The organism is Prescottella sp. R16, from assembly GCF_030656875.1.
Taxonomy (GTDB): domain Bacteria; phylum Actinomycetota; class Actinomycetes; order Mycobacteriales; family Mycobacteriaceae; genus Prescottella.
Map to the genome: position 1 here is coordinate 2,812,690 of NZ_CP130943.1, position 114,264 is coordinate 2,926,953.

107 protein-coding genes, 2 tRNA genes and 3 pseudogenes (2 of these 112 cut by a window edge) are annotated in these 114,264 nt (G+C 67.7%); 47 read left to right on the plus strand and 65 right to left on the minus strand.

The features are described 5' to 3' along the window. A protein-coding gene (locus Q5696_RS13190; protein WP_305091793.1) for a hypothetical protein crosses the window boundary here: on the plus strand, positions 1-42 show its 3' end. Its footprint begins 600 nt before the window's first position; 42 of the gene's 642 nt are visible here — the last part of the coding sequence; its start codon lies off the left edge, out of view; it ends in the stop codon at positions 40-42. Between the two features lie 49 nt (positions 43-91). Here the strand turns inward: Q5696_RS13190 and Q5696_RS13195 are convergent, their stop codons facing one another. The 3 genes and pseudogenes from Q5696_RS13195 to Q5696_RS13205 all read right to left on the minus strand — a co-directional run. Continuing rightward, the gene (locus Q5696_RS13195) at positions 92-331 is read right to left on the minus strand and encodes an SHOCT domain-containing protein (RefSeq protein WP_175279108.1); all 240 of its coding nucleotides are present in this window, start codon (positions 329-331) and stop codon (positions 92-94) included. A 386-nt stretch (positions 332-717) separates the two neighbouring features. After that, a complete protein-coding gene (locus tag Q5696_RS13200) occupies positions 718-1,305 on the minus strand; it encodes an ISAs1 family transposase (protein ID WP_305091794.1) in 588 nt (195 codons plus the stop codon). Further along, positions 1,265-1,852 (minus strand): annotated as a pseudogene (locus tag Q5696_RS13205) (ISAs1 family transposase); the annotation flags it as partial. The gene Q5696_RS13200 and the pseudogene Q5696_RS13205, both read right to left, overlap by 41 nt. 214 nt (positions 1,853-2,066) lie before the next feature. On the opposite strand from Q5696_RS13205, the gene Q5696_RS13210 reads away from it, so the two are divergent. Next, a complete protein-coding gene (locus Q5696_RS13210) occupies positions 2,067-2,738 on the plus strand; it encodes a TetR/AcrR family transcriptional regulator (protein WP_305091795.1) in 672 nt (223 codons plus the stop codon). Between the two features lie 208 nt (positions 2,739-2,946). Here Q5696_RS13210 and Q5696_RS13215 read toward each other — a convergent pair whose 3' ends face one another. From Q5696_RS13215 to Q5696_RS13225, 3 genes are all read right to left on the minus strand, one after another. After that, positions 2,947-3,237, minus strand: a complete 291-nt coding sequence (locus Q5696_RS13215) for an aldehyde dehydrogenase family protein (protein WP_370654787.1) — start codon at positions 3,235-3,237, stop codon at positions 2,947-2,949. A gap of 42 nt (positions 3,238-3,279) precedes the next feature. Next, a protein-coding gene (locus Q5696_RS13220; RefSeq protein WP_305091796.1) for an IS3 family transposase occupies positions 3,280-4,424 on the minus strand; the annotation gives its coding sequence in 2 pieces (ribosomal slippage) (positions 3,280-4,151 and positions 4,151-4,424; 1,146 coding nt in all). 32 nt (positions 4,425-4,456) lie between these two features. Then, positions 4,457-5,053 carry an aldehyde dehydrogenase family protein gene (locus Q5696_RS13225; RefSeq protein WP_370654788.1) on the minus strand — a complete coding sequence of 199 codons (597 nt, stop codon included), beginning with the start codon at positions 5,051-5,053 and terminating at the stop codon, positions 4,457-4,459. A gap of 92 nt (positions 5,054-5,145) precedes the next feature. Between Q5696_RS13225 and Q5696_RS13230 the strand changes: the two genes are divergently transcribed. The 8 genes from Q5696_RS13230 (at position 5,146) to Q5696_RS13265 (ending at position 14,207) form a co-directional block, all read left to right on the plus strand. Beyond that, complete coding sequence (locus Q5696_RS13230; RefSeq protein WP_305091797.1) at positions 5,146-6,231, plus strand: ISAs1 family transposase; 1,086 nt, start codon at positions 5,146-5,148, stop codon at positions 6,229-6,231. After that, the gene (locus Q5696_RS13235; protein WP_305091798.1) at positions 6,221-6,592 is read left to right on the plus strand and encodes a periplasmic substrate-binding domain-containing protein; all 372 of its coding nucleotides are present in this window, start codon (positions 6,221-6,223) and stop codon (positions 6,590-6,592) included. The genes Q5696_RS13230 and Q5696_RS13235 overlap by 11 nt, the downstream gene beginning before the upstream one ends. Before the next feature lie 591 nt (positions 6,593-7,183). Continuing rightward, complete coding sequence (locus Q5696_RS13240) at positions 7,184-8,131, plus strand: TauD/TfdA dioxygenase family protein (protein ID WP_305091799.1); 948 nt, start codon at positions 7,184-7,186, stop codon at positions 8,129-8,131. Between the two features lie 21 nt (positions 8,132-8,152). Then, positions 8,153-9,643, plus strand: coding sequence for an MFS transporter (locus Q5696_RS13245; protein WP_305091800.1), 1,491 nt, complete (start codon positions 8,153-8,155; stop codon positions 9,641-9,643). 106 nt (positions 9,644-9,749) lie between these two features. Further along, positions 9,750-10,409: a nitroreductase gene (locus Q5696_RS13250; RefSeq protein WP_084986258.1), complete on the plus strand. Its 660-nt coding sequence runs from the start codon at positions 9,750-9,752 to the stop codon at positions 10,407-10,409. Between the two features lie 75 nt (positions 10,410-10,484). Next, positions 10,485-12,086, plus strand: coding sequence for an acyl-CoA synthetase (locus Q5696_RS13255; protein ID WP_305091801.1), 1,602 nt, complete (start codon positions 10,485-10,487; stop codon positions 12,084-12,086). Beyond that, on the plus strand, positions 12,083-12,832 hold the full coding sequence (locus Q5696_RS13260) for an enoyl-CoA hydratase-related protein (RefSeq protein WP_305091802.1): 750 nt from the start codon (positions 12,083-12,085) through the stop codon (positions 12,830-12,832). The genes Q5696_RS13255 and Q5696_RS13260 overlap by 4 nt, the downstream gene beginning before the upstream one ends. 169 nt (positions 12,833-13,001) lie before the next feature. Then, positions 13,002-14,207 carry a lipid-transfer protein gene (locus Q5696_RS13265; protein ID WP_305091803.1) on the plus strand — a complete coding sequence of 402 codons (1,206 nt, stop codon included), beginning with the start codon at positions 13,002-13,004 and terminating at the stop codon, positions 14,205-14,207. Between the two features lie 1,027 nt (positions 14,208-15,234). On the opposite strand, the gene Q5696_RS13270 is transcribed toward Q5696_RS13265, so the two are convergent. After that, the gene (locus Q5696_RS13270) at positions 15,235-15,864 is read right to left on the minus strand and encodes a TetR/AcrR family transcriptional regulator (RefSeq protein WP_305091804.1); all 630 of its coding nucleotides are present in this window, start codon (positions 15,862-15,864) and stop codon (positions 15,235-15,237) included. 126 nt (positions 15,865-15,990) lie between these two features. Between Q5696_RS13270 and Q5696_RS13275 the strand changes: the two genes are divergently transcribed. From Q5696_RS13275 to Q5696_RS13285, 3 genes are all read left to right on the plus strand, one after another. Continuing rightward, the gene (locus Q5696_RS13275) at positions 15,991-17,625 is read left to right on the plus strand and encodes an ABC transporter substrate-binding protein (RefSeq protein WP_305091805.1); all 1,635 of its coding nucleotides are present in this window, start codon (positions 15,991-15,993) and stop codon (positions 17,623-17,625) included. Between the two features lie 83 nt (positions 17,626-17,708). Beyond that, complete coding sequence (locus Q5696_RS13280) at positions 17,709-18,905, plus strand: CaiB/BaiF CoA transferase family protein (protein WP_305091806.1); 1,197 nt, start codon at positions 17,709-17,711, stop codon at positions 18,903-18,905. Then, the gene (locus Q5696_RS13285) at positions 18,905-19,714 is read left to right on the plus strand and encodes a MaoC/PaaZ C-terminal domain-containing protein (protein WP_305091807.1); all 810 of its coding nucleotides are present in this window, start codon (positions 18,905-18,907) and stop codon (positions 19,712-19,714) included. Before Q5696_RS13280 ends, Q5696_RS13285 begins: the two co-directional genes overlap by 1 nt. A 7-nt stretch (positions 19,715-19,721) precedes the next feature. Here the strand turns inward: Q5696_RS13285 and Q5696_RS13290 are convergent, their stop codons facing one another. The 15 genes and pseudogenes from Q5696_RS13290 to Q5696_RS13360 form a co-directional block, all read right to left on the minus strand. Continuing rightward, the gene (locus Q5696_RS13290) at positions 19,722-20,807 is read right to left on the minus strand and encodes an ISAs1 family transposase (protein ID WP_305091797.1); all 1,086 of its coding nucleotides are present in this window, start codon (positions 20,805-20,807) and stop codon (positions 19,722-19,724) included. Positions 20,808-20,991: 184 nt separating this feature from the next. Continuing rightward, a pseudogene (locus Q5696_RS13295) lies at positions 20,992-21,539 on the minus strand (helix-turn-helix domain-containing protein); the annotation flags it as partial. Positions 21,540-21,644: 105 nt separating this feature from the next. After that, positions 21,645-22,853 (minus strand): lipid-transfer protein, encoded by a 1,209-nt coding sequence (locus Q5696_RS13300; RefSeq protein ID WP_305091808.1) that lies wholly within the window; start codon positions 22,851-22,853, stop codon positions 21,645-21,647. Between the two features lie 7 nt (positions 22,854-22,860). Beyond that, complete coding sequence (locus Q5696_RS13305) at positions 22,861-25,050, minus strand: acyl-CoA dehydrogenase family protein (protein ID WP_305091809.1); 2,190 nt, start codon at positions 25,048-25,050, stop codon at positions 22,861-22,863. A 74-nt stretch (positions 25,051-25,124) separates the two neighbouring features. Continuing rightward, positions 25,125-25,439 (minus strand): DUF202 domain-containing protein, encoded by a 315-nt coding sequence (locus tag Q5696_RS21485; protein WP_370654929.1) that lies wholly within the window; start codon positions 25,437-25,439, stop codon positions 25,125-25,127. Next, the gene (locus Q5696_RS13315) at positions 25,439-25,738 is read right to left on the minus strand and encodes a YidH family protein (protein ID WP_305095284.1); all 300 of its coding nucleotides are present in this window, start codon (positions 25,736-25,738) and stop codon (positions 25,439-25,441) included. The genes Q5696_RS21485 and Q5696_RS13315 overlap by 1 nt, the downstream gene beginning before the upstream one ends. 51 nt (positions 25,739-25,789) lie before the next feature. Beyond that, complete coding sequence (locus Q5696_RS13320; protein WP_305091811.1) at positions 25,790-28,018, minus strand: arylsulfatase; 2,229 nt, start codon at positions 28,016-28,018, stop codon at positions 25,790-25,792. After that, positions 28,015-29,385, minus strand: a complete 1,371-nt coding sequence (locus tag Q5696_RS13325; RefSeq protein WP_305091812.1) for an aldehyde dehydrogenase family protein — start codon at positions 29,383-29,385, stop codon at positions 28,015-28,017. The genes Q5696_RS13320 and Q5696_RS13325 overlap by 4 nt, the downstream gene beginning before the upstream one ends. 30 nt (positions 29,386-29,415) lie before the next feature. Then, positions 29,416-30,228, minus strand: a complete 813-nt coding sequence (locus Q5696_RS13330; protein ID WP_305091813.1) for an SDR family oxidoreductase — start codon at positions 30,226-30,228, stop codon at positions 29,416-29,418. A gap of 64 nt (positions 30,229-30,292) precedes the next feature. After that, the gene (locus Q5696_RS13335) at positions 30,293-31,042 is read right to left on the minus strand and encodes an enoyl-CoA hydratase-related protein (protein WP_305091814.1); all 750 of its coding nucleotides are present in this window, start codon (positions 31,040-31,042) and stop codon (positions 30,293-30,295) included. Continuing rightward, positions 31,039-32,640 carry an acyl-CoA synthetase gene (locus tag Q5696_RS13340; protein ID WP_305091815.1) on the minus strand — a complete coding sequence of 534 codons (1,602 nt, stop codon included), beginning with the start codon at positions 32,638-32,640 and terminating at the stop codon, positions 31,039-31,041. The genes Q5696_RS13335 and Q5696_RS13340 overlap by 4 nt, the downstream gene beginning before the upstream one ends. 83 nt (positions 32,641-32,723) lie before the next feature. Next, positions 32,724-33,458, minus strand: a complete 735-nt coding sequence (locus Q5696_RS13345; RefSeq protein WP_370654930.1) for a nitroreductase — start codon at positions 33,456-33,458, stop codon at positions 32,724-32,726. Between the two features lie 828 nt (positions 33,459-34,286). Beyond that, positions 34,287-35,372 (minus strand): ISAs1 family transposase, encoded by a 1,086-nt coding sequence (locus Q5696_RS13350; RefSeq protein WP_305091816.1) that lies wholly within the window; start codon positions 35,370-35,372, stop codon positions 34,287-34,289. Positions 35,373-35,519: 147 nt separating this feature from the next. Then, positions 35,520-35,798 (minus strand): hypothetical protein, encoded by a 279-nt coding sequence (locus Q5696_RS13355; RefSeq protein WP_305091817.1) that lies wholly within the window; start codon positions 35,796-35,798, stop codon positions 35,520-35,522. Further along, positions 35,795-35,989, minus strand: a complete 195-nt coding sequence (locus Q5696_RS13360) for a helix-turn-helix transcriptional regulator (RefSeq protein ID WP_305091818.1) — start codon at positions 35,987-35,989, stop codon at positions 35,795-35,797. Before Q5696_RS13360 ends, Q5696_RS13355 begins: the two co-directional genes overlap by 4 nt. Positions 35,990-36,087: 98 nt before the next feature. On the opposite strand from Q5696_RS13360, the gene Q5696_RS13365 reads away from it, so the two are divergent. Both Q5696_RS13365 and Q5696_RS13370 read left to right on the plus strand, forming a co-directional pair. Next, positions 36,088-36,690 (plus strand): helix-turn-helix domain-containing protein, encoded by a 603-nt coding sequence (locus Q5696_RS13365; protein ID WP_305091819.1) that lies wholly within the window; start codon positions 36,088-36,090, stop codon positions 36,688-36,690. Further along, positions 36,680-37,852 (plus strand): tyrosine-type recombinase/integrase, encoded by a 1,173-nt coding sequence (locus Q5696_RS13370; RefSeq protein WP_305095286.1) that lies wholly within the window; start codon positions 36,680-36,682, stop codon positions 37,850-37,852. Before Q5696_RS13365 ends, Q5696_RS13370 begins: the two co-directional genes overlap by 11 nt. A 44-nt stretch (positions 37,853-37,896) precedes the next feature. Here Q5696_RS13370 and Q5696_RS13375 read toward each other — a convergent pair. Beyond that, positions 37,897-37,970: transfer RNA gene (locus Q5696_RS13375), tRNA-Ile, on the minus strand. A 170-nt stretch (positions 37,971-38,140) separates the two neighbouring features. Here Q5696_RS13375 and Q5696_RS13380 point away from each other — a divergent pair. Further along, entirely contained in the window at positions 38,141-38,827 is a 687-nt protein-coding gene (locus Q5696_RS13380) for a 3'-5' exonuclease (protein ID WP_305091820.1), read from the plus strand. Positions 38,828-38,891: 64 nt separating this feature from the next. Here the strand turns inward: Q5696_RS13380 and Q5696_RS13385 are convergent. Then, a tRNA-Asn gene (locus Q5696_RS13385) sits at positions 38,892-38,964 on the minus strand. A gap of 136 nt (positions 38,965-39,100) precedes the next feature. Here Q5696_RS13385 and Q5696_RS13390 point away from each other — a divergent pair. After that, positions 39,101-39,349 (plus strand): hypothetical protein, encoded by a 249-nt coding sequence (locus Q5696_RS13390; protein WP_305091821.1) that lies wholly within the window; start codon positions 39,101-39,103, stop codon positions 39,347-39,349. Between the two features lie 18 nt (positions 39,350-39,367). Here Q5696_RS13390 and dnaG read toward each other — a convergent pair whose 3' ends face one another. After that, positions 39,368-41,287 carry a DNA primase gene (gene dnaG, locus Q5696_RS13395; protein WP_305091822.1) on the minus strand — a complete coding sequence of 640 codons (1,920 nt, stop codon included), beginning with the start codon at positions 41,285-41,287 and terminating at the stop codon, positions 39,368-39,370. Positions 41,288-41,310: 23 nt separating this feature from the next. Here dnaG and Q5696_RS13400 point away from each other — a divergent pair, with 23 nt between their 5' ends. Continuing rightward, positions 41,311-42,501 (plus strand): dipeptidase, encoded by a 1,191-nt coding sequence (locus Q5696_RS13400; protein WP_305091823.1) that lies wholly within the window; start codon positions 41,311-41,313, stop codon positions 42,499-42,501. 4 nt (positions 42,502-42,505) lie between these two features. On the opposite strand, the gene Q5696_RS13405 is transcribed toward Q5696_RS13400, so the two are convergent. Continuing rightward, positions 42,506-43,774: a deoxyguanosinetriphosphate triphosphohydrolase gene (locus tag Q5696_RS13405; protein WP_305091824.1), complete on the minus strand. Its 1,269-nt coding sequence runs from the start codon at positions 43,772-43,774 to the stop codon at positions 42,506-42,508. Further along, on the minus strand, positions 43,771-44,466 hold the full coding sequence (locus tag Q5696_RS13410; RefSeq protein ID WP_305091825.1) for a YdcF family protein: 696 nt from the start codon (positions 44,464-44,466) through the stop codon (positions 43,771-43,773). Before Q5696_RS13410 ends, Q5696_RS13405 begins: the two co-directional genes overlap by 4 nt. Before the next feature lie 69 nt (positions 44,467-44,535). Between Q5696_RS13410 and Q5696_RS13415 the strand changes: the two genes are divergently transcribed. From Q5696_RS13415 to Q5696_RS13440, 6 genes are all read left to right on the plus strand, one after another. After that, positions 44,536-46,560: a TPM domain-containing protein gene (locus Q5696_RS13415; protein ID WP_305091826.1), complete on the plus strand. Its 2,025-nt coding sequence runs from the start codon at positions 44,536-44,538 to the stop codon at positions 46,558-46,560. Positions 46,561-46,670: 110 nt separating this feature from the next. Continuing rightward, positions 46,671-47,630, plus strand: coding sequence for an STM4015 family protein (locus Q5696_RS13420; RefSeq protein ID WP_305091827.1), 960 nt, complete (start codon positions 46,671-46,673; stop codon positions 47,628-47,630). Next, positions 47,627-48,721: an STM4014 family protein gene (locus Q5696_RS13425; RefSeq protein WP_305091828.1), complete on the plus strand. Its 1,095-nt coding sequence runs from the start codon at positions 47,627-47,629 to the stop codon at positions 48,719-48,721. The genes Q5696_RS13420 and Q5696_RS13425 overlap by 4 nt, the downstream gene beginning before the upstream one ends. Further along, a complete protein-coding gene (locus Q5696_RS13430) occupies positions 48,708-49,544 on the plus strand; it encodes an STM4013/SEN3800 family hydrolase (RefSeq protein ID WP_305091829.1) in 837 nt (278 codons plus the stop codon). The genes Q5696_RS13425 and Q5696_RS13430 overlap by 14 nt, the downstream gene beginning before the upstream one ends. Then, positions 49,541-50,911 (plus strand): STM4012 family radical SAM protein, encoded by a 1,371-nt coding sequence (locus Q5696_RS13435; protein ID WP_305091830.1) that lies wholly within the window; start codon positions 49,541-49,543, stop codon positions 50,909-50,911. Before Q5696_RS13430 ends, Q5696_RS13435 begins: the two co-directional genes overlap by 4 nt. Positions 50,912-50,913: 2 nt before the next feature. Beyond that, on the plus strand, positions 50,914-51,780 hold the full coding sequence (locus tag Q5696_RS13440) for an STM4011 family radical SAM protein (RefSeq protein ID WP_305095287.1): 867 nt from the start codon (positions 50,914-50,916) through the stop codon (positions 51,778-51,780). A 25-nt stretch (positions 51,781-51,805) separates the two neighbouring features. On the opposite strand, the gene Q5696_RS13445 is transcribed toward Q5696_RS13440, so the two are convergent. Continuing rightward, positions 51,806-53,197, minus strand: coding sequence for a glycine--tRNA ligase (locus Q5696_RS13445; RefSeq protein WP_305091831.1), 1,392 nt, complete (start codon positions 53,195-53,197; stop codon positions 51,806-51,808). Positions 53,198-53,360: 163 nt separating this feature from the next. On the opposite strand from Q5696_RS13445, the gene Q5696_RS13450 reads away from it, so the two are divergent. Beyond that, positions 53,361-53,702: an ArsR/SmtB family transcription factor gene (locus tag Q5696_RS13450; protein WP_370654789.1), complete on the plus strand. Its 342-nt coding sequence runs from the start codon at positions 53,361-53,363 to the stop codon at positions 53,700-53,702. Beyond that, the gene (locus tag Q5696_RS13455) at positions 53,699-54,115 is read left to right on the plus strand and encodes a Fur family transcriptional regulator (protein ID WP_305091832.1); all 417 of its coding nucleotides are present in this window, start codon (positions 53,699-53,701) and stop codon (positions 54,113-54,115) included. Before Q5696_RS13450 ends, Q5696_RS13455 begins: the two co-directional genes overlap by 4 nt. Here Q5696_RS13455 and Q5696_RS13460 read toward each other — a convergent pair. The 5 genes from Q5696_RS13460 to Q5696_RS13480 all read right to left on the minus strand — a co-directional run bounded on the left by Q5696_RS13460 (position 54,112) and on the right by Q5696_RS13480 (position 59,059). Next, positions 54,112-54,510, minus strand: coding sequence for a YbjN domain-containing protein (locus Q5696_RS13460; protein WP_305091833.1), 399 nt, complete (start codon positions 54,508-54,510; stop codon positions 54,112-54,114). The two genes, Q5696_RS13455 and Q5696_RS13460, sit on opposite strands and share 4 nt — an antisense overlap. Further along, a complete protein-coding gene (locus Q5696_RS13465) occupies positions 54,507-55,319 on the minus strand; it encodes an isoprenyl transferase (RefSeq protein WP_305091834.1) in 813 nt (270 codons plus the stop codon). The genes Q5696_RS13460 and Q5696_RS13465 overlap by 4 nt, the downstream gene beginning before the upstream one ends. Continuing rightward, positions 55,276-56,091 carry a DNA repair protein RecO gene (gene recO / locus Q5696_RS13470; RefSeq protein WP_305091835.1) on the minus strand — a complete coding sequence of 272 codons (816 nt, stop codon included), beginning with the start codon at positions 56,089-56,091 and terminating at the stop codon, positions 55,276-55,278. Before recO ends, Q5696_RS13465 begins: the two co-directional genes overlap by 44 nt. Positions 56,092-56,157: 66 nt before the next feature. Beyond that, entirely contained in the window at positions 56,158-57,123 is a 966-nt protein-coding gene (locus Q5696_RS13475) for a DUF389 domain-containing protein (RefSeq protein WP_305091836.1), read from the minus strand. A gap of 40 nt (positions 57,124-57,163) precedes the next feature. Beyond that, positions 57,164-59,059, minus strand: a complete 1,896-nt coding sequence (locus tag Q5696_RS13480; protein ID WP_305091837.1) for an alkyl/aryl-sulfatase — start codon at positions 59,057-59,059, stop codon at positions 57,164-57,166. 160 nt (positions 59,060-59,219) lie between these two features. Here Q5696_RS13480 and Q5696_RS13485 point away from each other — a divergent pair, with 160 nt between their 5' ends. The 3 genes from Q5696_RS13485 to Q5696_RS13495 are packed head-to-tail and all read left to right on the plus strand — an operon-like array spanning position 59,220 to position 64,143. Beyond that, a complete protein-coding gene (locus Q5696_RS13485; RefSeq protein WP_305091838.1) occupies positions 59,220-60,410 on the plus strand; it encodes an NAD-dependent epimerase/dehydratase family protein in 1,191 nt (396 codons plus the stop codon). Beyond that, positions 60,407-62,314 carry a hypothetical protein gene (locus tag Q5696_RS13490; RefSeq protein ID WP_305091839.1) on the plus strand — a complete coding sequence of 636 codons (1,908 nt, stop codon included), beginning with the start codon at positions 60,407-60,409 and terminating at the stop codon, positions 62,312-62,314. The genes Q5696_RS13485 and Q5696_RS13490 overlap by 4 nt, the downstream gene beginning before the upstream one ends. Beyond that, positions 62,311-64,143 (plus strand): glycosyltransferase family 2 protein, encoded by a 1,833-nt coding sequence (locus Q5696_RS13495; protein ID WP_305091840.1) that lies wholly within the window; start codon positions 62,311-62,313, stop codon positions 64,141-64,143. Before Q5696_RS13490 ends, Q5696_RS13495 begins: the two co-directional genes overlap by 4 nt. Here Q5696_RS13495 and era read toward each other — a convergent pair. From era to Q5696_RS13520, 5 genes are all read right to left on the minus strand, one after another. Continuing rightward, positions 64,140-65,057: a GTPase Era gene (gene era, locus Q5696_RS13500; RefSeq protein ID WP_305091841.1), complete on the minus strand. Its 918-nt coding sequence runs from the start codon at positions 65,055-65,057 to the stop codon at positions 64,140-64,142. The two genes, Q5696_RS13495 and era, sit on opposite strands and share 4 nt — an antisense overlap. A gap of 2 nt (positions 65,058-65,059) precedes the next feature. Further along, on the minus strand, positions 65,060-66,379 hold the full coding sequence (locus Q5696_RS13505) for a hemolysin family protein (RefSeq protein ID WP_305091842.1): 1,320 nt from the start codon (positions 66,377-66,379) through the stop codon (positions 65,060-65,062). Positions 66,380-66,404: 25 nt separating this feature from the next. Further along, complete coding sequence (gene ybeY / locus Q5696_RS13510) at positions 66,405-66,947, minus strand: rRNA maturation RNase YbeY (RefSeq protein ID WP_305091843.1); 543 nt, start codon at positions 66,945-66,947, stop codon at positions 66,405-66,407. Between the two features lie 85 nt (positions 66,948-67,032). Then, complete coding sequence (locus Q5696_RS13515; protein ID WP_305091844.1) at positions 67,033-69,168, minus strand: PhoH family protein; 2,136 nt, start codon at positions 69,166-69,168, stop codon at positions 67,033-67,035. Between the two features lie 78 nt (positions 69,169-69,246). Then, on the minus strand, positions 69,247-69,876 hold the full coding sequence (locus Q5696_RS13520) for a TetR/AcrR family transcriptional regulator (RefSeq protein ID WP_305091845.1): 630 nt from the start codon (positions 69,874-69,876) through the stop codon (positions 69,247-69,249). A gap of 140 nt (positions 69,877-70,016) precedes the next feature. Between Q5696_RS13520 and Q5696_RS13525 the strand changes: the two genes are divergently transcribed. Beyond that, positions 70,017-71,618 (plus strand): MFS transporter, encoded by a 1,602-nt coding sequence (locus Q5696_RS13525; protein WP_305091846.1) that lies wholly within the window; start codon positions 70,017-70,019, stop codon positions 71,616-71,618. On the opposite strand, the gene Q5696_RS13530 is transcribed toward Q5696_RS13525, so the two are convergent. Next, positions 71,593-74,787, minus strand: coding sequence for a type I restriction endonuclease subunit R (locus Q5696_RS13530; RefSeq protein ID WP_305091847.1), 3,195 nt, complete (start codon positions 74,785-74,787; stop codon positions 71,593-71,595). The two genes, Q5696_RS13525 and Q5696_RS13530, sit on opposite strands and share 26 nt — an antisense overlap. Positions 74,788-74,801: 14 nt before the next feature. Between Q5696_RS13530 and Q5696_RS13535 the strand changes: the two genes are divergently transcribed. Then, positions 74,802-75,653, plus strand: a complete 852-nt coding sequence (locus tag Q5696_RS13535; RefSeq protein ID WP_305091848.1) for a DUF4352 domain-containing protein — start codon at positions 74,802-74,804, stop codon at positions 75,651-75,653. A 155-nt stretch (positions 75,654-75,808) separates the two neighbouring features. Here the strand turns inward: Q5696_RS13535 and Q5696_RS13540 are convergent, their stop codons facing one another. Together Q5696_RS13540 and Q5696_RS13545 are read right to left on the minus strand one after the other, a co-directional pair. Next, the gene (locus Q5696_RS13540; RefSeq protein WP_305095289.1) at positions 75,809-76,819 is read right to left on the minus strand and encodes a nucleotidyl transferase AbiEii/AbiGii toxin family protein; all 1,011 of its coding nucleotides are present in this window, start codon (positions 76,817-76,819) and stop codon (positions 75,809-75,811) included. Beyond that, complete coding sequence (locus Q5696_RS13545; RefSeq protein ID WP_305091849.1) at positions 76,819-77,436, minus strand: hypothetical protein; 618 nt, start codon at positions 77,434-77,436, stop codon at positions 76,819-76,821. Before Q5696_RS13545 ends, Q5696_RS13540 begins: the two co-directional genes overlap by 1 nt. 153 nt (positions 77,437-77,589) lie before the next feature. Between Q5696_RS13545 and Q5696_RS13550 the strand changes: the two genes are divergently transcribed. Next, positions 77,590-78,021 carry an RES domain-containing protein gene (locus Q5696_RS13550; protein WP_305091850.1) on the plus strand — a complete coding sequence of 144 codons (432 nt, stop codon included), beginning with the start codon at positions 77,590-77,592 and terminating at the stop codon, positions 78,019-78,021. Positions 78,022-78,167: 146 nt separating this feature from the next. Here the strand turns inward: Q5696_RS13550 and Q5696_RS21490 are convergent. The 4 genes and pseudogenes from Q5696_RS21490 to Q5696_RS13565 all read right to left on the minus strand — a co-directional run. After that, positions 78,168-78,542: pseudogene (locus Q5696_RS21490) on the minus strand (DUF6508 domain-containing protein); the annotation flags it as partial. Further along, a complete protein-coding gene (locus Q5696_RS13555) occupies positions 78,539-79,660 on the minus strand; it encodes a restriction endonuclease subunit S (RefSeq protein ID WP_305091851.1) in 1,122 nt (373 codons plus the stop codon). The pseudogene Q5696_RS21490 and the gene Q5696_RS13555, both read right to left, overlap by 4 nt. Continuing rightward, entirely contained in the window at positions 79,657-81,270 is a 1,614-nt protein-coding gene (locus Q5696_RS13560) for a class I SAM-dependent DNA methyltransferase (protein ID WP_305091852.1), read from the minus strand. The genes Q5696_RS13555 and Q5696_RS13560 overlap by 4 nt, the downstream gene beginning before the upstream one ends. A gap of 2 nt (positions 81,271-81,272) precedes the next feature. Continuing rightward, positions 81,273-83,360: a hypothetical protein gene (locus Q5696_RS13565; RefSeq protein ID WP_305091853.1), complete on the minus strand. Its 2,088-nt coding sequence runs from the start codon at positions 83,358-83,360 to the stop codon at positions 81,273-81,275. 169 nt (positions 83,361-83,529) lie between these two features. On the opposite strand from Q5696_RS13565, the gene Q5696_RS13570 reads away from it, so the two are divergent. The 3 genes from Q5696_RS13570 (at position 83,530) to Q5696_RS13580 (ending at position 85,550) form a co-directional block, all read left to right on the plus strand. Next, the gene (locus Q5696_RS13570) at positions 83,530-84,384 is read left to right on the plus strand and encodes an RNase H family protein (protein WP_305091854.1); all 855 of its coding nucleotides are present in this window, start codon (positions 83,530-83,532) and stop codon (positions 84,382-84,384) included. Positions 84,385-84,449: 65 nt separating this feature from the next. Next, complete coding sequence (locus Q5696_RS13575) at positions 84,450-84,911, plus strand: Rv1352/Rv1906c domain-containing protein (protein WP_305091855.1); 462 nt, start codon at positions 84,450-84,452, stop codon at positions 84,909-84,911. Between the two features lie 27 nt (positions 84,912-84,938). Beyond that, a complete protein-coding gene (locus Q5696_RS13580; RefSeq protein ID WP_305091856.1) occupies positions 84,939-85,550 on the plus strand; it encodes a DUF2510 domain-containing protein in 612 nt (203 codons plus the stop codon). Between the two features lie 35 nt (positions 85,551-85,585). Here Q5696_RS13580 and Q5696_RS13585 read toward each other — a convergent pair whose 3' ends face one another. From Q5696_RS13585 to hrcA, 4 genes are all read right to left on the minus strand, one after another. After that, positions 85,586-86,332 (minus strand): alpha/beta hydrolase family protein, encoded by a 747-nt coding sequence (locus Q5696_RS13585; RefSeq protein WP_305091857.1) that lies wholly within the window; start codon positions 86,330-86,332, stop codon positions 85,586-85,588. Between the two features lie 2 nt (positions 86,333-86,334). Continuing rightward, complete coding sequence (locus Q5696_RS13590; RefSeq protein ID WP_305091859.1) at positions 86,335-87,096, minus strand: 16S rRNA (uracil(1498)-N(3))-methyltransferase; 762 nt, start codon at positions 87,094-87,096, stop codon at positions 86,335-86,337. 6 nt (positions 87,097-87,102) lie between these two features. Then, the gene (dnaJ, locus tag Q5696_RS13595; protein ID WP_305091860.1) at positions 87,103-88,260 is read right to left on the minus strand and encodes a molecular chaperone DnaJ; all 1,158 of its coding nucleotides are present in this window, start codon (positions 88,258-88,260) and stop codon (positions 87,103-87,105) included. A gap of 66 nt (positions 88,261-88,326) precedes the next feature. Next, positions 88,327-89,370 (minus strand): heat-inducible transcriptional repressor HrcA, encoded by a 1,044-nt coding sequence (gene hrcA, locus Q5696_RS13600; protein WP_305091861.1) that lies wholly within the window; start codon positions 89,368-89,370, stop codon positions 88,327-88,329. A 135-nt stretch (positions 89,371-89,505) separates the two neighbouring features. On the opposite strand from hrcA, the gene Q5696_RS13605 reads away from it, so the two are divergent. Continuing rightward, positions 89,506-89,820: a type II toxin-antitoxin system VapB family antitoxin gene (locus tag Q5696_RS13605; protein ID WP_305091862.1), complete on the plus strand. Its 315-nt coding sequence runs from the start codon at positions 89,506-89,508 to the stop codon at positions 89,818-89,820. A 4-nt stretch (positions 89,821-89,824) separates the two neighbouring features. Here the strand turns inward: Q5696_RS13605 and hemW are convergent, their stop codons facing one another. Together hemW and Q5696_RS13615 are read right to left on the minus strand one after the other, a co-directional pair. Then, a complete protein-coding gene (hemW, locus tag Q5696_RS13610) occupies positions 89,825-91,129 on the minus strand; it encodes a radical SAM family heme chaperone HemW (protein WP_370654931.1) in 1,305 nt (434 codons plus the stop codon). A 59-nt stretch (positions 91,130-91,188) separates the two neighbouring features. After that, positions 91,189-91,341, minus strand: a complete 153-nt coding sequence (locus tag Q5696_RS13615) for a hypothetical protein (protein WP_305091864.1) — start codon at positions 91,339-91,341, stop codon at positions 91,189-91,191. A 203-nt stretch (positions 91,342-91,544) separates the two neighbouring features. Between Q5696_RS13615 and Q5696_RS21495 the strand changes: the two genes are divergently transcribed. The 6 genes from Q5696_RS21495 to Q5696_RS13640 all read left to right on the plus strand — a co-directional run bounded on the left by Q5696_RS21495 (position 91,545) and on the right by Q5696_RS13640 (position 97,271). Then, positions 91,545-91,634, plus strand: coding sequence for an Ms4527A family Cys-rich leader peptide (locus Q5696_RS21495; protein ID WP_370654790.1), 90 nt, complete (start codon positions 91,545-91,547; stop codon positions 91,632-91,634). Positions 91,635-91,798: 164 nt separating this feature from the next. After that, complete coding sequence (locus tag Q5696_RS13620; protein WP_305091865.1) at positions 91,799-93,514, plus strand: nitrite/sulfite reductase; 1,716 nt, start codon at positions 91,799-91,801, stop codon at positions 93,512-93,514. Beyond that, positions 93,511-94,257, plus strand: a complete 747-nt coding sequence (locus tag Q5696_RS13625; protein WP_305091866.1) for a phosphoadenylyl-sulfate reductase — start codon at positions 93,511-93,513, stop codon at positions 94,255-94,257. The genes Q5696_RS13620 and Q5696_RS13625 overlap by 4 nt, the downstream gene beginning before the upstream one ends. After that, positions 94,254-95,195, plus strand: coding sequence for a sulfate adenylyltransferase subunit CysD (gene cysD, locus Q5696_RS13630; protein WP_305091867.1), 942 nt, complete (start codon positions 94,254-94,256; stop codon positions 95,193-95,195). Before Q5696_RS13625 ends, cysD begins: the two co-directional genes overlap by 4 nt. A gap of 2 nt (positions 95,196-95,197) precedes the next feature. Beyond that, a complete protein-coding gene (locus Q5696_RS13635) occupies positions 95,198-96,487 on the plus strand; it encodes a sulfate adenylyltransferase subunit 1 (protein ID WP_305091868.1) in 1,290 nt (429 codons plus the stop codon). A 19-nt stretch (positions 96,488-96,506) separates the two neighbouring features. After that, positions 96,507-97,271: a sirohydrochlorin chelatase gene (locus tag Q5696_RS13640; protein WP_305091869.1), complete on the plus strand. Its 765-nt coding sequence runs from the start codon at positions 96,507-96,509 to the stop codon at positions 97,269-97,271. A gap of 6 nt (positions 97,272-97,277) precedes the next feature. On the opposite strand, the gene Q5696_RS13645 is transcribed toward Q5696_RS13640, so the two are convergent. Further along, complete coding sequence (locus tag Q5696_RS13645; protein WP_305091870.1) at positions 97,278-98,264, minus strand: diaminopimelate dehydrogenase; 987 nt, start codon at positions 98,262-98,264, stop codon at positions 97,278-97,280. A gap of 273 nt (positions 98,265-98,537) precedes the next feature. Here Q5696_RS13645 and Q5696_RS13650 point away from each other — a divergent pair, with 273 nt between their 5' ends. Continuing rightward, a complete protein-coding gene (locus Q5696_RS13650) occupies positions 98,538-98,666 on the plus strand; it encodes a hypothetical protein (protein WP_305091871.1) in 129 nt (42 codons plus the stop codon). A gap of 88 nt (positions 98,667-98,754) precedes the next feature. Here the strand turns inward: Q5696_RS13650 and Q5696_RS13655 are convergent, their stop codons facing one another. The 8 genes from Q5696_RS13655 to Q5696_RS21505 form a co-directional block, all read right to left on the minus strand. After that, positions 98,755-99,702, minus strand: a complete 948-nt coding sequence (locus tag Q5696_RS13655; RefSeq protein ID WP_305091872.1) for a sulfate/molybdate ABC transporter ATP-binding protein — start codon at positions 99,700-99,702, stop codon at positions 98,755-98,757. Next, positions 99,699-100,505 carry a sulfate ABC transporter permease subunit CysW gene (cysW, locus tag Q5696_RS13660; RefSeq protein ID WP_305091873.1) on the minus strand — a complete coding sequence of 269 codons (807 nt, stop codon included), beginning with the start codon at positions 100,503-100,505 and terminating at the stop codon, positions 99,699-99,701. Before cysW ends, Q5696_RS13655 begins: the two co-directional genes overlap by 4 nt. Beyond that, the gene (gene cysT, locus Q5696_RS13665; protein WP_305091874.1) at positions 100,502-101,416 is read right to left on the minus strand and encodes a sulfate ABC transporter permease subunit CysT; all 915 of its coding nucleotides are present in this window, start codon (positions 101,414-101,416) and stop codon (positions 100,502-100,504) included. The genes cysW and cysT overlap by 4 nt, the downstream gene beginning before the upstream one ends. Next, entirely contained in the window at positions 101,413-102,444 is a 1,032-nt protein-coding gene (locus Q5696_RS13670; RefSeq protein ID WP_305091875.1) for an extracellular solute-binding protein, read from the minus strand. The genes cysT and Q5696_RS13670 overlap by 4 nt, the downstream gene beginning before the upstream one ends. A 184-nt stretch (positions 102,445-102,628) precedes the next feature. After that, a complete protein-coding gene (locus Q5696_RS21500; protein ID WP_370654791.1) occupies positions 102,629-102,958 on the minus strand; it encodes an Ms4533A family Cys-rich leader peptide in 330 nt (109 codons plus the stop codon). Further along, positions 102,853-103,074, minus strand: a complete 222-nt coding sequence (locus Q5696_RS13675; protein WP_305091876.1) for a hypothetical protein — start codon at positions 103,072-103,074, stop codon at positions 102,853-102,855. Before Q5696_RS13675 ends, Q5696_RS21500 begins: the two co-directional genes overlap by 106 nt. A 9-nt stretch (positions 103,075-103,083) precedes the next feature. Beyond that, a complete protein-coding gene (locus Q5696_RS13680) occupies positions 103,084-104,115 on the minus strand; it encodes a sulfate ABC transporter substrate-binding protein (protein WP_305091877.1) in 1,032 nt (343 codons plus the stop codon). 84 nt (positions 104,116-104,199) lie between these two features. After that, the gene (locus Q5696_RS21505) at positions 104,200-104,289 is read right to left on the minus strand and encodes an Ms4533A family Cys-rich leader peptide (RefSeq protein ID WP_370654792.1); all 90 of its coding nucleotides are present in this window, start codon (positions 104,287-104,289) and stop codon (positions 104,200-104,202) included. 117 nt (positions 104,290-104,406) lie between these two features. Here Q5696_RS21505 and Q5696_RS13685 point away from each other — a divergent pair, with 117 nt between their 5' ends. After that, positions 104,407-106,329, plus strand: a complete 1,923-nt coding sequence (locus tag Q5696_RS13685; RefSeq protein WP_305091878.1) for a glycoside hydrolase family 15 protein — start codon at positions 104,407-104,409, stop codon at positions 106,327-106,329. A gap of 35 nt (positions 106,330-106,364) precedes the next feature. Further along, positions 106,365-106,739, plus strand: coding sequence for a VOC family protein (locus Q5696_RS13690; RefSeq protein WP_305091879.1), 375 nt, complete (start codon positions 106,365-106,367; stop codon positions 106,737-106,739). A 9-nt stretch (positions 106,740-106,748) separates the two neighbouring features. Here Q5696_RS13690 and Q5696_RS13695 read toward each other — a convergent pair whose 3' ends face one another. Beyond that, positions 106,749-107,681: an NAD(P)H-dependent flavin oxidoreductase gene (locus Q5696_RS13695; protein ID WP_305091880.1), complete on the minus strand. Its 933-nt coding sequence runs from the start codon at positions 107,679-107,681 to the stop codon at positions 106,749-106,751. A 49-nt stretch (positions 107,682-107,730) separates the two neighbouring features. Continuing rightward, a complete protein-coding gene (gene lepA, locus Q5696_RS13700) occupies positions 107,731-109,596 on the minus strand; it encodes a translation elongation factor 4 (RefSeq protein ID WP_370654793.1) in 1,866 nt (621 codons plus the stop codon). A 155-nt stretch (positions 109,597-109,751) separates the two neighbouring features. Between lepA and Q5696_RS13705 the strand changes: the two genes are divergently transcribed. After that, positions 109,752-110,321 (plus strand): type II toxin-antitoxin system PemK/MazF family toxin, encoded by a 570-nt coding sequence (locus tag Q5696_RS13705; RefSeq protein WP_305091881.1) that lies wholly within the window; start codon positions 109,752-109,754, stop codon positions 110,319-110,321. A 79-nt stretch (positions 110,322-110,400) separates the two neighbouring features. Here the strand turns inward: Q5696_RS13705 and Q5696_RS13710 are convergent, their stop codons facing one another. Further along, positions 110,401-111,171 (minus strand): aquaporin, encoded by a 771-nt coding sequence (locus Q5696_RS13710; RefSeq protein ID WP_305091882.1) that lies wholly within the window; start codon positions 111,169-111,171, stop codon positions 110,401-110,403. Between the two features lie 333 nt (positions 111,172-111,504). Here Q5696_RS13710 and rpsT point away from each other — a divergent pair, with 333 nt between their 5' ends. Then, on the plus strand, positions 111,505-111,765 hold the full coding sequence (rpsT, locus tag Q5696_RS13715; protein WP_305091883.1) for a 30S ribosomal protein S20: 261 nt from the start codon (positions 111,505-111,507) through the stop codon (positions 111,763-111,765). Positions 111,766-111,872: 107 nt separating this feature from the next. Here the strand turns inward: rpsT and holA are convergent, their stop codons facing one another. Then, a complete protein-coding gene (gene holA / locus Q5696_RS13720) occupies positions 111,873-112,853 on the minus strand; it encodes a DNA polymerase III subunit delta (protein ID WP_305091884.1) in 981 nt (326 codons plus the stop codon). Then, positions 112,850-114,264 carry the 3' portion of a ComEC/Rec2 family competence protein gene (locus Q5696_RS13725; RefSeq protein WP_305091885.1) on the minus strand. 955 nt of this gene lie beyond the right edge of the window, so the window shows 1,415 of its 2,370 coding nt (coding positions 956-2,370); the start codon falls outside the window, past its right edge — the gene reads right to left on this strand; it ends in the stop codon at positions 112,850-112,852. Before Q5696_RS13725 ends, holA begins: the two co-directional genes overlap by 4 nt.

A 114,264-nucleotide genomic window follows, 5' to 3' on the forward strand; every position in this document is an offset into this window, starting at 1 on the left:
TCCGGAGATGGCGCCGTCTCCGCAACGACGGACCCTCGCTGAGACCAGAGCGAAGTACCCAGAGTGAATGCACGCCTCGCAGGGACGCTTACTACCAGGCAGCCACTCGATGTATGTGGTATCGGTCGTCGTCGATCTCGCCGCGGGCCAACCACTGTGCGAGGAGCTGCTCAGGAGTATCGGCGTGAGGATGGGGCGGCTGTGTGTCCGGGCGAGTACTCGAATCACCAATCACCGCGAGGACGATCAACACCCCGAACGCGATCATCATCGCGAAGATCATGAGCGCGTAGCCCCACCCATTCATGCTGTTGGCGTACCAGAACATCATCGGCGTGCCTCTGCATTGCGCCAGATTCGTCGCTCTTCAGGCAGCCCGCGCCATCGCGATCTTCACCCGGGTCCGGCGCACGAGTTCGGCGCGGCCGGCGTCGGTGCCGCGAGACGGCCCACACCTGCTGTCTCAGCGATCGCATCGGGTGGCACTTCACTCGCGCCCGCTCTACTTTCTGTTGATTGGCGTCCAAGTACGCCGAGGCGTTCTTTCAAGGACGCGATGTCATTGTCCTGCTTGAACATCTGCTTGCGGAGACGGGCGAGCTCGGGGCGTTCCGCTGCAGTCAACCGCTCATCGCCGGTCGTAGTTGCTGCTTCGATCCGGTGGCGTTCATCGGCGACCCAGCGGCCAGGGCCCCGGCAAAGTCGCATAGCTGCATGTCAGGCGGCATGAAGTAGATCGATCGGACGATGCGGGTCGCGGCCGTGATGCCGTAGCGCGGCTGCGATGTTGTCGTGGCCGGCCAACCGCAGGACGCTGACGACGGTGTTGCGGATGGTGGCCATCACCTGCGGACCGGTGCCGGTGCGGACGGCGGAGCGGTCTTCGTCGAAGGTGACGTCCCGGACCCAGTGCAGGCGGTTCTCGATCGCCCAATGCCCGCGAACCCAGCCGGCGACCTGCAGCGGAGCGGCAGAGGTCATCGGGATCGAGGTGACCAGGTAGACGACCTCGACGGATCTACGGCCCTTCCTGGTGACGGTGCGACGCACCTGCAACACCTGGCAGGCGTGTGGAAACCCGAGCCCACCGGCGACCTCGGTGGCCTTGATCGTGCGCTGCTCCCGCCGCCCGTGACCATACCCACCGGTCGACGACGAGACAGGAATCGCGTTCCACGGCAACGACTTCAACAGATCCCGCAGGACCTTCTGGTTGTTCTTGACGGTGAACACGTAATGCCCCCCACGATGCCCCGCCCCGACCGACGATGTACTCGGCGGTGGCCCGCTGACAGTGCAGGGCATCCGCGGTGACCACCGCGTCGGTGAGGTCGAGTGGGGCGAGGAGGTCGGTGATCAGCGGGATCTCGTTGGTCTTCGCACCGACCTCGACCTGTCCGAGGACCACCCCGCTGCCGTGGTCGAGGGCGGCCAGCAGATGGGTGAGATGCCCGGCCGCGTCCCTCGCGCCTCGCAACGTCTTGCCGTCGACGGCGATCACCCGGCGCCCGTCGACCACCCGGGTTCGTAGCCACGCCCACATGCCGATGACCTGGTCCAACACGGCCGCGTCGACGCGGGCGAGGGTGCGGCGGATCGTCGATTCCGACGGCACCCGATCGGCCACACCCAGCTTCCCGAGCGCGTCTGCCGGCGCATCATGGACCCACTCTGCGATGGCGGTGAACGAGCGCGCGCCGGCGCACACCGCGGCCAGGGACACCGACAGGATCACCGTGAGCGGGTGCCGGACCCCACGCCGGGCCCGTGGATCGGGCACCCAGTCGAGCGCGTCGAGGATCCCGGTGTCGGACACTGGAACAGGCGTGGGAGAAGATGAGGCTGCGGGCACGACTCGTTCCTGGTTGTGACGATTGTGTAGGAACTTGAATCATCGCCGAGGCGGTCGTGCCCGCCCCAATCCGCGCTCTCGTCGAGCGTCATCTCGCACTGAAACCCCAGCTCAGCGTGTATCACTCACGACTTTGCCGGGCCCCTGCCCTGCGGTCCCTATGTGAGCAGCGTCGCACGTTGACGATCTAAGAATTAGACCTTATCGTTGCATCGTGAGTGAACCTGGAGCGCGCCAATTGATGATTGATGCTGCAGAAAAGATAGTCGCTGAGCAGGGCATTGCTGCCATGACATTAAATGGCGTCCAACTTGCAGCGAATCAGGCTAATAAATCTGCGGCGAAATATCACTTCGGATCCAGAGAAGGGCTCCTAGAAGCCGTCGTGGAGGCGCGTATGGCTGCAGTAAATTCTCGACGGCAGGAGATGCTGAACAACTTTAGGGTGGGAGGGGGCTCCATCACACTGCGGGACGCTGTCGAGGCATTGGTCCGACCGTTCGCAGCTGAAACACTCGGGCGACCTGGCAGCCGATACGCGCGGTTTGTCGTGCAAGCTTTGACCGATCCCGCCCTCGGGGAGATCATGCCGAAACATTTGATGGCGGAAAGCTATCGGTCCACTCATCGGATCATGATCGAGCTCTGCCCCGCAGCAGATGGAACCGCGCAGCGTCGAGCTAACAACGTAGTAATGCTCACTATGGCCGCACTCGCGACCCACGAAGGGCGTACGCGCACGGCCTCAGACACAGACGAAATCGTGGCAGATCTCGTCGACAGTTGCGTGGCCATCCTCCAAGCCCCGTTTCGAAATCGAGAAGAAGCGTCTCGTCGAGCCACAGAAGGCCGCGTCGAGTCGCTCTTTGATCGACAGTCAACGTAGGTCAAAGTTCGAAATCTTCGCCGAATGGCCTTGCGAAGGTTTGATGACCCCATCCAGGCCGCGGCCGGAGCCGGAAGCGCCTCGGGGCGATGCGAAATTGCCGTTATCTCTAAGTTCGCCGCGTGGACCGTGTAGCAGTGACATTGATCAAATCCAGTTAATGTCACTGCTACACGGACGCAGGAATGACCCGGCGACTATTCTCGCATCACGCGCCGTGCGGCGTTCGGTTGCTCAGCACGCGGGTCTGTAGGAACTCTTCGATCCCAGCGGCGCCACCTTCTCTGCCGAACCCACTGGCCTTCATGCCGCCGAAAGGCAGCTCAACTTCGACGGCGTTGTGCTGGTTCACCCACACGCTTCCGGCTTCCAGTTGTTCGGCGACTCGGATGGCTGCGGCTTCGTCGCTTCCCCACACCGATGCGCCGAGACCGAACTCTTGACCATTGAGGGTGTCGATCACTTGATCAAGTGAGTCGTATCCCACCACCGGAAACACGGGGACTGCCCCGAGTTCAGTTGACTCGCGGGGTGTAGAGGTTCAGGCCGCGAGTGGGGCCTGATTGAGGGTCTCATACTCGACCGGGGTGAGCTTGCCGAGGCCGCGTTGACGACGCCGACGGTGGTAGGTGCGTTCGATCCAGATCACGATCGCCATGCGGAGTTCGTCGCGAGAAGCCCAGCGCTGCCGGTCGAGGACATTTTTCTGCAGCAGCGAGAAGAACGACTCCATCGCCGCATTGTCGCCACACGCCCCGACACGCCCCATCGAACCCCGTAACCCTTTGGCGGACAACAGTTCCACGAATCTTCTGGAACGAAATTGACTGCCCCTGTCGGAATGCACGATCGTCCCCGCCGGGCCACGGAGGGCGATCGCGTTCCGCAACGCCGCCACTGCCAGCTCGGAGGTCATGCGGGAATCGATCGAGTAGCCGACGATCCGGCCCCCGAAGCAGTCCTTGATCGCACACAGGTAGAGCTTGCCCTCATCGGTGTGGTGCTCGGTGATGTCGGTCAGCCACAGCTTGTCGGGCCTGTCCGCAGCGAATTCGCGGGCGACGAGGTCGTCGTGGACTGGCGGTCCGGACTTGCGGCTCAGACCGCGTTTCTTCGCGAAGGCCGACCAGATCCGCTGCTGTGAGCACAACCGCTGCACCCTGTTCTCGCCGGCGGTGATACCTCGGCTCGGGAGCTCGTCCGCGATGAACCGGTACCCGAACGCCGGGTCGTCGGCGTGGATGGTGAAAGCGGCGTTGATCAGGTGGGCGTCGTCCCAATCACGCTGCGAGACAGGGTCCTGGCACCACTTGTAGAACGCTTGGGTGGAGAATCCGAGCACCCGGCAGGTCACCGCGACGGCGATGCCGTCGGCGGCAAGGTCGAGGACCAGCGGGTAGGTCATTTTGGGGGCAACTCGCGGGCGAAGAACGCCGCGGCCCGCCGCAGGATCTCGTTCTCCTGCTCGAGCAGGCGGTTGCGTTTGCGCAGTTCACGCAGCTCGGCGGACTCCTGCTCGGTCACGCCGGGACGGACACCGTCCTCGATGTCGGCCTTCTTGAGCCAGTTGTGCAGTGTGGCCTCGGAGATTCCGAAGTCCTTCGCGATCCGGGACAACGGCGCATCGCCCTTGCGGGCGACGGCGACGACGTCGCGGCGGAACTCTGCGGGGTAGGGCCTGGGCATGATCAATGATCCTTCCAGGTGAGGATCAATCCTCACCGGTCAGGAGTCAACCAAAGCCGGGGCAGTCCCACGGGTCCGAACTGTTCAAGGGCGACGATCTCGGAAGAGTCGTCGACGTCTCGTACGAGGGTTGGTTCGAGGAACCACCCCGGCAGGTCGGTGCCGCGCCCGCCTCCGGTGACCACCGTTGCTCCGTTCGCGGTCGCCTTGTCCAGCAATGATCGAACGAAAGCGTGTTGCGCTTCGTTGTGCAGTGGTCCCATTCCTGTTGGCGGGTCAGCGCCGTTCCCCACGCTGATCTTTGAGGCAACGGCGGTGAATGCTTCGCAGAATTCGTCTAGACGAGCGTGGGGAACGTAAGCACGTTTGGGTGCGACGCACATCTGCCCCGCGTTGAAGAACGCAGAACGGGCCAATGACGTTGCTGTCTGTTCCATATCGGCGTCGTCGAGGACGATTACAGGGTCGTTTCCGCCGAGCTCGAGGGCGACCGGGGTGATCGTCTGGGCAGCCTGCTTCATGATTTGTCGCCCCACCCCAGGGGCCCGGCAAAGTCGTGAGTGATACACGCTGAGCTGGGGTTTCAGTGCGAGATGACGCTCGACGAGAGCGCGGATTGGGGCGGGCACGACCGCCTCGGCGATGATTCAAGTTCCTACACAATCGTCACAACCAGGAACGAGTCGTGCCCGCAGCCTCATCTTCTCCCACGCCTGTTCCAGTGTCCGACACCGGGATCCTCGACGCGCTCGACTGGGTGCCCGATCCACGGGCCCGGCGTGGGGTCCGGCACCCGCTCACGGTGATCCTGTCGGTGTCCCTGGCCGCGGTGTGCGCCGGCGCGCGCTCGTTCACCGCCATCGCAGAGTGGGTCCATGATGCGCCGGCAGACGCGCTCGGGAAGCTGGGTGTGGCCGATCGGGTGCCGTCGGAATCGACGATCCGCCGCACCCTCGCCCGCGTCGACGCGGCCGTGTTGGACCAGGTCATCGGCATGTGGGCGTGGCTACGAACCCGGGTGGTCGACGGGCGCCGGGTGATCGCCGTCGACGGCAAGACGTTGCGAGGCGCGAGGGACGCGGCCGGGCATCTCACCCATCTGCTGGCCGCCCTCGACCACGGCAGCGGGGTGGTCCTCGGACAGGTCGAGGTCGGTGCGAAGACCAACGAGATCCCGCTGATCACCGACCTCCTCGCCCCACTCGACCTCACCGACGCGGTGGTCACCGCGGATGCCCTGCACTGTCAGCGGGCCACCGCCGAGTACATCGTCGGTCGGGGCGGGCATTACGTGTTCACCGTCAAGAACAACCAGAAGGTCCTGCGGGATCTGTTGAAGTCGTTGCCGTGGAACGCGATTCCTGTCTCGTCGTCGACCGGTGGGTATGGTCACGGGCGGCGGGAGCAGCGCACGATCAAGGCCACCGAGGTCGCCGGTGGGCTCGGGTTTCCACACGCCTGCCAGGTGTTGCAGGTGCGTCGCACCGTCACCAGGAAGGGCCGTAGATCCGTCGAGGTCGTCTACCTGGTCACCTCGATCCCGATGACCTCTGCCGCTCCGCTGCAGGTCGCCGGCTGGGTTCGCGGGCATTGGGCGATCGAGAACCGCCTGCACTGGGTCCGGGACGTCACCTTCGACGAAGACCGCTCCGCCGTCCGCACCGGCACCGGTCCGCAGGTGATGGCCACCATCCGCAACACCGTCGTCAGCGTCCTGCGGTTGGCCGGCCACGACAACATCGCAGCCGCGCTACGGCATCACGGCCGCGACCCGCATCGTCCGATCGATCTACTTCATGCCGCCTGACATGCAGCTATGCGACTTTGCCGGGGCCCTGAGCTACATCGGGATCAACGTTCTCGACGAATCTCCCTACGTGCGGATGTACGGCAACCTGCACAGCGATTCGACGTCCAATGTCCTCGGCTACAAGAATCCCGACATGGACGCACTGCTAGGCGAGCTGAAGACTGCCCCGACTGCCGATGAGCGCCGACGCGTTCTCGAAAATATTCAGACGCTCGTCAACGAGACTGCGCCGATCGCCGTCATGGGAGCCGGCAAGTACTTCATTCCGTGGAGTCAAGATGCACACGGAATCGTTCCCAGTGCGGACGGAATCATGCTTTTCGAAAAGGCCTGGCTCGCAACTGATTCCGCTTCCTGAGTCATCTGCCGCCTTTAGATCCCCATCCCGATCCGCGGGGCCTGTTGGCTCCCCGATGTGTTGGAGGATTCCCTCCAAGCTCACCCAGCGGCTGCCTCAGGTCTCGGGGTTGCCATGGTGACGCTCCCGTTGCCAGCTGGAACCGTAGTGCTCACCGGCCTGCGCATGCGGTCGGTCCGAACCAGACATGTACTGCGAGGCGATCCTGGGCCATCCTGCGGGTCGGTGTCGCGGGGTCGAACCTGCGGCGTGCGGCGAGCGATCTTTGCTGACATGCATGTTTCCTCGTGAGAGTGGAGTTCAGCAGTGTTGGTTGTGGAACCTTCGCTCACGCTGTTGACACGTTAAGGTTTTGCCCTTAACGTCGTTGCCGTGATCCACACCACGTCTTCGGGCAAGCCGATCGGTACCGACTGCGTGGTCGTTGATCGCTCGCATAGCCGACTCCGCTGACCGTCCGAGTCCGCTGAGTGGTCCTTTCCCGGAGAGGACGCGCACTTTGGCAGCGTCGAGCAACCAGATTCATTCGCGACCGATTCGACTCGACGCGCGGCATCGGTATCGCGCCACTGAACCCATAGGAGTAAGCAGATGACGTACGCGCTTCCCGCCACTGCGGTGCCCACCCCGACTGATCCCCTCGCCTGCTTCGGGCCGATCGTCGCCCCGCGGACCGCAACCGGTACCGAGGATCGCCCCTACGAGTTGTTCACTCTGGACCCGCATAGCCCGACTATCGGCGCCGAAATTTCGGGGATCAGGCTCGGCGGCGACCTGTCCGACGAGGTGATGGCCGAACTTCGCCGCGCGCTGCTCGAGTGGAAGGTGCTGTTCTTCCGGGATCAGGACATTTCCCGCGCCGAGCACCGCGCGTTCGCCGCTCGCTGGGGCGCATTGGAACAGCATCCGTTCTTCAAGTACACACAGCCTGGGCAGAGCGACATCGAAGTCGCGACGCTAGCGAAGGATGCGACTGCCGTGGGGGCCGAGAACATCTGGCACAACGACGTCACCTGGCACGAGTTTCCGTCGTTTGCAGCAGTGCTGCGCGCCGTCGAGATTCCTGCCGTGGGCGGTGACACCCTCTGGGCAGACATGGGCGCTGCCTACGATCTGCTACCGGACGACATCAAGACTCACATCGACACCCTTGACGCCGAGCACGACTGGATCAAGTCGTTCGGCTCCGGAATGCCTCAGGACGCCATCGATATGTTGCGTCCGAAGTTCCCGCCAGTCACCCACCCCGTCGTGCGCGTCGTCCCGGAGACCGGTCGCCGTGTCCTGTTCGTCAACGCGGCGTTCACTCAGCGCGTCCTCGGTGTCTCGGAGAGCGAATCCAACGAGCTGCTGCGTCTGCTCTACCGCCATGCCATGCGCCCGGAATTCCAGGTGCGTCTGCGCTGGAAGCCGAACACCATCGCGTTCTGGGACAACCGGACGTGTCAGCACTACGCGTCGAGCGACTATTTCCCGGCCCGCCGGGTGATGGAGCGCATCTCGATCGTCGGCGACAAGCCGATCGGGATCACCGCCTGATTCGAGAGGCAACGAAAACTAGTGAGTACACACGAATTGCCGATGACCCGAGGGCGGATTGTTGCCGTTCTCGCACTGATCATTCTCCTCTCCGAAATCGCAACGTTCGAGATTCTCATGGTGCTGCCGGCGTTGCCGCATATAGCCCCTGAGTTCCAGACGCTGAGTATCGCGTGGGTTGTCTCGATCGTGACCTTGGCGGGAGCAACGGTGATGCCGTTGGTCGGCAAGGCCTCGGACAAATGGGGCAAGAAGCGGGTGATCATCGTGCTCGCGCTGGTGTTCGTCTTGGGCAGCGTTATTTGTGCGGCGGCCACATCCTTTGCCGTCCTCTTGGTGGGCCGCGCACTGCAGGGATCTCTGATGGGGATCGTGTCGATCTCGTACGGTCTCGTGCGCGACATCATCCCTCGAGATGTCGTTCCGTTGGCTCTAGGCGCCGTTGTCACCGGGGTCGGAATGTCCGCCATAGCAAGCCCGTTCGTTGCGGGCTGGCTGATCGACAGCACCGGGTACCAGGGCATCTTCTGGTTCATGGCCGCCTACGTCGCCGTACTGCTGCCGTTGTATGCGCTGGTCGTTCCGGAGAGCCCCATTCGGCTCGATCGCCCAGTCGACTATCTCGGCACCATCCTGCTGGGCCCGGGTATCGGCATGCTGCTTCTCGGAGTCTCGAAAGGAGCGCAGTGGGGTTGGACTTCGCCCTGGACCCTGATCTGTTTGCTCGGAGGGATAGCGATGCTCGCCGCGTTCATCGCGTGGCAGCGCATCACCCCGAATCCGCTCATTGACCTGAAGGTTCTGCTGGGTCCGAAGTTCGGTCCCACAGTGCTCGCTGTGGCCTGCATTTCGTACATGATGAACGCGCACGCGCTCATCATTCCGACCATGTTGCAGACTCCGAGTGGGTTGCCGGGCGTGAGTTACGGATCGGGTCTGTCGGCCACACAACTGGCGATCTGGACGTTCCCAGTCGGACTCGTGTCAATGATCATGGGCCCTGTCGGTGGCGTGCTGTGTAAACGCATCGGCGGCAGGTACGTGCTGATGACCGCGGGCGTGCTGTTCCTCGTCGTCATGTTCCTGGGCTCGCGCCTGTTCACCATCCAGTGGCAGGTCGCCATCATGAGCGCAACCGCGGGTCTCGCCGTAGGCCTCGTTCACTCGTCCAATGCGAACCTTGTGCAGGACGCCCTACCCGCTTCGCAGGGAGGCGTGGGCAACACGATTGGCGGTATGGGAGCCCTTCTGGCCGGTGGCATCGCCACCACTCTCACCGGAGTGGTGATGTCGAACCACGTTCTTGCTGTCGACCCAGTGACGCATGCCGTGTTGTACGCCGACGTAGCGATCACCCGCAGTTACCTGTACGCCGCCGTAGTCGGCATCGTGGGCCTGATCGTCGTTCTGGTCATGAGGCACGGACGCGAACCGGCACAGGGCGGACTGCAAGCAGAATCCGCGAACGGAGCTGCAGCGCCAGCGCAGGACTCGGTGACGCTCCCGGCGTAACGAACTGCCCAACACCGTCCGCATAACTGCGCTCACCCGAACCGTTACCGTCCAGCTTTGTTCCAGGAGAATCATCGTGTCCGACATATCGGCCCTCGACGCCCGCATGGATCTTCGGTCCCTACTCGACACGCGCCGCAGTTGCCGCGCCTTCCGTCCGGACCCGGTCCCGCGGGAGACCATCGAGCAGATCCTCGAACTGGCGCAGCGCACCCCATCCTGGTGCAACACCCAGCCCTGGCAGGTCGCCATCACCGCCGGCGAAGCGACTGAGCGCTTTCGGAAAGGCCTCGCCGACTACGTACGGTCCTCACCGCAGTCACCCGACTTCCCCTTCCCGGGCGAATATAGAGGGGAGTACGGCGCGCGACGCAAGGAATGCGCGATGCAGTTGTATGCGAGCGTAGGCATCGCCGCCGAGGACCGCCAGGCGTCGGCAGCGCAGACGATGAAAAACTTCGACCTATTCGACGCGCCGCACGTTGCAGTCATCACCACTGACGCGGCGCTCGGGGTCTACGGCGCCGTCGACTGCGGGTTGTACGTCAACACCTTCCTGCTGGCCGCACACAGTCTCGGTGTGGCGACCGTCCCGCAGGCCGCGCTCGCCGGCAGTGCACCCTACCTTCGTAGCTTCTTCGACCTTCCGGCCGACCGAAAAGTGGTGTGCTCGATCTCATTCGGATACGCGGACGAAACCCACCCCGCAAACAGCTTCCGCACCGCCCGAGCAGACATCGCCGCAGTTGCCACCTGGACGTCCTGAGCGGGGGTCGCTCTTTTCCCTTGTCGGCGGAAAACGGCCGACGTCTCCTCCATCTAGTTCAAAGGATCATTCTTCATGTCGTTGAACCTCGCGGACCTCTTCGAGGCCGTCGTCGACGAGATTCCCGACCGGCCGGCCCTGGTGTGCGGCGACGAACGCCGCTCGTTCCGCGAGCTCGATCGGCGAGCCAATCAGCTAGCGCATGCACTCACCGAATGGGGAATCAGCCCCGGCGACCATGTCGGCATCCACATGCGCAACAGTGTGCAGTTCGTCGAATCCATGCTGGCCTGCCTGAAAGTTCGCGCAGTGCCTGTCAACATCAACTATCGCTACACAGAGTCCGAACTTACCTACTTGTACAACAACTCGCAGGTTGTCGCTGTTCTCGCCGACAGTGAGTTTCTCCCGGTGATCGAGGCGACCCTGCCGGCTTGCCCTCGTGTCGCCACCGTCGTGAAGTTCGGACCAGCGGCCGCCTCGCAGCGTGCGGCCGTCGCGTACATTGATTTCGAGGAGGCCATTGCCGGAAAGCCAGTCGCGCGGGGATTCGCTCCACGTAGCGACGATGATCGCTTCATCATCTACACCGGCGGCACCACAGGCATGCCCAAGGGCGTCGTATGGCGCCAGGAAGATTTCTTCATGGCCGCCCTCGCCGGGGGCAACCACAACGGCCCGCCGTTTACCGACAGCCGAGAACTTGCTGCAGCGGCGGCATCCAATCCTCATCCCATGACCCTGATCCTGCCGGCACCGCTGATGCACGGAGCTGCCGTCTACTCCGTGTTCAGCGGTTTCTTCGGCGGCGCTACCCAAGTGTTGATGCGCGCTTTCGACCCGGTTGAAGCACTCCGGCTCATCCAGGATGAGCAGGCGTCGTGTATCACCGTTGTCGGCGATGCGATGGCCCGCCCGCTCGCCGATGCGATTGCCCGACTGGGGTCCTCGTACGACCTCAGCTCGCTGCTGATGGTCAGCTCCGGCGGCGCCCTATGGTCCCGTAGCTCCAAGGACCAGCTGCTCGAACTCATGCCGCATCTCCTTCTGCGGGACGGCTTCGGCGCTTCCGAGTCCGGCGTGGACGGCACCCTCGAGACCGATGCCGACGGCAACATGCGGGTCGTGGGCAACCCCAGCATGTCGGTGGTGGACGAGAAGCTGCGTCCGGTCGAGCCCGGATCCGGAGAACTCGGATACATCGCGCGCAGCGGGCACGTGCCACTGGGTTACTTCAACGATCCGGACAAGACGGCGGAGACGTTCCCGGTCGTCGACGGGGTACGGATGTCGATCCTGGGCGACATGGGCCGGATCGACGCGGACGGCTCGATCGTCCTGCTCGGTCGCGGTTCGGTGTGCATCAACACCGGCGGCGAGAAGGTGTTCCCCGAGGAGGTCGAGGCAGCCGTCAAGAGCCACCCGGCTGTCATGGACGCCGTCGTCGCCGGCACCCCGCACGAGCGGTACGGTGAGCAGGTTTCCGCGGTTGTCCAACTGCGTGAGGGCGCCGGTGACATCGATCTCGACGAGATCGCAGAGCACTGCCGGGCCGCGATCGCGGGCTACAAGGTTCCGCGTTCGATAGTGGTCGTGCCTGCGGTCGTGCGTTCGCCGGCGGGAAAGGCTGATTACCGTTGGGCCCGAGGCGTGCTCGCAGAGTCGGTAGGGGCATGAGCGTTGTCGAAGAGCAGCGGGGTCGAATCCTAATCGTCCGTATCGACCGCGAGGCGAAGCGCAACGCGATCGATCGCGCCACCGCAGACGGAATCGATGCTGCTCTCAATCGTCTCGACGACGATCCCAATCTATGGGTCGGGGTCATTACGGGATCGTCGACAATCTTCAGCGCGGGCACGGACCTGAGTGCTGGGGTCGATCTCCGCACCGAGCGCGGCGGCGAATACGGGGTTATCAGACGCGAACGCACGACACCGCTGATCGCCGCGGTCGAGGGTCCAGCCCTCGGTGGAGGCTTCGAGATTGCGCTCGCCTGTGATGCCATCATCGCCTCTTCCACAGCGATGTTCGGACTACCAGAAACTCGCCGCGGACTTGTGGCCACTTCAGGGGCCCTGTTCCGTGCCGCACGAGCGTTGCCCCCGAATGTTGCACGAGAACTACTCATCTCGGGACGCACTCTGGGACCCGAACGCGCCTACGCACTGGGCCTAGTCAACGAGGTAGCCGAAGCCGGGAGGGCGCTCGAGCACGCTATCGACTTCGCGGAAGACATCTGCCTTTCCTCCCCGATGGCGGTGCGCGAAACTTTGCGTGCGGTCCGAGCCCTGACTGCGGCGGACGACGTTCTCGGTTGGCGGGCAACACAGGAGGCAATCGAGGTATTCATCGCCTCCAACGACATGAAGGAGGGCATCAGCGCATTCTTCGAAAAGCGCCCGCCCCGATGGAGCGGTCACTGATACGCCGCATGTACACGGCGACGACGAGTGCCCTACCTGTTCGACAAATGCACCGCGGAAACGCAGTAGCGCCCCCCGCGGTAATGCAGCTAGTAGAAGTGATCGACGAGCGGATCCTGGGTCTGCCGCGCGATCCCGATCCCGATCCCGGAAAGTGAGTTCCACACGCATGAGTAATCGCACGTTCGTCGTCGGCGTGGGTATGACCAAGTTCGAGAAGATCGAGTCTCGTGACTGGGAGTACCCGGACATGGTGTCCGAGGCCGTAGGTACGGCGCTCGCCGACGCCGGGATTTCGTACGAGCAGGTGCAGCGCGCCGCCGTCGGGTACGTCTTCCAGCCGTCGGCCGCCGGTCAGCGCGCACTGTACGAGACCGGTCTGACCGGCATCCCGATCGTCAACGTCAACAACAACTGCGCCACCGGCTCGTCGGCGCTCATGATGGCCCGCGAGTGGGTACAGGGCGGCATCGTCGACGTCGCCCTCGCGGTGGGCTTCGAGAAGATGACCAAGACGGCACTCACCGGTACCGGCGAGATGCCCAAGGTCAGCACGCTCGACGACCACCTGAAGGTGATGACCGCCAAGCACGAGTGGGGCCGCGGTCCCATGACGGCGCAGCTGTTCGGCAACGCCGCGCTCGAGCACATGGAGCGTTACGGCACCACCGCCGAGCAGATCGCGTCCGTCGCGGTCAAGAACCACAAGCACTCGGTGAACAACCCGTACGCGCAGTTCCGGGACGAGTACACGCTGCAGCAGGTGTTGGACGACAAAATGATCCACGCGCCGCTCACCCGATCGCAGTGCTCGCCCACCTCCGACGGTGCGGGTGCCGCGGTGGTCGTCAGCGAGCGGTTCGTGCGCGAGCACGGGCTCGAGGACCAGGCGATCGAGATCGTCGCGCAGGCCCTCACCACCGACACCGCCGAGGCGTTCGCGGACCAGTCGATGATCGACGTCGTCGGCGCCCCGATGACGAAGGCCGCGGCCGCCCAGGTGTTCGCGGAGTCGGGCCTGACCGTCGACGACGTCGATGTCATCGAGCTGCACGACTGCTTCGCGATCAACGAGATCATCACGTACGAGGGCCTGGGCCTGTGCGAGCCGGGCGAGGGCGGCAAGCTCGTCGAGTCCGGCGCCACCACGTACGGTGGCAAGTGGGTCGTCAACCCGTCCGGCGGCCTCATCTCGAAGGGGCACCCGCTGGGCGCCACCGGCCTGGCGCAGTGCGCCGAGCTCACGTGGCAGCTGCGCGGCCAGGCCGACGCCCGCCAGGTCGACGGTGCCCGCGTCGGTCTGCAGCACAACCTCGGCCTCGGTGGTGCGTGCGTCGTCACGCTGTACCGGGCCGGGACCATCTCCAAGCGTTAGGCGTCTGGCCGGCAGGCGCTCCGTGCGATCGACGCGCTTCCATTGGCTGCTGGGATGTAGATAACTTGATAGCACTGTTGGTGACTTCGTCGTCGAAGTCGCACCAGCACACTGCAAGCCCCGGGTGAGCGATGATTCTGGTCACTGACGTGCGAACTCAACGTTCGTATCACCGTGCAGGTCGGGCGCTCCCGTTGCGCGGCACTCTTCTGCACTCGACTACGAAGTCGCCGCGCCGTCATACCGACAGTATTCGGCTGTATCGGGAGGATCCCCGCCGAGCAGCTGTGAGATCGGCTGACACAGCTCGGCCTGCCGGCTCCAGTCGTCGATCCGGCGTTCCGCGGGGCAGGAGGCTGCGCCCGTCGCATGCCGATCTCACCCCGTAACCGGACGACCCGACAAACATACTTAACGTCGTCGAGTCGCGGTCGACGGGGACTGCACGCTGTGTTACTTGGTGACGAAAGTCGGCCCTACACCCCTAAGCGACTACGCAGCACCCGGCGACGTCCGGATGACGGACGTAATCAGCGGCCGACATTCGAGTTCTATGCAGCGCTGCTGCAGAACCCTGGATCCGTCGTCGCGAAACCGACGATGGAACAGCCCCACGTCGCATCGAGAAGGAATCAGGAATGCCCACCGCCGATGAAGGCATAGTCGTCGCCTTCGCCCAGCGGTGGGCCCCCTACTCTCCCGACGACTTCTTCGTGACAGTCGGCGTCCGTCGTCGCGAGATCGACCGACGTATGCGAGAGATCTGTAGACGCAGGCTCGATCAAGCTACTCCAACCCACCGTTCCGGATGGTGTGCCCGGTTACGGAAGGTTGCGCACGACTATCGGATGGCTACGCCGCCCCCCGTGCGCGGTGACCCTTCGGTCGATCGCTCCCGATCAACCGATGCCCGTGCAGATCCGTGCTGCCTAGGGCGTGACTCGCACCGCCGGCGAGACGCCGCGCCCACGTTGGCGTCAAATCATTTCAGCGCCTGGTTCACCTTTCGACGCATAGCGCCCGCGCTCTACGGCGCGTTTCGTGTAGACGGACCAGCCAGGCCTGCGAGCATGCGGGCAGCTACCGCGGCAACTTGCTCGTCGAGCTGTTCGGCGGAAACTCCGATTTCACGACTCATCTGTTCCCGAAAGATTGTGTAGCCGTAGTTCATTGCTGCCGTCATCGCGTGCGCGGCCACCGGATCCAATTCAGGGTGTAGCTGCCCGCTGTCCCGGTCGCGTTGCAGGTCGGTCCGGCTACGTTCCAGATGGGGAAAGAGTCGGACATCGGGATCGCCGTCCAGAACAAGCAACGTGGTCAGTTTGAGTGCTTCTTGCGCGTGGATCGTCTCTTCCAGTACACGCTCGCGCCGCTCGGTGAAAGGCAGCGCACGGTCAGCCTGGAAGACCGGAGCCTCTTCCCAGCTGTGCTGGGCAATGGCCGCCCGGAGCAATTCTCTTCTCGTTCCGAAGTATTGGTACACCTGACCACGGTTCACACCGGCCTCGTCGGCCACCTCGCGAAGGTTGAGTCCAGAGAGCACGCCGTCACGTGCGAGTAGTCGTCGCGCGGCGTCCAGTAGCCGTTGCTCTGTCGCCTTTCGGTCGCGGGTCCGACGAGGAGCACCGGTGATCTCGGTGTTCGATATATCGGTCATCGCGCCTCCTCCTGATGGACATAACGCTAACAGTTTCCGGCCGAGTCCTTCTCGCCAGTCTCCCGCAGATCTTGTAAATGAGGAAACGAGTTGCTAGCGTTCTGCTACTAACATTCTGCTAACTAGGTGGAGGATCTGATGCCGGTGCGTTCCCCTGATCGACGATGGCGTGCCCGCTCCACACGCTTCACCGTCGGCGCCGCAGCAGTTGTTGCACTCGTTGGCGCGTGTGCGCCCGGCAGCGCTGACATCGCCGCCTCCCCAGCGCGTGTCGTCGAGAACGGGATCGTCGGCGATCGACAAGAGCCGACTACCCCAACGCGCGGTGGCACACTGACGATGGCCGCCTACTCCAGCGTGACGACGCTGGACCCCACCAAGACACCGGCCCTGGGCTCGACAGGTGGCAACGAGATGGCCGCTGTGTACGACGTCCTAATGCGCTACGAGCCCAGCTCAGGGTCGTTTCTCCCTCAGATGGCCGAAGCCCTGACAGCTTCGCCGGACGGCCAGATGTGGACCCTGCAGTTGCGGGACGGGGTCACTTTCAGCAACGGAACTGGCGTCACGGCGCAGAACGTGATGTGGAGCATCGACAGGTACAACCAGGCCAACGGTCCGGGGAGCCAGCTATGGAAGGCGAATATCGTCTCCATGGCCGCCTCAGGCCCGCGTACCGTCACCTTCACGTTGACGCAACCGTGGACGGAGTTTCCCGCGATGCTAGCGGGCGGGCACGGCATGATCGTGGCACCGGCTTCGCTGGAGGGAGACCGGTTCACCCCCATCGGCGCCGGACCGTTTACGGTCGAGCGTTTCAGGCCGCATGAAGAACTCGCGCTAGCGGCGCGGCCCGACTACTGGGACGGGAAACCACATCTCGATACGCTTCGTTTCGTCGGTCTCACCGGTGACATGGAGAAGATTGAGGCGCTGGCAGCGAACGACGTTCAGGTCGCGTTCGTACGATCTTCCGAGGCCGTGCAACGTGCGCGGGAGAACGGCTACTCCAGCTACATCGAGACAGTCCCGCTCGGCAGCGTTGCCATGATCAACAATCGGCCGGGGCGTCCCGGGGCCGACATTCGCGTGCGCCGGGCAATCGCCCACGCGATCGACCGAAATGCCTTCGATGAGCGCGTCGACAAGGGAACAGGACTTCCCGGCTCGGTCATCTTCCCCGAATGGTCGCCCATGCACAGTGAGGTCGACGGACTCGAATACGATCCCGAAACGGCGAGTCGGCTACTGAACGAGGCGAAGAACGACGGATACGACGGCCACCTGACTTTCCTGGGTGTCGCAGCGGCGAAGTCGCAAACCACTGCGCTGGCGGTACAGTCGATGCTTCAATCGGTCGGCTTCACCGTGACATTGGACTTCCAAAGCAGCGCCGGCGATGTGACAAAGAAGCTTAATGTCGAGCACGACTACGACATCAGCTACTCCGCCATCGGTCTGCCTGCCGCCGCGCCGGTGAACAAGCTCACTGCAGCGCTGAACAGTTCGTCGAACAGCAACTATCTGGGCTACACGAACGCAGACATGGATGCGTTGTTGTCAAGGCTGCGGACAACCGGTGTCGACTCCGACGAACGCCGGGCGCTGAGCGGAGAACTGCAGACTTTAGTGAATGACACCGTCCCGTTCGTCACGCTGGGCTCCGCCCCCACCTTCACGCTCTGGGCCGACGACGTGCACGGCATCGAACCGACCACGGAATCCATCATGCTCTTCGGGAAGGCCTGGATCGGCGCCTGACCCGTCGGATTCGCCGATGCGCCCCCCATGAACAGATTTCGTCACTACCACTCGCGACACCCGACAGAAAGATGCTGGTGAACATGACCGAACTGCCCCTGGACGGAATACGGGTTCTGGACATCTCCGCAGTGATCGCGGCGCCCGTTGCCACCACATTTCTCGCCGACTTCGGCGCCGACGTCGTCAAGATCGAGGAGCCGACCACGGGCGACTTCCTCCGCAGCAACGCCGGCACCCCCGGACGTCGGTCGCTCCAGTGGGCACAAGAAGGGCGCAACAAGAAGTCGGTGACCCTGGACCTGAGACAGCCGCGGGGGCAACAGATCCTGCGCGAGCTCATCCCGAAGTTCGACGTAGTCGTAAGCAATCATCGACTACCCACACTCGAAAAGTGGGGCCTGTCCCCCGAGTCGATGCAAGCGCTCAACCCCCACGGCGTGTTCGTCTTCCTCACCGGCTACGGACTGACAGGACCGTATCGTGACCGCGGCGCGTTCGACCGGATCGCGAGCGCGTTCGCCGGGCTCACCTACGTGAGCGGTGAGCCCAACCGGCCACCGGTCCGAACAGGATTCGCGATGATCGACTACATGGCCGCATACCTGACCGCCTTCGCGACCGTGACAGCCCTCTATCACCGGGACGCCAACGGCGGGCAGGGCCAGATCATCGACTCCTCGCTCTACGAAGCGGGATTCCGGGCCAGCGAGGACGCACTACTGGCGTACTCAAGCACCGGTGCGATCCGGGAACGCAGTGGTAACCGCAATCCGGCGCTGGTTCCGGCAAGCGACTTCGACACCGCAGACGGGCGACGGGTCGCCGTGCACGCCGGCACCGACCCGCTGTTCCGGCGGCTCACACAGGTTTTGGGCAGCCCCGAACTCGCCGACGATCCGCGCTTCGCCACCCGCGCCGCACGCGCGGAGAACCCTGAACACCTCTATCAGTTGATCGCCGCGTGGGTCGCGGCAAGGACCGCGGACGAGGTGACCGTGACCCTCAGCGCAGCAGGCATTCCCGCATCGCCGCTGATGAACGTCGCCGACATCGCCGCGGATCGGCACTACCGTGAGCGGGGCACCATCGTGGACGTCACCGACCCGGACTTCGGTGAGATCTCGATGGTTGCGCCGCTGCCGCACTTCAGCAGAACCCCAGGCCGCATCGACGCCCTCGGGTGCGCACTGGGCGCCCACACCGAGGAGGTCTACCGAGAGATCCTGGGGTTCGACGACGAAGACTTCGCCGCGCTGCGCGCCGCGAAGGTGATCTGATGCCGATCGACGTGGCCGCAGCACTGTCAGCAGCGCCGACGGTGCAGACAGTGCAGTGGACCGAGCGCGACGTTCTGTTGTACCACCTGAGCATCGGCGCAGGCTCCGATCCCCTCGACGCCGCCGCGCAGAGGTGGATATATGAGCGAGACCTGCAGGTGTTTCCCACCTTCGCTGTCGTCGCCGGAAAGGGGGTCTCGACCGCCCGAACGCCGCGGACCGCGACGCTCCCGGGCATCGATGTGCCGCCATCACAACTGCTTCACGCAGGCCAACAGCTGATCGTGCACCGTTCCCTCGACAGGAGGGGTCCCGCAGTGGTCACATCACGGCTGACCGATATACGGGACCAGGGACGAGCCGCGATCATTGAGATGGAAGCGGCCGCCTGCGACCCGGCGGGCGAGCCCTACTGGACCAGCACGATGAGCGTCTGGGCCGCCGGGGCAGGCGGATACGGAGGCGCACCGCCGCAATCGGCTCCAACGGCACTACCCGATCGCGAACCCGACAGGATGATTCGCCGAACTACTCGGGACGACCAAGCCCTGCTCTACCGGCTGAATGGGGGAATGAACCCAATGCATGTAGACCCGGCAGTCGCACGACAGGCCGGCTTCGAGCGCCCGACCCTACACGGCTTGGCTACCTACGGTGTGACGTGCAAAGCGCTGGCGGACACGATGTTGGACGGCGATCCATCATCGATAGGCAGTCTGTCGGTTCGCTTCGCAGACCACATGCTTCCGGGTCACAGCCTCGATATCGCGGTCTGGGTCGAAGGTCAGGGCCCCGGCAAAGTCGCATAGCTGCATGTCAGGCGGCATGAAGTAGATCGATCGGACGATGCGGGTCGCGGCCGTGATGCCGTAGCGCGGCTGCGATGTTGTCGTGGCCGGCCAACCGCAGGACGCTGACGACGGTGTTGCGGATGGTGGCCATCACCTGCGGACCGGTGCCGGTGCGGACGGCGGAGCGGTCTTCGTCGAAGGTGACGTCCCGGACCCAGTGCAGGCGGTTCTCGATCGCCCAATGCCCGCGAACCCAGCCGGCGACCTGCAGCGGAGCGGCAGAGGTCATCGGGATCGAGGTGACCAGGTAGACGACCTCGACGGATCTACGGCCCTTCCTGGTGACGGTGCGACGCACCTGCAACACCTGGCAGGCGTGTGGAAACCCGAGCCCACCGGCGACCTCGGTGGCCTTGATCGTGCGCTGCTCCCGCCGCCCGTGACCATACCCACCGGTCGACGACGAGACAGGAATCGCGTTCCACGGCAACGACTTCAACAGATCCCGCAGGACCTTCTGGTTGTTCTTGACGGTGAACACGTAATGCCCGCCCCGACCGACGATGTACTCGGCGGTGGCCCGCTGACAGTGCAGGGCATCCGCGGTGACCACCGCGTCGGTGAGGTCGAGTGGGGCGAGGAGGTCGGTGATCAGCGGGATCTCGTTGGTCTTCGCACCGACCTCGACCTGTCCGAGGACCACCCCGCTGCCGTGGTCGAGGGCGGCCAGCAGATGGGTGAGATGCCCGGCCGCGTCCCTCGCGCCTCGCAACGTCTTGCCGTCGACGGCGATCACCCGGCGCCCGTCGACCACCCGGGTTCGTAGCCACGCCCACATGCCGATGACCTGGTCCAACACGGCCGCGTCGACGCGGGCGAGGGTGCGGCGGATCGTCGATTCCGACGGCACCCGATCGGCCACACCCAGCTTCCCGAGCGCGTCTGCCGGCGCATCATGGACCCACTCTGCGATGGCGGTGAACGAGCGCGCGCCGGCGCACACCGCGGCCAGGGACACCGACAGGATCACCGTGAGCGGGTGCCGGACCCCACGCCGGGCCCGTGGATCGGGCACCCAGTCGAGCGCGTCGAGGATCCCGGTGTCGGACACTGGAACAGGCGTGGGAGAAGATGAGGCTGCGGGCACGACTCGTTCCTGGTTGTGACGATTGTGTAGGAACTTGAATCATCGCCGAGGCGGTCGTGCCCGCCCCAATCCGCGCTCTCGTCGAGCGTCATCTCGCACTGAAACCCCAGCTCAGCGTGTATCACTCACGACTTTGCCGGGCCCCTGAGTCGTCAACGGCGTGGTGCAGGTAGGCGTATCCCATCCCCGATCGATTACGTCGCCCTGCCTGGCGGCCGAGTTTGCCGTGCCCTCCGCCGTCGGGGGATCCGGCCGAACTTCTTGATGTCGACGTGGACCAGGTCGCCCGGCTTGTCGTGTTCGTAGCGTTGCGCAGGCGCTTGCCGGATGGGCAGCCCGGTGGCCTGGTCGAGGTGCGCGAGTTTCGCCATCTTGTAGCGCCGCAGCACCGCCTCGGCCGTCGATTTCGCCAGGTGGAGGTGGTAAGCGATCCGGTGCGGTCCCCACCGCCTGGTGAACCGGATGTTGATGATTCGCCGTTCGGTTCGAGTCGGTGTCTGGAGCGGCAGGAGTGTGGACGGGAGGAGCGGTGCCGGCTTCATTTTCGACACGGAACCTGTCGGCCCACGTCTTCGCCGTTGACGGCGAGCACTGGAATCGTTCAGCAGCGCGGCGGACAGACCAGCCGTCCTCGACGACGAGCTTGGCGAGGGCCAAACGACCGCGTGGGGTCAAGAAGGCATAAACGTGTGACACGAGGACCTCTCGGTGGTCGGGGTGTGTGTGGTAACCACACCGATACCGGAGGTCCTCGCCTACTTCGTCACGCCACACCGTTCGCAACCTGCCTGGGAACTACACCTAGGACTCCTTCGAGAGGGTGCCGGACTTGTAGACCGTGACGACGCAGGCGCCGCCGAGTCCCAGGTTGTGCTGCAGCGCAACGGTTGCGCCCTCGACCTGGCGCTTGTCCGCGAGCCCGCGCAGCTGCCAGTTCAACTCGGCGCACTGAGCGAGACCGGTGGCCCCGAGCGGATGCCCCTTGGAGATCAGGCCGCCGGAGGGGTTGACCACCACTTTCCCGCCGTAGGTGGTGGCGCCGGACTCGACGAGCTTGCCGCCCTCACCCGCTGCGCACAGGCCGAGGCCCTCGTAGGTGATGATCTCGTTGATCGCGAAGCAGTCGTGCAACTCGATCACGTCGACGTCGTCGATGGTCAGGCCGGACTCCGCGAACACCTGCTCGGCGGCGGCCTTCGTCATCGGCGCACCGACGATGTCGATCATCGACTTGTCGGCGAACGCGGCCTCACTGTCGGTGGTCATCGCCTGCGCGACGATCTCGATGGCCTGGTCCTCGAGGCCGTGCTCACGCACGAACTTCTCGCTGACGACGATCGCGGCGCCGGCACCGTCGGAGGTCGGCGAGCACTGCGACCGGGTCAGCGGCGCGTGAATCATCTTGTCGCCCATGACCTGCTCGAGGGTGTACTCGTCCTGGAACTGCGCGTACGGGTTGTTCACCGAGTGCTTGTGATTCTTGACCGCGACGGCGGCGATCTGCTCGGCGGTGGTGCCGTAGCGCTCCATGTGCTCGACCGCGGCGTTGCCGAACAGCTGCGCGGTCATCGGGCCCTTGCCCCAGCCGAACTTCTCGATCATGATCTTCAGCTGGTCGTCGAGGGTGGTGACCTTCGGCATCTCACCGGTACCGGTGAGGGCGGTCTTGGTCATCTTTTCAAAGCCGACCGCGAGCGCGCAGTCCACGAAGCCGGCCTGTACCCACTCGCGGGCCATCAGCAGCGCGGTGGATCCGGTGGCGCAGTTGTTGTTGACGTTGTAGATCGGGATCCCGGTCAGCCCGGTCTCGTACAGCGCCCGCTGCCCCGCGGTGGAAGCCCCGAACACGAAGCCCACCGCGGCGCGCTGGACCTGCGAGTAGTTGATGCCGGCATCCGCGAGCGCCTTGCCGACGGCCCCCGTCACCATGTCCGGGTACTCCCAGTCCCGGCTCTCGATCTTCTCGAACTTGGTCATGCCGACGCCGACCACGAAGGTGCGATTGCTCATGTCTTGTCTACTTTCCGGGCTCGGGGTCGCGGGGCAGGCCCAGCATCTGCTCGCCGATGATGTTGAGCTGAACATTGGTGGTACCACCCGCGATCGACATGCACTGCGAGTTGAGGAACATCTGGGTGTCGGACGTGCGCGCCTGCTCACCGAGCAGCGAGGTGGGGCCGGCCCACTCCATCGCCACCTCCCACACCTGCTGGATGTGCTCGACCCCGAGCAGTTTCGCGATGGAGGACTCGGCACCCGGCTGCGCGCCCGTGAGCGAACGCAGTGTGGTGCGCAGGCCCAACAGTCCCCCGGACTGCGCGTCGCACAACACCTTTCCGAGTACGGTCAGCTGCTCGTCGTCCAGCCCGCCCGGCAGGTCCGCCGCCAGGTCCAGCAGCGCCTCGCCACCGGAACCGAGGGACGAGTCGTGTGAGAGCGAGACCCGCTCGTTCGCCAGGGTGGTGCGGGCCAGCTTCCAGCCGTCGCCCGGCTCGCCGACCAGACACTCGTCGGGAACGAAGACGTCGTCGAAGAACACCTCGTTGAACAGCGCCTCGCCGGTGATCTCGCGCAGCGGCCGGATGTCGAGGCCCTCGGAGTTCTTGATGTCGATCAGGAAGTACGACAGACCCTTGTGCTTGGGCACGTCGGCGTCGGTGCGGGCCAGGCAGATGCCCCAGTCGGCCTCGCGGGCCATCGACGTCCACACCTTCTGGCCGTTGAGCCGCCAACCACCCTCGACCTTGGTGGCCTTGGTGGACAGGCCCGCCAGGTCGGAGCCGGCGCCCGGCTCCGAGAACAGCTGGCACCAAAGGACGTCGCCGCGCAGCGACTGCGGCACAAAGCGCTCGAGCTGCGCCTGGTTGCCGTGCGCGATGAGGGTGGGGATCACCCAGTTGCCGATGATCATGTCGTGCGGCTTCAGCTCGGCCGCCCGCAGCTCTTCGGCGATGACGAGCTGGGTGCCGGCGTCCGCGCCCTTGCCCCAGGGCGTGGGCAGATGAGGTGCGGTGTAGCCGCGCTCGGCCAGGTAGGCCTTACACTCCGCACCCCCGAGCTCGATCGCCGGTGCCAGCTCGGCGCGCACGTCGGCGCGGATCTGCTCGGCCTCCGGGGGCAGCTCGATGCTCAGCGTCCGTCGCACGCCGTCGATGGTCAGATGCGCGACCCGACGCTTCCAGGAAGCGGTGGAGCCGAGCAGGATTCGCAACGACTGGGCACGGCGCAGGTACAGGTGCGCGTCGTGTTCCCAGGTGTAGCCGATGCCGCCGAGGATCTGGATGGCGTCCTTGGTGACCTGGAAGGCCGCGTCGGGCGCGACGGCGCCCGCGACCGCCGCGGCCAGCGAGGCCTCGGCCGACGCCACGTCCTCGCGCAGCGCGCGAGCGGCGTCCCACGCGGTGACCCGGGCCTGCTCGGTGAGGCTGAGCATGCGGGCGGCCTTGTGCTTGACGCCCTGGAACTGGCCGATGACCCGGCCGAACTGCTGACGCACCCGGGCGTAGTCCGCCGCGGTGGTGGTGGCCCAGTCCGCGAGGCCCGCGGCCTCGGCGGAGAACAGGGTGGCGGCGATGTCGAGGACCCGCTCCGAGTCGAGCGCGAGTACGTCGCCCTCGGCGAGTTCGATTGCGTCCGCGGTGACCTCGGCGTTTCGCCGGACCACATCGTAGCTGGGCAGCTCGGTGACCTCGAGGCGGTCTCGGGAAACCACGACGAAGCCGAGCCCGCCGTTGTCCTGCGCGGCCAGCAGGAACAGATCGCCCACCTGACCGCCGAGCACGTGGCTCGACGTGCCGGACAGCGTGACCGTCGCGCCGTCGCGGTTGATCCGCAGCCCGCCCGCCTGCAGCGAGACGGCGCCGAAGACGGTTCCGTCGGCCAGTGAAGACAGCTCCGCGGTACGACCGGCATCGTGCAGCACGGTCGAGACGACCGCGGTCGGCAGGAACGGACCGGGCACCATCGAACGCCCGAGTTCCTCGGTGACGATGGCGAGCTCGACGAGGCCGAAGCCCGCGCCGCCGACCTCCTCGGGCAGGTGCAGGCCCAGCATGCCGAGCTCGGCGAGCGCGCCCCAGTAGGTCGGCCGCATCTCGACCTTGGCCTCGACGGCCTCCCGGAGCACGGTCGGGGTCGCGTGCCGCGCGGCCCAACCACGTACCGAATCCCGCAGCTCGCGGTCCTCGTTGTTCAGTCCAATTGTCATTCTGTCCTCACTTTCTAGAAGGAATTGACAAGAAGGGGGCGATGGCCGCGCGCAGGCCCGTCAACGCCGCCCACTCACGTCCACCACCCGACGATTCCCGTGAACAACGCGCTGGTCAGCACCGCCGCCGTCACCCAGGCAGCAGCCGGCCGGAGCGCGTGCGCCTCCGTCACCCCTGCGGCCAGCTGCGCGCCCCGAACCCGCGCGGTGGCGACGGCGACCACCGCCGCCGCCACCGAGGCCACGCCTGGCACCGTCGCCATGCCCCACCCGCTCACCGCGGCGCCGCGCAGCATCAGCGCGGCCAACGCGGCCGCCGCGAGCGCGGTGCGATTCCAGGCCAGCGCTGTCCGCTCCGCCTGCAACCCTGCATCCCGGACCGGCGGCATCACGAGAGCAGGACGACGCCGCCGGCGATCACGGCCACGACCACAGCCCCCACCGCGAGCACCGGGACCAACGCCGAAGCGGGCAGCGGCTCGTCGCGACGCATCGCACGCTGCACCGACCGCCACCGCCAGTACGCACCCCCGGCCAGCACGACGGCCAGGCTCACGCAGCCGACGGCGAGCACGGTGTGCGTCCCGGCGATCCCGAGCGGCGGGGCCAGCTGGTGAATCACCACCGCCCCGGCGAGCAGGCCGAGCGCGGTCCGGATCCACGCCAGGAACGTGCGCTCGTTGGCCAGGGTGAAGCGGTAGTCCGGCTCCCGCTAGTCGACGTCCGACAACATCAGTCCCTACTTCAACGACACGTCGACCCGGTGCAACGTCCCCGTGAAGGCGAACGGCACGCGGTAGTCCTCGCTGACCGGGGTACCGGTGTCCAGCCCGACGTTCGTGCCCTCCACGTACGACATCCGCCACGGCACTGTGCGGCTCAGGTGCTCTCGGGCGCACGGATCGCCGTCGACCCGGAGCACGGCCGTGCCGCCGAGCCCGTAGCCCTGCCCGTCCGGCTCGAACGCAACCTCGAGCCGGCGGCGACCGGCGGGCACCGGACCGTCGGAGGTGACGGTGAAGCGCACGCTGCCCAGCAGGTTGTAGTGGTACACCAGTCGCCCGCCCAGCAGGTAGAGGGCGTGGCCGCCGAACCTGCCGCCCTGACCGAAGAGTACGCCCTCGGCCCCATCGGCGGGCACCTCCACCTCCGCGGCGACCACGAAGGACCGGTTCGCCAGGTCCGGTGCGCTGCCCGGCGGGACGCGATGGGTCCCCGGGTAGTAGGTGAACTCGTCGCTACCGCGGACCTCGCTCGGCTGCGCAGGCCCGACCCGACGACCGGTGCCGACGATGATCGGCAGCACCTGGTTGCGGGCGGCCTCGATCCAGAACAGGTCCTGCAGTTCGCGCAACCGCTCCGGGAACTGCGAGGCCAGGTCGATCGCCTGGCTGTAGTCGTCGGCGACGTGGTAGAGCTCCCAGTCGATCTCGTCGAGCTCCGGCGGCGGCATCTTGAACGCCCACGGCAGCTCGACCGGCCCGCAGGCCGCGACCCAGCCGTCGTGGTAGATCGCCCGGTTGCCGTGCAGCTCGAAGTACTGGGTGTTGCGCGCGGACTTCGCGTCCGGCTGCGCGAACGTGTAGCCCATGCTCACCCCGGCCATCGGTTGCTGCGCGACGCCGCCGACCTCGGCGGGGGCGCCGAGCCCGACCGCCTCGAGGATGGTGGGGGTGATGTCGACGACGTGGTGGAACTGGGTACGCACCCCGCCCACGTCGGCGATCCGGTCCGGGTGCGAGATCACCATGCCGTTGCGGGTGCCGCCGAAGTGCGAGGCCACCTGTTTGAACCACTTGAAGGGGGCGTCGAGCGCGTTCGCCCAGCCGACCGCGTAGTGGTTATAGTGCAGCGGTCCGCCGATCTCGTCGATATGCTCGAGCATGTTCTCCACGCTCTCCGACATCCCGTTCATGAAAAACGCCTCGTTGAGCTCGCCGTGCGGGCCGCCCTCCGCGCTGGCGCCGTTGTCGCCCTGGATGAACACCAGCAGCGTGTTGTCCAGCTCACCGAGCTCACGCAGCGCATCGACGAGGCGACCGATCTGCGCGTCGGAGAACGCGAGTGAGGCCGCGAAGACCTCCATCTGACGGGCGTAAAGGCGGCGCTCGGCGGCGGAAAGCGAGTCCCAGGCGGGGATCTCGTCGGGGCGCTCGGTCAGCAGCGTGTTCTGCGGGATCACCCCGGACGCCTTCTGCCGGGCCAGGGTCTGCTCGCGGACCGCGTCCCAACCCTGGTCGAACTGGCCGGCAAACCGCTCGATCCACTCCCGCGGCGCGTGGTGCGGGGCGTGCGCGGCCGCCGTCGCGTAGTGCAGGAAGAACGGCTTGTCGGGCGCGGCCGACTTCTGCCGGCGGACCCAGTCGATCGCCTGATCCGCCAGGTCCGCCTCGAGGTGGTAGTCCGCGTCGCCCAGTGGCGGCTCGATCGGCCGGGTGCCCTGGTAGAGGCCCGGCGAGAAGTTGTTGGTGCCGCCGCCGAGGAATCCGTAGAAGTGCTCGAAACCGAGGCCGGTGGGCCACCGGTCGAACGGGCCGGCCGGGCCGGACTCCCAGTCGGGCACGTTGTGACACTTGCCGATCAGGGCGGTGCCGTACCCGTTGCGGCGCAGGATCTCCGCGATCGTCGCCGCGTCCGGCGGGATCATCGTCGTGTAGCCGTCGTAGGCCATCGCGGACTCGGTGATGCGGCCGAAGCCGACGTCGTGGTGGTTGCGTCCGGTCAGCAGCGCGGCGCGGGTCGGCGAGCACATCGCGGTGGTGTGGAATTCGGTGTACCGAAGCCCGTTCTCCGCCAACGAGTCCAGCACCGGCGTGGGCACCGGACCCCCGAACGTGCTACACGTCCCGTAGCCGACGTCGTCGGTGAGGATCACGAGGACGTTCGGGGCACCGGCCGGCGCCTTCGGACGGCTCGGCCAGTCGGGCTCGTCGATGGATACCGGGATACGCCCGGGAAGGACTGTCATGACGTGTGCTTTACGCTGACCACGCGAATCTGGAGGAAGTCCTCGACGCCCGCTGCGCCGCCCTCGCGGCCGAAGCCGCTGGACTTCACGCCGCCGAACGGCAACTCGACCTCGAGCGCGTTGTGCTGGTTCACCCACACCGATCCGGCGTCGATTCGCTCGGCGACCGCGGTGGCGGCGGCCTCGTCGGCTCCCCACACCGAGGCGCCGAGGCCGAACTCCTGGGCGTTGATCGTGGCGATCACCTCGTCGAGGTCGCGGTAGGCGACCACCGGGAACACCGGTCCGAACTGCTCCAGGGCCACCAGCTCGGCCGAGTCGTCGAGGTCGCGGACCAGCGTCGGCTCGAGGAAGTAGCCGGGCAGCTCGGTGCCGCGGCCGCCGCCCATCACGACGGTGGCGCCGCCGGAGACCGCCTTGTCCAGCAGGGACTGCACGAAGTCGAGCTGCGCCTTGTTGTGCAGCGGCCCCATCGTGGTGCCGGGCGCGAGCCCGTCGCCAACCGACTTCGCCGCCATCAGCCCCGCGAAGATCTCACAGAACTCGTCAACTTTGTCGGCGGGCACGTACGCCCGCTTCGGCGCGACACACATCTGACCGGCGTTGAAGAACGCCGAGTTCGCTAGGTAGGCAGCGGTGTACGCGAGATCGGCGTCCCCCAGCACAATGGCCGGGTCGTTGCCGCCGAGCTCGAGGGTGACGGGCGTGATGACCTCGGCGGCCTGCTTCATGATCAGCTTGCCGACACCGGTCGACCCGGTGAAGGACACCTTGCGGACCAGCGAGTGCTCGACGAGCGCCTTGCCGATGTCCGGTCCGCCGTGCACGACCTGGATGACGCCTTCGGGCAGGATAGCCTTGAGGATGTCAACGACCTTGTCCACCACCAGCGACACCGACTCGGCGGGCTTTATCACGACGGTGTTGCCCGCGGCCAGAGCGGGCGCGATCTTGGCGATGGTCAGGAACACCGGAAAGTTCCACGGCACGATCGCCGCGACGACGCCGAGCGGCACCCGCTGCACACGTGCGGTCCGGCCGGCTACATCGGGGCCGAGTTCCTCGTCCGCCCAGTAGATCCGGGACGCGTGCGCGAAGGCCTTCGCCGAGATCCAAACCTCACCCGACGCCTCGGTCGCCGTCTTGCCCTGCTCAGCGACCAGCAACGGCACGATCTGCGCGCTCTTGCGCATCATCTCGAGCGCGCAGGCACGCAGCAGCCCCTGTCGGTACCCACGGTCGGTTTTCCAGGTGGCAAATGCGGTGTCCGCGTCACGGATCGCCTGATCGAGCTCACCGGTGGAGGTGACGCGAACACGGCCGATCTCCTGCAGCGTGGCCGGGTTGATCGAGATGAGTTCGTTCATTGTCTGCTCTCTTGTCGTCATCGTCGCTTCCTAACCCTGCGCTGCCGCGGCCATGGCCGGTGCGATGTAGTTGCGGAAAACCATTGCGCCCATGGCGCCGTCGACGGGCAGGTCCGCTCCGCTGATCCAGCTGGCCGCGTCCGAGACGAGGAAGACCAGCGCGTCTGCCACCTCTTCGGGCTTGGCGTGCCGACCTGTCCACATCGCGGTGCCGTTGATGCTCTCCTCACCCAGGGTGGTGATGAAGTCCGCCAGCAGCGGGGTTCCGACGGTGCCGGGCGAGACGCTGTTCGAGCGCATGCCGATCTGACGACCGTCCACCGCCATGTTGCCGGCATTGACGATCGAGATCTCCTTCGACAGGTCGTAGCACTTGGTGTCGAGTTCCGGGTAGTCCGCGAAGGTGTCCAGTGCAGCGTCCCAGTCGTCGATCGCCAGGAACTCGTTGATGGCAGCGAAGTTCTGCGCCCAGCCGAGGCCGGTCAGCGACGCGGTGGTCACCACGACCGGGTCACCGGCGAACTTCGGCACAAGCAGCCGGGTAAGGTCCCGCGGGGCCAGCGAGTTGATGGACAGGACCGTGCGCCACGGCAGGGTGCCCGCCACGCCGGCATTGTTGATCAGCGCGTCGATCGGGCCCTCGACGGCGTCGGCGATCGCCTTGACACCCGCGTAGGTCGACAGATCGCCGATGATCATCGTCGACACGGCGTCGTCGATACTGGCGACGCGATCGACACCGATCACCGTCGCACCCCGATCGGCCAGCTTGCGCGCCGCGCACGCGCCGATACCGGACGCACACCCGGTGACCACGACCGTCTTGTTGGCAAAATCATTCATGGTGAAGTTCCTTCGAGAGTATCGGTGGGGGAAGGTTTTTCAGCGCCCACTCCACTGGGTTTGATTAGTGGCCACGCCACTGTGGCGCCCGCTTTTCGAAGAAGGCACTGATGCCCTCCTTCATGTCTTCGGAGGCGAGGAACGCCTCTATGGCGGTGTCCGTGGCCGTCCAGCCGAGGGCGTCCTCGGCGTCGGTGAGGGTGCGTAGCGCCCGCAGGGTCTCGCGCGCCGACATCGGCGAGGACAGGCAGACGTCCTCGGCCAGGACCAGCGCCCGCTCCAGGGCACGGCCCGCCTCCGCCAGCTCGTTCACCAGGCCCAGCTGATGGGCGCGGTCGGCGTCGAGGGTGCGGCCCGCGACGAGGAGTTCACGCGCCACGTTCGGCGGCAACGCCCGCGCGGCCCGAAAGAGAGCGCCCGAGGTCGCGACGAGACCGCGGCGGGCCTCCGGCAGCCCGAACCGGGCGGTGCTGGACGCGACGACCATGTCGCAGGCGAGGGCGATCTCGAGTCCGCCGCCGAGAGCCGGCCCCTCGACGGCCGCGATCAGGGGGGTCTCCCGCACGCGCCGAATAATCCCGTACTCGCCGCCACGTTCGGTCTTCAGATCGACCTCGGCACTGAGATCCGTTCCGGCGCAGAAGATCCGCTCGGTTCCGGTGATCACGCCAACCCAGAGGTCCTTGTCGTCGTCCAGCCGGTTCAGCGCGGCGTCGATGCCCTCCGCCGTCGCGCGGTCGATGGCGTTGCGCTTGGCCTCGCGGTCAAGCCGGATGACCAGCACCCGACCGTGGCGCTCCTCAACGACAGTCACGACGCCGTGCCCTGTGAGACCGTGGCGCGGGCCCACCGGTAGTCGGCCTTGCCGGCGGGCGAGCGAACGATCAACGGCACCACGACGATCGAGCGGGGAATCTTGTACCCGGCGATCTCACCGCGACAGTGCGCGGCGATCTCGTCGGTATCCAGATCCTCGAAGCCCTCGCGCAACTGCACGACGGCCGAAACCTGTTCCCCAAGCCGCTCGTTCGGTATTCCGGCCACCACCGCGTCCAACACCGCGGGGTGGCTCTTGACCGCCGCCTCGACCTCCTCGGGGAACACTTTCTCTCCACCGGAGTTGATGCAGACCGAGCCGCGGCCGAGCAGCACGATCGAACCATCGTCCTCGAGCCGGCCCATGTCGCCGAGCACTGACATCCGGACACCGTCGACCACCGGGAAGGTCTCCGCTGTCTTCTCCGGCTCGTTGAAGTACTCGAGCGGGACGTGACCGGTCCGCGCGAGATAGCCGCTGGCGCCGGACCCCGGCGCCAGCGGCCTGAGCTTCTCGTCTACCACCAGCATGTTCGGGTTGTTCCGGATCCGCATGGTGCCGTCATCACCGATCTCGAGCGTGCCGTCCACTCCGGACTCGGACGCGCCGAATCCGTCCCGCAGAAACAGATTCGGCATCAGCTCGAGCAGTTGGTCTTTCGAACTGCGGGACCACAGGGCGCCACCGGAGCCGACCATCACCAACGAGCTCAGGTCGTACGAGGATCCGTGCCGGCGAATCGCATCGGTGAGCGGTCGGGCCATCGCATCGCCTACCACGGTGATGCACGACGCCTGCTCGTCCGCGATGAGTCGCAGGGCCTCGACCGGCTCGAACGCGTGCATCAAGACCTGCTTGGCACCGCTGAACAACCCGCTGAACACTGAGTACACGGCAGCGCCATGCATCAGCGGTGCCGGCAGGACGAACGTCATGGGACTGGCGTTGGCAGCCGCGGCGGCAGCCAACTCCCGACCGTCGGTGAACGGGGCACCGCTGTGATTTCCGCCGGCGAGTGCGGCCATGAAGAAATCTTCCTGACGCCACACCACGCCTTTCGGCATGCCGGTGGTGCCGCCGGTATAGATGATGAAGTGGTCGTCTTTGCTGCGCGCAGCAAAGCCTCGCGTGACTTGTTGTCCGGCGAGGGCCTCGTCGAAATCGACGTGCGTGACGGAGGATGCCTCGACGTTGCCGGCCGGGCCGAACGTCACCAGGGTGGAGATGGCAGGGCAGGCTGGCAGTGTTGCCTCGATGACGGGCAGGAACTCACTGTCGGCGATCACGGCGACGAGCTGAGAGTTGTTGTACAGGTAGGTGAGTTCGCTTTCGGTGTAGCGGTAGTTGATGTTCACGGGCACAGCCCGAATCTTCAGGCACGCCAACATGGACTCGACGAACTGCACACTGTTGCGCATGTGGATGCCGACGTGCTCGCCTGCCCGGATCCCCCGATCGGTCAGCGCATGCGCGAGTCGGTTCGCTCGTTGATCGAGCTGGGAGTAGGTGCGACGTTCGTCGCCGCACACGAGGGCTGCGCGGTCGGGAATCTCATCGACGACGTCTTCGAAGAGGTCTGCGAGGTTCAACGACATGAGAAAGATCCTTTGAAGTAATCGACGACGACGGCGGGACTGATCGCCGTCGACCGAGGTCGCGGGGGTGACGGAACCGCGTGTCAGGACACCCAGGTGGCGACCGTGCCGATGTCAGCCCGGGTGGTGCGGAACCCGTTGGCGGGATGGGATTCGTCGGCGTAGCCGAAGGAGATCGAGCAGACCACCTTCCGGTCGGCAGGAAGGTCGAAGAAGCTGTGTAGATAGGGGGCGCTGCCGGCGAGCGCGGCCTGTGGGACGGTGGCCACGCCGAGGCTGTGCGCAGCGAGGAGGAAGGTGTTGACGTACAGCCCGCAGTCGACCGCGCCGTAGACCCCGAGCGCCTCGTCCGAGGTGATGATCGCGACGTGGGGGGCGTCGAAGAGGTCGAAGTTCTTCATCGTCTGCTCGGCCGAGGCACGCCGATCCCCCGCCGCGATGCCCACGCTCGAATACAACTGCATCGCGCATTCCTTGCGGCGCGCGCCGTACTCGCCCTGGTACTCGGCGGGGAAGGGGAAGTCTGGTTCCTGCGGGGACGAGCGAACGTATTCGCCGAGCCCCTTCCGGAACCGTTCGGTGCCCTCACCTTCGGTGATCGCCACCTGCCAGGGCTGGGTGTTGCACCAGGACGGGGTGCGCTGGGCCATCTCGAGGATCCGTTCGATCGTCCCGCGCAGGACGGGGTCCGGGCGGAAGGCGCGGCAACTGCTGCGCGTGTCGAGCAGGGATCCCAGATCGGCGTGAAGGCTTGAGGTGGGCACTTCGGTCACGATGACACTCCTACTTGCGGGCGGGACAGGAAGCGAGTCCGGCATAGCGGTGATTCCCGAGATCCGCACATTGCCGGGCTTCGCCGTCATGATCGGACCGCGACAGGTCTGGACGAGGAAATTCGCGTAGCGGGCATCTGGAACGGTCGACCCTCGCACGCGTTCTTGAACGTCAGCGAGCGCCTTCGGCGTTCCGTGATGGCCCGTTCTCCAGCCTCAGCCTTCACCTGCGGAGCTATGGCCTGGATCACGCCAGTGACGTTAAGGGAACGCCCTTAAAGTGTCAAATACATCGCCGACGAAGCGGTTCACGATCCTTCTCTCGTGCAGCACACAGCGGTGCCACCACGTCGTAGCAACAACGTTCGTGGACGAGGGATTGCGAGTTGACGCGGAGGGCTTTGGCGTTCGCGGATCGACCGGACGTCGCGGTGGGGGTAGCTGCCGTTGTCCGACAAACGACACCTCGGAGAAGGTCGGCCGAGACCGGTCACTGGCATGACGGGAACGAAACACAACAGCACGCAGGACCAGGGGCCGACCGGCGCCGCCGACGGAGGGGCGGAGGCACGGCGCAAACGCGGCCGGACCTGTCCGTTGGACGGCGGGAGGGCTGATCATCGGCAGGGCTGGCACGACTACGGCCGCCACGTTGGTCGAGCGGACCAGTCGCTCCGTGAACCGCGGGTGCCGGACGCAAAGAAGGCCAACGCACTCGCTGACGTGCTCCTCGACAACGTCGCGGGGCCTCGTGCAGTTGGTCATCCGAAGCAGCTGTGGTGGTTCGCAGGGCATTGACCAGTTAAGATAAGAAACTTACTATTGCGGTCGTGAGTGAACCGCAGGGCCTCGACAAAGTCGCATAGCTGCATGTCAGGCGGCATGAAGTAGATCGATCGGACGATGCGGGTCGCGGCCGTGATGCCGTAGCGCGGCTGCGATGTTGTCGTGGCCGGCCAACCGCAGGACGCTGACGACGGTGTTGCGGATGGTGGCCATCACCTGCGGACCGGTGCCGGTGCGGACGGCGGAGCGGTCTTCGTCGAAGGTGACGTCCCGGACCCAGTGCAGGCGGTTCTCGATCGCCCAATGCCCGCGAACCCAGCCGGCGACCTGCAGCGGAGCGGCAGAGGTCATCGGGATCGAGGTGACCAGGTAGACGACCTCGACGGATCTACGGCCCTTCCTGGTGACGGTGCGACGCACCTGCAACACCTGGCAGGCGTGTGGAAACCCGAGCCCACCGGCGACCTCGGTGGCCTTGATCGTGCGCCGCTCCCGCCGCCCGTGACCATACCCACCGGTCGACGACGAGACAGGAATCGCGTTCCACGGCAACGACTTCAACAGATCCCGCAGGACCTTCTGGTTGTTCTTGACGGTGAACACGTAATGCCCGCCCCGACCGACGATGTACTCGGCGGTGGCCCGCTGACAGTGCAGGGCATCCGCGGTGACCACCGCGTCGGTGAGGTCGAGTGGGGCGAGGAGGTCGGTGATCAGCGGGATCTCGTTGGTCTTCGCACCGACCTCGACCTGTCCGAGGACCACCCCGCTGCCGTGGTCGAGGGCGGCCAGCAGATGGGTGAGATGCCCGGCCGCGTCCCTCGCGCCTCGCAACGTCTTGCCGTCGACGGCGATCACCCGGCGCCCGTCGACCACCCGGGTTCGTAGCCACGCCCACATGCCGATGACCTGGTCCAACACGGCCGCGTCGACGCGGGCGAGGGTGCGGCGGATCGTCGATTCCGACGGCACCCGATCGGCCACACCCAGCTTCCCGAGCGCGTCTGCCGGCGCATCATGGACCCACTCTGCGATGGCGGTGAACGAGCGCGCGCCGGCGCACACCGCGGCCAGGGACACCGACAGGATCACCGTGAGCGGGTGCCGGACCCCACGCCGGGCCCGTGGATCGGGCACCCAGTCGAGCGCGTCGAGGATCCCGGTGTCGGACACTGGAACAGGCGTGGGAGAAGATGAGGCTGCGGGCACGACTCGTTCCTGGTTGTGACGATTGTGTAGGAACTTGAATCATCGCCGAGGCGGTCGTGCCCGCCCCAATCCGCGCTCTCGTCGAGCGTCATCTCGCACTGAAACCCCAGCTCAGCGTGTATCACTCACGACTTTGCCGGGCCCCTGGGTGGGCATCGGATCTTCTCCTTCTTGCAGGTTGGTGTGGGTCTCGTTGCCCTCGATGCCCTGGCCGGCATCGGGGGCGTTTCTGATTTCGAGCTCGTCGAGCGGGATCGCCACCTCGAGGGGTGGGCATCCATCGACCTCGGGGAGTCGCACGAACGCGATTCGAGTTCCGTCCGTGTACTGCCCGTAGGCGAACACTTCGACGATCTGGCCGTCGTGGGCGGCGTACAGCTGCGCGGTCATGCTGCGCCGCCCGTGGCCTGTGCGTTCTCCCATGCGATGAGGTCGCTCATCTTGTAGCGGGCGTATCGGCCGATGACGCTGTACTTGGGGCCCTTCTTCTGGCTAGCCCACTGCGCGAGCGTCTTGACGGGCAGTTTGAGACGGCCGGCCACTTCCTCGCGGCTCAGCCAGTAGTCCTCGCTGGTGTGCATCTCACCCTCGTTTCCGTTTCAGGATCATATGATCCCCTTTCGGAACTCAGCATGGCTCGACATTGCCCGTTCGTCAAGTGGCAACTACCGTCTCCGATATGGAAACAGAACGTGGCGCACGGGTCCCGGACGTCATCGCCAAGAACATCGCCCGACTTCGGAAGCTACGCGGACTGACTGTCCGTCAACTCTCGGAACGGCTTACCGAACTCGGCTCACCGATGGTCCCGTCTGGAATCACCAAGGTCGAGAAGGGCACGAGGCAGGTCTCCGCAGAAGAGTTACTTCTGTTCGCGGCAGCCCTGAACGCCAGCCCGGCCGATTTCGTCGACGGAGCCGACCCGGACACAGCGGAGCCCATCATTGTGGCCCCAAACCTTCCCCCCGAAAAGCCTTTCGTGGTTCGAGCATGGTTCGCCGGCGAATGGCCGATCCCCGTGTCTGCCGACATGCAAGAGTTCCGGCAGGCAGCCCCCTCATGGTTCCGGGACAAGGAAGAACAGCAAGAACGAACCTTCCGTCATCCGGCGATGATGTCCCTCTCTAGCCTCAAGTCATTTCTGCACACAGCAGTCCTCGGTGAGGATGCCGGCGATCCACAAGCGCTCGCAAAAGCGATCAGGCAAGAATCCGACAGGCTTGCCGCCTACGCTTCACTGCTTGCAGACGAAACCGAACAGAAGGCAACCAATGGCCGGTAGACCTCCCCTGCGTATCGGTCAGCACGGCACGATCACCAGACGCGACCTCGGCGGCGGTATTTGGTTGGCGCACTGCCGCTTCCGCGACACCGACGGCGTCGTCCGTCGAGCCGAGCGGCGCACACCCGCTGGCCGACGAGATCAGCACGGGAAGATCGCCGAACAGGAACTACTCGACCACCTCGACACACGCCGAGCGCCAAGCGAGGAAGACGTCACCGACGCGACAACGATCACGGCGTTGGTGCGGACGTACCTCGGACGTTTGGAGGACGACGGACGATCGGCCGCGACGATGGACACCTACAAGTTCGCCGCCGGCAAGCTCGAAACGAAGATCGGCGGGGTCCGCGTCGGCGAGGCGACGGCCGGCCGAATCGACAGCGCGGTCCGGGCTATGACAAAGGCGCACGGGCCGACGATGGCGCGGCAGGCGAAGACGATCCTGCGCGGCGCTCTCGGTATCGCGGTCATCGCGGGGGCGCTCGACTCGAACCCCGTGCGCGACGTGGCGCCGATCAAGTCGAAGACACCACCGAAGGGAGCCCGACTGCTGACGGCCGCGGAACTGCGGGCCCTGCTCGGCGTGCTGGGTTCGTCGACGTTCTGCGCACAGAACGACCTCGTGGACCCGATCACCCTCCTGATCGCGACCGGACTCCGGCGATCCGAACTGCTGGCGCTGCGATGGACCGATGTCGATGACAAGGCCGGCACCGTGTCGGTGTCTGGGAAGGTGGTTCGAGCGAAGGGCGTCGGGCTACAGCGCGTCGAGGCAACGAAGACGGCCGCGGGACTGCGCACCATCGCGCTCCCCCGCTTCGCGCTCGAGGTGCTACAGCGGCGAGCGGCCGAACCTCAGCTCGGCAACCTCGGCGTGATCTTCCCATCGACGGCCGGCACATTGCGTGATCCGAACAACTTCGGGAAGCAGTGGCGGAAGGTCCGCGACGAGCTTGGGGTGCCCGACGCGACGACGCACAGCTTTCGAAAGGCGCTCGCGACGCTGATCGACGAAGAGGGGCTGTCGGCTCGTGTCGGTGCCGATCATCTCGGGCATCGGCACGTCAGCATGACGATGGATCGGTACATGAGCCGCGGCCGGACGCACGCGGTTGTGGCGGAACTTCTCGACCGGGCCGTTGCCATAAACGACGAATAAACGTCGTATTAACCAACTGGCGAAGGCAAAAACACCCTCTGACGTGGGGCGGGCGGGGCTCGAACCCGCGACCAATGGATTATGAGTCCACGGCTCTAACCGACTGAGCTACCGCCCCGGGGCGCGTGGTGTTCGCGCCGCCGTCGAAATCGTACCGTCCGCGGGTGTCCGTTTCTGTCGGTGGGGTGGCGTGCGTCGCACTGTCTGCGGTTTTGTCGGTGGGTGGGGGAAGACTCGTCGGCATGATGGGCGAGCATTCGGCTCTCCGTAAGAGTCGAAGGACCGTAGATGAGTGACTGGACGACCCGACCGATCTGTGCGTTCGATCTGGAAACGACGGGGCGCGATCCACTTTCGGCGCGGATCGTGACGGCGTGTGTCGTCACTGTCGACGACGGCGCACCTGTCGCACGGAATTGGATTCTCGATCCGGGTGTCGACATTCCGGGGGATGCGGCCGCGATCCACGGCATTTCCACGGCCTGGGCGCGCGAGCACGGCCGTGACTACGTCGAGGGGTACCGGGAGATCCGGGCGGCCCTCGCCGACGCCTGGAATGCCGGGTACGCGGTTGTGGCGTTCAATGCGGCGTACGACCTGACGGTGCTCGACGCCGAGGCCCGCCGGCTCGGGCTTCCTCCGCTCGACGATTACGGTCTCGTTCTCGACCCGTATGTCATCGACCGGGAGGTGGACCGGTATCGCCGTGGCAAGCGCACGCTCGGCGCGCTGTGCGAGCACTACGGGGTCGATCTCGGGGCGGCCCACGAGGCGCAGTCCGATGCGCTGGCCGCGGCGGAGTTGGCCCGGCTGCTCCCCCGGCGGTTCCCCGAACTGGCCCGGCTCGACGACATCATGGCCAGTCAGGCGTCCTGGCATGCCGCCCGGCAACACGATCTGCTCGAGTATCTGCAGCGGGTGGGCCGCGATGCCTCCGATGTCGACGGCCGGTGGCCGATCCGCACCGCCGCCTGAACCCTCGCAAACGAGACAAACGAGAAGGACCCCCACCCGGAATGGGTGGGGGTCCTTCTGGAAGCTCCCCCGGCTGGACTCGAACCAGCAACCCTTCGATTAACAGTCGAATGCTCTGCCAATTGAGCTACAGGGGATTACCTTGGCGGCACTGCCGTTTCCCGCGGTGCCTGAGAAACTGTAGCCCATACCCCCACCCAAGTACCAAATCGCCTGAACAACGGCCGATCGTGCAGGATGGAGGCAGGCTCTGCGAGAAGGAGGAATCCGGAAATGATGCGGTTGTTGGTGGGCGTCGCGGCAGGCTATGTCCTGGGCACCCGGGCGGGGCGGGCCCGGTACGAGCAGATCAGCAAGGCGGCGAAGGCGGTCGCCACGAGCCCTGCCACCAAGAAGGCCATCGAGGTGGGCCGGCAGAAGTTGTCGGACAGCCTCAGCACACAGCCGCGACTCGAGCCGATGAAGCCGATCGACGAGAAGACCACGATCCTCGTCCCGCAGGATCAGCTCCGGAAGAACTGACGGCGCCGGCGGCGTAGGTCAGGCGATGCCCTCGCCGCTGGTGTCGCCGATCGCCTGATCGCGCAGGCTGCGCCGATACTGTTCGAGTGCCATGAGGTCACCGAACAGCGAGTAGTACTCGTCGGCGTTGGCCTCCACGGAGATTCGCGACAGCTTCGACTTCAGTTCGGCCACCTGTTCGCCCACCCACACTTCCTGCAGGCGGGCGAGAACACCGCGAATGTAGCGGGGGGCGGTGTCGTCGTCGGCGGGCAGTGGATCGACCGCCAACTCCATCACCAGCGATTGCACGACGAGGTCGCCGGCGTTGCGGCCGACGGCGTCGACCCATTCGGCGCCGCCGAGACCCGCGGACGTTCCGCCCGCCTCGGCGACCGCGGCCCGTACCGCCGCGTACGCGGGATGGGTGAACGACTCCGCCGGGAGCGAATCGAACACGGTGCCGGCGATCGCCGGATACTGCAGTGCCGCTTTGAGAGCGTCGCGCTGCGGCCACAGCGTCGGATCGTCGGGGCGCGGCCGCGGCACCCCGGCCGGTGGCGCATCCGCCGATGTCTCTGCCGCGGGACGGCGTTTGACGGGTGTGCTGGTTCCGCCGCGTGCGATCCTGCGGGCCTCGTCCTTGACGCGCCGGCGCACGGCGGGAATGTCGTCCCAGCCGACCCAGCCGGACAGTTGCACGGCGTACCCGTCGCGCAGGGTCGATTCCTTGATCCGCGCCACCACCGGGACGGCGCGGCGCAGCGCCTCCACCCGCCCCTCGGCGGTGTTCAGATCATGTTCCGCGAGAATCGATTTCACGACGAACTCGAACAGCGGGGTGCGCCTGGCGACGAGGTCGCGTACTGCGGCGTCCCCCGACTGCTGCCGTAGTTCGCACGGGTCCATGCCGTCCGGTGCGATCGCCACGTACGTCTTCCCGGCGAGCTTCTGGTCGCCCTCGAACGCCTTCATCGCCGCGGCCTGGCCGGCGGCGTCACCGTCGAACGTGTAGATGACCTCGCCACGGAAGTAGCTGTCGTCCATGAGGAGTCGGCGCAGCATCGCAAGATGTTCGTCACCGAACGCGGTGCCGCACGACGCGACCGCCGTCTTCACCCCGGCCAGATGCATCGCCATGACGTCGGTGTAGCCCTCGACGACGACGGCCTGGTGGCCCTTCGCGATGTCCCGCTTGGCCAGGTCCAGCCCGAACAGCACCTGCGACTTCTTGTACAGGATCGTCTCGGGTGTGTTGACGTACTTGCCGGGCATGGTGTCGTCGTCGAACAGTTTGCGGGCACCGAAACCGATGACGTCACCGGCGAGATTCCGGATCGGCCACAACAGCCGGCGGTGGAACCGGTCGATCGGGCCGCGTCGCCCCTCCTTCGACAGGCCTGCCGCCTCGAGTTCCTTGGCGTCGAACCCCTTCGCCATCAAATGTTTGGTGAGGGTGTCCCAGCCGGCCGGGGCGTAACCGCATCCGAACGCCACTGCCGCCGCCTCGTCGAAGTTCCGTTCCGTCAGATAGTCGCGTGCGGCCTGCGCGTCGGGTTCCCGTAGCCGGGCCGCATAGAACTCCTGCGCGGCGGCGTTGGCGGCCACCAGCCGGGCCCGGGTGCCGCGGTCCTTCTGCACCGACGGCCCGCCGCCCTCGTACGAGATCTGGTAGCCGACCCGATCGGCCAGCTGCTCGACGGCCTCGACGAAACTGACGTGCTCGATCTTCTGCAGGAACGAGTAGACGTCCCCACCCTCCCCACAGCCGAAGCAGTGGAAGTGCCCGTGGTTGGGGCGAACGTGGAACGACGGCGACTTCTCGTCGTGGAACGGGCACAGGCCCTTCATGGAGTCGCCGCCCGCGCGTTTGAGCGAGACGTACTCGCCGACGACGTCCTCGATCCGAGTGCGTTCGCGAACGGCCGCGATGTCTCTGTCAGGGATTCGGCCGGCCACGGGGCCAGTCTAGGCTCTGCGCCATGTCGTCTCCCCATCGCCGCTGGGTGCGCCGCACCCTGATCGGTGTCGCCGGCGCCGTTCCGGTCGTCGCCGTCGCGTTCTTCGCGTTCGCCCCCGGCATCGTCGAACGCGCCCAGAACAAGATCGAACCCGCCGATCTGCCGACGGTCACCACCCGGACGCAGGCCCTGCACGACAGTCTGCAGATCGCCGACATGCACTCCGACACCCTGATGTGGGATCGGAACCTGCTCGACCGCGCCGACCGCGGCCACATGGATCTGCCGCGACTGCAGGACGGCAACGTCGCGCTGCAGGTGTTCTCGTCGGTGTCGAAGTCGCCGCGGGGTCAGAACTACGACGCCAACTCGGCCGACACCGCCGACAACATCACGGCACTCTCGATCGCACAGTTGCAGCCGCCGCGCACGTGGGGGTCACTCCTGCAGCGGTCGCTGTACCACGCGCAGAAGCTGGAGCAGGCGGCCGCGGACTCCGACGGCACCCTGCGGCTGGTCCGCACCCGCGGCGACCTCGATGCGGTGCTCGCCGACCGGGCCGCCGGACGGGAGGTGACCGGCGCACTGTTCTCCGTCGAAGGCCTGCAGAACCTCGAAGGTGACATCGGCAACCTCGACGTCCTCTACGACGCCGGCCTGCGTATGGCCGGGTTCACCCACTTCTTCGACAACGAGGTCGCCGGCTCGATGCACGGCGAAGACAAGGGCGGGCTGACGGATCTGGGCCGGCAGGTACTCACCGAACTCGAGCGGCGCGGCGTCGTCGTCGACATCGCGCACGCCAGCCACACCACGATCGCCGAGATCCTCGACCGCGCCACCCGCCCCGTCGTCGCGAGCCACGGCGGCGTCCAGGCCACGTGCGACGTCAACCGCAACCTCACCGACGACGAGATCCGCGGTGTCGCCGCCACCGGTGGCGTGATCGGCATCGGCTACTGGGACGCCGCCGTGTGCGAACTGACCCCCGCAGCCGTCGTCGACGCGATCGAGCACGTGATCGAGGTCGGCGGCATCGCGACCGCCGCCCTCGGCAGCGACTTCGACGGGTCGACGACCGTCGGCTGGGACACCTCCCGGATCGCGGTGATCACCCAGGAACTCCACGACCGCGGATACAGCGACGACGACATCCGGGCCGTCATGGGCGGCAACACGTTCCGCGTCCTCGGCGAGGTGCTGCCACAGTAGGCGCCTACCCCCAGCTGGCCTGGGCACCGAGGCTCTGTTTGTCGATGCGTTCGAGGCGGCTCTCGGTGCAGGAGGCGATCTGGTCGACGATCACCCGGGTGCGGGCGGCGTCGTCGGTAGCGGTGTTCCAGGCGGGGAGGAACAGCGGGTCGAGGCCGGACGGCGCGGTTCGCAGCAGCCACTGTGCGACCCGGTGGATGCGGTCGCGTTGCCGGTCCTGTCGGGCGCGGTGGCCGGTGTCGGACATCACGTAGTGCAGGGCGACAGTTTTGAGGAGCGCCACCTCGGCGGCGACGACGGGAGGGATCTCGAGGTCCGCCCGGTAGCGGGCGAGGGAGCCCGGCCCGGCGATGTCGCGGGTGCCGGCGACGGCGGCGGACGCGAAACGGCCCACGAGTTCGCTGGTGAGGTTCTTGAGAGCGACGGCGCTGGTGAGGGTGCCGTCGTACCGGCCGGTGGAGGCCACCACCGGGAGCCGTGACAGCCGGGCGGCCGCCTCGACCAGTTCGTCGACGACCAGTCCGCGGAACTGCCGGGCGCCGAGTTCGGCGAGGGCCCGCACCTCGGTGGGGTCGGCGAGGGCGCGCAGGTCGATGCGTCCGGCGATGACGCCGTCCTCGACGTCGTGCACCGAGTAGGCGACGTCGTCGGCCCAGTCCATGACCTGTGCTTCCATGCACTGTTTCCCGTCGGGGGCGCCGTCACGGACCCAGTCGAGGACGTCGGCGTCGTCGTCGTAGGCGCCGAACTTGGCGCCGGGTGCGGGGCGGGTCCACGGATATTTGATCGCGGCGTCGAGGGAGGCGCGAGTGAGGTTCAGGCCGACGCTGCGGCCGTCGGTGTCGAGGATCTTCGGTTCGAGGCAGGTGAGGATCCGCAGGTTCTGGGCGTTGCCTTCGAAACCGCCGCACGGTGCCGCGACCTCGTCGAGGGCTTTCTCCCCGTTGTGCCCGTACGGGGGGTGCCCGATGTCGTGGGCGAGGCCGGCGAGGTCGACGAGGTCGGGGTCCAGGCCGAGGCCTTCGGCGATGCCGCGGCCGATCTGGGCGACCTCGATCGAATGGGTGAGCCGGGTGCGGGGGGTGTCCCCGTCCCGGGGCCCGACGACCTGCGTCTTGTCCGCGAGCCGGCGCAGTGCCGCCGAATGCTGGACGCGGGCCCGGTCGCGGGCGAACGCGGTGCGGTGCTGTGCGGCTTCCGCGAACGGCACCAGGGCCGCGGTCTTCGGCGTCTCCGACACACGCCGGTCCAGGTCGTGCGCGCTGTAGGTCACTGGCCCGCCGTGTACTGGAAGTCCGCGGAGAAGTGCGTCAGCTGATACCACAGCAATGCTCCTGTCTCCCTCGCGATTCCGTGTACCTGGGATTCACGGGTGAGGACTGCCGGCCCCTGCCGGGTGGGTGCGGTCCAGGCGTCGAGTCCGGCGTCGCGGGCCATGGTGCGGGTGCGCAGCGAATGCCACGGGTCGCTGACGAGGACCGCCGAGTGCAGGCCACGCTCCCCCATCTCGCGGCTGACGGCCTCGATGCTGAGCAGCGTGTCCGAGCCCTCCTCGACCGCGAGGATCGCCCCGGCCGGGACCCCCTCGTCGATCAGGAAGTTCTTGCCGGACGCGGCCTCGGTGTACGCGTCGCCCTCCTGCTTGCCGCCGACCGTGACGATCGTGGACGCCACCCCGCGCTCGTACAGTTTGCGGGCGTGGTCGAGCCGGGCCTCGAACACCGACGACGGGGTGCCGTCGTACTGGGCTGCGCCGAGGACGACGATCGCGTCGGCGGGGCGGGTGTCGTCGATGCGGGCCACCTGCCACACCCGGGCCGCGGTACCGCCGACGAGGATCACCCCGATCACCACGGCACCCACGATCAGCCGGCTGATCCAGCGGCCGATCGTGGCCCCGAACGAGCGTCGCGGCGCGGGCCGGGGCGGCACATCGGTCGGGCGGTAGCTGGGGGCGGTACTCACGGCCTCGATTCTGCCAGCCGGCCGTACCGACCACGGGTGACGACGCGCCCCACCGGATAGATTCGTGCCATGTCACGCGCTTCCCGTTCCGTCCCCCGGGCATTCGCCGCGTCGCTCGTGGGCACGCTGCTGTCGCTGATCGTGCTCGCGTTCGCGCCGGCGACCGCGTCGGCGGAGGCCCCGCTGCGGCTGCCCGAGCACATCACCGACCTGTCGGGGGTGCTCGACGACGGCCAGCGTGCCGACGTGCAGGACGCCCTCGACACGTTGTACGCCGACCACAAGGTGTCGCTGTGGGTGGTGTACGTGCCGGACTTCGACGGACTCGATCGGGAGACGTGGACGACGCGGACCGCGACGGCGAGTGCTCTCGGGAACCGGGACGTGCTCCTGGCCGTCGCGACGACGGACCGCGACTACATGCTGGACGTCCCGCAGGCCCTGTCGCAGATCAGCGACGCGGAGGTGACGTCGATCCAGGTGGATTCGGTGGAGCCGATGCTGCGCGACGACGACTGGTCGGGTGCGGCGATCGCGGCGGCGGGCAGCATCGACGACGCCCTGGCCCCGGGGACGACGGGCACGACGGTGCTGTGGGTGGGGCTCGGTGTGGCCGTCGTGGCGGGCGCCGTGGTGGTCGTCTTCACGCGCCGTAAGCGGAGGCGGCAGCAGGAGCAGGACGTGGCAGCCGCCCACCGGGTCGATCCTACGAACCCCGAAGCGCTTGCTGCCCTGCCGATTCCCGCGCTCGATGCACTCGCGAAGGAGGTTCTCGTCGAGACCGACAATGCGATCCGCACGTCCGAGGAGGAACTGGCCCTCGCGGTCGGCGAGTTCGGCGCCGACGCCACGGCCACGTTCACCACGGCGTTCGAGCAGGCACGGGCCGCGCTGGCGTCGGCGTTCTCGATCCGGCAGCGACTCGACGACGACATCCCCGAAACCCCGCAGCAGCAGCGGGACATGCTCGTCGAACTCGTCACGACGTGCGCACGGGCCGACAAGGAACTCGACGACCGGGTGGCCGAGTTCGATGCGATGCGCGATCTGCTGCTGGACGCCCCGGCCCGCCTCGACGCGCTCACGCAGGCGGTCGTCGCGCTGACGGTGCGGGCGCCGCAGTCCGACGCCACCCTGGCCGCGCTGCGCGCCGAGTTCCCGGCGTCCGTGCTGGCGACCGTCGAGCACAATCCCGCGATGGCGCGGGAGCGGATCGTGTTCGCGGAGCAGAACATCGCGGCCGGACGGGACGCGGTGGCGCTGCCCGCCGGCAAGCAGGGCCCCGCGGTGGCGGCGATCCGCGCTGCGGAGGCCGCCCTCGATCAGGCCCGTACCCTCCTCGACGCCCTCGACCGCGCGGACACCGACATCCGGCACGCGATCGCGACGCTGCCGGCGGCGATGGCGGACGTCCAGCGTGGCATAGACACTGCGGATGCCCTCGCGGCTCGGGGTGGTGCAGCGCTCACACAAGCGCGGGCCGCCGCGGCGGCCGCGTTGCGGGACGCGCAGGCCGCGAAGGATTCCGATCCACTGGGCAGTTTCACGAAGGTCGTCGAGGCGGATGCCGCCCTCGATGCCGTGCTGGCCGACGCACAGGAGGCGCAGCAGCAGACCGACCGGGCCCGGGCCCGCCTCGCCCAGGATCTGACGGCTGCCGAGTCTCAGGTGAGCGCGGCCGCGGACTTCATCGGCACCCGGCGCGGGGCCGTCGGCGCGGAGGCCCGCACCCGGCTGTCCGAGGCGCAACGGCATCTCGAGGCCGCCCGGCAACTCGCGCAGTCGGATCCGTCGCAGGCCCTGCAGCACGCGCAGGCCGCCACCCAGCTGGGCGCCAAGGCCCTGTGGGCGGCGCAGGCCGACGTGAACCGCTACCAGGATCAGCAGCGTCCGCCCGGCGGCGGCATCAGCGGTGGCTCCCGCGGGAATGCTGCCGGCGCGATTCTCGGCGGCATCCTCATCGACAGCATGCTGCGCGGCAGCCGAGGCGGGCACGGAGGCTTCGGCGGCGGCTGGAGCGGGCCGCGGCCCGGATCGTTCGGCGGCTCCGGCAGTTCCGGCCGTGTCGGCCGCGGAGGCGGGGGCCGGTTCTAGACATTTCAGGCCTGTTGTCGGAGCCCGCTGCTACGTTGGCCCGCGAATTCGATCCGACCCGACGAGGCCGGACGCGCCCTTGACCGAACCGAACCGAAAGCGGGAGTTCCGTGCTGATCAGTGAGTTGCAGACCGAGTTCCACGGCCTTCCCGTCGTGGAGTTCCCCACCGATACGGACGCCGCCCCACCGGCGGTACCGGAGGACGGGCGGGTGGCCTGGCGCCTGTCCGCCGACACCTACGAGGCGGAGATCGAGTGGCCGGAGGTGTTCGAGAAGTTCCGGGCCACGATCGACCCGTCGACCGTACAGGCGATCGTCGTCGGAAGCTGGTCCGATCCGTACGACACCAGTTCGGCCGAGGTGGTGTCGGCGCTCGTCGCGGCCGCCGGCGAGTTCCCGGCGCTGCGCGCACTGTTCCTGGGGGACATGAGCTTCGAGGACTGCGAGATCTCCTGGATCACGCAGTCCGACGTCACTCCCCTGCTCACCGCGTTCCCCCGGCTCGAAGAGCTGCGGGTCCGCGGCGGCACCCAGCTGGCCCTGACCCCGGTCCGGCACGAACAGCTGCGCACCCTGGTGATCGAAACGGGTGGCCTGCCCGGCGACGTGGTCCGCGCGGTCGCCGCCTCGGATCTGCCGGCCCTGACCGAACTCGAACTGTGGTTGGGCGACGAGAACTACGGCGCCGACTCCGGTATCGACGATGTCGCCCCGATCCTCGCCGGCGAAAAGCTTCCGCACCTGACGCACCTCGCGCTCTCCAACAGCGAGTACGAGGACGACATCGCGGCCGCGCTGGCGACGGCGCCGATCGTGCCGCGACTGCGTGTCCTGGACCTGTCGAAGGGGGTGCTGTCGGATACGGGCGCCGAGGCCCTGCTGGCCGGGCAACCGCTCACCCACCTCGAATCGCTGGACCTGCACCACAACTATCTGACGGACGGCATGCGGGATCGGCTGCGGGCGGCGCTCGAACCGTCCGGTGTGCAGGTGAACCTCGACGGCGACGATGCCGACGAGTACGAGTACGACGGCACGACGTACCGGTCCGTCGCGGTCGGCGAGTGACCCCACCCCGCCTGGCGGTGGTGGGCAATCCCGGGAACCGGCGCGTCACCCTGTTCCTGGACGCGGCGCGGCGGCGGGGCCTGCCCGCCCCGAGGGTGGTGTCCTGGCGTGACGTCCTCACCGCGGGCGGCGCCCGGTTCGCACCCGACGAGTGGGTGCGGCTCGAATCCCCCGGTGAGGATCCCGAGGTGGACGCACTACTGCGCGGCCCCGGCGACCCGACCCGGATCGCGTCCGGACCACGCTGGTACACAACACTTCTCGCTTCAGTCGGGACGCTGAACGGTGGGCGCCGGTGGACCGATCCGGCCGATCTGGCTGCGCTGTTCGACAAGCGGCGCTGCCACGGCGTCCTCGCGAATGCCGGTGTTCCGGTACCGGTGTCGCCCACGTCGGGCGCCGGTGCCCCGGTTCCACGGAACTGGCGTCAGGTCCGGGAACTGGCGGACACGGCCGGTCTGCGCCGCTTCTTCGTCAAACCCGCGCACGGTTCGTCGGCGGCCGGGGTGGTCGCGGTGGAGACGGCGTCCGGCGGCCGGGTGCAGGCCCGTAGCAGTGTGGAGATCGCCGCGGACGGGGTCCACAATTCGCTGCGCGTCCGCCGGCACACCGGCGACGCCGCGGTGGGTGCCCTGATCGATGCGCTGGCCGGCGAGGGACTGCACCTCGAGGCGTGGCTGCCGAAGCCCTCGGTGCACGGCCGGGCCGCCGATCTGCGCGTCGTGGTGGTCGCCGGCCAGGCGACGCACGCGGTCCTGCGCACCAGCGGGCATCCGATGACCAACCTGCACCTGGGCGGGCGGCGCGGCGATCTCGATGCCGCACGAGCAGGTTTCGACGCGGCCGGATTCGGCTGGGACCGGGCGCTCGCCGTCGCGGAATCCGCGGCCGCCTGCTTCCCCCACACCCTGTGCGTCGGCGTGGACCTGTTGCCGGCCGCGAACTGGCGGGGCGCCGCGGTCGGCGAGGTGAACGCCTTCGGCGATCTGCTCCCCGGCCTGGACGGGCTCGAGGGCCGCGCCGACGGACTCGACACCTATGCGGCGCAGCTGGCCGCACTCGAAGGATGGATCGGCGATGCCACAGTATGAGATGCCACAGCCCGACATGAACACCGTCGTCGGATCCGACGACATCCTGCTGGTCACCCTCGACACGCTGCGCTACGACGTGGCCTGCGAGCTCGCGGCCGCGGGCCGGATCCCGAACCTGGCGCGGCACCTGCCGGGCGGCCGGTGGGAGGAGCGGCACGCCCCCGGCAGTTTCACGTACGCGTCGCATCAGGCGATGTTCGCCGGATTCCTGCCCACACCCGTGGGGCAGGGACCGCATCCGCGGCTGTTCGCGGCAGAGTTCGGGGGCAGCGAATCCACCGCGGACGGGACGTTCGTCTTCGCGGAGTCGAATCTCGTTGCGGGCCTTGCCGCCACCGGCTATCACACGGCGTGCATCGGTGGGGTCGGGTTCTTCAACCGCCGGGGCGCACTCGGCTCGGTGCTGCCCGACCTGTTCGACGAGGCGCACTGGTCCCCCGACCTCGGCGTGACGTCGCCGACGTCGTTCGAGGCACAGGTGGATCTCGCCGCACAGGTGGTGGACCGGCTGCCCGCCGAGCGCCGGCTGTTCCTGTTCGTCAACGTCTCGGCACTGCACCAGCCCAACTGGTTCTTCGCCGACGGCGCCACCGCCGAGGACGGGGACACCCGCGCGACGCATGCGGCGGCGCTCGAATACGTCGACCGGCACATCGGGCGACTGTTCGACGTCGTGTCGAGCCGGCGCCGCTGTTTCGCGATCGTGTGCTCCGATCACGGCACCACCTACGGCGAGGACGGCTACACCGGTCACCGGCTCGGCCATCCCGTGGTGTGGACGGTGCCGTACACCCATTTCTTCCTCGAAGGACCCGCATGACCGCCACCGATCTACCCCTGCCGGTGCCGCTGCCGGCACCCGAGGCTCCGACGGATTATGTTGCGCCGTACCGGAACTACGTGTACGCGTATCCACACAAGACGGCGTACCGGCCGCTCGATCCACGTCCCGCCCTGACCGACCTGTGGGCGGACGAACCGCAGGATGCGCTGTCGCTGTACCTGCACATACCGTTCTGCGAGGTACGCTGCGGTTTCTGCAATCTGTTCACCCGGGTCGGCGCGCCGGACGAGCTGACCACCCGCTATCTCGACGCCCTCGAGCGGCAGTCCGAGGCGGTGCGCGAGGCGCTGGCCCCGTCGGCCCGGTTCGTGACAGCGGCGTTCGGGGGCGGGACCCCCACCTATCTGACGGCGTCCGAACTGGACCGGCTGTGCGACATCGCCGAGAGCATGGGCGCCGACCTGCGGGCGGTCCCCCTGTCGGTGGAGGCGTCGCCGTCGACGGCCACCGCCGACCGGCTCGCGGTGCTCGCCGCCCGCGGCACCACCCGGCTCAGCCTCGGTGTGCAGAGCTTCGACGACACCGAGGCCCGCGCCGCGGTCCGGCCGCAGCGCCGGGCGGACGTCGACGCCGCCCTCGGGCGGATCCGGGACGCCGCGATCGAGGTGCTCAACATCGACCTGATCTACGGCATCGACGGCCAGACCCCGCAGTCCTGGGCCGAGTCCCTCGACGCCGCGCTCGCGTGGCGTCCCGAGGAGCTGTACCTGTATCCGCTGTACGTGCGCCCGTTGACCGGTCTGGCCCGCCGCGGCGCCGGACCGGATCCGGACTGGGACGCCCACCGCCTGGACCTGTACCGCCGCGGCCGCGATCATCTGCTCGCAGCCGGCTACGTCCAGGAGTCGATGCGCATGTTCCGGCGTGCCGACGCCCCCGACCTCGGCCCGAACGACTACGCCTGCCAGACCGACGGCATGATCGGGCTCGGGTGTGGCGCCCGGTCGTACACCCGGGGCCTGCACTACTCGTTCGACTACGCCGTCGACGCGCGGGAGGTGCGCGCCATCGTCGACGACTACGTGTCGGGCACGGTCGACGATTTCCGCCGCGCCGTCGTGGGTCGTCCGATGACCGTCGACGAGTCCCGTCGCCGGCACCTGCTGCAGTCCGTGCTGCAGACGTCCGGCATGCCGGTGGCGGACTATCGGTCCCGTTTCGGCACCGACCCCCGCGAGCATTTCGGTGCGGAACTCGATCGGTGGGCCGGACGCGGCTGGCTCGTCGACGACGGTGACCGGCTCCGGTTGACCGCCGCCGGTATCGCCTATTCCGACGCGCTGGGACCGGAGCTGTTCTCGCCGCGGGTGCGGGCCGCGATGGCCGAGTACGAGAGCCGGTGACGATGCTGACGATCCTGTACCGGGGGCCGCTGGCGTCCTGCGACTACGACTGCCCGTACTGCCCGTTCGCGAAACGTCGCGACACACCCGAGCAGTTGCGCGCCGATCGTGCTGCGCTGGAACGGTTCTGCGCGTGGGTTGCCGAGCAGGACCACGAGGTGTCGATCCTGTTCACACCGTGGGGTGAGGGGCTGGTCCGGTCCTGGTATCGGCGGGCGCTCGTGGAACTGTCGCGGCTGCCGCACGTGCGCCGGGTGGCGATCCAGACCAATCTGAGTTGCCGCACCGGCTGGCTCGCCGACACCGACCGGGACACCGTCGCACTGTGGTGCACATACCATCCCGGTCAGACGCCGCACGACCGGTTCCTCACCAAGACAAGAGAATTGGCGGCGCTCGACGTCCGGTTCAGTGTCGGGGTCGTCGGACTGCCGGAACATCTCGACGCCGCCCACCGACTGCGGGCGGAACTGCCGGGGTCGGTGTATCTGTGGGTCAACGCCGCAGAGGGACACACCTACTCAGATACGGACGCGGCCGAGTGGTCCGCACTCGATCCGCTCTTCGAGTACAGCCGGCACCCGCACCGGACCCGGGGCCGGGCGTGCCGGACGGGTGAGACGGTGGTGTCCGTCGACGGCGACGGCACCGTGCGACGCTGCCACTTCGTCCCCGAGGTACTGGGAAACCTGTACGACGGCACCTATCGCAGCGCATTGCGGCTGCGGCCCTGCCCGCTGGAGGTGTGCGACTGCCACATCGGGTACGTGCACACCGAACAACTCCCGCTGTACGACGTCTTCGCCGGCGGGGTGCTCGAGCGGATCCCGGTGGAGTGGCCGAATGTCACACGCGTTCAGTCCAGCTGAACGCGTGTGACATTCGGCCGGGAACTCAGGAGCCGATCAGGCGCTGCGCGAGGTAGCCCTCCACCTGGTCGAGCGCGACACGTTCCTGTGCCATGGTGTCGCGTTCGCGGATGGTGACGGCCTGGTCCTCGAGAGTGTCGAAGTCGACGGTGATGCAGAACGGGGTACCGATCTCGTCCTGGCGGCGGTAGCGGCGGCCGATGGCGCCGGCGTCGTCGAACTCGATGTTCCAGTTCTGGCGCAGCGCGGTGGCCAGATCCTTCGCCTTGGGCGAGAGGTCGGCGTTGCGGCTGAGCGGCAGGACCGCGGCCTTGACGGGCGCGAGACGACGATCGAGGCGCAGCACGGTGCGCTTGTCGACACCGCCCTTGGCGTTGGGGGCCTCGTCCTCGGTGTAGGCGTCGACGAGGAACGCCATGACCGACCGGGTCAGGCCGGCTGCGGGCTCGATGACGTACGGCGTGTAGCGCTCGCCGGTGGTCTGGTCGAAGTAGCTGAGGTCGGTGCCGGACGCCTTGGCGTGCGTCGCCAGGTCGTAGTCGGTGCGGTTGGCGACACCCTCGAGTTCACCCCACTCGCTGCCCTGGAAACCGAAGCGGTACTCGATGTCGACGGTGCGCTTCGCGTAGTGCGACAGCTTCTCCTGCGGGTGCTCGAACAGGCGCAGGTTGTCCTTGGCGATACCGAGGCCGGTGTACCAGTCCATGCGGTAGTCGATCCAGTACTGGTGCCACTCCTCGTCCTCGCCGGGCTTGACGAAGAACTCCATCTCCATCTGCTCGAACTCGCGGGTGCGGAAGATGAAGTTGCCGGGGGTGATCTCGTTGCGGAAGCTCTTGCCGATCTGGCCGATGCCGAACGGCGGCTTCTTGCGCGCGGTGGTGAGCACGTTCGCGAAGTTCACGAAGATGCCCTGCGCGGTCTCCGGGCGCAGGTAGTGCAGGCCGGTCTCGCTGTCGACGGGGCCGAGGAACGTCTTGAGCAGGCCGGAGAACGCCTTGGGCTCGGTCCACTGGCCCTTGGTGCCACAGTCGGGGCACACGATCTCGTCCATGGAGACGGCGTCGGGGTCGTCGAGGCCCTTCTTCTCCGCGTACGCCTCCTGCAGGTGGTCCTGACGGTGACGCTTGTGGCAGCTGAGGCATTCGACGAGCGGGTCGGTGAACACCTCGACGTGGCCGGACGCCTCCCACACCTGGCGGGGCAGGATCACCGACGAGTCGAGGCCGACGACGTCCTCGCGGGCGGTGACCATGTTGCGCCACCACTGCTTCTTGATGTTCTCCTTGAGTTCCACGCCGAGCGGACCGTAGTCCCAGGCCGACTTGGTACCGCCGTAGATCTCACCGCAAGGGAAGACGAGGCCTCGACGCTTGGCGAGGTTGGCGACGGTATCGATCTTGGACTTGGGTGCCACTGGGCTGCTCTCCATCTGGGTAATAGATGCGTGGTTCACGTGCGGTTTTCGCGGGTCCAGCCTATCCGTAGGCGCAACCGCGTCCACTCGGGTGGTTGACATGCATATACGTGCATATCAAAATGGGATCGGTTTGCAATAACGATTCTGCGAGGAGCTGCCCGTGAGCGTCACCGAGTCGTGCACGGAGGGGCCTGTCACCCCGCTCCCCTCCCGGGAGACACTCACCGCTGCCGGCGAGATCCTGCGGGCCCTCGCAGCGCCGGTGCGGATCGCGATCGTGCTGCAGCTACAGGAATCCGAGCGGTGCGTCCACGAACTGGTCGGCGCCCTCGACGTCACCCAGCCGCTCATCAGTCAACATCTTCGGATCCTCAAGGCTGCCGGCGTCGTCCACGGCGAACGGCACGGCCGCGAGGTCATGTACCGGCTCGCCGACGATCATCTCGCACACATCGTCGTCGATGCCGTCGCTCACGCCCAGGAAGGACGATCGACCCCGTGACCGCCCCCCGAGGACGTGCCGTCGTCGGCGTCCGCTCCACCAAACAGCGCAGCGCGATCTCCGCGCTGCTCGACGAGATCACCGAGTTCCGGTCGGCGCAGGAACTGCACGACGAACTGCGTCGCCGCGGTGAGACCATCGGCCTGACCACCGTCTACCGGACCCTGCAAGCCCTGTCCGACGCCGGCACCGTCGACGTCCTGCGCACCGGCACCGGCGAATCGGTGTACCGGCGCTGCTCGTCCGGCCACCACCACCACCTGGTGTGCCGGCACTGCGGGTTCACCGTCGAGGTCGACGGCCCCGAAGTTGAGGCCTGGGCGCACACCATCGCCGAGGCCAACGGTTTCACCGACGTCAGCCACACCGTCGAGGTGTTCGGCACGTGCCGGGACTGCGCGGGACGGCCCTAGCCCAGCAGCCCCCGGCGTGCATCCTCCACGCCCGAGAGCACCAGCAGCAGCATCGTCGCGAGCGGTGCGTCCGCGAGCCCGGTGGCGGGGAACGTGTACCGCAGCAGTACGTCGGCGAGTTTGCCGCGGGTGATGACGTCGATGGATCCGAACTGCAGGCTCGCGTTCCGTTCGGCGACCCGCTTGTGCAGGGCCGGTTTCAGGGTCCGGTCCCATGCCAGGACCGCGGTGATCGACAGCACGTCGAGACCGTCGGCGAGGGTGACGGCCCGCAGCGAGCACAGCGCACCGCCGTACTCGAAACGCAGTGCGCCGTCGTCGTCCATCTCCACGGCCACGAACCCGGACAGGGCCGCCCGCGCCCGCTCCTGCAACGCCTCGGCGGGACCGCTCACTGGTACTTCACCCCGCCGAACCTGCGATCGCGGGACGCGTATTCGACGCACGCCGCCCACAGGTCGCGGCGATCGAAGTCGGGAAACAGCTTCTCCTGGAACACCATTTCCGCGTACGCCGCCTGCCAGATGAGGAAGTTCGACGTCCGCTGCTCCCCCGACGGCCGCAGGAACAGGTCGACGTCGGGCATGTCCGGCTCGTCGAGATACTTCGCGAACGACGCTTCGGTGATCTTCTCCGGGTCGATCTCCCCGGCCGCGGCCCGACGCGCGATTTCCCTTGCGGCGTCGGCAATTTCAGCGCGGCCACCGTAGTTGACGCACATCGTCAACGTCATGACGGTGTTGTCCTTGGTGAGTTCCTCGGCGATCTCGAGTTCCTTGATGACGCTGCGCCACAGCCGCGGCCGGCGTCCCGCCCAGCGGACCCGCACCCCCATCTCGTGCATCTCGTCGCGGCGACGGCGGATGACGTCCCGGTTGAAGCCCATCAGGAACTTGACCTCGTCGGGGCTGCGCTTCCAGTTCTCGGTGGAGAACGCATACGCCGACAGCCACTTCACCCCGATCTCGATACATCCCTCGAGGGTGTCCATGAGGACGGCCTCACCGCGTTCGTGGCCGGCGGTGCGTGGCAGGCCGCGGTCCTGCGCCCACCGTCCGTTGCCGTCCATGACGAGCGCGACATGGTCGGGGATCAGTTCGGGTTGCAGAATGGGCGGCTTCGCTCCCGACGGGTGCGGGGCGGGCGGGCGGATCACCCGGTCAGGCTGGGCTAGAGGCTCGCGGCGTCGAATCACGGTCTCCATCCTGCCCGACCGGGTCGTCGGCGCCGACCCCCGCATGCGGTCGATGCCGTTCGATGAGCGGCAGGGTCCGCAGCTGACGTTCGAGATGCCACTGCAGGTGCGCGGCGATGAGCCCACTGGCCTGGCTGCGCATCGCCGGAGTCGCGGTCTCGGTGTCCTGCCATCGGCCGCGGTCGAGCGCACACATGAAGTCCAGCACCCCGGCGGACGGGGTGGCCGCGCCGGGCGGACGGCAGTGCACGCACACCGCACCTCCGGCCGCGACGTGGAACGCCCGGTGCGGGCCGGGCGCCGCGCAGCGGGCACAGTCCGTCAGGGCGGGCGCCCAGCCGGCGTACCCCATCGCCCGCAGCAGGTAGGCGTCCAGGATCAGCTCCGGCGCCCGCACCTGTTCGGCGACGGCCCGCAGCGCCCCGACGGTGAGCCGGTGCAGCCGCGGCACCGGAGCCTTCTCCTCCCCCGCAAGCCGTTCCGCGGTCTCGAGGATCGCGCACGCGGTGGTGTAGCGGCCGTAGTCGTCGACGATGTCCGCGCCGAACGCGTCGACGGTGTGCACCTGGGTGACGATGTCGAGACTGCGCCCGGGGTGCAGCTGCACGTCGACGTGCGCGAACGGTTCGAGTCGCGCCCCGAACTTCGACTTGGTGCGCCGCACCCCCTTCGCGACCGCCCGCACCAGCCCGTACTGCCGGGTCAGCAGCGTCACGATACGGTCCGCCTCCCCCAGCTTGTGCTGGCGCAGCACCACCGCATGGTCCCGATACAACCTCACGCGACCAGTCTCCCACCGCCCGCCGACACGGTGCCCGCGCCACCACATCGGATGCCGGTCGGCAGCTCACTCGGAGTCGAGGCGCGCACCCACCGTGTGCACCACCTGCACGTCCGGTGACCACGGGACGAGTGCATCCACCGTGGCCTGCAGGTCCTCGATCGGTGGAAGTTCCACGGGTCCGAGCACGGACACCGTCGCGGTGTCCCCGTGCCAGCCGACGTCGGTCACCACCGCGCCCGGCACGTCCGCGAGCCACTTCTCGCCGGCTTCACCGATCTGTTTCGCCCACAACGACGACAACGTGTTCAACACCATCGGGACGGCGACGATCAGCACCCCGAGCCCCAGCATCAGGTAGGCGCCGCCGCGCCTGCCGACCGTCCCACCGTCCTCCGCGCCGTATCCGGCGAGCATCAGCACCGCCGTCGCGGTGACCACCAGGGCGAGCACGTTCGACAGGAACAGCACCGCCGCGCCCCAGGCGAGGGACGGCGCCCCGGAACCGAGACACACCCCGACCACGCCGAGCGGAGGGACCAGGGAAATGGCGATGGCCACGCCGGGCAGCACGTCACCGACGTCCCGGCGGGTGATCGCGACCGCACCGACCAGTCCGGTTGCCAACGCCGCGGTGAGATCCGACAGCTTCGGGGAGGTCCTCCCGGTGACCTGCGAGTTGGCCAGCACATCGGTCGGGTTCGGCAGTAGTTGAGCGAACACCGCCCCCATGACCACCACGAGGGTCGCCGCGGCGACCACCACCACGAGGCTGTGACCGATCAGGCGTCCGCGGCCGGTCGCGATCCCCAATCCGATGCCGAGGATCGGCGTCGACAGCGGAGCGACGATCATCGCGCCGATCACCGTCGCGGTGGAGTCCCCGACCACTCCCGCGACCGCGATCAGCCCCGCCAACGTCAGCATCGTCCAGAACGCCGACGACTTCGCGGTGCGGTCGCCCTCGGTCAGGTCGAGCCGCTCGTCGAGCTCGGCCCGCGTCCGCCGTTGACTGTCGGGCACCAGGATCATCCGGACCCCCCTTTTTTTCTTTCTCCCGGGAAGGTTCGCGTCAGTCCGGGGTGACGATCGCGAAGTCCGGGTCACCCGGATCCAGCACGGCGGCGAGCCGCGTCAGCACCGAGGTGTCGCCGTCGAGCCGGATACCCGCCTCGGCCAGCCCGTCGGCCGACATTCCGCCCAACGCGAGAGCCGGCAAGGTCCGCCGGGTCGCGGTCAGCGTGGCATCCGCCTCCCCCTTCTGGGGCCGGCCGCTGTAGGTGAGGACACCGTTCGCGAGCCGCAGCCGGTACCGCTCGTCGGTGTCGGTGAGGACGACGTCGACGGTGAACTTCTCGTCCCACGCCTCGGGCCCGTTCACCTGGATCGCGATGGCGTCGAACAGCATCTGCGGGGTGAGCGCGGAGACGACGTCCGCCGACGCCGACACCGTGGGGGTGCCGAACCGGCCCGCACGGAGTTCGGTGGTGCCGGAGAGGAAGATGTTGCGCCAGACACCGTTCTCCGCGCCGTAACCCAACTGCTCGAAGGTGTCGGCGAGCAGTGCACGGGCAGCGGTGTGATCGGGCTCCGCGAACACGACATGACTGAGAATCTCCGCCGCCCACCGGTAGTCGCCCTGGTCGAACGATTCGCGCGCCTTCGCCACGACGGCGTCTGCACCACCACCCAGCTCGACGTAACGCTTGCCCTGTTCTTTCGGCGGATGCTGCCACAGGTGCGCGGGATTGCCGTCGTACCAGCCCATGTACCGCTGATAGATGGCCTTGATGTTGTGGCTCGCCGACCCGTAGTAGCCGCGCGCGTGCCAGGCGTTCTCGAGGATCGGCGGCAGCGGAAGTTCCTCCGCGATCTCGATTCCGGTCCAGCCCTTGTTGATCAGGCGCAACGTCTGATCGTGCAGGTAGGCGTACAGGTCACGCTGCGCGGAGAGGAACGTCACCACCCGGTCGTTGCCCCACGTCGGCCAGTGGTGCGACGCGAACACGACGTCGGTCTCGTCCCCGAACAGGTCGATGGTCTCGGTGAGATAGTTCGACCAGGCGTGCGCGTCCCGCACCAGCGCACCGCGCAGGGTGAGCAGATTGTGCATCGTGTGGGTCGCATCCTCCGCTGCACACAACGCCCTGTGCTCCGGGAAGTACACGAGGAACTCGGCCGGCGCCTCGGTCCCCGGCGCCATCTGGAAGATCATCCGGACGCCGTCGACCGTCTCCTCCTGGCCGGTTTCGGTGACGATCAGGGTCGGCGCGATGAGCGTGATGTTGCCGGTTGCGACCGTCTGCGCCAGCCCTGTTCCCAGGCCTCCCTGCGGACCACGCGCGAGCGCGGCACCGAACATGTACGCCGAGCGTCGCGCCATCGCGGTGCCCGCGTAGACGTTCTCCGATGCGGCATGCTCCGTGAACTCGGCGGGGGCGATGATCGGAACACGTCCGGCATCGACGTCCTGCTGCGTCGTGACGCCACGCACCCCACCGAAGTGGTCGACGTGCGGGTGGGTGTACAGCACCCCGGTGACGGGCCGGTCTCCGCGGTGCTCGCGATACAGCGCGAGAGCCGCGGCCGCAGTCTCCTCGGTGACGAGCGGATCGAGTACCAGCACTCCGGTATCACCCTCGATGAACGACACGTTCGACAGGTCGAACCCGCGCACCTGGTAGATCCCGGGAACCACCTCGAACAGGCCCTGGATCGCGTTGAGTTTGGACTGCCGCCACAGGCTCGGGTTGACGGTGTCCGGGGCGTCGCCCTCGAGGAACGCGTAGGTGTCGTTGTCCCACACGACGTTCCCGGCCGCGTCGTGGATCGCGTTCGGCACGCGCCGGCCCACGAGACCGCGGGTGGCGTCGTCGAAGTCCTGCGTGTCGGAGAACGGAAGGCTCTCGAGGAGCGCCTTCTGCTGGCGGATGATGCTCTCGGATGCGGGCTTCTGCGTGGTGTCCATGCACATCAGTGTCGGGACACCGGTAACTCGCCCACCTCACCCATCGCGGGTGATTCCGGCGTGATCCGTCGGCGACGGCACCGAAACACCGGTGTGGTGCAGTACGTTTCGAGAACCGTTCCGACGCACGACGTTTCCGCGGCGAGGAAGGACATATCGGATGCGCACACTGGTCCTCGGTGGTGACGGGTTCTGTGGCTGGCCCAGCGCCCTGCACCTGTCCGCGCACGGGCACGAAGTCACGATCGTCGACAACTTCTCCCGGCGCCGGATCGACGACGAACTCGGGGCCCGGTCGTTGACCCCGATCCGGTCACTGGACGAGCGGGTGCAGGCCTGGCACGACGCGACCGGCCGCGACATCGGGTTCGCCGAACTGGACCTCGCCCACGACTACGACGACCTGGTCGACCTCCTGTCCACCGTGCGACCCGACGCCGTCGTCCACTTCGCCGAGCAGCGCGCGGCGCCCTATTCGATGAAATCACCGGCCCACAAGCGGTACACCGTCGACAACAATCTGGGCGGCACCCACAATCTGCTCGCCGCACTGGTCCAGGTGGGTCTCGACGCCCACCTCGTGCACCTGGGCACCATGGGCGTGTACGGGTACGAGTCTGTCCCGGTGGATCTGCCCGAAGGCTATCTGACGGTCCGGTACCCCGACCGTGACGGCCACGAGCACACCCGCGACATCCTGTATCCGACCCAGCCGGGGAGCGTGTACCACCTGACGAAGTCCTTGGACCAGTTGCTGTTCCAGTTCTACGCCCGCAACGACGGGCTGCGGATCACCGACCTGCACCAGGGCATCGTCTGGGGTACCCAGACGGACGAGACGGTGCTCGACGACCGCCTGATCAACCGGTTCGACTACGACGGCGACTACGGGACGGTCCTCAACCGCTTCCTGGTGCAGGCTGCGGTCGGGTATCCGTTGACCGTGCACGGTTCGGGTGGGCAGACCCGGGCTTTCATCAACATCCGGGACACGGTCCGCTGCATCCGATTGGCGGTCGAGTCCGGGGCCGAGGTGTCGGGCCGGGTGCGGGTGATGAACCAGGTGACCGAATCGCATCGGATCTCCGAACTCGCCGACCTGGTCGCGCAGACGCTCGGGGCCACCGTGGACCACCTCCCCAATCCGAGGGCGGAGGCGGACACGAACGACCTCTCCGCCCGTAACGACCAACTGCTCGGACTCGGACTGGAACCGACGAAACTCGCGGCGGGCCTACTCACGGAGTCGAGCGACATCGCCCGGAAATACTCCGACCGCATCGATCACACCCTGATCCCGTGCACCTCCTACTGGAACGACCGGCGCCGGGCCGAGGGGACCCGACCGTGAGCGGGGACGATCCGGACGGGCCGGAGCCGGAACCGACCGGCCCGGGCGATGACCGGGCAGAACCCGAGTATTTCGCCGGCGAGCACGGCCGACGTGTCCCCCGCGCGGCATGGCTGGTCCTGGGTGCCGCCCTGGTGCTCCTGCTGGGGTTCGTCGTCGTCCGGCCGTCGTGGTTCACCCGGGACGTCGACGACACCAGCCTGCACGTGCCCCCGGAACGGCACTTCACGAAGACACTCGCCGGATCCGGTCACCCGGACGGGGTCTGGCTGACCGACGACAACCCCACCACCAGCTACCTCGTGACCCTTCCCGCCGATTCCACCCCCAGCCGGACCCGGTTGCACCTGCTGGGATCCACCCGGGTCGCCGTGGACAGCACCGTCTTCCTGACGGTGAGCATGGACGGGCAGCAGGTGTACACGAACCGACTCGACACCGGCGACAACGCCCTCGACACCTTCGTCGACGTCCCAGGTCAGGCGGCCGCCGACGGCCGGGTGCGCATCCAGGTCCGCGTCGACGGCACCCGACACGACGAGGTCTGTACCCCCGACCACTCGGCGGGCATGCAGGTTCATCTCACCCCGGACACCGTCGTCGAAGCGGCCCTCGACGAGCCGATCCACACGGTCCGCGACGCGGTCGCCTCGTGGGACCGCGACGTCACCATCGTGCTCGCCGACCTCGCCGACGAGTGGCGCACCACCGCCGCACAGGCCGGAATGGCCCTGACCCGTGCAGGACACGACATCCGGTTCACGGACCGGCTGCCCGAGACCGACATGGGCAGCACCGTCCTCGTCGGCCCCGCCGACACCCTCACCACGTCCACCGGGTGGAGTGCCGACGACACCGGCGACGGGGTCGTCGTCGGCCGGGCCGGGGACACCCCGGTGACAGCGATCGTCACCCCGCAGGGGCACCTCCTCGCCACCTATCTGACGGAAGCGACCGTCGCGACCGCCGACACGGCCACCGCCGACCCCCGATCGGTCACCCCGGCCGTCCCGGCCGGCGACCAGGTGTCCTTCGACGCACTGGGCGTGGACACCTCGGTCGGCCGGATCACCGAGACCCGGCAGTGGCGGGTGCGGTACTCGCTGGCCGACCTGCCCGGCGGGCGGCTTCCCGACGCCGCCCGGGTGGTGATCACCCTGCCCGCGTCCCCCGACGACCTCACCTGGATCCTGAACGCCGACCTCAACGGCCGGTTCGTCGGCAGCCAACGGCTGAACCCGACGGCCGGGACCGTCACGGTTCCCCTGCCGGCGGAGAACCAACTGCTGGAGAACACCCTGACGCTCACCATCGAACGGGACCGGGACCTCGGCGGCTGCGACGTCCGGGTCACCGACTATCCGATCCAGCTGCAGGGCGAGTCGGCGCTGCTCCTCGGGGACGCTCCCGGCGCCGGATTCACGGCGACCGAGCGGCTGCTGGCACCCGGCTTCGCGGTCTACGTCCCGGACGCGTCCCCCCAGGACGCGATCGCACAACTCGACGCCACGGTCCCGGCGCTGACCGGTTTCGTTCCGGCCCACTACGATCCTCCGTTCCTGTGGGGCACCGCGCCACGCCCGGGACAGCCGTTCGTCGCGATCGGCGCGAGCCCCGACGTGCACCCGTCGGTGCAGATCCGGGACGGCCGTATCGTCGCCGGCGCCACGGGCGACACCCTGGACATCCCGTCGTTCGACGACGGTCTGGTGGTGGCGACCGCCACCGAATCCGGGGGTGGGGTCGGCATCGTGCTGCAGTACGCCGGCGCCCCCGGGGAGATCCGGCTCCCCGCATTCGGCTTCGAGTCCGCGCAGGTGGTGACCTCACAGGGCAGTATCGCTGTCGCCGCCGACGGTACGATCCCCGCGACGACACCCGTCCGCAGAATCGTTCCGAGATGACCGGGCTGACCGTCTCCCGCTCGAACGATGCGATCGCCGACCATTTCCGGTCCGTCGACAGCGCACCGAAAGGCTATGCCGTCGACCGCCCGGCCAGTGCCGCCAACGGCTTCCTGGTCACCCTCGTGGGTCTCGGGATCATCGCGATGTGCGCGCGCACCTACCTCGTGCACTCTGGTTTCTCGGACTTTCCCCGTGACCTCGTGCTGTTCTCCCGGGACCGGGGCAACGTGGTCTTCCCGCTACGGCTGTTCCTCGCGGTCTTCTTCGTGACGTACGCCGCGTTCGCCTACTCCAACCGGTGGCGGCGGCTCTTTCTCGGTCTGTCGCTGGTCGGGAAGTTCGCGGCATTCTGTGTCGTCGTCGACGTGATCGGCCGGATCCTCCACGACACCGGCATCGTCTCGGTGTCGGCGTTCGGTCTGCAGATGATCTCCGGGCTCGCCGCCCTCGCGATCTTCCCGCACACCGTCCTGCGGCAGGCGCATCTGCCCGCCCCGGTCGCGTTGCCGGCCCAGGCCGGGACACCGGCCCGGCAGTTCGCCGTCTGGTTCGGATGCCTAGCCGCATCGATCCTGGCCACCGCCGTCGTCGTGCACTTCCTGTCCGGTGTCGTCGACGTCCTCAAGGACTGGGCGATCCTCGGCGGCATCGGCGCCGGAGTGTTCCTGGTCCAACAGTTGTTCGCGTTCTCCACCGCGTTCTTCGGCCACCGTGCGCTGGTCCGGTCCCGCCGGGCCGGCCGCGGATACGCGCCCCCGGTCGCGGTCCTGGTCCCCGCGCACAACGAGGCCCACGACATCGGCGCCACCATCGCGTCGGTCGACGCCGCGGCCACCAGCTACTCCGGGAAGATCCGCATCTACGTCGTCGACAACGCCTCCGCCGACGACACCGCCGCCGTGGCCCGGAACGCCATCGACGCGTGCACCGCCATCACCGGGAAGGTCCTCGAATGCCCGACCCCCGGCAAGGCGATCGCCCTGAACCTGGGCATCGACCACATCACCGAAGAGTTCGTCGTACGCATCGACGCCGACACCGTCATCGGCCCCGGCTGCCTGGAAACCGCGATGTCACACTTCGTCGACCCGACGGTGGGCTCCGTGGGCGGCATTCCGTTGCCCGCCGAGGAGAAGACGTGGATCGACAAGGTCCGCCTGGTGGAAGTCTATGTGCGACACGGCTTCTTCCAGGTGTCACTCGACGGATATCAGGGGGTGCTGGGGGTTCCCGGCATGTTCACCGTCTACCGCCGGAGCAAACTCGTCGAGGTCGGCGGCATGGTCCAGGGCATGAACGGCGAGGACACCGACATCTGCATGCGGCTGACCGCGGCCGGCTACCGCTCCGTTTCGGATCCGACGGCGATCTACCACAGCGAGACCCCGGCCGTCTACGCGCATCTGAGGGAACAACGCACCCGATGGTTCCGCAGCATCTACCATCTCAGCGCACGCAACCGGGCCATCCTGTTCGACCGCCGCTCCATGACGGGCACCTTCGTCCTGCCCTTCCAGCTGGTCAACGCGGCACGCCGCGCGATGCTCGGCCCGCTCCTGCTCTTCGCCCTCGTCGCGGAAGTGTTCTTCGGTGCCACGTTCACCACGATGCGGTGGCAGCCGGTGGTCGCGACCCTGCTCGGCATGTCACTGTTCGTGACGATCACCGTCTGCCTGATCTGGCGGCCGAGTTCACTGAAATACGTTCCGGCCTACCTGTGCTTCCGGGTACTGCGCAGCTACTTCACGCTGCTGTCCGCGCTCACCCTCGTCTACCCACCGATGCGTCCGCGCCGGCACCTGCACCGGCGCGGACGCGGCGATTAGAACCCGAGCCGGCCCAGCTGCTTGGGGTCGCGCTGCCAGTCCTTGGCGACCTTGACGTGCAGGTCCAGGAAGATCTTCACACCGAGCAGCTTCTCGATCTGCTTGCGGGCCGCGGACCCGACCTCGCGGAGGCGGGCACCCCCCTTGCCGATGACGATGCCCTTCTGGCTGGGCCGCTCCACGTACAGCAGGGCGTGCACGTCGAGCATCTCGCCCTGCTTCTCGGTGCGGTCCTCTCGTTCCCGGATCTCCTCGATGACGACGGCCAGCGAGTGCGGCAGTTCCTCGCCGAGACCCTCGAGCGCGGCCTCCCGGATCAGCTCGGCCATGAGGGTTTCCTCGGGCTCGTCGGTGATCTCGCCGTCCGGGTAGAACGCCGGACCCGGCTCCATCAGCCCGGCGAGGACCTTCACCAGCAGCTCGACCTGCTCACCGGACTTCGCGGACACCGGGATCACCTCGGACTGCGGTCCCAGCAGCTTCGAGACCGCCATGAGCTGGGTGGCGAGCGCATCCTTGCCCACCTTGTCGATCTTGGTGACGATGCCGACCAGTGTCGTCTTGGGCGCCATCTGCCGCACCTGGTCGAGGATCCAGCGGTCGCCGGGGCCGATCTTCTCGTCCGCCGGGATACACAGGCAGATGACGTCGACCTCGGAGTACGTGTCGCGCACCAGATCGTTGAGCCGCTGCCCGAGCAGCGTCCGCGGCCGGTGCAGGCCCGGCGTGTCCACCAGGATCAGCTGCGCGAAATCGCGGTGCACGATGCCGCGGATCGTGTGCCGGGTCGTCTGCGGCCGCGACGAGGTGATCGCGATCTTCTCCCCCACCAGCGCGTTCGTCAGCGTCGACTTGCCCGTGTTGGGCCGTCCCACGAAACACACGAAGCCGGAACGGAATTCGTTGTCGGTCATCTTCACTCCTGGTTCACGTTTCCGTCTTCGTTCACGTCGTCGGCGGTCTCCGGGCCGGGGACCCGCTCGACGTACACGGTGCTGATCCGCACCCGGCCGCGCACGTCGGCGCCGCCCTCCCCGCGCAGGCGCAGCCCCGCGGTCACCACCTCGGATCCGGGCAGCGGGACCCGGCCGAGTTCGTAGCCGAGCAACCCGCCGACCGTCTCGACCTCGTCGTCGTCGATGTCGACGTCGAACAGTTCACCCAGGTCCTCGACCGGCAGCCGCGCCGACACCCGGTACGAGCCGTCACCGAGATCCTCGACGGGCGGGGTCTCGTCGGTGTCGTACTCGTCGGCGATCTCCCCGACGATCTCCTCGATGACGTCCTCGATGGTGACCAGTCCGGCGATGCCGCCGTACTCGTCGACGAGGAGCGCCATGTGGTTGCGCTGCTGCTGCATCTCGGCGAGCAGGCTGTCGAGCGGCTTCGAGTCGGGCACGAACACCGCCGGACGCATCACCTGCCGGACCGTGACACTGCGGCCACCGTCCGACGAATAGTAGGTCTGCTGGACGAGGTCCTTGAGGTAGACGACCCCGAGGACGTCGTCGACGTTCTCCCCGACCACCGGAATCCGGGAGTGCCCACTGCGCACCGCGAGCGACGTGGCCTGCCCGGCCGTCTTGTCGGCCTCGATCCACACCATCTCCGGGCGCGGCACCATCACCTCACGGGCGTTGGTGTCGCCGAGCTCGAACACCGACTGGATCATGCGGCGTTCCTCGTCGGCGACGACGCCACGTTCCTGCGCCAGATCGACCAGTTCCCGCAGTTCAATCTCGGACGCGAACGGGCCGGCCCGGAAACCGCGGCCCGGGGTGAGCGCGTTGCCGACGAGGATGAGGAGCCGGCTGAGCGGGCTCAGCAGCACACCGAGCGCCACCAGCGGCAACGACCAGGCCAGGGCCAGCGGGTAGGCGTGCTGCCGGCCCAGGGTGCGGGGGCCGACACCGATCGCGACGTAGTCGACGAACACCATCACCACGATCGTGACGACGACACCCCACACCGGGCCGATCCACTCGATCAGCGCCCCGGCGATCAGGACGGCCGCCGCGATCTCGCACAGGATCCGCAGCAACACCACGAGGTTGACGTAGCGGGGCCGGTCGGCGACGATCCGCATCAGCCGGGCCGCGCCGGGCCGCTCGTCCTTCGCCATCTCCTCCACCCGCGCGGGTGACAGGGTGTTCAGGGCCGCGTCGAGGGCGGCGAAGAGGCCGCCGATCGGCACCAGGACGACCGCGAGCACGACCAGGACGATCGCGTCGTTCACAGGTCACTCACCGATCGGCCGGACACTACTGGCCGGGACCATCGACGAATCCGGTCTTGCCGAGCAGACGCTGGTCGCGGTCCGCGAGATCCGCCTCGTGCTGCGCACGCCGCAGATCCTCGTACCAGTCGGCGAGCAGCTGGTTCTGCAGACCGAACATCTCCTTCTCCTCCTCCGGCTCGGCATGGTCGTAGCCGAGGAGGTGCAGGCAGCCGTGCACGGTGAGCAACGCCAGCTCGTGATCGAGGGAGTGACCGGCCTTCTGCGCCTGATCGGCCGCGAACGACGGACACAGCACGATGTCGCCGAGCATCGACGGACCCGGCTCGGGGGCGTCGGGGCGGCCGCCCGGCTCGAGCTCGTCCATCGGGAACGACATGACGTCGGTGGGGCCGGGCAGATCCATCCAGCGCATGTGCAGATCCGCCATCGTCGCCGAATCCACCAGCACCATCGACAGTTCCGCCGCCGGATGCACATCCATCTGCGCGATCACGAACCTCGCGACGCTGATCAGGTCCTCGTCGCAGACTTCCATCCCCGATTCGTTGGAGATCTCGATGCTCATCTACGTCGCTCTTTCGTCTGTCGCGGGCACACCCCGGCCACGGTCACGGCCGGGGTGCGGGGAGAACAAGGGGGCGGGCACAACCCTACCGCCGCTGTGGACGCTGCGATCCGGCCCGTCGCTGCGCCCGGTTACCGAACGCCGGACCGTCCCCACGATCGGCCTCGAACCGGTCGTACGCGTCGACGATGTCGGACACCAGCCGATGCCGGACGACGTCGCTGCTGTCGAGTTTCGCGAAATGGATGCCGTCGATGTCGTCCAGGATTTCCGTGGCCGCCCGCAGACCCGACCGGGCCCCGCCCGGCAGATCGACCTGCGTGATGTCGCCCGTGACGACGATCTTCGACCCGAACCCGAGACGGGTCAGGAACATCTTCATCTGCTCGGCCGTGGTGTTCTGCGCCTCGTCGAGAATGATGAAGGCGTCGTTCAGGGTGTTGTGCGTCAGCAGGAAATCCTCGGTGACGTACAGCGAGTCGGCGGCGGCGACCCTGATGCAGACCGCCTCTTCGGTGCCCCCGGATTCGATGCTCTCGATGTACCGCCGGGGCGTCTTGGAACCGGCCTCCGCGTACTTCTCGGCCTTGCGAGCGAGCCGGAACGGCGCGCAGCCCTCGGGTAGGCGGATGTCGACGACGTGCGCATCGTGCCGGTACTCCACATCGCGGCCACGCGCGTGTCCGGGCGTCCGGCCCTCGGCGGCGCGGGTGCGGCTGTAGGCGATACCGCCCAGTGACTGCACGAGGAAGATCACATCGTCACGCAACCGGTCGGACACGGTCGTGTACTGCACACGGCAGGTCCGTCCGGCCTGGGTCACCGGTCCGCCGTCGGAATCGAGCAGACCCTGCAGGACGGCGAGTCGGACCTCGGCGGCATTGTGCAGGTACTGCGTCGGCACGAACTTGGTGGGCGACTTCGAGCCCCACAGACCGAGTTCCCGCATCGCGTGGGTGACGGGGTTCTCGATGGTGATGACCTCACCCGGCGTCGTGATCCGGTTGAGGACGTAGTCCATGTCAGACTTGCGGCGCGCGACGATCCCCGGGATCGCGGCGGCGAGCGCCTCGGCCAACTCCGGATCGGCGGTGGTGAAGCTCGGCGTGGTCACACCAGCCATGCACCCGTCCCCGAGCATCAGACCCAGGGCGTACGGGTCCAGCGGCACCGGCACGGCGTCGAAGGCCACGGGCTCTGTGAGCAGCGGAAGCTCGTAGCGGTGGTAATGCGCGGCGCGGAGGTTCCCGATCATCTCCTTGGCCTCGAGCACCCGCGGTCCCTTACCGCGGCGGCGATCGTCGCGCGTGTACACCGACCACAGATGATCCGTCGAGCAGAGCGTCGACGCCCCGTCCTGGGTGGTCACCCGCACGATGTCCTTGAACCCCTGCGGGTAGACGCCGAGCACCTCGGTGGGTCGTCCGTCCGACCCGATCACCTCGTCGCCGACCTGCACGTCCCCGATCCGGCGGAAACCGTGCGGGGTCAACACCCGGGTGGACAGCGGCTGCGCCCGGCCCCGCATGTACGCCAGTGGCGCGACCTCGATGACCCCGGCCTGCATGAGTTTCGGGATGGCCTCGGGATCCATCATGTCGTGCAGGGCGTCGTGCAGCGGCCGCAGATACGGGTCGATCTTCTCGTGCAGGGTGCCCGGCAGGAAACCGAGACGTTCACCGGCTTCGACGGCCGGGCGGGTGAGGATGATGCGGGTGACCTGCTTGGTCTGCAACGCCTGCACGGCCTTCGCCATCGCCAGATACGTCTTGCCGGTGCCGGCGGGGCCGACACCGAACACAATGGTGTTCTCGTCGATCGCGTCGACGTAGTGCTTCTGGTTGAGCGTCTTGGGCCGGATCGTCTTGCCGCGCCGGGACAGGATGTCCAGGCTCAGCACGTCGGCGGGCGACTCGGACAGCCCCTGGGTGAGCATGCCGACGGTGCGGCGGACGGCGTCCGGGGTGAGGGACTGTTTGCGTCGCACCAGCGAGGTGAGCTGCTCGAACGCCCGCTCCGCCAGGGCCACGTCGGCCGGGGACCCGGTGAGGGTGACGGCGTTGCCGCGGACGTGGATGTCGGCGTCGAGGATGCGCTCGAGGGCGGTCAGGTTCTCGTCGGAGGCTCCGAGCAGCCCCGGCGCCACCTCGGGTGGGAGTTCCAGACTCGAACGGACGGTGCGTTCGACCGGCTGGGACGGGTTCTCCACTTGTTCACTCACGTGTGGGTTCAGGCCTACTTCCAGGTCCGACGGTTTCGCTGACGGTCCGCGACACGGGGTGCCGCGTGTGTTCGAAGTCTATCGCCCTTCCTGCCACTTCGACGCCTCCCCGACGACCTCCGCGGCCCGTTCCGGGGACAGGCCGAGCAGTACCAGGCCGACCGTCGCGAACGTCTCGCCGCTGTCGGCGATCTCCCCGAGGTTGGCGCGCTCGAGCAGCGTGAGCGTCATGCCCTCGTACATCGCGACCAGCAGGGGCGCCGGAAGGTAGCCGGAGAAGACGCCGTCCCGCTGACCGTGTTCGACGAGGGCGACGGTGCTCGCCCGCAGCGGTTCGAGCAGGTCGTGGATGCGGTCCTCGCCCAGTTCGCGACGGGCGAACGACAGCAGCACCCGGAACCGGTCCCCGATCGGCCAGGTGCGCAGTGCCAGCACCGCGAGTCCGAGGTCGGGTGAGTCCGGCATGGGCAGTCCGTCGACCAGCGATTCGGCGATCGCCGACGATGCCTCCGCCACCAGGCCTTCGATGAGTGCTTCCCGGTTCGGGAAGTGCGAGTACACCGTCCGGCGCACCACTCCCGCGGCCTTTGCGACGTCGTCCATGCTCGCGTCCTGGTCGCCCGCGAACGCGGAGATCGCCGCCTCGAGGATGCGGGCGCGGTTGGCCCGGGCCTGGGCGCGGACGGGGTGGGCGGTCTCGGCGGTCACCACTTCATTGTGGCCGGTATCGATCATGTGACGTGCGACACGCAGTTATTGCACACCGCTGTGCAAGAAACTAACTTGCACAGCAGTGTGCAAGCAGCCGTGCGGGGGTGGATCCGGCGGCACGTCGAGAGGCGAGCGACATGACAGTGACATTGATGCAGTTACCGGGCATCGCCCGCGTCCCCGTCGACCGGATGGATCGGCCCTACCCGCGCCGGTGGGCGGCCCTCGGAGTGCTGTGCCTGAGCCTGCTCATCGTCGTCATGGCGAACACCGCGCTCATCGTCGCGGCCCCCGACATGACCCGGGACCTCATGCTCACCAGCGCGGACCTGCAGTGGATCATCGACGGCTACACCGTCCCGTATGCGGCGCTGATGCTGCTGTTCGGTGTCATCGGCGACAAGTACAGCCGACGCGGCGCCCTCCTGACGGGGCTGCTCGTGTTCGGGGCCGGTGCCGTGTTCGGCAGCCTCGCCGACAGCACGACGACCGTCGTCGCGGCCCGCATCGTCATGGGTGTCGGTGCCGCGATCATCATGCCCGCAACGCTGTCGCTGCTGGTCGCGACGTTCCCGGCCGCGGAACGCGCCCGTGCGGTCGCGGCGTGGGCGGCCACGTCCGGGCTCGCGATCGCGCTCGGGCCACTGCTGGCCGGGTGGCTGCTCGACAGTCGGTCGTGGCATTCCACGTTCCTCATCAACGTGCCGATCGCGGCGGCCGCGGCGATCGGGGCGCTCGCGCTGGTGCCACCGTCGAAGGCGCACGGACTCGGACGCATCGACTGGCTCGGTGGGCTGCTGTCGGTGGTGACGATCGGGACGGGCGTGTTCGCGATCATCGACGGCTTCCATTTCGGTTGGGGCGGTAGGGCACTCGTGGCCGGGGCGGTGTCGGTGGTCGGGCTGGCACTGTTCGTCCGGTGGGAGTTGCGGCATCCGCAGCCGCTGCTGAACGTGCGCCGGCTCGGCGATCGGGCCGTCGGCGGCGCATCCCTCGCGGTGCTGCTGGTGTTCCTGGCCGCGTTCGGTGCGATGTTCTTCCTCGCCCAGCATCTCCAGTTCGTGCTCGGGTTCGGCGCCCTCGAGACCGGGGTGCGGCTGCTGCCGCTCGCGGCCGCGGTCACCGTCGGAGCCGGTGTCAGTGCACGGCTGGCGTCCCGGGTGGGGCTGCGGGTGATCGTGGCGTCGGGCATGCTCGTCGCTGCCGCCGGCGTTCTCGCGCTGGTCCGGGTCGACGCCGCATCCGGCTATCTCGACGTGCTGCCGACGCTCGTGCTGCTGGGTCTCGGTGTGGGCCTGGCGGTCTCCCCCGCGACCGACGCCATCATGAGCAGCTTCCCGGAGTCGGATCTCGGGGCGGCGGGCGGCCTCAACGACACCGCGATCGAACTCGGCGGCTCCCTCGGTATCGCGATCCTCGGTTCTGTCCTGGCCGCCACCTACAAGGACGGCATCGCCGGCTTCCTCGCCGCACTGCCGGTGCCGACCCTGTCCGGGCCGCAAGCCGATCTGCTGGCGCAGGGCCTGCAGGCGTCCGGAGAATCCGTCGGCGGCGCCGCGATCGTCGCGCAGGAACTGGCGACCAACCCCCTCGGCAAGAGTTGGTCGCAGCCCCTCATGGACGCCGCGACATCCGCGTTCGCCGACGCCGTCGTCCGCGCCGGGCTCGTCGGCGGGCTGGCGCTCGCGGTCGGCGCGGTCGTGGTGGCGGTGGTCATGCCGCCATATCGGGGGCGATGATCTCCATCTGTTCGAGGACGAGTTTGATGGCTGCCGGCTGCTGGTCCGGCGGGTAGCCGTGCCGGACCAGCAGTCTCTTGATCTGGGAGCGCAGCTTGGCTTTGACGTCGTCGCGTTGCGTCCAGTCGGTCTTGATGTCGCGGCGCATGACGGCGACGAGGTCGCGGGCGATGTCGGCGAGTTTGCCTTCGCCCTGCTGCTCGACTGCGGACGGGTTCTGGCTGACCGCGTCGTAGAAGGCGAGTTCGTTGTCGTCGAGCGGCGGGTCGAAGCGGTTGCCGCGGTCGGCTTCGCGTGCCACCTCCTGCGCCATCTCCACCATCGCGGCGATCACCTCCGCGGAGGTGAGCTGGCTGTTGGTGTATTTGCGCATCAACTCCTGCAGCCGCTCGGAGAAGGCGCGCTGGCGGACGATGTTGTGCCGGGCAGCTTTCCGGGATTCCTCGTTGATCAGGGTGCGTAGCGCCTCGATCGCGAGGTTGGGGTTGCGGGCCTGCTGGGTGCGGGTGATGAAGTCGACGTTGATCTCGGACAGTGACGGTTTCGGCATGCCGGCGGCGTCGTAGATGTCGAGGACTTCCCCGGATTCGACGGATGCCGCCATCAGCGTCCGCAGCGCGCGCTCGACGTCTTCGGGGATCACCTGGCCGCGGGCCGCCCGGTCCTCGGCGTCGAACTTGGCCATGTAGACGCGGACTTCTTCGAAGAACCGTGCGACGGGAGCCTGTTCGCGCAGTTCTTCCCGGCTCCCGCAGATGGCCCACATCCGGGACAGCTGTGACGAGAACGTGCGGTACCGGGCGGCGAGGGTCTCCTGCCCTGCTTCGACCTGGTTCTCGGGGTGCCGCGGGTCCCGCAGATGGTCGACGGCGCCGAGGGCCGCCCGGAGGTAGGACTGTGGGCCGGGTTCGCGGAGTTTCGCCCGCCAGTCGTATCCGTGCAGGATGTTCTCGAGTTTCGTGACGAGGTTCTTCGCGGTGTCGATCGCGGCGTCGATGTCACGGCCGAGCGGCTTGCTCTGCTTGTCGGATTCGGTGTACTCGGCCAGCGCCGCGGCGAGGTTGTCGGCGACCGGCGCGTACGCGACGAGGAGCCCGTCCCGTTTGCCGCGGAAGGTGCGGTTGACCCGGGCCAGGGCCTGCATGAGCAGGGCCCCCTTCAGCGGCCGGTCCAGGTACATGGTGTGCAGGGGCGGCGCGTCGAAGCCGGTGAGCATCATGTCCTTGACGATGACCAGTTCGAGTTCGTCGTCGATGTCCTTGAGCCGCTTCTTGATCACCGCGTTCGCCGAGTCGCGTCGCACGTGGTCGCTGATGGGCGGCTGGTCGGACGCGGTGCCCGAGTAGACGACCTTGATCCGGCCCTTGTCGAGGTCGTCGGAGTGCCAGTCGGGTCGCAGCGCGACGATCCGTGTGTAGAGGTTGGCGCAGATCTCGCGGGTGCCGCCGACGATCATCGCCTTGCCGGGCGCGGCCGGATTGTCGGCGTCTCCGACGAATTCGCTCATCGCTGCGCGCCGGGTCTCCCAGTGCTCCACGAGGTCCCGGGCGAGCTGGTCGAGGCGGGCGGGTGCCCCGTAGACGGCGTTGACGACGGCGACGTTGCGTTCGATCCGTTCCCGCTCGGTGTCGTCGAGGCCGACGGTGACCTCGTCGGCGGTGGCGTCGAGATCGGTTTCGGTGACGCCGTCGGCGAAGGCGACCTTGACGAGCCGGCTCTCGAAGTAGACGGGGACCGTGGCGCCGTCCTCGACGGCGCGGGTCAGGTCGTAGATGTCGATGTAGGGCCCGAACACGTCGCGGGTGTTGCGGTCCTCGAACGAGACGGGGGTGCCGGTGAACGCGATCAGTGCGGCGTGCGGGAGTGCATCGCGCAGATGCCGGGCGTAGCCATCGAGGTTGTCGTAGTGGCTACGGTGCGCCTCGTCGACCACGACGATGATGTTGCGCCGGCTCGACAGCATCGGATGCGCGGCGCCGGAGTCCTTCTCCTCCTTGGTTTTCCCGAACTTCTGGAGGGTGGTGAAGTAGATGCCGCCGGTGGTGCGGCCGGAGAGTTCGCCGCGCAGCTCCTCGCGGCGGCGGATCTGCCGGGGCTGTTCGGGCAGCAGCTGCGAACGCAGGAACGTCTCGTACAGTTGCCCGTCGAGTTCGGTGCGGTCGGTGATCACCACGATCGTCGGGTTCGCCAGCTTGGGGTGCCGGATCACCTGGGCTGCATACAGTTCCATTTCCATCGACTTGCCGGAGCCCTGAGTGTGCCAGACGACGCCGGCCTTGCCGTCGGATTCGACGGCGTGCACGGTGGAGGCAACGGCCTTGGTGACCGCAAAGTACTGGTGCGGTTTGGCGATCCGCTTGACCAGCCCGTGCTCACCCTTGTCGAAGGCGGTGAAGTTGCGCAGCAGCTGCAGGAAGCGTTCCTGGTTGTAGAGGCCGTCCATCGCGACTTCCATCGCCGCCGCGGAGGTGGCGGCGACCGGTACGCCGTCGTCATCGACGTTCCACGGCGAGAAATGGTTGTAGGCGGTGAACGGGGTGCCGTACTTGGCGGTGATCCCGTCCGACACGAGAGTGAAGACCACGAAACGGAACGCCAGCGGGAATTCGGCGACGTAGGTGCGCAGTTGGGCGTGGGCCTCGGCGAGGCCGGCGTTCTCGCTGCCGGCCCGTTTGAGTTCGATGATGCCGACCGGCATCCCGTTGAGGTAGAGGACGACGTCGAATCGGCGGTGGTGGTCTCCGCGGCGGACGGTGACCTGGTTGACGGCGAGCCAGTCGTTGTCGTCGGGGTTGGTGGACACCAGGCGGATCGTGGGCGTGACCTCGGCGCCGGTGTCGTCGGTGTAGGTGACCTTGCGCAGGCCTTCGGTGAGGTAGCCGTGAACGGTGTGGTTCTCGGCGAGCGCGTCCAGGGAACCAGCGGTCGCGACGATCGCGGTGGCCTGGTCGACGGCGTGCGGCGGCAACTCTGGGTTGAGGGCGGCGATCGCCGCGCGCAGCCGGGGGGCGATGAGCAGGTCGTCCCAGCCTGCGCGCTGGCCGGTGTCGGGGGCAATCTCCGCGCCCTGCACCGGCTTCCAGCCGAGTTCGCCGAGGGTTTCCAGGGCGAGATGCTCCCAGTCGGCCTCGGTCAGGCCACGGTCCGCCATGTCGACTCCCTCACTCATGGTCATCAATGTAGATGGGTGTGTCGACGGTCATTGCCGCCGACCACACGATCGTAGATTTCGGCAATCTTTTCCTGATCGAATTTTTCGATAACCCTCCTTATCGATCGAAAGATGGGTTCGATCCGTCGATGGCGACATGCTTGCGGCACACCACCGGCCAGGCCAGGAACCAACTGTCGACGGCCGCGTGGTTCGAGTTTCCCGCATCGAAAGGTCGTGTCATGTCCGAGTTTCAGGGGCCGAACCCCCAGCAGTTCCCGCCGCAGCCGGGTTACGGTGTTCCGCCGGTGCCGCCGAAGAAGAAGTCGCGTAAGTGGCCGTGGGTGGTCGGTGCGATCGTCGCGGTGTTCGTGATCGCCGGTGTCGCAGGTGGCGGCGAGAAGGATGCCGCCACCCCGAGCACGAAGGCGCCGGCCGCGGCGGCCGATGGGGCGCCCGCAGCAGCTGCCGAGGAGACTCCCGCGGCGGCGGGTGTGGGGACTCCGGTGCGGGACGGGAAGTTCGAGTTCACGGTGACGAACGTCGAATCCGGCCTGTCGTATCTGGGTGACAATCCCATCCTGGCGAAGAAGGCGCAGGGCCAGTTCGTGGTGGTGACGATGACGGTGTCGAACACGTCGGGTGAGCCGAAGGGGGTCAGCCCGAGTGACCAGAAGTTGTTCGACACGGAGGGCCGCGAATTCAGTGCGGACACCTCGGCAGCCCTGAACCTCGACACCGATGTCGCGTTCTGGGACAAGATCAATCCCGGTAACGCGGTCACGTTGAAGATGGTCTACGACATGCCGGCCGGTGCGGTTCCCGCATCGATGGAACTGCACGACTCCATGTTCTCCGGCGGCGTGGACGTGGCTCTGCAGTAGACGCTGTCGTGACGGTGCGGTGCGCTCACTGGAGGGGGGTGAGCGCACCGCGCCGCATCCATGTCGCCTGGTCACGACGGACGATTCGGGGTTCGTTCATCACGTTCGCGGCATCGACTCCGTCGACGGCTCACGACGGGCCGAGCATCGAGCAGTCAGAGAAGGCGGCGGTGCGCCCGGATCGTGCCCAGACAATCGACCAACGTCGGCTTGGTGCCGTACACCAACTCCATGGCCTGTCGGTAGCCGTCCTCGAGGGCTTCGGCGCCTGGATGTCGGTGGGCAACGAGTGGACTGTCCCCGAACCCCTCTGCGGGCCGGGGTGTATAGCTGAATTCAGCTTTCTCACTGTGTTCGTCCACGTCGACACAGAGCGCTGCTATCCCAGTCGGACCAAGCTCTTCGAGCGCTGTAACGACGTGGTCGTCAGCGAGCAAGCAGTGAATGTCGTAGAGATGTCGGGCGTTACGCCGCAACGCAGACAACGCCGCTTCGTCCGGGGCGCGACTGGCCGCGTCGTGCAGGGCAGCGAGCTTCTCGAACAGGGTCCGTTCCGGCGCCAGCACTTCTACCTCGAACGGCGCGAACTCCTCCCATGTGTCGGGCGTGTCCCCGAGTACGTCGATCGCGAAGTCCGCGATCAGAGATCTGATCCGGTGCTGCCGAGTGGGAAAGGTGCCACCGCGCGATCCCATCTCGAGCAACACCCCTTCGCTGATCGCCTGCACCGCAGCAGGGGACGGCGCGACAAGAGTCGGGTAGAGATAGCGCACATTGCGTTTGATCCCTGTCGTCGACTCCTTCGGAACGATCTGGTTGCTCTCCAAGCCCAGATGCTGTGCGGCTGCGTCCCTCTTCGCTTTGAGCGCCCTGTCCCGGCTTCCCGCTCCCATACCGATGTCAGGGAACACGAGCAGCACGTCGACGTCCTCGGAGAATCGTTCGATCAACCCGTAGGCCCGCGACAGCGACGTGCCGCCCTTGAAGATCACACGCAGCTCACCGGTACCGGCCGGGCCGGCCACCTCGTACGGGGCTGCGACTGATCGCAGGACCTCCATTGCCCAGAAATCCTTCTCCAGGAACGTTTGGTCCAACGACAGTTGTTCGGCGGCGGCGCCGATCAACGCCGTCAGGTCGTCGAGGTGCTCACGCAAACGAAGCATCACGCGACGACGCCCGACGCGCGTAGCCCGTCCTGTAACCGGGCCAGCGCTTCTCGCAGTGCCGACGAGTGTTCGTGTTCGGCTGCTGCGACGAGCTTGTTCCAGCGCAATTTTCGGGATGCCGTCGCCGCACCCAACGCGGACACCAACGCCTCCCACCCCTCGTCGACAGTGGTCTTCCAGTCGCCGCGCAACAGTTCCAACGCCGCGATTTCGAGGGGCCGCAGCGAAGCGCGGGCAGGGTTGGACCGCGTCGTTACCCGCACCGGCAGCCCCGCCGGAACACGGCGACCGGTCACGGCTATCGCCGGCTGTGCAGGCACCTGCGTCGTCAGCCCGAAAGCACGCGCCGCGGAGAATCCCGTCGGGCCGACTCCCGCAGTGCCCAGGACTTCGGTGACCACTGCGTCGGCGGTGGGGCGAGTCATGCCGTAGCGAGTCTTGACCCCCTTGAAGTAGAGGCCCTTGCGGATCCGAATCAGCTCACCACGTGCACGCGCACGCTTGACAGCCGAGGCTGCGGCATCAGCAGAGCCCGGTAGCTTCCTCGTATGCACGAAGGAACCGACCGGGACAGCCTGCAACGCCTTCCCCGCAGGACCCACAGCAACCGTCATGGGCAAAACTGTATCGAAAACATGTCACAAAAACCATCTCTACCAGCGATGTAGGGAATCACAGCGTGCACGAAGGACCGTCGACATATCTCTACCAATGGTTGATGTGGTTGAGCAGGCTCAGGTTGACGTAGTCGACCAGCCGGGAGGCGCATGAGCACCTTGGCCGAACAGGAACGCAAGCTCATGGAGTTACTCACCCGCCGCGTCCACCAGGCGTTCACCGACGCGGGAACGGTGCATCCGCATCTGGTCACCTTGTGGAAGATCCTGCGTGAGGCAGCTGACCCCGTGGACGTGCGCGGTGTGGCTGCGCAGCCGTTGCTGCGCGGGCACCGTGTGGCGAACAGCCCGTGGTGGTTCGCTTCTTCCGGTGGCGGCCGGTTCGATCTCGCTCTGCCGCGGGGCACCTGCTATCTCGCCCTCGACGAGGCCACTGCGATCCGGGAGACCGTCGGGGAGGCAGGTGACGCCAGCTGGCCGGTGGATCCGAGCCCCGAATCGTTCGCGGTGGCCGCACGCCGGCAGGGTTTCACCGTCGCCCGGCCGCCGCGGTCGGTGCGGATCGTCTCACCACCCAACTGAGCGGATCGAGAACTACCGACCCGACCAACGTGTACGCCTGCCTGGTTACTCGGCGGTCGAGGTCTCACTTCCTGTCGGCGCGAAGTCCAGGAGTCGTACCAGTAGCCGTGGAACGGTGCGGTTCTCGAACGCCTGCGCCAACGCCCCTCGCTGAATCGGTCCTGTCGGATCAGTGCGGTGAGGAGTCCCACGGTTTGCGCCCACGTCAATGTGTCCGGGTCGAAGGTTTCGCCGGCGACGAGTCGGCGGCCTTCCTCCCATTCCGGCCATGCGAACGGAACAATCAGACCCAGGTTGTAGATCGTCTGCACGGCCTCACGCATCAACTCGCCTGAGAACGCATATCCGAGCTTGAAAGAGTTGTCCCCTATCCGTTTCGGCGGGACCCACCGCGCGAACGGGCCGCCGTGTGCGGCGACCCGTTCGGTGATGTCACGCAGTCTCGACCAGTCGGCCGGAGCGAGGGACGCCCCCACCGCATCCGCCAACTCGACGAGTTCCCTCGTGACCTCGTCTGTCACAACGCAGCCTCCACCACACGCTCCGCATCGCGGACGCGGAGTTCACCCGACATCAGGCGTGGGAGGAGGGCGTCGCGGAGGGTGGAGAGGGTTCGGGATTCGACAGACAACTGGTCCTGGATACGCAGCAGTTCACCTGCACGCGTAGAGAATTTACTCATCCTCTGATCGTCGACAATCGGAATGCTCCGCCTCAGCGCTTGATCTCGATTCAGGCCCGGGACAGCCGAGTCAGAGTTGTACTCACTCCAATCCAGAGACCGCAGGAGGTAGTAGAGGTAGACGATCGTGCCCTCACTCACCGGAACGACAAAGAAGGTCGTATCAATCGGATAGGTCGGCACGTTCGACCAGTGCACTGCACCGATCGTGCCCTTCCTGCCAACAACAACTGCAGGACCATCGATCAGCGCTTCGTTGTGATATCCGGTGACACCACCACTGCCGATGACCGGCACGCCACCGCCCAACCGTTTGGTTGCCGGCAAGGCCTTTCCGTAGTTCAAGGACAGGACGTCACCCAACGCACCTGACGCTGCATCAAGCTGTGCGTGCCGAAACATTGCTGCAGCCAACTGATCGGAGGTCTCGGCCAGCTTCCGGTTCGCGGCGATCTTGTCGTCGAGGGCGCCGAGGACTTCGGCGATGGCGCGCTGCGACCACAAGTCCGGAAGTTCCGGGAGTTGGAAGTTCTTGACGTCTGCGACACGCAGATGCGCGACGGTTGAGCCCATTGCTCCCGAGACGAGGCGACTTTGCACTGTTGGACTGACAAGGAGGTAGTACAGGAAGCCCGGATCAACGATTGCAGGGTTAGCACGTAGATGGGTAGTTCTTTGTCCTGCAGCATATTTACCGCCGGCTGGAATTCGAATCACCGGCCCAACGGGAGCCTCCCGAGCGAGAAGTAGATCGCCCTCCACCGGCACGAGTCTGCGCGTCCACGTCGCAAAGGTATCCTTGGAGATTCTGCGTGCCTGCTCCAAATCGAGCATGTTGCCGCGCATGGCAGGAGTCCCAATAGCGAAGTACTCACCGTCGATCGTCTCCGGCGCCGTGCGATTTACACAATCAACTACCTCAAGGCACGCGTCGGCGAGCGAGATGCGCGTAGTCACTGCACCCTCCCCAACTGCTCCCGCACAACCTGCTGCAACCGCGCACTCTCGTCGAACTGGGCATACAGTTCACCGGTCAGCCGGGCAATCTTTTCTTCGATGGGTTCGCCGTCGTCTTCGATGGGGGCGGCACCGACGTAGCGGCCGGGGGTGAGTGCGTAGTCAGCTTCCTTGATCTCGGCGAGGGTGGCCGAGTAGCAGAAGCCTGGCTCGTCGGCGTAATCAGCTTGGGAAGCTGAAGACGTTCCGCGCCAGGCATGAACCGTGCCCGCAATCTTAGCGATGTCGTCGTCGGACAGGGCCCGCTCCGCACGATCCACCATGTGGCCGAGATTGCGGGCATCGATGAACAGCACCTGCCCCTGACGATCCACCTTGCCCTTCGGGCCGGCGGTCTTGTCCTTCGCGAGGAACCACACGCACACCGGGATACCGGTGGACCGGAACAGTTGGGTGGGTAGTGCCACCATGCACGACACCAGATCCGCCTCCACCAGCTGGGCCCGAATATCGCCCTCCCCACCGGAATTCGACGACATCGACCCGTTCGCCATCACAATGCCGGCGCTACCTCGCTCGGCGAGCTTCGAGACGATGTGCTGAATCCAGGCGTAGTTCGCGTTACCGGCCGGCGGAACACCGTACCGCCAGCGCCGGTCGTCCTCCTTACGCGTCCAATCCTTGATGTTGAACGGCGGATTCGCCAGCACATAGTCTGCCAGCAGATCCGGATGCTTGTCCTGCGCGAACGTGTCCTCCCAACGGTCCCCCAGATTGCCCGTCACACCGTGGATCGCGAGGTTCATCTTCGCCATCTGCCAGGTGCGCTGATTCAACTCCTGGCCGAACACCGACGCATCCTGCGGATTACCGCCGTGCTGCTCGATGAACTTCTCCGTCTGCACGAACATGCCACCAGAACCGCAACACGGGTCGTACACGCGGCCACCGAACGGCTCCAACACCTCCACCAGCACCCGCACCACACCGGCCGGCGTATAGAACTCGCCGCCCCGCTTACCCTCGGCGCGCGCGAACTTCTCCAGAAAGTACTCGTACACCTCCCCCAGCAGATCCCGCGCCTTCGACGCCCCCACACCCGTGAACCGGGTGTCGCCCAGCAGGTCGATCAACTCGCCCAACCGGCGCTGATCGACACTGTCGTTGTTGAAAATCGTCGGCAGCGTGCCACGCAGGCTCTCGTTGGCGTCCATCAACTGCCGCATCGCGGCGTCGATCAGGTCGCCGACAGTGGCGCCTTCGACGCCCGGCGCCTCCGCGATACCCTTCGCGTTCGCGGCCAGGAATTCCCAGCGGGCCGTGTCCGGAACCCAGAACACGCCACCCGCGCGGTACTCGTCCTCGTCGTCGATCAACTGCGCGATCTGGTTCTCGTCCAGACCGTCCGCTACCAGTTCCGCACGAATCTGCTCACGCCGCTCGGTGAACGCGTCCGACACATACTTGAGGAACACCAGCCCCAGGATCACGTCCTTGTACTGGGACGCGTCCATCGACCCGCGCAACTTGTCCGCAGCCTTCCACAGCGTGTCCTTCAGTTCCTTCATCGTCGACGGCGCCGCGTCGACGGTCTTCTTCCTGGGGGGCATCCTCAGCCTTTCTCCGGTTCCGACACAGTTTCCTCGGCGACCACCAACACGCCCCGACCCACCCCGTCCACGACGGTGTCGGTCAAGCGGTCGATCGTCGCCACCAATTCTTCGGCCGCCTGCCTGCGGCGGCGCAGATCCGCCAACGCCGCCGTCACGGCAGGCACACGGGACGGTTCGACGCGGGGAATCTCCCACGTACGCCACGGTTTTCCTCGACGCACCGCACCCGACGTGCGGTCCCCGATCCCCACTGCCCGCAGATGCCCGGCGATCAGCTCCGGCACCAGCCCCGAGGCGAGTGGATCGGCGACCCGCATGATCCGGGCCGGGGCGAGTACGACCGACGACCCCTCGACGTCGACCGTCACCCCGAACCCCGGAACGGTGCAGAACACGATGTCGCCGGGCTCGGTGTAGCGACCGTTCGGGTGCCGCGTCGTAAACACCAGACGGTCGATTCCCCGCTCCCCCACCGAACGACGGCCCAGGACCTCGTCGGGCCCGATCACCCGCACCACCCCCGCGGCGTCGTCGGCGCCGGATTCCGACAGATCCGCGGCGTCGATCCTGTTGCCCGGCACCACCGTCAACTCCCGCGACCGCGCCAGCAGACCAGCCGACACCGTCGGGGCGGCAGCGGACCGGTACTCGACCGGAACCGTCAGATGCGGGTCGATCCGCGCCGCCCGATCCCGGTACTCCCCCACCAACTGGACCACCCGCCCCGCCGCCTCCGCTGCCGGACGGCGCGGACGCGGCCCCCGATGCGGGCGCGGCGGCGCCAACGTCCCCGACGCCAGCAGCTCCGCCGTCCGATACACACCCCCCACCCGGAACGAGTGGGCGCGCAACGACTCCCAGGAGCCCATCGCGGCAAGCACATCGGACAGCACCGCCTCGGTGGTGTAGTCGTCGAGCTCCACCCCACCCAGATCCGCGAGTACCGTCCACCGGTCACCCGGCGCGATCGACGCGTCGGCGCAGCCCAGCACCCACAGCGCCATCGACAACCCGGGCCGGGACACCAACAGCCCCTCCGGCAACCGCACCACTGCGCGAATCCGATCCGACCGCAACAGCGCCGACCGCACCGACTCGGCCTCCCGATCGGCGAGCGGATCGACGAGCGCACTCGCCGGCCCGACGATCACCGCGACCTGGCCGTCCCGCATCTGCAACACCAGATCGTCGATCGCGGACAGGATCTCCATATCCGACAGGAACGGCGCACCCGATCCGGGGAACTGCGTCAGAAACGTCGCCGGCCCCGGAACGCCGTCGTCTTTCCCGGCCGAACGGATCCGCCACTGGTGCACGACCAGCCGGCGGTCCGCCAGCCGTGACGCCGCGGTGTCCGCCCCACCGGTGACCGCGACCGCGTCCGTGTACTCCGGCAGCATCGACCGCAACGTCACCAACAGGTCGCTCCCCGCATCCGACGGGTCGACGAACACCGCCCCCTCCGCGCCTTCTGTGCCCGACAGCACCATCGCGACCCGGGCCGCCAATTCGAGGGCGGCAGGCCGCAACACGGGATCACTCGAATCCTGCAGTCCGTGTCGAAACCGTTGCCGCATAAGCGCTTCGAACGCCTCCGCCGGCGTGTAAGCAGCATCGGACATGATGTCGACGTGCCCGGCGAGCACCTCGAGATCGTCCCCGAGCCGCTCCACCTCCCGGAACAGGAAACGATCGTCCGGGTCCAGACCGTCGACCTCGTCCAGCAAGTCCTCGGCATCCCACTCCGCGAGCTGACCACCGAGGAGAACCTTGACGCACAGCAGCGCCGTCACACCGTCCAGGACGGCATCCGACGGCAACGCCGACTCGTGCCCCAGCACCGCATGCAGGGCGAGATCCTCCACGACCGTGTCACTGTTACCCAGTCCACGGGCCCGGATCCACCGCACCACCTCGTCCGCCGCATAGTGCTCCACCCGGTCCCGCGTCGCGACCGGACTCGGGAACGGGAGCGCGGTCGACCGGTAGCGGTTGATCCACATCGTCACCACGGGCCGCCGGACCTTCGCCAGCTCGGCGATGGCCAGCTTCGACAGCAGCAGGGCCGGCATCACGCGATCGTCCATCGTGTCGTACCCCTTCCGTACCGTGCGGACTGTCGCCGGGAAACATTACCCGGAAATCAACTTATGTATTACACATCGTCGATAACCCCCGTTATCGCGTTCCTCTTGGCCTCCAAGACCGCTCCTGTCGCAGTGTTGTCTCAGCAATGACAACCGACAGGAGCCACCGATGACAGTCGCCGTGATCCACACCCGACAGAGTGCCGAGCACGATCTCACCGTCGCCGGCATCGCGCTGGCCGACGGTGACAGCGTGCGGACCGACGTGCTCACCCGGCCCGGCGCCGACGCCCAGGCCCAGGCCCAGGCCCAGCAGGCCACCGTCCTCGACGCCTTCGAATCGATCTACCGACAGGCCCTCGCAGAGCCGACCCCGCCGGTGCTGTACGTCGGCCACGCCGAAACCCGCGCCGCACTGACCGCCGTCGCTGCATCGTTCCCGGCGGTACAGTTCGTCACCACCACCCGCGGCCGGATCCCGGCACTGCTCCACACCGCGGGCACCGCCATCTCCGCACACCTCGCGTCCCTCCGGCCCGAACCGGAGCCGACCACCGCCCCGAAACCGGAACTGCTGGTGGCCACCGATGCCTCGAAGTGCACCCGCCGCCGCGGCGTCGGAGTCGCCTGCGTCAGCGCCGACGGCATCCACCGCCAGAAAGTGGTGGAGGACGTGCGTTCCGTCCTGCACGGCGAACTGCTGGCCATCGAACTCGCCGTAACCAGCTTCCCGAACCGTCCGCTGCACGTCCTCACCGACAGCAGAGCCGCACTCGCCTGCCTCGGTACAGACCGCATCGACCACGGCGACGCCTCGGCGACCGTCGACCGCATCCGCCACCGCACCCGGGGACTCGCCGTCCGCTACTCGTGGGTGCGCGGACACAACGGCCACACGCTCAACGAGGCCGCACACCGGCTCGCCGTGGCGGCCCGCCGTGGACACGAAGCCGACATCCCTCAGCAGATCCGGCATGCAGTGGCCGGCAACATCGTCGCGCCCCTGCTCACCCACGCCGCCTGACACCCACACACCACCGGCCCGCAGCAACACCGTCGCGGGCCCTCACCACCCATCGGAGGAACATCATGCGCACCATCACCGCCGTCCTCGGCACCACCCTCGCTGCCGCCACCCTCGCCGTCGGCGCCACCGGCACCGCGAACGCGGCCGCCACCAGCATCACCGGCGAAGGCACCTACATCGTCGGCGTCGACATCGAACCCGGCCTGTACGTCTCCGCCGGCGCCGTCGACACCGACTTCGACTGCTGGGGTACCCGCCTCTCCGGATTCAGCGGCGAATACGACGACGCCATCGCCTACGTCTACGGCAAGGACCGCGTCGTGGTGCGGATCGAACCCACCGACGCCGCATTCGACACCTGGAACTGCCGCACCTGGACTCGTCTCGCCGAAACCCCCGCACCGGCACCGGCACCGGCACCGGATCTGACGGGGCCGCTGGTCGGCTCGGCCGTCGTCGGCAGCGCAGTGGTCGGCAGCGCCGCACTGCCCACCGTCGTCGGCCTGATGGCCACCGGTTCCTGATATCGCCCACATCACGAGGAGCACTCGATGACGACCTTCACCCGCACCGCACTCGCGATCGGAACCGCAGTCACCGCACTGTCCGTCCTCACCGCCTGCGCAAACTCCGGTGCCGCGGACACCGCTGCCGCGCCGACCACCTCGGCCGCACCGACCGAATCCCCCGAGCAGGCTGAGGCCCGCCGGCAGGCGGACGCCGCCGCAGCCAAGGCGAGGCAGGAAGCGGCCGCCGCAGAAGCCGCGAAACGACAGGCCGAAGAAGCTGCGAAGAAGGACCCCGCCACCTACGAACAGCTCAGCACACGTGACTTCGCGCTGATCGCCAAGAATCCCGCAGCCGCGGTGGGCCGCAAGGTCGTCGTGTACGGCCGCGTCACCCAGTTCGACTCCGCCACCGGGACGAGCCAGTTCCTCGCCCGCACCGCACCCTCCGTCCCCGACAGCGTGTACGACTACGACCAGAACACCCTGATCGTCGGAGACACCACCGCCCTGGTCGAGAACGTGGTCGAGAACGATCTGGTCACCATGCACGCGGAAGTGCTCGGCTCCTTCACCTACGACACCCAGGCCGGCGGCAGCACCACCGTCCCGAAGCTGCAGGTCAACATCATCGAGGTCACCGGGTCGGCCCGCTAGGGAACCGATCCCACCGCCGTCGCGGCCGGCAACCACTACCCGAGCAGGATCTCCCGGGACAGCTTCCAGCTCACCGTGTTCGGGTCGAGGAACGCGAAGTGGTCCTCCCCGTCGATCAGGTGCAGTCGCACCGGGTCACCGGCCGCGACGGCGGCGTCGTGGTAGCGGGAGGCCACTTTCGCCGGCACCTGGGCGTCCTCGGTGCCGTGCAGGACCGCGACCGGCACCCCGATCGGGAGCCGGTGTTGCGGCGACCCCGACCGGTACAGGTCGGGGTCGGCGTCGAACGGCACCCCGAACAGGTCCTCGATGTAGTCGATGCGGCGGCCGCGTTCGCCGGCCGACGCCATGTCCAGCGCGCCGGCCTGCGACACGAACAGTTCCGGCCGGACCGTCGTATCGTGTTGCCCGGCAAGCCAGATCGCGAGCTGGCCGCCCGCCGAATGCCCCACCACCCGCACCCGGTCCAGGTCGAGTGGCACCGGCGACGCGTCCGCGACCGGCCCGGCGAGCGCGTCGAGGGCCGCGACGATGTCCGACGACATCTCCGGCCACCGCCCGCCCGCACCGAGGCGCCGGTACTCGACGTTCCACACCGCGACCCCGCTGCGCGCCAACTCCACCGAGAACGCGGTTCCCAGGTTGAGGTGGTACTTGCCGCTCCAGTAGCCGCCGTGGATCACCATCACCACCGGAACCGGCTCGGCCACAGGGTTTTCCGGGGCATAGAAGTGCCCGAACTGCTGCGACTCCGGGCCGTACTCGATCCGTGTCCTGGCCATGTCTACTGCACCGGCTCCGACGTCCAGCGGTCGGTGAGGACCCCGATGGCGCCGAGGGCGACGGCGGCGGCGGTGGAGGTGCGCAGGACGGTGGGGCCGAGCAGCACGGCGGTGGCGCCGGCGTCGGTGAGGGCGGTGATCTCGTCGTCGGACAGTCCGCCTTCGGGGCCGACGACGAGCATCGCCTCGGGGGCGTCGCGCCACGGCAGTGATGCGAACGGCGTCTGCGCGGATTCGTGGAGGACGGCGACGATCCCGCCGCGTGCGACGACTCCGCGGACCTGCTCGAGGATCTGCGGGGTGTGGTGCAGGTCGGCGACGTCGGGGACGAACGAGCGCCGTGACTGTTTGGCCGCGGCGACCGCCGCGTTGCGCCACCGGGTGACCCCCTTGGCCGTCTTGGTGCCTTCCCAGCGGGCGACGCAGCGCGCGGACTGCCACGGGATCACGGCGTCGATACCCGCCTCGGTGGCGAGTTCGACGGCGAGTTCGGAGCGTTCCGATTTCGGTAGCGCCTGCACGAGCGTCACCGCCGGGGTGGGCGGCTGCTGGTCCCGGCGGGCGGTCACCTCGAGGTCGAGGCGGTCCTTCCCGGCGGCGACGACGGTGGCGTCGGCGATGCCGCCGCGGCCGTCGGCGAGCAGTAGCCGTTCACCGGCTCTGATGCGTCGCACGGTCGCGGCGTGCCGGCCCTCGGGGCCGTCGAGCACCGCCGGCTGTCCGACACCTGGGAGCGGATCGAGGTAGAAGACCGTTGCGGCCATCGGTCGTCAGCGGCCGCTGAACGCGTCGCGCAGCCGGGAGAACAGGCCTCCGCTGTTCTGCGATCCGGTCGAGACGACCTCCGCGTGATCCCGGTCTCGGTGGTTCTTGAACTCCTGCAGCAGCTTGGTTTGCTTGCTGTCGAGGCGGGTGGGGACGACGACCTCGAGGTGCGCGTGGATGTCGCCGCGCACCGTCGTCCGCAGCTTCGGCATGCCGTGGCCGCGCAGCACCGACACCGAGCCGGGCTGGGTGCCCGGGTCGACGGTGATCTCGGTGAGCCCGTCGAGGACGGTGTCGAGGGTGACGGTGGTGCCGAGGGCGGCGTCGACCATGGGGACGCGGATGGTGCAGTGCAGGTCGTCGCCGTCGCGGACGAACACGTCGTGCGGCTGCTCGATGACCTCGACGTACAGGTCGCCGGCCGGTCCGCCGCCGGGGCCGACCTCGCCCTGCGCCGCGAGCCGGATCCGCATGCCGCCGGCCACACCGGCGGGGACCTTGACGGTGATGTCGCGGCGGGCCCGCACGCGGCCGTCGCCACCGCACTTGTGGCACGGGTCGGGGATGGTCTCACCGGCGCCGCGGCACGTCGGGCACGGGCGCGACGTCATGACCTGGCCGAGGAACGACCGCTGCACCGACTGCACCTCGCCGACGCCGTCACACGTCTCGCAGCGGATCGGCTTCGAGTCGCCGTGCGTGCCGGAACCGGCGCAGCCGTCGCACAGGATCGCGGTGTCGACGGTGACGGTCTTGGTGACGCCGGTGGCGCACTCGGCGAGCGTCAGCTTGGTGCGCAGCAGCGAGTCGGCTCCCGGCTGGACGCGGCCACGCGGACCTCGCGACGTGCCGCCGGCGCCGCCGCCGAAGAACGCTTCGAACACGTCACCGAGGCCACCACCGAATCCGGCGCCGCCGAATCCGCCCGCGCCGGCTCCGCCGCCCTGCTGCAGCGGGTCACCGCCGAGGTCGACGATGCGGCGCTTCTCCGGATCGGACAGCACCTCGTATGCGGTGGAGACCTCCCGGAACCGGGCCTGTGCGGCCTCGTCCGGGTTGACGTCGGGATGCAGTTCCCGGGCCAGCTTCCGGTACGCCCGCTTGATCTCCTGGTCGGTCGCCTTCTGCCCGACACCGAGGGTGCCGTAGTAATCCCGTGCCACTTCGGTTCTCTCGTCCTTCTCTATTTCGTTCGCATCACGCGGTGACCGGCCCGTCGGCGGCGCAGATCAGCGCTCGCCGAGGACCTCGCCGATGTACCGGGCAACGGCAGCCACCGAGGCAATTGTTCCCGGGTAGTCCATCCGGGTGGGACCGAGGACCCCGACACCCCCGAAGATGGTACCGGCGGCGCCGTAGCCGGTGGAGATCACCGACGTGCCCCGCATCTCCGCGACCTGTGTCTCCTCGCCGATCCGGACGGTGACACGGCCCGCGTCCTGTGTCGCGGCCAACAGTTTGAGGACCACCACCTGCTCCTCGAGCGCCTCGAGGACGGAGCGCAGCGATCCGGGGAAGCCGGCCTGGGCCGCGAAGTCGGCGGCGTTGCGGGTGAGGTTGGCGGTCCCGCCGAGGACGAGGCGGTCCTCGGGATGTTCGACGAGGGTCTCGACCAGCACGGTCGCCGACCGGACGACGGCGTCACGGATGTTGTCGGGGGCGTCCTCGGCCAGTTCGGAGACCGCGATCGACGCGGCCGCGAGCCGCTTGCCTTCGAGGGCGCCGCCCAGCAGGTCCCGCAGCCGGGCCAGGTCGTCGTCGTCGAGGACGTCCCCGAGTTCGACGATCCGCTGGTCGACGCGGCCGGAGTCGGTGATGAGAACCAGCAGCAGCCGGGCCGGGGTGAGCGCGACCACCTCGAGGTGCCGCACCGACGACGCCGACAGCGTCGGATACTGCACGATCGCGACCTGTCGGGTGAGCTGGGCCAGCAACCGGACGCCGCGGCGCAACACGTCGTCGAGGTCGACGCCGGATTCGAGGAACTGCAGGATGGCGCGGCGTTCGGCCGCGGACAGCGGTTTGACGTCCGCGATGCGGTCGACGAACTGCCGGTAGCCCTTGTCGGTGGGGACCCGGCCCGAACTGGTGTGCGGCTGGGTGATGTAGCCCTCGGCCTCGAGGACGGCCATGTCGTTGCGGACCGTGGCGCTCGACACGCCGAGATTGTGGCGTTCGACGAGAGCCTTCGATCCGATGGGCTCCTGCGTGGCGACGTAGTCGGCGACGATGGCCCGCAGAACCTCGAACCGTCGTTCCTCGGTACTCGACATCGCTGTGCACCTCCGTTTCGCCACGAGTGCCGGAATGACCCCGGTATCGAGTCTAATGGCCCGATGGGCGTCCACCGCCGCGGCCCGCGCCGGACAGGTGAGACGGGTGACGTGGCCGGCCCGTAGGCTCGCCCCATGATCTTCAAGGGTGTCCGGGACGGCAAGCCGTATCCCGATCACGGATTGACCTTGCGGGACTGGTCCCGGATCCCGCCGCGCCAGGTCCGCCTGGACGAGATCGTGACCACGACGAGGGTTCTCGAACTCGACCGGCTGCTGTCCGAGGACTCCACGTTCTACGGCGACCTGTTTCCGCACGCGGTGCTGTGGCAGGGCACGATCTATCTCGAGGACGGCGTCCACCACGCGGTCCGGTCGGCGCTGCGCAACCGGACGGTGCTGCACGCGCGGGTCTTCGACTTCGACGCCCTGAACCCGCCCACCGACTGAGCGGTCAGGCGAGCAGGTCCCGGACGACGGCGTCCGCCAGCAGCCGGCCACGGTCGGTGAGGACGAGACTGCCGCCGGAGACGACGGCGAGCCCGTCGGCGACCACCTGCTCGGCGGCCGCACGCTCGGTGTCCCGCAGGTCGGCCAGGGGTATTCCGGTGCGCAACCGCACCGTGAGCATGACCCGTTCGACGTGGACGTCCTCTGCGGTGAGGGTTTCGCTGCCGGCGACGGGCAACTCCCCCGCCGTCAGCCGGTCCGCGTACCGGGCCGGATGTTTGACGTTCCACCACCGCACCCCGCCGACGTGGCTGTGCGCGCCGGGCCCGGCACCCCACCAGTCGCCGCCGTCCCAGTAGCCGAGGTTGTGTCGGCAGCGGGCGTCGCCCCCGGCGGCCCCCGTCATATCCCCCGTCGCTCCGCTCGCCCAGTTCGAGACCTCGTACCAGTGCAGGCCGGCCGCGGACAGGCGTGCGTCGATCCGCTCGTAGCGGGCGGCGAGGACGTCGTCGTCGGGGGCGGGCAGTTCGCCGCGGCGCACCTTGCGGGCCATGGCGGTGCCGTCCTCGACGATCAGGGAGTACGCGGAGACGTGGTCGACGCCGGCGCTCAGGACGGCGTCGAGGGAGGCGTCCAGGTCGGCGTCCGTCTCCCCCGGCGTGCCGTAGATGAGGTCGAGGTTGACGTGGTCGAATCCGGCAGCGCGGGCCTCACGGGCGGCGGCGACGGCCCGGCCGGGGGTGTGGGTGCGGTCGAGGACCTTCAGGACGTGTTCGGCCGCGGACTGCATGCCCAGGGAGATGCGGGTGTAGCCGGCGTCGCGCAGGGCCGTGAAGAACTCGGGGGACGTGGATTCCGGGTTCGATTCGGTGGTCACCTCGGCTCCCGCGGCGAGTCCGAAGGTGCCGCGGACGGCGTCGAGGACCTCGGCGAGTCCGGCACCGCCGAGCAGTGACGGAGTGCCGCCGCCGACGAAGACGGTGTCCGCGGCCGGGGCACCGGTCGCGGCGGCGGCCAGGTCGAGTTCCCGCTTCAGTGCCTCGAGCCACGACTGCGGGGACGCCGAGGTCCCCAGCTCTCCTGCGGTGTAGGTGTTGAAGTCGCAGTATCCGCACCGGGTGGCGCAGAACGGAACGTGGACGTACACGCCGAACGGCCGCGATCCGACACCGGACAGGGCGGTACCGGGCAGGACGAACGGCGCGGACGCGGGGACGGAGGCCGGGACGGGGGAACCACTCACCCCACCAGTGTCCCAGCCTCCGGCGTGGGCCCGGGGCCGACGGGTGGAACCGAGCGTTGCCCGCATTCCACCCGCCGGCCAGGATGTGGTTTCGGTCACACTGCTGTCGGTGACCGGGTCGGCCCCTACTCGGTGTCGCGCTTGCTCTCGGACGTGTCGATCGGCGGCAGTGCGCCGCCCTCGTTGGCCCACCGGTCGAGCTGCTTGCCCTCCGGATCCGGGAGCCGACCCTTCCGTCGTTTGAGCAGATGACCGAGGGTTTCTGTGATCTTTCCCATACCCGAACCGTAGCCACCCTTCCCGGTCCGTGCAGGACGCCGCGCCGGTCCCGTCACCGGCCACCCGGTCGATCCTCCGCAGTGTCGTCCCGACAGCCGCCCTCCGGTCGCCCGCGGAGCGCCGCGAACGATTTCCCGCGTTTCCGCGGGAAATCCACGAACACCGGTCGGCGGCACCGGAATCCCGTGGCAGAATGGCCCGCATGACGGATACCGGAGTGCGATTGGTGGCGCGGCGCCACGTCGACCTCAAGCGTGTCTGCAGCTGTTGTTGTCTGCCTTGCGGCGCATAGCAGCCGGCGTCCTCCTGCCCTGAGCGCAGTCGACGCGCGTCTGCATTCTTCCCTCCCGTTCGGCCCGTATCACGCGGCCGGTCGAGGACGATTCCCGCGAGGATGCAGCCCTCCTCTCCTGTCTTCGACCGGTGCCCGTGACATTCACGACCCCAGGAGCACCCATGACGTCGACCACCGACGCCGTTTCCAGCACACCCCCGCCCGCTGCCGCCCGACCCGCGCGCCCGAAGAAGCGCGCGTCCGAGGGCCAGTGGGCGCTCGGCTACCGCGAACCGCTCAACGCCAACGAGCAGATCAAGAAGGACGACAACCCACTCAACGTGCGGGCCCGCATCATCGACCAGTACTCGAAGGGCGGCTTCGACAGCATCGACAAAGCCGACCTGCGCGGACGTTTCCGCTGGATGGGCCTGTACACGCAGCGTGAGCAGGGCTACGACGGCACCTTCACCGGCGACGACAACGCCGACCTGCTCGAGGCGCCGTACTTCATGATGCGGGTGCGCACCGACGGCGGCCGGTTGAACCGGGAGCAGATCCGGACGCTGGCCGGTATCTCCACCGAGTTCGCCCGCGGCACCGCCGACATCTCGGATCGGCAGAACCTGCAGTACCACTGGATCGAGATCGAGAACGTGCCGGAGATCTGGCGACGGCTCGAGGCCGTGGGTCTCGAAACGACCGAGGCGTGCGGCGACTGCCCGCGTGGCATGCTCGGATCCCCACTCGCCGGCCTGTCCCCCGACGAGGTGCTCGACGCGACCCCCGCCCTGGCTGAGATCAAGCGCCGCTACATCGGCAACCCCGAGTACTCGAACCTGCCGCGAAAGTTCAAGACCGCGATCTCCGGCCTGCAGGACGTGGTCCACGAGATCAACGACGTCGCGTTCGTCGGTGTCGAACATCCCGACCACGGCCCCGGCCTGGACCTGTGGGTCGGTGGCGGTCTGTCGACGAACCCGATGATGGCGCAGCGTCTGGGCGTGTGGGTGCCCCTCGACGAGGTTCCCGACGTGTGGGAGGCGGTCGTCGCGATCTTCCGCGACTACGGCTACCGACGGCTGCGGTCGAAGGCACGGCTCAAGTTCCTCGTCAAGGACTGGGGCGTGCAGAAGTTCCGCGAGGTGCTCGAGACCGAGTACCTGCACCGGAAGCTGATCGACGGCCCGGCGCCGGTGCCGCCGAAGCATCCGATCGATCACGTGGGTGTGACGCGACTGTCCAACGGGCGGAACGCCGTCGGTTTTTCGGCGGTGTCCGGACGACTGACCGGTGACACGCTGTTCGCGATCGCCGACGCGATGGAGCGGGCCGGTACGGACGACCTGCGGTTCACGCCGTACCAGAAGCTGGTGGTCGTCGACGTCGACGACGACAAGATCGCCGGACTCGACGCCGACCTCGAGGCGGTGGGGCTGAGTTCGCGGCCGTCGCGCTGGCGCCGCAACCTCATCGCCTGCACCGGCCTCGAGTACTGCAAGCTGTCGTTCACCGAAACCCGAAGCCGTTCACAGGCTCTCGTGCCGATTCTGGAGGAGCGTCTCGCGGATCTCAACGAGCAGCTGGACGTGCCGATCACGATCAACTTCAACGGGTGCCCCAATTCGTGTGCCCGCGTGCAGGTCGCGGACATCGGGTTCAAGGGCCAGTTGATCGCCGACGAGAACGGCACCCCGATCGAGGGCTTCCAGGTGCATCTCGGAGGCAGCCTCGGCTTCGACAGCGGGTTCGGCCGGAAGCTTCGGCAGCACAAGATCTTCGCGCACGAGGCCACCGACTACATCGACCGGCTGGTGCGCAATTTCATCAAGAACAAGAACGACGGCGAACGCTTCGCCGAGTGGGCGGTGCGTGCCGACGAGGAGGATTTGCGATGAGCGTGGATCTGAGTGCTGCGATCACCGACGAGCTCCGTCGGATCGCCGAGCAGGGGGCGGCGGACCTCGCGGGGGCGTCCGCACAGGAACTGCTGCAGTGGACCGAGGACACGTTCGGGGCCGGGGCGAGCGCAGCGACGGGGAGCGAGCGCAGCGGCTACATCGTGGCGTCGAACATGCAGGACGGTGTGCTGGTTCACCTTGCCGCACAGGTTCGTCCCGGCGTGGACGTACTCTTCCTGGAGACGGGCTACCACTTCCCGGAGACCATCGGCACCCGTGACGCCGTCGAGCAGGTGTACGGCGTGAACGTCGTGAACGCGTCGGCCGAGCACACCGTCGCCGAACAGGACGCGATGCTCGGCAAGAACCTGTTCGCACGTGACGCCGGTGAATGCTGCCGGCTGCGGAAGGTGGTGCCGCTGAAGGCGACACTGCAGAACTATCGGGCGTGGATCACCGGCATCCGCCGGGTCGAGGCCCCCACCCGGGCGAACGCGCCGTTGATCTCGTTCGACGAGGCGTTCGGACTGGTGAAGATCAATCCCATCGCCGCATGGTCGGACGACGACATGCAGGCGTACATCGACGAGCACTCGATCCTGGTGAATCCGCTCGTCGACGAGGGGTATCCCTCCATCGGGTGCGCTCCGTGCACCGTCAAACCACTCCCCGGCGCCGATCCGCGCAGCGGTCGGTGGGCCGGTTCGGCCAAGACAGAATGCGGGTTGCACGCCTCATGACCATCGACATCTCCCTCCCCGAGCCGCGACTCCAGCTCGACGGCACCACGTTCGACACCCTCGACGCGCTCGAGTCCGAAGCCATCCACATCTTCCGGGAGGTGGCGGGCGAGTTCGAGCGGCCCGTGATCCTGTTCTCGGGCGGCAAGGACTCGACGGTGCTGCTGCACCTGGCGATCAAGGCGTTCTGGCCGGCGCCGGTACCGTTCGCGCTGCTGCACGTCGACACCGGCCACAACCTGCCCGAGGTGCTCGCGTTCCGGGACCACGTCGTCGCCAAGTACAACCTGCGCCTGCACGTGGCGAGCGTGGAGGACTATCTCGCCGACGGCCGCCTCACCGAGCGTCCCGACGGGATCCGCAACCCGCTGCAGACCGTGCCGTTGCTCGACGCGATCGGCGAGAACCGGTTCGACGCGGTGTTCGGCGGCGCCCGCCGCGACGAGGAGCGGGCCCGCGCCAAGGAGCGCATCTTCTCGCTGCGCGACTCGTTCGGCCGCTGGGATCCGAAGAAGCAGCGTCCCGAACTGTGGAACCTGTACAACGGCAGGCATTCTCCCGGCGAGCAGGTGCGGGTGTTCCCGCTGAGCAACTTCACCGAACTCGACATCTGGCGCTACATCGCCCGCGACGACATCGAACTGGCGAGCATCTACTACGCCCACCAGCGCGAGGTGTACCAGCGTGACGGCATGTGGATGACCTCCGGGGTGTGGGGCGGCCCGCGCGACGGCGAAGAGGTACAGACGCTGTCCGTGCGCTACCGCACCGTCGGTGACGGCTCCACCACCGGCGCGGTGCTGTCCGAGGCCGCCGACAACGAGGCCATCCTGGCCGAGGTCGCGGCGTCCCGGCTGACCGAGCGCGGCGCCACCCGCGGCGACGACCGAGTTTCCGAAGCGGCCATGGAGGACCGCAAGCGAGAGGGCTACTTCTGATCATGAGCGACCTGCTACGACTCGCAACCGCGGGCAGCGTCGACGACGGCAAGTCCACCCTCGTGGGCCGGCTGCTGTACGACACGAAATCCGTTCTGGCCGACCAGATCGACGCCGTCACCCGGGCGTCGGTCGACCGTGGCCTGTCCACCCCCGACCTGTCGCTGCTCGTCGACGGCCTGCGCGCCGAACGTGAGCAGGGCATCACGATCGACGTCGCGTACCGCTACTTCGCGACCCCGAAGCGCAGCTTCGTGCTGGCCGATACGCCGGGGCACGTGCAGTACACCCGCAACACCGTCTCGGGGGCGTCCACCGCCCAGTTGGTGATCCTGCTGGTCGACGCCCGCAAGGGTGTCGTCTCCCAGACCCGCAAGCACGCCGCGGTGCTGGCCCTGCTGGGTGTGCCGCGACTGGTGCTGGCGGTCAACAAGATCGATCTCGTCGACGACCCGGCGCAGGTGTTCGCGGACATCTCCGCCGAGTTCCGGTCGCTGACCGGATCGCTCGGCTGGGACGACGCGGACGTCCACGCCATCCCCGTCTCGGCGCTGCACGGCGACAACGTCGCGATCGCGTCGGACGACACGCCGTACTACGACGGGCCGACGCTGATCGAACATCTCGAGTCGGTGCCGGTGGACAGCGACAGCCGGCGATCGATCGGACTGCGTTTCCCGGTGCAGTACGTGATCCGGCCGCGCACCGCCGAGTTCCCGGACTACCGCGGGTACGCCGGCCAGGTCGCCGCCGGTTCCGTCTCCCCCGGCGACGAGGTCGTGGTGCTGCCGTCCGGCACCCGCACCACGGTCACCCGGATCGACACGTACGACGGTGAACTCGACGTCGCACACGCCGGACGCAGCGTCACGCTGGTGCTCGCCGACGACGTCGACGTCTCCCGCGGCGACACGATCACCGCACCGTCGGACGCGCCCGAGCCGATCGCCGAGTTCGACGCCACCGTGTGCTGGCTGGCCGAGAAGCCGCTGCGTCCGGGGTCCCGGCTGCTGCTCAAGCACGGCACCCGCACCACGCAGGCGATCGTGGGCACGCTCGTCGAGCGTCTCGACGAGCAGGAGCTGACCTCGGAGCTGTCCCCGGAGAGCCTCGAGCTCAACGAGATCGGCAAGATCTCGGTGCGTGTCGCGGAGCCGATCGTCGCCGACGACTACACCGTCGACCGGCACACCGGCAGCTTCCTGCTGATCGATCCGGCGGGCGGCAACACGCTCGCGGCCGGTCTCGTCGGCGATGCGATCGCCGCCGTCGAGCTCGGTGAGCGGGTCTGAGACGGCGGCGGTGCCTCCCATGGTTACCGTGCCTCCTCCGCTCGTCGCTGTCGCGCACGGCAGCCGTGACCCCCGATCCGCTCGGGTGGTCGCGGCCGCCGTGACAGCGATGCGGATGCAGAGGCCTGATCTGGACGTCCGGCTCGCATTCCTCGACCTGAACGCGCCGTCGGTGGATCGGGTTGTCGATACCGTTGCTGCCGAAGGACATTCCTCGGCGATCGTGGTGCCGCTGCTACTCGGCAGCGCCTTCCACGCACGAGTCGATCTGCCCGGGATCCTGGCCGCGGCCCGCACCCGACATCCTCGACTCGAACTCGTCCAGGCCGACGTCCTGGGCGGCGACCGCCTGCTGCTCGACGCGCTCCGCGACCGGATCGCCGACACCGGTGCCGCGGCGGACGACCCGGAGACCGGGGTGGTTCTCGCGGCGGTCGGCTCGTCGAACGCCGACGCGAACCGTCGCGTGCACCGGCTCACGACCGTTCTTGGTGCCGGGACCCGGTGGCCGATGTCGGTGTGCTTCGCGACCGCCGCGCGGCCATCCGTCGAGCAGGCGATCTCGTCACTCCGCGTGCAGGGGGCACGGCGTGTCGTGATCGCCCCGTGGTTCCTGGCGCCGGGACTGCTCACCGATCGCCTCGGTGCGGCGGCCCTCGCCGCCGACCCGGGCGTGGTGTTCGCCGATCCGATCGGAGCGCATCCGAACCTGGCCGCGGTCGCCCTCGCCCGGTACGACACCGCAGTCCGGGCCGGATCGTACCGGACGAGGATCCCCGCCTGACCTCGGTTACAGCAGTTCGGCGCGCAACTGCTCCGGCGTCTTCGGCGACAGCAGTCCCGGGGCCACGTCGTACACGGTGTGCGCGCCGATCCGGCCGTCCGCGTTCAACCGGTGCACGGCCCGCGCGTACGCGACCAGGACGCTGGCGGTGAACTGCGGGTTGCTGCCCAGCGCCAGGCTGTACTCGACGGTCTGCACGTTGCCGTCACCGGTGGATCCGCTGCGGATCACGAAGCCGCCGTGCGGCATTCCCGCATGGTCGCGGTCGAGGGTGTCGGCGTCGACGAAGTTGACGACGGTGTCGTACTGGTCGAAATAGTCGGGCATCGTGACGATCGCCTCGCGCACGGTGTCGGCGTCGGCGCCGTCGGCGAGGACCACGAAGCATTCGCGGGTGTGCTTGTCGCGGGTGGACAGCTCGGGCCGGGCACCGCTGCGAACCTTCGCGATCGCGACGTCCGACGGCAGCGTGTACTGCACCGCGGCCGCGACACCCGGCACGCGGCGCACCGCGTCCGAATGGCCCTGACTCACACCGCGCCCCCAGAAGGTGTAGGTCTCACCGACCGGCAGGATCGCCTCACCGTACACGCGGTTGATCGAGAACAGGCCCGGATCCCAGCCCGTGGAGATCAGCGCCGTCCGGCCGGCCGCGCGGGCGGGGGCGTCGACCGCCGCAAAGTACTCGGGGATGCGGGCGTGGGTGTCGAAACTGTCGACGGTGTTGAACCGGGCCGCCAGTTCCGGGCCCTGCTGCGGCAGGTCCGTCTTCGAGCCGCCACACAGGATCAGGACGTCGATCTCGTCCTCGAACTCGGCGAGCCGGTCCCAGCCGAACACCTGGGTCTCGGCGCGTTCCGGCGCGACGCTGCCCGGATCCCGGCGCGTGAACACCCCCACCAGGGTCATGTCCGGGTTGACTGCCACGGCCGTCTCGACGCCGCGCCCGAGATTGCCGTAGCCGGCGATACCGACACGGATGTGCGCACTCACTTCGCGTTCCTCCTGACGCCCGACGACGGTCGCCGGGCAGAACGACCCACGTTACCCGCGTGGCGATCCGCCCACTGACCACACCACCGGACGACCCGGGATGAACGCCAAAACAATTGCTGCATACGCATATTCGGATACCACTATTTGTGCCGATCGAGGGTTCGCTGCATAGTCGTCCCGGGCATTCGAATCGAGCTCACCCGATACCGATGCAGATGTGGCCGACTCTGCACCGATCCGCAGGAAACATCCGAAAAAAGGAGTGCAGCAATGGGTTCCACCGAACTCGTCCCGATCTTCGAGTTCTTCGTCGACTTCGCCGACGCCACATCCGGGATGTTCGAGGCGTTCGGCTTCTTCGCCGGGTCCCTCGACACCGCCGGCCAGTTGTTCGGCTGAGATCCGGCAGCGGGCCGCACGAGCGGTCCGTGCACGGGAATGCCCGGCACCGCACTGCGGCGCCGGGCATTCCCGCTCTCGTCCCGATCTACCCGACGACGTCGGTGGGCCGCACGTACACCGTCTCGCCCTCACGCAGGCCGAGGGATTCGGCGTCGCCGCGGGTGATCTGCGCGGACAGCGCCTGGGCACCGGTCTTCGGCTGCAGCTCGACCCGCACCTCGAAACCGAGATGCACGACGCGGGACACGGTCGCCGCGAACGACTGCGGCAACTGGCTGCGGTCCAGGCGCAGATCGTGCGGGCGCACCAACCGGCCGTTGAGACGGGCGACCGGACCGAGGAACGACATCACGAAGTCGTTGGCCGGGGTGTCGTACAGCTCCTGCGGGGTGCCGACCTGCTCGATCCGGCCCTTGTTGAGGACCGCGATCCGGTCGGCGATGTCGAGCGCCTCCTCCTGGTCGTGGGTGACCAGGACGGTGGTCACGTGGACCTCGTCGTGCAGGCGGCGCAGCCACGTCCGCAGATCGTCGCGCACCTTCGCGTCGAGTGCGCCGAACGGCTCGTCGAGCAGCAGGACCTGCGGGTCGACGGCGAGGGCCCGGGCCAGGGCCATGCGCTGACGCTGACCACCGGACAGCTGCGCCGGGTAACGGTGCTGGAAACCGTCGAGCCCGACGATCCCGAGGAGGTCGTCGACCTTCTTCGCGATCTCGGCCTTGGGCCGCTTACGGATCGTGAGCCCGAACGCGACGTTGTCGCGCACCGTCATGTGTTTGAACGCCGCATAGTGCTGGAACACGAACCCGATGTCGCGCTTCTGCGGCGGAACCCCGGTGACGTCCTTCCCGGCGATCGTGATGGTGCCCGAGTCGGGGTGCTCCAGGCCGGCGATGGACCGCAGCAACGTCGACTTGCCCGAGCCGGACGGCCCGAGCAGCGCCGTCAGCGAGCCGGACGGGATGTCGAGGGTGACGTCGTCGAGGGCGGCGAAGTCGCCGTAGTTCTTGCGGGCTCCGGTCACGGTGATCATGTCGTGCTCCTCTTACGGTCGAGCAGAGTCATCAGCAGCAGGGCGACGAGGGCGATCCCCATCAGCAGGGTGGCTGCCGCGTAGGCGCCGAAGGTGTTGTGGTCGTCGATGTAGCGGGAGTGCACGAGCAGGGTCAGGGTCTGCGACTGCCCGGGGATGCCGGACGAGACCATGATGACGGCGCCGAACTCGCCGAGCGCGCGGGCGATGGTGAGCACGACACCGTAGGTGAGGCCCCAGCGGATCGCGGGCAGGGTGATGCGGGTGAACGTCTGCCACTTCGACGCGCCCAGCGTCGCGGCAGCCTGTTCCTGTTCCTCACCGATCTCGTGCAGGACGGGTTCGACCTCACGCACCACGAACGGGAGCGTGACGAAGATGGTGGCAATCACCATGCCGGGCAGCCCGAAGATCACCCGGAATCCGGTCGATTCGAGGCCGCCGAACCAGCCGCCGGCACCCCACAGCAGGATCAGCGAGACACCGACGACGATGGGCGACACCGCGAACGGCAGATCCACCACCGACTGCAGCAGCCCGCGGCCGGGGAACCGTCCGCGCACGAGTGCGAGAGCGGTGACGACACCGAAGATCACGTTGAGCGGGACGACGATCGCCACGATGATCATCGACAGGTTCAGCGCGGAGATCGCGGCCGGTGTGCTGATCGCGTGATAGAAGGTGACGGCACCGTGCTCGAACGCCCGGTACAGGATCACCGCGATCGGGCTGAGCAGCAGCACCGCGAGGTAGGCGAGAACGATCGTGCGCAGGGAAATCCTGGCGAACGGGGAAACCTTCACTGCGACTGCTCCTCTCGCCGCTGGTTGCGGGCCGCGAACATCCGCAGCACCAGCAGCGTCACGAACGCGATCACGAGCAGCGTCACCGAGACGGCGGCCGCGCTGGTCTGCCGGTCGATCTCGATCTGCTGCTGAATGTACTGCGACGCCACCTGCGTCTGCCGGGGAATGTTGCCGCCGATCAGCACCACCGACCCGTACTCGCCGATCGCGCGGGCGAACGCGAGACCGGCACCGCTGATGATCGCCGGAGTCAGGGTGGGCAGGACGACACGCCGGAAGATCGTCCAGTTGTTCGCGCCGAGCGACGCGGCAGCCTCCTCGACCTCCCGGTCGACCTCGATCAGGACGGGCTGCACCGAGCGGACCACGAACGGCAGCGTCACGAACGCCAGCGCCATCACCAGACCCGGCTGGGTGGCATTGAGGTGCACCCCGATCGGGCTCTGCGGGCCGTACAGCGACAGCAGCACGATGCTCGCCACGATCGTCGGCAGTGCGAACGGAAGATCGATGAGCGCGTTGATGATCCGCTTGCCGGGGAACTCGTCGCGCACCAGTACCCACGCGATCAGGGTGCCCATCACCACGTTGATCACCGCGACGATCACCGACACCAGGATCGTCACCCGCAGCGCGGCGAGCGCGCCCGGCGCGGTGACGGCGTCCCAGAAGCCGGACCATCCGTCGTCGAGGGAGGCCACCAGCAGCGCCGCGAGCGGCAGCAGCACGATCACACTCAGCCAGACGGCTGCGATACCGATGCCGAGCGGGCCGACGGCCCCGGTGACCGCGAGCCTGCGACGCAGGCGGGCGGTCCGACTCGGGGGTGGGGGTGTCGGTGTGGGCACGGAAGGAGTCGCCTTCGGAGTGGTGGCCGTGGGTGTGGGTGTGGTCGCTGTCGTCGTCATGAGGTTGCGTTCTCGTAGATGGCGGCGATCTTGCCCGAGTCCTGATCGAACAGATCCTGGTCGACGGTGTCCCAGCCGCCGAGGTCGGCGACGGTCCACAGCTGCTGTGGTTCCGGGAAGTCGGCGGCGTACTCGGCTGCCACGGCCGGGTCGACGGGACGGAACCCGGCCTCGGCCCACCCGCGCTGCGCCGGCGCCGTGTAGAGGAAGTCCCGGAACGTCACCGCGGTCGCCCGGTTGCGGCCGGTCGAGACGACCGCGACGGGATTCTCCACCTTGAACGTCTCGGGCGGGGTGACGTGCTCGACCGGATCGCCCTTGCGTTCGGTGAACAGGGCCTCGTTCTCGTAGCTGAGCAGCACGTCACCGGTGCCCTGCAGGAACATTTCGGTGGCCTCGCGACCCGACTTGGGTTGCACCGTCACGTGCTCGGTCACCAACTTCTCGAGGTAGTCGAGTCCGGCCTGCGGATCCTTGCCGCCGTTGCTCTCGACGGCATACGGCGCCAACAGGTTCCATTTCGCCGATCCGGAACTGAACGGATTCGGCGTCACCACCTCGACACCGGGCCGCAGCAGGTCGTCCCAGTCCCGGATGTTCTTCGGATTCCCCTCCCGCACCACGAGCGTGATGACCGAACCGAACGGCACCCCGCCGTACGCGTCCTCGTTCCAGCTCTCGTCGACGAGACCGGCGTCCACCAGCCGGGTGATCTCGGGTTCCACCGAGAAGCTCACCAGATCCGCATGCACACCGTCCGACACCTTGCGGGACTGGTCGCCCGACGGCCCATACGACGGATTGAAGCGCACCCCAGCCCCCTCGGGCGTTTCCGCGAACGCCGCGGTGACCTTGTCGTAGCCGGGTTTCGGCACGCCGTACGCGAACAGATTGATCGTGCCTCCGCTGCCGTCGGCACCGATGTCGCCACCGCCCATGACGTCGCTCGGCCCGCCGCTACACGCCGTCAGCACGGCGGCACCGATCGCGACCAGCACGGTCGGCAACATACGGGAGCGGTGTTTCATCGGGGGTCAACCTTCCTGCCGAGCGGATACGCGCGGGGATTCGGGCACAGCAAACTCGGATCGGACTCCGAGCGGGAGCGACGTCCGGGAGAAAACGAGCACAGGGCGGCTCCGCGTCCCGATGCGGGACAGCGGGCGACGGTCACACGGACCGGACTCGAAAAGGGGGGGAACGCCGAAACTGTTATCGACAACAGTGGATGTCGGCGACCGCTAAACCGCCGACCGCGATCAACGCCAGTTCATGGCGGACTCGGGGAGCGGTGACGTGCGGCACGGGGGCGACTCTAGCAGAGCCCGACCCCGTGCCCCACATCTGTACGGGCAGTGTCAGCGGGTGAAGAACCACGCGACGACGACCAGAACGATCAATGCGATCAGTGCGATGGTCACGCGGGAGCGCGGCATCTAGTAGTCCTCCACCTTCGTCTCGGCCGGCCGGCCGGTCGGGTCGACGAGCTCGCCGCGCCCCAGCAGTGTGAACACCGCCGACAGGGCACGGTCGAGCAACCATGCGATACCGAAGCAGGCCGGAATCATCACCGCGAGCACCAGGATCACCTGGGGGACGAACGGCAGGCCGGCGACCCACAGTTCGGTGCCGTCCCACCAGCTCGCGATTCGATCCACCCGGTCAGCCTACTTCGTCGCATTCTCGTAGACGACGGCGATGCTGCCGCTGCCCGGCCGGAACAGATCGGTGTCGACGGTGTCCCAGCCGCCCAGGTCGTCGATCGACCACAGCTGCTGCGGTTCCGGGAAGTCGGCAGCGTACTCGGCTGCCACCGCCGGGTCGACGGGACGGAACCCGGCGCGGGCCCAGAGCCGCTGCGCCTCGGTCGTGTACAGGTAGTCCCGGAACGCCGTCGCCCCGTCGATGTTCGGGCTGTTCGACAGCACCGCGACCGGATTCTCGATCGCGAACGTGACGGGCGGGGTGACGTGCTCGACCGGATCGCCCTTGCGTTCGGTGAACAGGGCCTCGTTCTCGTAGCTGACGAGGACGTCACCGGTGCCCTGCAGGAACGTCTCGGTGGCCTCGCGACCCGACTTGGGTTGCACCGTCACGTGCTCGGTCACCAACTTCTCGACGTAGTCGAGTCCGGCCTGCGGATTCTTCCCGCCGTCGCTCGCAGCAGCATACGGGGCCAACAGATTCCATTTCGCCGACCCGGAACTGAACGGATTCGGCGTCACCACCTCGATGCCCGGCCGCAGCAGATCGTCCCAGTCCCGGATGTTCTTCGGATTCCCCTCCCGCACCACGAGCGTCACCACCGAACCGAACGGAATCCCCCGGTATGCGTCCCGGTTCCAGCTCTCGTCGACGAGACCGGCGTCCACCAGCCGGGTGACGTCCGGTTCCACGGAGAAGCTCACGATGTCGGCGCGAGCCCCGTCGCGCACCTTGCGGGACTGGTCTCCCGACGGCCCGTACGACGCGTTGAACTGGACTCCCTGCCCCTCTTCGGTGTCCGCGAATCCAGCGGTGACCTTGTCGAATCCGGGCTTCGGGACGGCGTACGCGAACAGGTTGACCGTCCCGCCGCTGCCGTCGGAGACGGTCTCGCCACCGCCGGTGACATCACTCGAACCACCCGCGCACGCCGTCGACACGGCGGCGGTGATCGCAACGAGGGCGGTCAGGAACGAACGGGAACGAAGTCGCATGAGAGGAGTGCCTTTCCGGCAGGCCGAAGTGGTACGAGAGGACACCCGGCGGCAGGCCGGGTGACGGGGTGCAGGGAAACCGGTTCAGCGACAGAGAATGTCGGCTACCGCCAGGTCACCGACCGCGATCAACGCCAGTTCGTGGCGGACGCGGTGGGCGATGACGGTGGACACGGCGCAGACAGTAACAGAGGCCGGACCCGCCGCCGAGGGTTGAAATCGGACTGCGGCAAAGTACCCGTCGCCGGGGAATCGTGGACGCGGACTCGATGCCGGGTCGATGATGAACAGATGACGTCACTGCCCGAGCATCGCAGCGTCTTTCCACCGATCGACGACTACGCGTTCCTGTCCGACTGCGAAGTGAACTGTCTGATCGCCCGCAACGGGTCCGTGGAGTGGATGTGCGTACCCCGGCCGGACTCCCCCAGCATCTTCGGCGCCCTCCTCGACCGCAGTGCCGGACACTTCCGGATCGGCCCGTACGGCCAGAACGTCCCCGAGGCCCGCCGGTATCTACCGGGCGGACTCATCGTCGAAACGACGTGGCAGACCCAGACCGGATGGCTGATCGTGCGGGACGCCCTGGTGATGGGCCGCTGGCACGCCAACGAACAGCGCTCCCCCACCCGACGGCGGACACCGTCGGACTGGGACGCCGAGCACATCCTGCTGCGCACCGTGAAGTGTGTGAACGGCACCGTCGAACTCGAGATGAGCTGCGAACCCGCGTTCGACTACCACCGGGCACCCGCGGAATGGGAGTACACCGGCAAGGTGTACGAGGAGGCCACCGCCACGTGCCGGGCAACCGTCGGCGGCGACCATCCGACGCTGCGGCTCACCTCGAACCTGCGGATCGGGATCGAGGGACGCGAGGCCCGTGCCCGTACCCGCATGGTCGAGGGCGACAACGCGTTCGTCGCGCTCTCCTGGTCCGACGTGCCGGCCCCGCAGACGTTCGACGAAGCCGCCGCCCGGATGTGGCAGACCACCGAGTGCTGGCGGCAGTGGGTCACGATCGGCCGGTTCCCGGACCATCCCTGGCGCGGGCACCTGCAGCGCAGCGCCCTCACCCTCAAGGGGCTGACGTACGCGCCGACCGGCGCCCTCCTCGCCGCCCCCACCACATCGCTCCCGGAGACGCCGGGCGGCGAACGCAACTGGGACTACCGGTACGCGTGGGTGCGCGACTCGACGTTCGCGCTGTGGGGCCTCTACACCCTCGGCCTCGACCGGGAGGCGAACGACTTCTTCTCGTTCATCTTCGACTCGAGCCGCAGCGAGGACGGCTACCCGGCACCGCTGCAGGTCATGTACGGCGTCGGCGGCGAGCACACCCTCGTCGAAGAGGAACTCGACCACCTGCACGGATACGACGGCGCCCGCCCGGTCCGCATCGGCAACGGCGCCTACGACCAGAACCAGCACGACATCTGGGGCACCATGCTCGACTCGGTGTATCTGCACGTGCGGTCCCGCGACCAGGTGCCCGAAACCCTGTGGCCGCTGCTCAAACGGCAGGTCGAAGAGGTCGTCAAGAACTGGAGACAACCCGACCGCGGCATCTGGGAGGTGCGCGGCGAACCACAGCACTTCACGTCGTCGAAGATCATGTGCTGGGTGGCGCTCGACCGCGGCGCGAAACTCGCGGCACTGCACGGGGAGAAGAGCTACGCGCAGCAGTGGACGGACCTCGCCGACGAGGTCAAGGCCGACGTCCTCGAGCACGGTGTCGACGAACGCGGGGTGCTCACACAACGCTACGGGCACCCGTCCCTCGACGCGTCGCTGCTGCTCGCCCCGCTGCTGCGGTTCCTGCCCGCCGACGACCCCCGCATCCGGGCGACGGTCCTCGCGATCGCCGACGAACTCACCGAGGAGGGCCTCGTCCTGCGCTACCGGGTCGACTCCACGGACGACGGCCTGTCCGGGGAGGAGGGCTCGTTCACGATCTGCTCGTTCTGGCTCGTCTCCGCGCTCGTCGAGATCGGGGAACTGCCACGCGCCAAGGCCCTGTGCGAGCGGCTCCTCGCGTTCGCCAGCCCCCTCGAGCTGTACGCAGAGGAGATCGACCCCAAGACCGGTCGGCACCTCGGTAATTTTCCGCAGGCGTTCACCCATCTGGCGCTCATCAATGCCGTCGTCCACGTCATCCGGGCCGAGGAGGACGGGCACACCGGAACCTTCCAGCCCGCCCACGGGCCGATGTGACACGGATTGCCGGTGACGCGTGTCACTATCGGAGGATGCTGGATCATCTGGGAATCCAATGTGACGACACTGCGGCGAGTGCCGCGTTCTACGACAAGGTGCTGGCCCCGCTCGGCGCCGTCCGCATAGCGGAACACGGCCCGATCATCGGATACGGGATCCCACCGAACCCCGACTTCTGGATCAGCCCGCGAGTGCCCGCCGACGCCGGGTTCCGCGAGAACCACTTCGCGTTCGCCGCACCCACCCGCGCCGTGGTCGACGCCTTCTTCGCCGCCGCCGTCGACGCCGGCGCCGAGGTGCTGCACGAGCCGCGCGAGTGGCCGGAATACCACCCCGGCTACTACGGCGCGTTCGTGCGGGACCCCGACGGCAACAACGTCGAAGCCGTCTGTCACGCCCCGGAGTAGGGGCGCCGGTCAGTACGTGCGGCGCAGGAGGCGTTCGGCGTCCGCACCGATCTCGCGGACGACGTCCCCGGCCGGGCGGACCGAGGTGACGAGCCCCGCCGCCTCCCCCGCATACACGACACCGACGGTGGTGTCGGCGGGATCGTAGGCGGCGGCGAGGGTGGCGTTGTCCGCGCCCTGCCCGTGCCACCGTTCGGTGTACGCGTTGACGAGGGCTCGTCCACCCCAGCGCTGCGGCCACGGCTGGTCCCGGGCCTGATCGAAGATCGACGTGTAGACGGTGTCGGCGGAGTCGGCCTCGACGAGCCGCTGCCGCGCGAAGTCCGGTCCGGTGGTCTCCGGGCTCGCGAGCAGGGCGGTCCCGATCCAGCCGCCCGCGGCGCCGGCGGCGATCACGGCGGCCAGCCCGCGTCCGGTGGCGATACCGCCCGCCGCGATCACCGGCAGGTCGGTGGCCTCGAGGATCTGTTGCAGCAGCGGCAGTGTGCCGATCCGGCCCGTGTGGCCACCGGCCTCGGTGCCCTGCGCCACCACGAAGTCGACACCCGCAGCCTCCACCACCCGCAGGTCCTCGATCGTGTTGATCTGCGAACCCACCAGGGCGCCACACGCTTTCGCGCGCGGCACGAACGGCGCCGGATCACCGAACGACAGCGAGATCACGTCCGGCTCCTCGCCGATCGCGGCGTCGAGCAGGGCGTCGTCGTCGTACAGCGACCACGTCATGAGCCCGACACCGAGCTTGCCGCCGCCGAGTTCCCGGGCCACCGCGGACTCGGCGGCGATCCACTCCGGGGTGGCGTAGCGGGCGGCCCCGAGTAACCCGAGCCCACCGGCCCGCGTCACTTCCCCCGCCAGACGGCCTCCGGCCCGTCCACCCATCGGGGCACCGACGATCGGCACCTCCAGTCCCAGTTCCCGGGTCAGCCAGGTGTCGATCACGATGCTCCTTCCGAGCGGCTTCCGAGCGGCTTCCGAGCGGCGCAGCCGCCTACTTCTTCGGCTTGTCGGCCACCGACTCGTTCGACAGTGCCGCCACGAAGGCCTCCTGCGGCACCTCGACGCGACCGATGGTCTTCATGCGCTTCTTGCCTTCCTTCTGCTTCTCGAGCAGCTTGCGCTTACGGGAGATGTCGCCGCCGTAGCACTTGGCGAGGACGTCCTTGCGGATCGCCCGAATGTTCTCGCGCGCAATGATCTTCGAGCCGATCGCGGCCTGGATCGGCACCTCGAACTGCTGGCGCGGGATCAGCTCGCGCAGCTTGGTGGTCATCTTGTTGCCGTACGCGAAGGCCGCATCCTTGTGCACGATCGCACTGAAGGCGTCGACAGCCTCGCCCTGCAGCAGGATGTCGACCTTCACCAACGCGGCCTGCTGCTCGCCGGACTCCTCGTAGTCGAGACTCGCGTAACCCTTGGTCCGCGACTTGAGGGCGTCGAAGAAGTCGAACATGATCTCACCCATCGGCAGCGTGTACCGCAGTTCGACGCGGGTCTCGGACAGGTAGTCCATACCGCCGAGCTCGCCGCGGCGGGACTGACACAGCTCCATGATCGCGCCGGTGTACTCGCTGGGCGCGATGACGGTGCACTTGGTCATCGGCTCGTACACCTCCCGCACCTTGCCCTCGGGCCAGTACGACGGGTTGGTGACCTCGTGCTCGCTGCCGTCCTCCATCGTCACCCGGTAGACGACGTTCGGGGCGGTGGAGATCAGGTCGAGGCCGAACTCGCGCTCGAGCCGGTCGCGGGTGATCTCCATGTGCAGCAGGCCGAGGAAGCCGCAGCGGAAACCGAAGCCCAGCGCCACCGACGTCTCCGGCTCGTAGGCGAGGGCCGCATCGTTGAGCCGCAGCTTGTCGAGGGCGTCGCGCAGCACCGGATAGTCCGAGCCGTCCAACGGATACAGGCCCGAGTACACCATCGGCTTGGGGTCCCGGTAGCCGACCAGCGGCTCACTGGCACCGTTGCGGAAGGTGGTGACGGTGTCGCCGACCCGCGACTGGCGCACGTCCTTCACACCGGTGATCAGGTAACCGACCTCGCCGACGCCGAGGCCCTCGGTGGCCTTGGGCTCGGGCGAGATGATGCCGACCTCGAGCAGTTCGTGGGTGGTGCCCGTCGACATCATGGTGACCTTCTCGCGGGGACGGATCTTGCCGTCCACCACGCGCACGTAGGTGACGACGCCGCGGTAGGCGTCGTACACCGAGTCGAAGATCATCGCGCGGGCCGGGGCGTCCGACTGCCCTTCGGGCGCCGGCACCTGCTTGACGACCTCGTCGAGCAGTTCCCGCACGCCGACGCCGGTCTTACCGGAGACCCGCAGCACGTCTTCCGGCTCACAGCCGACGATGTGCGCGATCTCCGCGGCATACCTCTCCGGGTCGGCCGCAGGCAGGTCGATCTTGTTGAGCACCGGGATGATGGTGAGGTCCTTCTCCATCGCCAGGTACAGGTTGGCGAGGGTCTGCGCCTCGATGCCCTGCGCGGCGTCCACGAGCAGAACCGCACCCTCACACGCCTCGAGGGCACGGGACACCTCGTACGTGAAGTCGACGTGGCCGGGCGTGTCGATCAGGTGCAGCACGATCTCCTCGGTGGAGCCGTCCTCGTGCTCGACGGTCCACGGCAGGCGCACGTTCTGCGCCTTGATCGTGATGCCGCGCTCGCGCTCGATGTCCATCCGGTCTAGGTACTGCGCGCGCATCGCCCGCTCCTCGACGACACCGGTGAGCTGCAGCATCCGGTCCGCGAGCGTCGACTTGCCGTGGTCGATGTGCGCGATGATGCAGAAGTTCCGGATCTTCGTCGGATCCGTGAACGTCTTCTCCGCAAAGTTGCTGCTCAAGCCCAAATCCCTCGTCTCACTCGCACATCGTTCATCGACTCGGCACAGCGTCACCCGCGTCCCGTGCCACCCCATCATCCCTTGAAGGTGGGCGCACGTACACATCCAGGGTCGTCGCGGCCCACCCGGACGGGCCGCGGTCACCGTTAAGCTCGGGCGTCATGGCGAGCACGTGGGGCACCATCGGCAGAAAGCTCGGCGACTACGCGACCCGTGAGGGCCCGAAACTGCTGCGGCAACTGCGCACCAGCGCACCCGTCACCCGCGCGACCGCAACCGTGTCGGGGATGCTGTCCGCGCCGCAGCGTCCGGCGACGACGCCCGGCCGACCGGCGTCGCGCACGTCGGCGCCCACCGCGCACCGGGCGCGTCGCATCGACTACGCCCCGAGCCTCGACGGCCGGGCCGACCCCGGCGAGATCGTGTGGACGTGGGTGGCCTACGAGGACGATCCGCGGCAGGGCAAGGACCGTCCGGTCCTCGTCGTCGGGCGCGACGGCGACACCCTGCTCGGATTGATGCTGTCGTCGAACAGCCGGCGCGACGACGACCCCGACTGGCTGCCCCTCGGCGCCGGGACGTGGGATGCGGAGAACCGGCCCAGCTGGGTGCGCCTGGACCGGGTGCTCGACGTCCCCGAGGCCGGTATTCGCCGCGAGGGCGCGATTCTCGACCGCGGCCGCTTCGATGCCGTCGCCACCCGGTTGCGGGCGGACTACAGCTGGCACTGAGACCAGCTACGGTCCGACACCCTGCACCGGACGACGGCCCCGGCGCGAACCACGCACCGGGGCCGTCGTCGCCGGGTCGTCAGTCGTTCAGACGGTCGAACCGCCCGAACAGTGCCCGATAGAGCACGGCGCCCAGCGCGCCGCCGATCAGTGGGAACACGATGAACAGCCACAGCTGTCCGAGCGCGCCGTCCTGATAGAAGGCGACAGCGATGCTGCGGGCCGGGTTGACCGACGTGTTGTCGATCGGGATCGCGATCAGATGGATCACCGCGAGGGTGAACCCGATCGCGACGCCGGCGAGCGGAATGTCGGACAGCTGGTCGGTGGACGCGAGCACCACGAACACCAGCAGCGCGGTGAGAATGATCTCCACCGTCATCGCGGCGCCGATCCCGTACCCGGGTTCGACGAGCATCCCGAGCGGACCGGCCTCCGCCGACGGACTGTGCACACCCCACCCGTTGGCGGCGAGCCCGTCGGCCGCCCGGTCGTAGCTCGGCAGGCTCTGCGCGATCGCGAACACCGCGAGACCCGCCACGAGGCCCCCGATCACCTGCGACACCACATAGATCCCGGCCTTCGCTGCGGACAACCGGCCCAGGACGAAGTGGCCCAACGTCACTGCCGGGTTGACGTGGCAGCCCGAGATCGGACCGATCGCGTAGACCAGGAACAACAAGGTCAGGCCGAATGCGAGCGCGATCCCGAGCTGCCCGACGCGACCACCGGAGAACACCGCGGTACCGATCGCGGCGAACACCAGAACGAACGTGCCGATTCCCTCGGCGAGGTACTTCTTCAGATCCGAGATCGGTTCCTTTTCCGCAATCTCCTGTGCTGTCGACATACGTCCTCCTTCCGAACCACCGAACACCTGCCACTTGCGATCCGGACGTTACGTACGAGCTGGTCCGTTTCCGGGGATTTCACGGGCCCCCGAGTCCGAATCGGTATGTTCGGGAAGAAGTTCCGGACGCCCGGTTCCGCCGGCGTCGCGCACCCACCCGAGTTCCGGGGACGCCCGACACGGGACGTGTGCGAGGATGCGGTAGAGTCCGGAAAAGCCCTGGACGGCCACCGGTTTGAGATCATCTCGTGGGTACTGGTAGTGTCGTCGGTCGGCGCATACGTGCCCAGAGCTTTTCGACAGAAACCAGCAAAAGACGACAGGATTTTACGCGTGGCCAACATCAAGTCCCAGGTGAAGCGGATCCGCACCAACGAGCGCAACCGACTCCGCAACCAGTCGGTCAAGTCCTCGCTGCGTACGGCGATCCGTTCCTTCCGCGAGGCCGCGGCAGCCGGTGACAAGGACAAGGCCAACGAGCTCCTCGTCTCCACCAGCCGCAAGCTCGACAAGGCTGCCGGCAAGGGCGTCATCCACGCCAACCAGGCTGCCAACAAGAAGTCGGCGCTCGCGAAGGTCGCCAACTCCCTCTGACAGGTTTCTGACGGGTCCACCGTCGCAAGCTCTGTGGTGAAAGGCCCCCGATCATCGATCGGGGGCCTTTCGCCGTCCTTCCTGCGCCATATGGGAGCGCGGGCCGGTCAGCGACCGGAGGAATGCAGATCCACGATCCGGCGCACCGCCGCCTCGACGGCGTAGTCGGCATCCGCGGCCTGCCCCTTGACCTCACCGTTGAGGGTGGCCACCACCTGCAGCGCCTCCCCGATCGACGCGGAGTCCCAGCCGCGGGCCTGCTCCTGGGCCTTCTTGATCTTCCACGGCGGCATGCCCAGCTCGGACGCCATCTTGAACGGGTCGCCGCGGCCGACCGAACCGACCCGGGCGATGGTGTGGACGGCGTCCGCGAGCGCGTCGGCGAGCAGCACGTGCGCGACACCGCGGTGCATCGCCCAGCGCAACAACTCCAGCGCCCCGCGCCGGTCACCGGAAACAGCCTTGTCGGCGACGTCGAAACCGGACACCTCGGCCTTGCCCGAGTAGTAGCGCTGGACTGCGCCGGCATCGATCCGGCCACCCGTGTCGGCGATCAGCTGCGAGCAGGCCGCCGCCAGTTCCCGCAGGTCGGAGCCGACTGCCTCGACGACCAGTCCCAGCACGTCCGGGGCGACACGCACACCCGCGGCCCGGAACTCGCCGCGCACGAAACCGGCCAGTTCGTTCTGCTTGAGTTTCGCGCACTCGTGGACGGTGGCGCCGGCCTTCTGCAGCGCCCCGGCGAGCGCTTTCGCCCGGCCCGCACCCGAATGCAGCACGACCAGCACGACACCCTCGGGAACGTCGGCGGCCGCGCTCTGGACGAGGGCGACGGCGTCCTTACCGGCTTCACCGGCCGCCTCGAGCACGATCACCCGGTCCTCCGCGAACAGGGACGGGCTCAGCAGTTCCGCCAGTTCGGGAGCACTCGCGTCACCGGCCCGCAGCCGGGACACCGGGACGTCCTCCCCGTCCGGTCCGGCAGCAGCCCGTACCGCGCCGATCACCGACGTCACCGCGCGTTCCACCAACAGTTCCTCGTCGCCGAGGACGAGATGCAGCGGGGCGGGGCGGGTGGAGGTGGTCACCGGACGATGGTGCCATGGGAACGGCCCACGACGGCAAGTGCCCCGGCACCGGTCCGGGTCACCGCGACGTCGCCCTGCAGGTCGGTGCGGGCGACGACCGCACCGAGTGCAGTGGCCCGGTCCAGGATGCCACGGTTGGGGTGCCCGAACGGGTTGCCGGCACCGACACTGACCACCACCAGCCGGGGCCGCACGGCTTCGACGAATTCCGGTGCGGTGGTGCGCGATCCGTGATGCGGAAGCTTGAGGACATCCGCCCGCAACGTCACCCCGGACCGCATCAGGGCGCGCTGCCCGGCCTCCTCGACGTCCCCGGTGAGCAGGATCGTGCCGGCCCGAGTGTGCGCGCGGATCACCAGGGAGGTGTCGTTGGCGGCATCGTCGGCCGCGGCCGCGGTGCGCGGCGTCGGCACCAGCGGCCCCAGGATCTCCAGCCGCACCTCACCGAGGATCACCTCGTGTCCGGGGGTGAGCCGGACGACGGGCACCCCCGCCCGGTCCGCCGCGCCGGACACGAACCGCATACCACCCGCAGGCAGGTCGGACGGTCCGATCGCGACCGCGGCGACGGAGCGCCCGGACAGTGCGCCGTCGAGGCCGCCGTAGTGGTCGGCGTGCAGATGCGTCACGATCAGCAGGGCGATCTCGTCGACACCGAGTCCGCGCAGGCAGCGGTCGACGGGACCGGGTTCGGGTCCGGCGTCGACGACGACGGCCCGCCCGTCCCCCGTGGACAGCACCAGCCCGTCGCCCTGCCCGACGTCGCACGCCACGAACGCCCACCCGTCGGCCGGCCATCCCGGGGTCTGGATGCGGGTCGGCACCCACACCGCCGCGACCCCGACCACGAGCGCCACCAGGAGCCGCCGGGACCAGCGGTGCCGGACGGCGACCGCGGTGACGGCCAGGGCGACGCCGACGATCACCGAGCCGGCGAGTCCCCCGGCGATCGTGACGGTGGCACCGGGGATCGCGGCGGCCCGGTCGGCGACCTCGAGCAGCCACCACAGCGGCGGGCCCGCGGCCCGCACCAGCAGCGTCGCGGCGGGCAGCCACAGCATCGCCAGCACCGCGGTCACCGCCCCGATCACGGTGATCGGGGCGACGACCGGCGCGACGAGCAGGTTCGCGACGATCGACACGACACTCACCGTCCCCGACATGGCGGCGACGATCGGGGCGGTGACGACGAACGCCGCGACCGCGACCGCGCACATCTCGGCGAGCCACCGCGGCCACCCCCACGACCGCATCTTCTCCACCAGGATCGGGGCGACCACGATCAGGCCGGCGGTGGCCGCGACCGACAGCGCGAACCCGAAGTCGACGGCGAGGGACGGCACCACCGCGAGCAGCACGATCACCGACGCCGCCAACGCCGGCATCGCCTGCTTGCGGCGTCCGACGACGA

What these genes read in the sequence shown, in the direction of transcription:
- Q5696_RS13195 (WP_175279108.1), bottom strand. Translation starts at nt 331, where the DNA reads ATGATGTTCTGGTACGCCAACAGCATGAATGGGTGGGGCTACGCGCTC.
- Q5696_RS13200 (WP_305091794.1), bottom strand. Translation starts at nt 1,305, where the DNA reads ATGCCCTGCACTGTCAGCGGGCCACCGCCGAGTACATCGTCGGTCGGG.
- Q5696_RS13235 (WP_305091798.1), top strand. Translation starts at nt 6,221, where the DNA reads ATGCCGCCTGACATGCAGCTATGCGACTTTGCCGGGGCCCTGAGCTAC.
- Q5696_RS13240 (WP_305091799.1), top strand. Translation starts at nt 7,184, where the DNA reads ATGACGTACGCGCTTCCCGCCACTGCGGTGCCCACCCCGACTGATCCC.
- Q5696_RS13250 (WP_084986258.1), top strand. Translation starts at nt 9,750, where the DNA reads ATGGATCTTCGGTCCCTACTCGACACGCGCCGCAGTTGCCGCGCCTTC.
- Q5696_RS13255 (WP_305091801.1), top strand. Translation starts at nt 10,485, where the DNA reads ATGTCGTTGAACCTCGCGGACCTCTTCGAGGCCGTCGTCGACGAGATT.
- Q5696_RS13260 (WP_305091802.1), top strand. Translation starts at nt 12,083, where the DNA reads ATGAGCGTTGTCGAAGAGCAGCGGGGTCGAATCCTAATCGTCCGTATC.
- Q5696_RS13265 (WP_305091803.1), top strand. Translation starts at nt 13,002, where the DNA reads ATGAGTAATCGCACGTTCGTCGTCGGCGTGGGTATGACCAAGTTCGAG.
- Q5696_RS13270 (WP_305091804.1), bottom strand. Translation starts at nt 15,864, where the DNA reads ATGACCGATATATCGAACACCGAGATCACCGGTGCTCCTCGTCGGACC.
- Q5696_RS13280 (WP_305091806.1), top strand. Translation starts at nt 17,709, where the DNA reads ATGACCGAACTGCCCCTGGACGGAATACGGGTTCTGGACATCTCCGCA.
- Q5696_RS13285 (WP_305091807.1), top strand. Translation starts at nt 18,905, where the DNA reads ATGCCGATCGACGTGGCCGCAGCACTGTCAGCAGCGCCGACGGTGCAG.
- Q5696_RS13300 (WP_305091808.1), bottom strand. Translation starts at nt 22,853, where the DNA reads ATGAGCAATCGCACCTTCGTGGTCGGCGTCGGCATGACCAAGTTCGAG.
- Q5696_RS13305 (WP_305091809.1), bottom strand. Translation starts at nt 25,050, where the DNA reads ATGACAATTGGACTGAACAACGAGGACCGCGAGCTGCGGGATTCGGTA.
- Q5696_RS21485 (WP_370654929.1), bottom strand. Translation starts at nt 25,439, where the DNA reads ATGCCGCCGGTCCGGGATGCAGGGTTGCAGGCGGAGCGGACAGCGCTG.
- Q5696_RS13320 (WP_305091811.1), bottom strand. Translation starts at nt 28,018, where the DNA reads ATGACAGTCCTTCCCGGGCGTATCCCGGTATCCATCGACGAGCCCGAC.
- Q5696_RS13325 (WP_305091812.1), bottom strand. Translation starts at nt 29,385, where the DNA reads ATGAACGAACTCATCTCGATCAACCCGGCCACGCTGCAGGAGATCGGC.
- Q5696_RS13330 (WP_305091813.1), bottom strand. Translation starts at nt 30,228, where the DNA reads ATGAATGATTTTGCCAACAAGACGGTCGTGGTCACCGGGTGTGCGTCC.
- Q5696_RS13340 (WP_305091815.1), bottom strand. Translation starts at nt 32,640, where the DNA reads ATGTCGTTGAACCTCGCAGACCTCTTCGAAGACGTCGTCGATGAGATT.
- Q5696_RS13345 (WP_370654930.1), bottom strand. Translation starts at nt 33,458, where the DNA reads ATGCCGGACTCGCTTCCTGTCCCGCCCGCAAGTAGGAGTGTCATCGTG.
- Q5696_RS13355 (WP_305091817.1), bottom strand. Translation starts at nt 35,798, where the DNA reads ATGACCGCGCAGCTGTACGCCGCCCACGACGGCCAGATCGTCGAAGTG.
- Q5696_RS13360 (WP_305091818.1), bottom strand. Translation starts at nt 35,989, where the DNA reads ATGCACACCAGCGAGGACTACTGGCTGAGCCGCGAGGAAGTGGCCGGC.
- Q5696_RS13365 (WP_305091819.1), top strand. Translation starts at nt 36,088, where the DNA reads ATGGAAACAGAACGTGGCGCACGGGTCCCGGACGTCATCGCCAAGAAC.
- Q5696_RS13370 (WP_305095286.1), top strand. Translation starts at nt 36,680, where the DNA reads ATGGCCGGTAGACCTCCCCTGCGTATCGGTCAGCACGGCACGATCACC.
- Q5696_RS13380 (WP_305091820.1), top strand. Translation starts at nt 38,141, where the DNA reads ATGAGTGACTGGACGACCCGACCGATCTGTGCGTTCGATCTGGAAACG.
- Q5696_RS13390 (WP_305091821.1), top strand. Translation starts at nt 39,101, where the DNA reads ATGATGCGGTTGTTGGTGGGCGTCGCGGCAGGCTATGTCCTGGGCACC.
- Q5696_RS13400 (WP_305091823.1), top strand. Translation starts at nt 41,311, where the DNA reads ATGTCGTCTCCCCATCGCCGCTGGGTGCGCCGCACCCTGATCGGTGTC.
- Q5696_RS13415 (WP_305091826.1), top strand. Translation starts at nt 44,536, where the DNA reads ATGTCACGCGCTTCCCGTTCCGTCCCCCGGGCATTCGCCGCGTCGCTC.
- Q5696_RS13430 (WP_305091829.1), top strand. Translation starts at nt 48,708, where the DNA reads ATGCCACAGTATGAGATGCCACAGCCCGACATGAACACCGTCGTCGGA.
- Q5696_RS13435 (WP_305091830.1), top strand. Translation starts at nt 49,541, where the DNA reads ATGACCGCCACCGATCTACCCCTGCCGGTGCCGCTGCCGGCACCCGAG.
- Q5696_RS13440 (WP_305095287.1), top strand. Translation starts at nt 50,914, where the DNA reads ATGCTGACGATCCTGTACCGGGGGCCGCTGGCGTCCTGCGACTACGAC.
- Q5696_RS13465 (WP_305091834.1), bottom strand. Translation starts at nt 55,319, where the DNA reads ATGGAGACCGTGATTCGACGCCGCGAGCCTCTAGCCCAGCCTGACCGG.
- Q5696_RS13475 (WP_305091836.1), bottom strand. Translation starts at nt 57,123, where the DNA reads ATGATCCTGGTGCCCGACAGTCAACGGCGGACGCGGGCCGAGCTCGAC.
- Q5696_RS13480 (WP_305091837.1), bottom strand. Translation starts at nt 59,059, where the DNA reads ATGGACACCACGCAGAAGCCCGCATCCGAGAGCATCATCCGCCAGCAG.
- Q5696_RS13485 (WP_305091838.1), top strand. Translation starts at nt 59,220, where the DNA reads ATGCGCACACTGGTCCTCGGTGGTGACGGGTTCTGTGGCTGGCCCAGC.
- Q5696_RS13495 (WP_305091840.1), top strand. Translation starts at nt 62,311, where the DNA reads ATGACCGGGCTGACCGTCTCCCGCTCGAACGATGCGATCGCCGACCAT.
- era (WP_305091841.1), bottom strand. Translation starts at nt 65,057, where the DNA reads ATGACCGACAACGAATTCCGTTCCGGCTTCGTGTGTTTCGTGGGACGG.
- ybeY (WP_305091843.1), bottom strand. Translation starts at nt 66,947, where the DNA reads ATGAGCATCGAGATCTCCAACGAATCGGGGATGGAAGTCTGCGACGAG.
- Q5696_RS13525 (WP_305091846.1), top strand. Translation starts at nt 70,017, where the DNA reads ATGACAGTGACATTGATGCAGTTACCGGGCATCGCCCGCGTCCCCGTC.
- Q5696_RS13530 (WP_305091847.1), bottom strand. Translation starts at nt 74,787, where the DNA reads ATGAGTGAGGGAGTCGACATGGCGGACCGTGGCCTGACCGAGGCCGAC.
- Q5696_RS13535 (WP_305091848.1), top strand. Translation starts at nt 74,802, where the DNA reads ATGGGTGTGTCGACGGTCATTGCCGCCGACCACACGATCGTAGATTTC.
- Q5696_RS13540 (WP_305095289.1), bottom strand. Translation starts at nt 76,819, where the DNA reads ATGCTTCGTTTGCGTGAGCACCTCGACGACCTGACGGCGTTGATCGGC.
- Q5696_RS13545 (WP_305091849.1), bottom strand. Translation starts at nt 77,436, where the DNA reads ATGACGGTTGCTGTGGGTCCTGCGGGGAAGGCGTTGCAGGCTGTCCCG.
- Q5696_RS13550 (WP_305091850.1), top strand. Translation starts at nt 77,590, where the DNA reads ATGAGCACCTTGGCCGAACAGGAACGCAAGCTCATGGAGTTACTCACC.
- Q5696_RS13560 (WP_305091852.1), bottom strand. Translation starts at nt 81,270, where the DNA reads ATGCCCCCCAGGAAGAAGACCGTCGACGCGGCGCCGTCGACGATGAAG.
- Q5696_RS13565 (WP_305091853.1), bottom strand. Translation starts at nt 83,360, where the DNA reads ATGGACGATCGCGTGATGCCGGCCCTGCTGCTGTCGAAGCTGGCCATC.
- Q5696_RS13570 (WP_305091854.1), top strand. Translation starts at nt 83,530, where the DNA reads ATGACAGTCGCCGTGATCCACACCCGACAGAGTGCCGAGCACGATCTC.
- Q5696_RS13575 (WP_305091855.1), top strand. Translation starts at nt 84,450, where the DNA reads ATGCGCACCATCACCGCCGTCCTCGGCACCACCCTCGCTGCCGCCACC.
- Q5696_RS13580 (WP_305091856.1), top strand. Translation starts at nt 84,939, where the DNA reads ATGACGACCTTCACCCGCACCGCACTCGCGATCGGAACCGCAGTCACC.
- Q5696_RS13585 (WP_305091857.1), bottom strand. Translation starts at nt 86,332, where the DNA reads ATGGCCAGGACACGGATCGAGTACGGCCCGGAGTCGCAGCAGTTCGGG.
- Q5696_RS13590 (WP_305091859.1), bottom strand. Translation starts at nt 87,096, where the DNA reads ATGGCCGCAACGGTCTTCTACCTCGATCCGCTCCCAGGTGTCGGACAG.
- hrcA (WP_305091861.1), bottom strand. Translation starts at nt 89,370, where the DNA reads ATGTCGAGTACCGAGGAACGACGGTTCGAGGTTCTGCGGGCCATCGTC.
- Q5696_RS13605 (WP_305091862.1), top strand. Translation starts at nt 89,506, where the DNA reads ATGATCTTCAAGGGTGTCCGGGACGGCAAGCCGTATCCCGATCACGGA.
- hemW (WP_370654931.1), bottom strand. Translation starts at nt 91,129, where the DNA reads ATGCGGGCAACGCTCGGTTCCACCCGTCGGCCCCGGGCCCACGCCGGA.
- Q5696_RS13615 (WP_305091864.1), bottom strand. Translation starts at nt 91,341, where the DNA reads ATGGGAAAGATCACAGAAACCCTCGGTCATCTGCTCAAACGACGGAAG.
- Q5696_RS21495 (WP_370654790.1), top strand. Translation starts at nt 91,545, where the DNA reads ATGACGGATACCGGAGTGCGATTGGTGGCGCGGCGCCACGTCGACCTC.
- Q5696_RS13620 (WP_305091865.1), top strand. Translation starts at nt 91,799, where the DNA reads ATGACGTCGACCACCGACGCCGTTTCCAGCACACCCCCGCCCGCTGCC.
- Q5696_RS13625 (WP_305091866.1), top strand. Translation starts at nt 93,511, where the DNA reads ATGAGCGTGGATCTGAGTGCTGCGATCACCGACGAGCTCCGTCGGATC.
- cysD (WP_305091867.1), top strand. Translation starts at nt 94,254, where the DNA reads ATGACCATCGACATCTCCCTCCCCGAGCCGCGACTCCAGCTCGACGGC.
- Q5696_RS13635 (WP_305091868.1), top strand. Translation starts at nt 95,198, where the DNA reads ATGAGCGACCTGCTACGACTCGCAACCGCGGGCAGCGTCGACGACGGC.
- Q5696_RS13640 (WP_305091869.1), top strand. Translation starts at nt 96,507, where the DNA reads ATGGTTACCGTGCCTCCTCCGCTCGTCGCTGTCGCGCACGGCAGCCGT.
- Q5696_RS13650 (WP_305091871.1), top strand. Translation starts at nt 98,538, where the DNA reads ATGGGTTCCACCGAACTCGTCCCGATCTTCGAGTTCTTCGTCGACTTC.
- Q5696_RS13655 (WP_305091872.1), bottom strand. Translation starts at nt 99,702, where the DNA reads ATGATCACCGTGACCGGAGCCCGCAAGAACTACGGCGACTTCGCCGCC.
- cysT (WP_305091874.1), bottom strand. Translation starts at nt 101,416, where the DNA reads ATGACGACGACAGCGACCACACCCACACCCACGGCCACCACTCCGAAG.
- Q5696_RS13670 (WP_305091875.1), bottom strand. Translation starts at nt 102,444, where the DNA reads ATGAAACACCGCTCCCGTATGTTGCCGACCGTGCTGGTCGCGATCGGT.
- Q5696_RS21500 (WP_370654791.1), bottom strand. Translation starts at nt 102,958, where the DNA reads ATGGTTGCTCGACCGTGCCCTGTCGGCGGTGTTCACACTGCTGGGGCG.
- Q5696_RS13680 (WP_305091877.1), bottom strand. Translation starts at nt 104,115, where the DNA reads ATGCGACTTCGTTCCCGTTCGTTCCTGACCGCCCTCGTTGCGATCACC.
- Q5696_RS13685 (WP_305091878.1), top strand. Translation starts at nt 104,407, where the DNA reads ATGACGTCACTGCCCGAGCATCGCAGCGTCTTTCCACCGATCGACGAC.
- Q5696_RS13690 (WP_305091879.1), top strand. Translation starts at nt 106,365, where the DNA reads ATGCTGGATCATCTGGGAATCCAATGTGACGACACTGCGGCGAGTGCC.
- Q5696_RS13705 (WP_305091881.1), top strand. Translation starts at nt 109,752, where the DNA reads ATGGCGAGCACGTGGGGCACCATCGGCAGAAAGCTCGGCGACTACGCG.
- Q5696_RS13710 (WP_305091882.1), bottom strand. Translation starts at nt 111,171, where the DNA reads ATGTCGACAGCACAGGAGATTGCGGAAAAGGAACCGATCTCGGATCTG.